Annotated in this window: 70 protein-coding genes, 10 tRNA genes, 1 other RNA gene, 1 pseudogene and 1 riboswitch (1 of these 83 running past the window's edge); of the genes and pseudogenes, 39 read left to right on the plus strand and 43 right to left on the minus strand. The window is 72.3% G+C overall.

The window, feature by feature from the left end; all coding sequences use genetic code 11:
- Positions 1-17, plus strand: the end of a protein-coding gene (upp, locus tag AC3ET3_RS01585; RefSeq protein WP_432156486.1) for a uracil phosphoribosyltransferase. 619 nt of this gene lie to the left of the window's left edge; 17 of the gene's 636 nt are visible here — the last part of the coding sequence; the start codon falls outside the window, past its left edge; its stop codon occupies positions 15-17.
- Positions 18-210: 193 nt separating this feature from the next.
- Here the strand turns inward: upp and AC3ET3_RS01590 are convergent, their stop codons facing one another.
- The 7 genes from AC3ET3_RS01590 to AC3ET3_RS01620 all read right to left on the minus strand — a co-directional run bounded on the left by AC3ET3_RS01590 (position 211) and on the right by AC3ET3_RS01620 (position 5,062).
- Entirely contained in the window at positions 211-855 is a 645-nt protein-coding gene (locus AC3ET3_RS01590) for a LytR C-terminal domain-containing protein (protein WP_432156567.1), read from the minus strand.
- A 375-nt stretch (positions 856-1,230) separates the two neighbouring features.
- On the minus strand, positions 1,231-1,527 hold the full coding sequence (locus tag AC3ET3_RS01595; RefSeq protein WP_004943146.1) for a type II toxin-antitoxin system VapB family antitoxin: 297 nt from the start codon (positions 1,525-1,527) through the stop codon (positions 1,231-1,233).
- Positions 1,528-2,194: 667 nt separating this feature from the next.
- Positions 2,195-2,323: a hypothetical protein gene (locus AC3ET3_RS01600; protein WP_432156485.1), complete on the minus strand. Its 129-nt coding sequence runs from the start codon at positions 2,321-2,323 to the stop codon at positions 2,195-2,197.
- 57 nt (positions 2,324-2,380) lie between these two features.
- Entirely contained in the window at positions 2,381-2,689 is a 309-nt protein-coding gene (locus AC3ET3_RS01605) for a hypothetical protein (RefSeq protein ID WP_435611489.1), read from the minus strand.
- 282 nt (positions 2,690-2,971) lie between these two features.
- Positions 2,972-3,643, minus strand: coding sequence for an HdeD family acid-resistance protein (locus AC3ET3_RS01610; protein ID WP_432156483.1), 672 nt, complete (start codon positions 3,641-3,643; stop codon positions 2,972-2,974).
- A 75-nt stretch (positions 3,644-3,718) separates the two neighbouring features.
- The gene (locus AC3ET3_RS01615) at positions 3,719-4,333 is read right to left on the minus strand and encodes an HhH-GPD-type base excision DNA repair protein (RefSeq protein ID WP_432156482.1); all 615 of its coding nucleotides are present in this window, start codon (positions 4,331-4,333) and stop codon (positions 3,719-3,721) included.
- Between the two features lie 24 nt (positions 4,334-4,357).
- Positions 4,358-5,062 (minus strand): siderophore-interacting protein, encoded by a 705-nt coding sequence (locus AC3ET3_RS01620; RefSeq protein WP_432156481.1) that lies wholly within the window; start codon positions 5,060-5,062, stop codon positions 4,358-4,360.
- Positions 5,063-5,201: 139 nt separating this feature from the next.
- Between AC3ET3_RS01620 and AC3ET3_RS01625 the strand changes: the two genes are divergently transcribed.
- The 4 genes from AC3ET3_RS01625 (at position 5,202) to AC3ET3_RS01640 (ending at position 9,385) form a co-directional block, all read left to right on the plus strand.
- Positions 5,202-7,397, plus strand: a complete 2,196-nt coding sequence (locus AC3ET3_RS01625) for a penicillin acylase family protein (protein ID WP_435611504.1) — start codon at positions 5,202-5,204, stop codon at positions 7,395-7,397.
- Complete coding sequence (locus AC3ET3_RS01630) at positions 7,384-7,968, plus strand: GNAT family N-acetyltransferase (RefSeq protein WP_432156480.1); 585 nt, start codon at positions 7,384-7,386, stop codon at positions 7,966-7,968. The genes AC3ET3_RS01625 and AC3ET3_RS01630 overlap by 14 nt, the downstream gene beginning before the upstream one ends.
- 233 nt (positions 7,969-8,201) lie before the next feature.
- Positions 8,202-8,636 carry a cupin domain-containing protein gene (locus AC3ET3_RS01635; RefSeq protein ID WP_435611505.1) on the plus strand — a complete coding sequence of 145 codons (435 nt, stop codon included), beginning with the start codon at positions 8,202-8,204 and terminating at the stop codon, positions 8,634-8,636.
- Positions 8,633-9,385 carry an SDR family NAD(P)-dependent oxidoreductase gene (locus AC3ET3_RS01640; protein ID WP_435611490.1) on the plus strand — a complete coding sequence of 251 codons (753 nt, stop codon included), beginning with the start codon at positions 8,633-8,635 and terminating at the stop codon, positions 9,383-9,385. The genes AC3ET3_RS01635 and AC3ET3_RS01640 overlap by 4 nt, the downstream gene beginning before the upstream one ends.
- 369 nt (positions 9,386-9,754) lie before the next feature.
- On the opposite strand, the gene AC3ET3_RS01645 is transcribed toward AC3ET3_RS01640, so the two are convergent.
- Positions 9,755-12,004 carry an FG-GAP repeat domain-containing protein gene (locus tag AC3ET3_RS01645; protein WP_435611491.1) on the minus strand — a complete coding sequence of 750 codons (2,250 nt, stop codon included), beginning with the start codon at positions 12,002-12,004 and terminating at the stop codon, positions 9,755-9,757.
- A 262-nt stretch (positions 12,005-12,266) separates the two neighbouring features.
- A complete protein-coding gene (locus AC3ET3_RS01650; protein ID WP_432156477.1) occupies positions 12,267-12,746 on the minus strand; it encodes a hypothetical protein in 480 nt (159 codons plus the stop codon).
- 831 nt (positions 12,747-13,577) lie between these two features.
- Here AC3ET3_RS01650 and AC3ET3_RS01655 point away from each other — a divergent pair.
- A protein-coding gene (locus AC3ET3_RS01655; protein WP_435611492.1) for an IS630 family transposase occupies positions 13,578-14,638 on the plus strand; the annotation gives its coding sequence in 2 pieces (ribosomal slippage) (positions 13,578-14,021 and positions 14,024-14,638; 1,059 coding nt in all).
- Positions 14,639-14,643: 5 nt separating this feature from the next.
- Here AC3ET3_RS01655 and AC3ET3_RS01660 read toward each other — a convergent pair.
- The gene (locus AC3ET3_RS01660) at positions 14,644-14,769 is read right to left on the minus strand and encodes a hypothetical protein (protein ID WP_435611493.1); all 126 of its coding nucleotides are present in this window, start codon (positions 14,767-14,769) and stop codon (positions 14,644-14,646) included.
- Between the two features lie 140 nt (positions 14,770-14,909).
- Between AC3ET3_RS01660 and AC3ET3_RS01665 the strand changes: the two genes are divergently transcribed.
- The gene (locus tag AC3ET3_RS01665; protein ID WP_432158371.1) at positions 14,910-16,175 is read left to right on the plus strand and encodes a TerD family protein; all 1,266 of its coding nucleotides are present in this window, start codon (positions 14,910-14,912) and stop codon (positions 16,173-16,175) included.
- A gap of 80 nt (positions 16,176-16,255) precedes the next feature.
- Here the strand turns inward: AC3ET3_RS01665 and AC3ET3_RS01670 are convergent, their stop codons facing one another.
- Positions 16,256-16,780: an SCO4402 family protein gene (locus AC3ET3_RS01670; protein ID WP_432158372.1), complete on the minus strand. Its 525-nt coding sequence runs from the start codon at positions 16,778-16,780 to the stop codon at positions 16,256-16,258.
- Between the two features lie 210 nt (positions 16,781-16,990).
- Between AC3ET3_RS01670 and AC3ET3_RS01675 the strand changes: the two genes are divergently transcribed.
- Entirely contained in the window at positions 16,991-17,305 is a 315-nt protein-coding gene (locus AC3ET3_RS01675; RefSeq protein ID WP_432139030.1) for a hypothetical protein, read from the plus strand.
- Positions 17,306-17,755: 450 nt separating this feature from the next.
- Here the strand turns inward: AC3ET3_RS01675 and AC3ET3_RS01680 are convergent, their stop codons facing one another.
- The 3 genes from AC3ET3_RS01680 to AC3ET3_RS01690 all read right to left on the minus strand — a co-directional run bounded on the left by AC3ET3_RS01680 (position 17,756) and on the right by AC3ET3_RS01690 (position 19,312).
- Entirely contained in the window at positions 17,756-18,049 is a 294-nt protein-coding gene (locus AC3ET3_RS01680; RefSeq protein WP_432139031.1) for a hypothetical protein, read from the minus strand.
- Positions 18,050-18,506: 457 nt separating this feature from the next.
- Positions 18,507-18,905 carry a hypothetical protein gene (locus AC3ET3_RS01685; RefSeq protein WP_432158373.1) on the minus strand — a complete coding sequence of 133 codons (399 nt, stop codon included), beginning with the start codon at positions 18,903-18,905 and terminating at the stop codon, positions 18,507-18,509.
- The gene (locus AC3ET3_RS01690) at positions 18,902-19,312 is read right to left on the minus strand and encodes an ATP-binding protein (protein ID WP_432158374.1); all 411 of its coding nucleotides are present in this window, start codon (positions 19,310-19,312) and stop codon (positions 18,902-18,904) included. Before AC3ET3_RS01690 ends, AC3ET3_RS01685 begins: the two co-directional genes overlap by 4 nt.
- 213 nt (positions 19,313-19,525) lie before the next feature.
- On the opposite strand from AC3ET3_RS01690, the gene AC3ET3_RS01695 reads away from it, so the two are divergent.
- Both AC3ET3_RS01695 and AC3ET3_RS01700 read left to right on the plus strand, forming a co-directional pair.
- Positions 19,526-19,840 (plus strand): putative quinol monooxygenase, encoded by a 315-nt coding sequence (locus AC3ET3_RS01695; RefSeq protein WP_432158375.1) that lies wholly within the window; start codon positions 19,526-19,528, stop codon positions 19,838-19,840.
- A complete protein-coding gene (locus AC3ET3_RS01700; protein ID WP_432158376.1) occupies positions 19,821-21,059 on the plus strand; it encodes a helix-turn-helix domain-containing protein in 1,239 nt (412 codons plus the stop codon). The genes AC3ET3_RS01695 and AC3ET3_RS01700 overlap by 20 nt, the downstream gene beginning before the upstream one ends.
- Before the next feature lie 343 nt (positions 21,060-21,402).
- On the opposite strand, the gene AC3ET3_RS01705 is transcribed toward AC3ET3_RS01700, so the two are convergent.
- Positions 21,403-21,490: transfer RNA gene (locus AC3ET3_RS01705), tRNA-Ser, on the minus strand.
- Positions 21,491-21,563: 73 nt separating this feature from the next.
- Between AC3ET3_RS01705 and ffs the strand changes: the two genes are divergently transcribed.
- The 6 genes from ffs (at position 21,564) to AC3ET3_RS01735 (ending at position 31,254) form a co-directional block, all read left to right on the plus strand.
- Positions 21,564-21,658: signal recognition particle sRNA small type (gene ffs / locus AC3ET3_RS01710), an RNA gene on the plus strand.
- A 108-nt stretch (positions 21,659-21,766) separates the two neighbouring features.
- Positions 21,767-24,304 carry a DNA polymerase III subunit gamma and tau gene (locus AC3ET3_RS01715; protein ID WP_435611494.1) on the plus strand — a complete coding sequence of 846 codons (2,538 nt, stop codon included), beginning with the start codon at positions 21,767-21,769 and terminating at the stop codon, positions 24,302-24,304.
- 129 nt (positions 24,305-24,433) lie between these two features.
- Entirely contained in the window at positions 24,434-25,756 is a 1,323-nt protein-coding gene (gene purD, locus AC3ET3_RS01720; RefSeq protein ID WP_432158386.1) for a phosphoribosylamine--glycine ligase, read from the plus strand.
- A 442-nt stretch (positions 25,757-26,198) separates the two neighbouring features.
- Positions 26,199-28,589: a M48 family metalloprotease gene (locus AC3ET3_RS01725; protein WP_435611495.1), complete on the plus strand. Its 2,391-nt coding sequence runs from the start codon at positions 26,199-26,201 to the stop codon at positions 28,587-28,589.
- A gap of 198 nt (positions 28,590-28,787) precedes the next feature.
- Positions 28,788-30,284 carry a N,N-dimethylformamidase beta subunit family domain-containing protein gene (locus AC3ET3_RS01730; RefSeq protein ID WP_432139039.1) on the plus strand — a complete coding sequence of 499 codons (1,497 nt, stop codon included), beginning with the start codon at positions 28,788-28,790 and terminating at the stop codon, positions 30,282-30,284.
- 70 nt (positions 30,285-30,354) lie between these two features.
- Positions 30,355-31,254 carry a phosphoribosylaminoimidazolesuccinocarboxamide synthase gene (locus AC3ET3_RS01735; RefSeq protein WP_432139040.1) on the plus strand — a complete coding sequence of 300 codons (900 nt, stop codon included), beginning with the start codon at positions 30,355-30,357 and terminating at the stop codon, positions 31,252-31,254.
- A 43-nt stretch (positions 31,255-31,297) separates the two neighbouring features.
- On the opposite strand, the gene AC3ET3_RS01740 is transcribed toward AC3ET3_RS01735, so the two are convergent.
- The 8 genes and pseudogenes from AC3ET3_RS01740 to AC3ET3_RS01775 form a co-directional block, all read right to left on the minus strand.
- Positions 31,298-31,370, minus strand: a tRNA-Gly gene (locus AC3ET3_RS01740).
- Positions 31,371-31,393: 23 nt separating this feature from the next.
- Positions 31,394-32,002 (minus strand): response regulator, encoded by a 609-nt coding sequence (locus AC3ET3_RS01745; RefSeq protein ID WP_432139041.1) that lies wholly within the window; start codon positions 32,000-32,002, stop codon positions 31,394-31,396.
- 518 nt (positions 32,003-32,520) lie between these two features.
- Positions 32,521-33,747: pseudogene (locus tag AC3ET3_RS01750) on the minus strand (sensor histidine kinase); the annotation flags it as partial.
- A 29-nt stretch (positions 33,748-33,776) separates the two neighbouring features.
- Positions 33,777-34,589, minus strand: coding sequence for an ABC transporter permease (locus AC3ET3_RS01755; RefSeq protein WP_432139042.1), 813 nt, complete (start codon positions 34,587-34,589; stop codon positions 33,777-33,779).
- Positions 34,586-35,533, minus strand: a complete 948-nt coding sequence (locus tag AC3ET3_RS01760) for an ABC transporter ATP-binding protein (RefSeq protein ID WP_432158389.1) — start codon at positions 35,531-35,533, stop codon at positions 34,586-34,588. Before AC3ET3_RS01760 ends, AC3ET3_RS01755 begins: the two co-directional genes overlap by 4 nt.
- A 152-nt stretch (positions 35,534-35,685) precedes the next feature.
- Positions 35,686-35,758: transfer RNA gene (locus AC3ET3_RS01765), tRNA-Gly, on the minus strand.
- A gap of 80 nt (positions 35,759-35,838) precedes the next feature.
- Positions 35,839-35,910, minus strand: a tRNA-Gly gene (locus AC3ET3_RS01770).
- Positions 35,911-36,055: 145 nt separating this feature from the next.
- Positions 36,056-36,373, minus strand: a complete 318-nt coding sequence (locus AC3ET3_RS01775; protein ID WP_432139044.1) for a histone-like nucleoid-structuring protein Lsr2 — start codon at positions 36,371-36,373, stop codon at positions 36,056-36,058.
- A gap of 290 nt (positions 36,374-36,663) precedes the next feature.
- Between AC3ET3_RS01775 and purS the strand changes: the two genes are divergently transcribed.
- The 6 genes from purS to purM all read left to right on the plus strand — a co-directional run bounded on the left by purS (position 36,664) and on the right by purM (position 44,223).
- The gene (gene purS, locus AC3ET3_RS01780) at positions 36,664-36,936 is read left to right on the plus strand and encodes a phosphoribosylformylglycinamidine synthase subunit PurS (protein ID WP_432139045.1); all 273 of its coding nucleotides are present in this window, start codon (positions 36,664-36,666) and stop codon (positions 36,934-36,936) included.
- Positions 36,933-37,613, plus strand: a complete 681-nt coding sequence (gene purQ, locus AC3ET3_RS01785; RefSeq protein WP_432139046.1) for a phosphoribosylformylglycinamidine synthase subunit PurQ — start codon at positions 36,933-36,935, stop codon at positions 37,611-37,613. The genes purS and purQ overlap by 4 nt, the downstream gene beginning before the upstream one ends.
- Positions 37,610-39,868: a phosphoribosylformylglycinamidine synthase subunit PurL gene (gene purL / locus AC3ET3_RS01790; protein WP_432139047.1), complete on the plus strand. Its 2,259-nt coding sequence runs from the start codon at positions 37,610-37,612 to the stop codon at positions 39,866-39,868. Before purQ ends, purL begins: the two co-directional genes overlap by 4 nt.
- Before the next feature lie 697 nt (positions 39,869-40,565).
- On the plus strand, positions 40,566-41,399 hold the full coding sequence (locus AC3ET3_RS01795) for a sterol carrier family protein (RefSeq protein ID WP_435611496.1): 834 nt from the start codon (positions 40,566-40,568) through the stop codon (positions 41,397-41,399).
- A 164-nt stretch (positions 41,400-41,563) separates the two neighbouring features.
- Positions 41,564-43,093, plus strand: a complete 1,530-nt coding sequence (gene purF, locus AC3ET3_RS01800) for an amidophosphoribosyltransferase (RefSeq protein ID WP_432139049.1) — start codon at positions 41,564-41,566, stop codon at positions 43,091-43,093.
- A 50-nt stretch (positions 43,094-43,143) separates the two neighbouring features.
- Complete coding sequence (gene purM, locus AC3ET3_RS01805) at positions 43,144-44,223, plus strand: phosphoribosylformylglycinamidine cyclo-ligase (RefSeq protein WP_432139050.1); 1,080 nt, start codon at positions 43,144-43,146, stop codon at positions 44,221-44,223.
- 81 nt (positions 44,224-44,304) lie between these two features.
- On the opposite strand, the gene AC3ET3_RS01810 is transcribed toward purM, so the two are convergent.
- Both AC3ET3_RS01810 and AC3ET3_RS01815 read right to left on the minus strand, forming a co-directional pair.
- Positions 44,305-44,559 carry a DUF3073 domain-containing protein gene (locus AC3ET3_RS01810; RefSeq protein WP_432139051.1) on the minus strand — a complete coding sequence of 85 codons (255 nt, stop codon included), beginning with the start codon at positions 44,557-44,559 and terminating at the stop codon, positions 44,305-44,307.
- A gap of 314 nt (positions 44,560-44,873) precedes the next feature.
- The gene (locus AC3ET3_RS01815; protein WP_432139052.1) at positions 44,874-45,968 is read right to left on the minus strand and encodes a Leu/Phe/Val dehydrogenase; all 1,095 of its coding nucleotides are present in this window, start codon (positions 45,966-45,968) and stop codon (positions 44,874-44,876) included.
- A gap of 255 nt (positions 45,969-46,223) precedes the next feature.
- Between AC3ET3_RS01815 and AC3ET3_RS01820 the strand changes: the two genes are divergently transcribed.
- The gene (locus tag AC3ET3_RS01820) at positions 46,224-47,066 is read left to right on the plus strand and encodes a DUF8083 family protein (RefSeq protein WP_432139053.1); all 843 of its coding nucleotides are present in this window, start codon (positions 46,224-46,226) and stop codon (positions 47,064-47,066) included.
- A 506-nt stretch (positions 47,067-47,572) separates the two neighbouring features.
- A complete protein-coding gene (gene bldC, locus AC3ET3_RS01825) occupies positions 47,573-47,779 on the plus strand; it encodes a developmental transcriptional regulator BldC (RefSeq protein WP_003949541.1) in 207 nt (68 codons plus the stop codon).
- 462 nt (positions 47,780-48,241) lie between these two features.
- On the opposite strand, the gene AC3ET3_RS01830 is transcribed toward bldC, so the two are convergent.
- The 8 genes from AC3ET3_RS01830 to AC3ET3_RS01865 form a co-directional block, all read right to left on the minus strand.
- Positions 48,242-48,433, minus strand: coding sequence for a DUF6274 family protein (locus tag AC3ET3_RS01830; RefSeq protein ID WP_432139054.1), 192 nt, complete (start codon positions 48,431-48,433; stop codon positions 48,242-48,244).
- A 177-nt stretch (positions 48,434-48,610) separates the two neighbouring features.
- Positions 48,611-48,685, minus strand: a tRNA-Asp gene (locus tag AC3ET3_RS01835).
- Positions 48,686-48,777: 92 nt separating this feature from the next.
- Positions 48,778-52,773, minus strand: a complete 3,996-nt coding sequence (gene hrpA / locus AC3ET3_RS01840; RefSeq protein ID WP_435611497.1) for an ATP-dependent RNA helicase HrpA — start codon at positions 52,771-52,773, stop codon at positions 48,778-48,780.
- Positions 52,774-52,852: 79 nt separating this feature from the next.
- A complete protein-coding gene (locus tag AC3ET3_RS01845) occupies positions 52,853-54,049 on the minus strand; it encodes an acyltransferase family protein (RefSeq protein WP_432139056.1) in 1,197 nt (398 codons plus the stop codon).
- Positions 54,050-54,215: 166 nt separating this feature from the next.
- Positions 54,216-54,289: transfer RNA gene (locus AC3ET3_RS01850), tRNA-Phe, on the minus strand.
- Between the two features lie 24 nt (positions 54,290-54,313).
- Positions 54,314-54,388: transfer RNA gene (locus AC3ET3_RS01855), tRNA-Asp, on the minus strand.
- Positions 54,389-54,426: 38 nt separating this feature from the next.
- Positions 54,427-54,499: transfer RNA gene (locus AC3ET3_RS01860), tRNA-Glu, on the minus strand.
- Between the two features lie 80 nt (positions 54,500-54,579).
- Complete coding sequence (locus AC3ET3_RS01865; RefSeq protein WP_432139057.1) at positions 54,580-56,277, minus strand: metallophosphoesterase family protein; 1,698 nt, start codon at positions 56,275-56,277, stop codon at positions 54,580-54,582.
- An 84-nt stretch (positions 56,278-56,361) separates the two neighbouring features.
- On the opposite strand from AC3ET3_RS01865, the gene AC3ET3_RS01870 reads away from it, so the two are divergent.
- The 5 genes from AC3ET3_RS01870 to AC3ET3_RS01890 all read left to right on the plus strand — a co-directional run bounded on the left by AC3ET3_RS01870 (position 56,362) and on the right by AC3ET3_RS01890 (position 61,991).
- Positions 56,362-56,712, plus strand: coding sequence for a metallopeptidase family protein (locus AC3ET3_RS01870; protein ID WP_432139058.1), 351 nt, complete (start codon positions 56,362-56,364; stop codon positions 56,710-56,712).
- Between the two features lie 95 nt (positions 56,713-56,807).
- Positions 56,808-57,368: a hypothetical protein gene (locus tag AC3ET3_RS01875; protein ID WP_432139059.1), complete on the plus strand. Its 561-nt coding sequence runs from the start codon at positions 56,808-56,810 to the stop codon at positions 57,366-57,368.
- Positions 57,369-57,623: 255 nt separating this feature from the next.
- Entirely contained in the window at positions 57,624-59,831 is a 2,208-nt protein-coding gene (locus AC3ET3_RS01880) for a DEAD/DEAH box helicase (protein WP_432139060.1), read from the plus strand.
- Between the two features lie 218 nt (positions 59,832-60,049).
- Positions 60,050-60,122, plus strand: a tRNA-Lys gene (locus AC3ET3_RS01885).
- A 513-nt stretch (positions 60,123-60,635) separates the two neighbouring features.
- A complete protein-coding gene (locus AC3ET3_RS01890; RefSeq protein ID WP_435611498.1) occupies positions 60,636-61,991 on the plus strand; it encodes an LAETG motif-containing sortase-dependent surface protein in 1,356 nt (451 codons plus the stop codon).
- Positions 61,992-62,144: 153 nt separating this feature from the next.
- Here AC3ET3_RS01890 and AC3ET3_RS01895 read toward each other — a convergent pair whose 3' ends face one another.
- The 3 genes from AC3ET3_RS01895 to AC3ET3_RS01905 all read right to left on the minus strand — a co-directional run bounded on the left by AC3ET3_RS01895 (position 62,145) and on the right by AC3ET3_RS01905 (position 64,410).
- Positions 62,145-62,984 carry a serine hydrolase domain-containing protein gene (locus tag AC3ET3_RS01895; RefSeq protein ID WP_432139062.1) on the minus strand — a complete coding sequence of 280 codons (840 nt, stop codon included), beginning with the start codon at positions 62,982-62,984 and terminating at the stop codon, positions 62,145-62,147.
- Between the two features lie 77 nt (positions 62,985-63,061).
- Positions 63,062-63,754: a GTP cyclohydrolase II gene (locus AC3ET3_RS01900; protein ID WP_432139063.1), complete on the minus strand. Its 693-nt coding sequence runs from the start codon at positions 63,752-63,754 to the stop codon at positions 63,062-63,064.
- A gap of 134 nt (positions 63,755-63,888) precedes the next feature.
- Positions 63,889-64,410 carry a MarR family winged helix-turn-helix transcriptional regulator gene (locus tag AC3ET3_RS01905; protein WP_432158861.1) on the minus strand — a complete coding sequence of 174 codons (522 nt, stop codon included), beginning with the start codon at positions 64,408-64,410 and terminating at the stop codon, positions 63,889-63,891.
- Between the two features lie 103 nt (positions 64,411-64,513).
- On the opposite strand from AC3ET3_RS01905, the gene AC3ET3_RS01910 reads away from it, so the two are divergent.
- The 4 genes from AC3ET3_RS01910 (at position 64,514) to AC3ET3_RS01925 (ending at position 68,471) form a co-directional block, all read left to right on the plus strand.
- Entirely contained in the window at positions 64,514-65,644 is a 1,131-nt protein-coding gene (locus AC3ET3_RS01910) for a dihydrofolate reductase family protein (protein ID WP_432158860.1), read from the plus strand.
- Between the two features lie 111 nt (positions 65,645-65,755).
- Positions 65,756-65,829 (plus strand) — tRNA-Met (locus AC3ET3_RS01915).
- Positions 65,830-66,156: 327 nt separating this feature from the next.
- A riboswitch (cyclic di-AMP (ydaO/yuaA leader) is annotated at positions 66,157-66,315 on the plus strand.
- Between the two features lie 7 nt (positions 66,316-66,322).
- Positions 66,323-67,366, plus strand: coding sequence for a M23 family metallopeptidase (locus AC3ET3_RS01920; protein ID WP_435611499.1), 1,044 nt, complete (start codon positions 66,323-66,325; stop codon positions 67,364-67,366).
- 160 nt (positions 67,367-67,526) lie between these two features.
- A complete protein-coding gene (locus AC3ET3_RS01925) occupies positions 67,527-68,471 on the plus strand; it encodes an aldo/keto reductase (RefSeq protein WP_432139067.1) in 945 nt (314 codons plus the stop codon).
- A 164-nt stretch (positions 68,472-68,635) separates the two neighbouring features.
- Here the strand turns inward: AC3ET3_RS01925 and AC3ET3_RS01930 are convergent, their stop codons facing one another.
- From AC3ET3_RS01930 to AC3ET3_RS01945, 4 genes are all read right to left on the minus strand, one after another.
- Positions 68,636-70,120, minus strand: coding sequence for a PrsW family intramembrane metalloprotease (locus tag AC3ET3_RS01930; RefSeq protein WP_432139068.1), 1,485 nt, complete (start codon positions 70,118-70,120; stop codon positions 68,636-68,638).
- Positions 70,121-70,185: 65 nt separating this feature from the next.
- On the minus strand, positions 70,186-71,016 hold the full coding sequence (gene trmB / locus AC3ET3_RS01935; protein WP_432139069.1) for a tRNA (guanosine(46)-N7)-methyltransferase TrmB: 831 nt from the start codon (positions 71,014-71,016) through the stop codon (positions 70,186-70,188).
- A 53-nt stretch (positions 71,017-71,069) separates the two neighbouring features.
- Positions 71,070-72,311, minus strand: a complete 1,242-nt coding sequence (lhgO, locus tag AC3ET3_RS01940; RefSeq protein ID WP_432139070.1) for an L-2-hydroxyglutarate oxidase — start codon at positions 72,309-72,311, stop codon at positions 71,070-71,072.
- 127 nt (positions 72,312-72,438) lie between these two features.
- Positions 72,439-73,863 (minus strand): NsdA family TPR-like regulatory protein, encoded by a 1,425-nt coding sequence (locus AC3ET3_RS01945; RefSeq protein ID WP_432139071.1) that lies wholly within the window; start codon positions 73,861-73,863, stop codon positions 72,439-72,441.
- Between the two features lie 703 nt (positions 73,864-74,566).
- On the opposite strand from AC3ET3_RS01945, the gene AC3ET3_RS01950 reads away from it, so the two are divergent.
- Entirely contained in the window at positions 74,567-76,687 is a 2,121-nt protein-coding gene (locus tag AC3ET3_RS01950) for an asparagine synthase-related protein (RefSeq protein WP_432139072.1), read from the plus strand.
- On the plus strand, positions 76,684-76,938 hold the full coding sequence (locus AC3ET3_RS01955; protein WP_435611500.1) for a hypothetical protein: 255 nt from the start codon (positions 76,684-76,686) through the stop codon (positions 76,936-76,938). Before AC3ET3_RS01950 ends, AC3ET3_RS01955 begins: the two co-directional genes overlap by 4 nt.
- Before the next feature lie 41 nt (positions 76,939-76,979).
- Here the strand turns inward: AC3ET3_RS01955 and AC3ET3_RS01960 are convergent, their stop codons facing one another.
- Both AC3ET3_RS01960 and AC3ET3_RS01965 read right to left on the minus strand, forming a co-directional pair.
- Entirely contained in the window at positions 76,980-78,902 is a 1,923-nt protein-coding gene (locus AC3ET3_RS01960; RefSeq protein WP_435611501.1) for a sigma-70 family RNA polymerase sigma factor, read from the minus strand.
- Positions 78,903-79,256: 354 nt separating this feature from the next.
- The gene (locus AC3ET3_RS01965) at positions 79,257-80,015 is read right to left on the minus strand and encodes a TetR/AcrR family transcriptional regulator (RefSeq protein WP_432139075.1); all 759 of its coding nucleotides are present in this window, start codon (positions 80,013-80,015) and stop codon (positions 79,257-79,259) included.
- 333 nt (positions 80,016-80,348) lie between these two features.
- On the opposite strand from AC3ET3_RS01965, the gene AC3ET3_RS01970 reads away from it, so the two are divergent.
- The 3 genes from AC3ET3_RS01970 to AC3ET3_RS01980 all read left to right on the plus strand — a co-directional run bounded on the left by AC3ET3_RS01970 (position 80,349) and on the right by AC3ET3_RS01980 (position 84,506).
- The gene (locus tag AC3ET3_RS01970) at positions 80,349-81,779 is read left to right on the plus strand and encodes an NAD(P)/FAD-dependent oxidoreductase (RefSeq protein WP_432139079.1); all 1,431 of its coding nucleotides are present in this window, start codon (positions 80,349-80,351) and stop codon (positions 81,777-81,779) included.
- 242 nt (positions 81,780-82,021) lie between these two features.
- Positions 82,022-83,659 carry an ATP-binding SpoIIE family protein phosphatase gene (locus AC3ET3_RS01975; protein WP_432139076.1) on the plus strand — a complete coding sequence of 546 codons (1,638 nt, stop codon included), beginning with the start codon at positions 82,022-82,024 and terminating at the stop codon, positions 83,657-83,659.
- Between the two features lie 34 nt (positions 83,660-83,693).
- Complete coding sequence (locus AC3ET3_RS01980) at positions 83,694-84,506, plus strand: class I SAM-dependent methyltransferase (RefSeq protein ID WP_432139077.1); 813 nt, start codon at positions 83,694-83,696, stop codon at positions 84,504-84,506.
- Between the two features lie 17 nt (positions 84,507-84,523).
- Here AC3ET3_RS01980 and AC3ET3_RS01985 read toward each other — a convergent pair whose 3' ends face one another.
- Complete coding sequence (locus AC3ET3_RS01985; RefSeq protein WP_435611506.1) at positions 84,524-85,783, minus strand: MFS transporter; 1,260 nt, start codon at positions 85,781-85,783, stop codon at positions 84,524-84,526.
- A 163-nt stretch (positions 85,784-85,946) separates the two neighbouring features.
- Between AC3ET3_RS01985 and AC3ET3_RS01990 the strand changes: the two genes are divergently transcribed.
- Positions 85,947-86,507: a MarR family winged helix-turn-helix transcriptional regulator gene (locus AC3ET3_RS01990; protein ID WP_432139078.1), complete on the plus strand. Its 561-nt coding sequence runs from the start codon at positions 85,947-85,949 to the stop codon at positions 86,505-86,507.
- The last annotated feature ends 368 nt before the right edge of the window (positions 86,508-86,875 follow it).

The following is an 86,875-nucleotide window of genomic DNA, read 5'->3' on the forward strand; positions in this document are numbered from 1 at the left end:
ACGGGGCGGCGGAGTAGCACCCCGGGCACGCCGGCCGGTTCGCGCCCGGCCTGCGCCCGCCCACGACGTGCTCGGGCGCTGAATTTTCCGGTGCTCCGGTGCTCCGGTGCTCCGAGGCTCCGGAGTTCCCTTGCTCGGGTGCTCGGGTGCTCGGGTGCTCGGGTGCTCGGGTGCTCGGGTGCTCAGGGCCTCGGGCTCCGGTTGGGAGTCTCAGCAGCCCTTCTTCGTCGACGGGCTCGGCTTCGGGGCGGTGAGCGCGGTCAGTGACCTGGCCGCGTCCGCCGGGGTGGCCAGCGCCTTGTAGCCGTTGCCGATGATCAGGTCGACGGTGGCGTCCTTGCGGGCGGCGTCGGTACGGCGTTCCGCGCCGGGGAGCTGGGTGGCGAGGACCTGCAGCGAGCTGTTCAGCGCCGAGGCCGGGCCGAGCAGTACGCCCGGGCCGGTGACCTTCTTGTCGTACTCCTTGGTCGCGTTGCCGACCGTGCCGATGCGGAAGCCCCGCTTCTTCAGCTCGTCGGCGGTGGACTTGGCGAGGCCCGCGCGGGTGGTGGCGTTCAGGACGTTGACGGTGATCTGGCCCGGCCTGGGCAGCACGGCCGGGGTCGCGGCGGCCGTGGCGCCGGTGCCGGTGGCCGCCTTCTTGGTGGTGCCCTCGCTCGCGCAGTCCGTCGCGGAGCCGGCCGCCGAGGCCGTTCCCCCGCCGCCGGTGAAGACGTCGATGAGCTGCAGAGTGCCCCAGCCGGCCACCCCCAGGACGGCGCCTGAGGCGAGGGCGAGCGCCACCATCCGGCCGCGCCGCCGGGGTCGACGCATCCGTGGGTACTTGTCCCCCGTGATCCGGTACTGGCCGCCCATGCCGGGAGGAGTCAGCATGCTCATGGGCGCAGCGTAGTGCGCCTGAGCGGCCATGCCTACTAGATGATCATTCGACCCGCACATCCGACCCGAACGGGCCAACCGGCCGGCCGCCGGCCAGGCCGCGCGCAGGGCCGCCCGGCGGGCCGTTCGCGGGCACCTGCCGGGCCGTCGGCAGGCGCTTGACCCGGTCGGGGAAGGAGTCGTGTGGTGGGGGGCGCGATGCGGCGCGGCCCGGTGGTGCGCGCATGCGTGTGACCCGGCGGGGTGTCGGTTCCCTCGGCCGGGTGGGGTGGTCAGCGGGGCGCCGGGAGAGGGCGGGTGCCGACCTGGGCGGTGCCGTCGCGGACCGGGATCAGTCCGGTGCCGACCGGGTCAGTCCAGTTCGAGCACGCGGGCGTGCAGGACCTGGCGTTGCTGGAGGGCCGCTCGGACGGCGCGGTGCAGCCCGTCCTCCAGGTAGAGGTCGCCCTGCCACTTCACGACGTGCGCGAAGAGGTCGCCGTAGAACGTGGAGTCCTCGGCGAGCAGGGTCTCCAGGTCGAGCTGCTGCTTGGTGGTCACCAGCTGATCGAGGCGGACCGGGCGCGGCGCGACGTCCGCCCACTGCCGGGTGCTTTCCCGGCCGTGGTCGGGGTACGGCCGGCCGTTTCCGATGCGCTTGAAGATCACACGGAAAGCCTACCGGTCCAGACGTTCCGGGCGCAGCCATGGCGGCGGAGTGCGGCGCTGGAAATACCGGCGTGAACGGGGATGAAGCGGGACGGAGGCCGGACGGGTCCCGGACCGGAACGGGACGATGGAGCCGGCCGGTGAGCGGAGGCGGGATCACCGGCCGGACCGCCGCGCCGCCTCGTCGCGAGCGCCACCGGCACCAACTGCACCACCCTGACCGAGCCGCTCCTCGGTCGTCCCGGGGCGTCCCTGGGCGTCCCGGGGTGCTCGTGCGCCGCCGGCTTGGCTGATTCGCCCGAAAGGGGGCGGCGTGTTCTTCGTCACCGAGGTCCGGGGGCGGTGCCCGGTCCTCCTGTGCGGTTTCCCTCCCCGGTTTCCCTCCCCGGTCGCCCTGCCCGGTCGCCCTGCCCGGTCGCCCTGCCCGGTCCTCCTGTGCCGTCCCCTTGCGCCGTCCCGTCCGGCGTCCCCTGGCGAAGGGGCCCGGGACGCGGCGGCAGCGCGCTGCTCACCGGCGTTGTGCACAGGCTGTGGACGGTCGTCCACGCCGGCAGCTCTGCGGCACGGGCACGGCACGGCACGGCCCGGCGGAGGCGGGCGCCGCACGGACTCGGCACGGGGACCGGTGCGGGACTCGGTACGGGCGCCGGCCGCCTCCGCCGGTGGATCAGCGTTCCCCTGCCGTACGCGGCCCGGGCCGCTCGGGCTCGGACCGCTTCACCTCCCGCTTCGGGGTACTGCGGGCGGCCTCGGCGCGCAGCAGGGCGCGGAGAACGGCGTACGGGTCGATGGGCATGGTCGGGTACCTCCTGTACCGGTGACGTGCCTTGCCGGAAGCGATGGGCAGGCTCCGTCAGCAGCGCAGGACGACCGTGCGCAGGAGACGCGGGGTGCGCGGCGTCGGCCCCGGCCCCGCGGCGGCGGGGAACCCGGTCCCACCGGGGGCCGGGGCGGGGTCGGGCGCGGGGCGCAGGGGCGCGGCGGCACGGTGGGCGGCGGGTCGCGGCGCCGGAACACCGAGGGCCTCGTACTCGACCACCTCGACGGCGCCCTCCGCGACCGGCGGCGCGTACGGCTGCCCGCCGGGCACGAGCAGTGCGAGCAGCAGGACGAGCACCCGCAGCCAGGACCGGCTGCGCGGACGACGTCGTACGGTGCTCACGCTCCTCGTCTCCCACGCCACGCCCGGCCGCCACCCCCCGGCCCGAACATCCCACCCACCTGGCCCAACCCCGCGACCACCGCTCGGCTCGCGCCGGACTGCCGGACTGCCGGACTGCCGCCCTGCCGGACTGCCGATGTCGGGGCGCCGTGCCGTCGGGCCGTCGGGCCGCCGTACCGCCGGGCCGCCGTACCGCCGGGTGTCGAGGCCGGGGACGTTCCTCCACGCGGGCGGACCGGACCGGGTGAGCGGCGCTCCGTCCCGCGCCGGGGCGGTCGCCGCTCAGACCGCCCTCGGCACCCTCCTGGCCCCCGCCCGGACGCGGATCGCGGTGGCGATCTCCACCACGCCCACCACGAGGAGCCAGACACCGCCGAGCACCGTGAGGACGGTGACCGACTCGACGGGGGAGTCGATGAGGACGACGCCGGCGGCGAAGGCGAGGACACCGAGGAGGATCTGCCAGCCTCGGGCGGGCATGCCGCGGTCGGAGAGGGCGGCCAGGGTCTGGGTGATGCCGCGGACGATCCAGCCGATGCCGATCCAGAGGGCGAGCAGCAGCACCGACCGCATGGGCCCGCGGAAGCAGAACAGGCCGAGCAGGATCGACAGCGAACCGCTGACGAAGGCGAGCACCCGCAGCGAGGTCGCGCGGTGGGTGCCGAAGGCCGTGATCAGCTGGAAGACGCCGCTGATCAGCAGGTAGAGCCCGAAGAGGACGCCGGCGGCGAGGAGCGAGGCGCCCGGCCAGACCAGTACGAGCACGCCCAGGACCAGCGAGGAGACCCCGGCGAGCAGGATGACCTGCCAGGCGGCGCGGGACAGGGCGTGCAACGGCCCCTCGAACGGCGGTTCGGGTTCGCGGGGCGGCCCGGACGGCGGTGGGTGGCCGGCGTGGACCCGGCGGTCGTCACGGTCCGGGCCCCAGGGGGAGCCGGTCGGTGCCTCGGTCATGACCCCATGCTTCGAACGCGGCGGCGCCGCCCGCCACCGGGGAGGGCCGCCCGGATGACACCGCCCGGTCGCCGCTCACCCGCTCTTCGGTGACTTCGCCGCCTTGGCAGCCTTCGCCGCCTTGGCCGCCGCCTTCATCTCCTGCTTGTGCGCCCGCACCTTGACCAGGGACTCCGGACCGGTGATGTCGGCGACGGAGCGGAAGGACTGCCGCTCCCCGTACGCGCCGGCCGCCTCCCGCCAGCCCGTCGGCGTGACCCCGAGCTGCTTGCCGAGCAGGGCGAGGAAGATCTGGGCCTTCTGCTTGCCGAAGCCGGGCAGCTCCTCCAGGCGGCGCAGCAGTTCCCGGCCGTCGCCGACACCCTTCCAGACCAGCTCGGCGTTGCCGTCGTAGTGCTCGACGAGGTACTGGCACAGCTGCTGGATGCGCCCGGCCATGGACCCGGGGTAGCGGTGCACGGCCGGCTTCTCCGAGAGCAGGGCGGCGAACGACTCCGGGTCCAGCGCGCTGATCTCGTGCGCGTCGAGGTCGTCGGCGCCGAGCCGGTCGGCGATGGTGCGGGGCCCCTTGAACGCCCACTCCATCGGAACCTGCTGGTCGAGCAGCATCCCGATCAGCGCGGCGAGCGGTGAACGTCCGAGGAGCGCGTCGGCCTCGGGGTCCTGGGCGAGGTGCAGGGTGACGTCCATGCACCGATGATCGCCGGTACGGGCTCAGCCCGCGCGCCAGTAGCCCATCGCGTGCAGGCGGTCCTTGGCCAGCCCCAGCTCCTTGCGGACGTACGCGGCGAGGGCGCGGGTCGGCCGGGTCTCGCAGGCGATCCACACGTACGGGTGCGCGGTGGCCGTCAGCAGGGCGGGCAGCTCGGCCCGTACCCGGTCGACCAGTGCGCCGGGCTCGGCGCGGCGCAGGTCCGCCCGGTCGGTGGGGAGGGGCAGGCCGTCGTCGCCGCCCTCGAACCACACCGTCGCCGGGACGGATCCCAGCGCGCCGAGCAGGGAGTTGACGGCGGGGAGGGACGCGGGGTCGCCGATGGCGAAGACGTGTGTCGGCGCCGGGTCGGGGGCCGTGAAGCCGGTGCCCTGGACGGTCGCCTCGATGGTGTCGCCGGGCCCGGCGGTCCGCGCCCAGTCGCTGGCGGCACCGTCGTGCAGGGCGAACTCCAGCGCGAACGTGGAGCGCGCCGGGTCGGGGTCTACGAGGGTGTACGCCCGCTGGTGCGGCTTGCCGGCGTCGGGGAACCACAGCCGCACCCACATGGTCGGGTGGACGCCGGTCGCCGAGAGGAGCCCGCCGTCGGTGACGTGCAGCCTGCGGTACTCGGGGGTGACGTCCTCCGCCCCGGTGACGGTGAGGGTGAAGTCCTTGCCCCGCATCAGTCTGAGGACCGTGCCCTCCCAGCCCCGCCCCTGCGCCATGTGTGCTCCATCCCTCGCGTACGATTCCGCCAAATACTTAGGTGAGGCTAACCTAAAACATTTCGTCGAGGTGGTGGAGGTGGTGGAGGCAATGGAAACGGTGGAGGCAATGGAAACGGTGGAGACAGAGGGGCCGCAGGTGACCTTCGGGATCTACCGCGACACGTGGGGCATCCCGCATCTGCGCGCCGCCGACGCCCTGACCCTCGCCTACGCCCAGGGCCTTGTCACCGCACGCGACCGCGCCTGGCAGCTGGAGGTCGAACGCCACCGGGCCCAGGGCACCTCCGCCTCCTTCCTCGGCGCCGAAGCCGTCTCCTGGGACGTCCTAGCCCGCCGGGCCCGCCTCGCCGACACGGCCCGCACCTGCTTCGACACCCTGCGCCGTGACGACCCCGAGACCGCCGACTGGCTGCGCTCGTACGTCGACGGCGTCAACGCCGGCTTGGCGGCCATGGCCGCCGGGGGGCCCGCGGATTCCGACGATCCCGCGGTGTCCGCCGTGCCCGCGTCGCGGGAGCCCACGAGGTTCAGGCCCCCCATCGCCTCCACCGAGCCGTCCGTCGCTCCGCCCCCCGAGTTCGCCCGGACCGGGCTCACCCCCGGCAGCTGGGAGCCCTGGACGCCGCTCGCGGTGTGGCTGTCGGCCCACATCCTCTTCGCCGGCTTTCCCGCCAAGCTCTGGCGGGAGCAGGCCGTGCGGCACCTGGGGCCCGAGGCGGTCGGGCTGTTCGCCACCGACGGGCCCGGCACGGCCGGCAGCAACGGCTGGCTGGTGAGCGGGGAACGCACGGTCACCGGGCACGCCGTCATCGCCGGCGACCCGCACCGCTTCATCGAGGACCCCGGCGTCTACCAGCAGATCCGCCTGGCCTGCGACGACCCCGACGACCGGTTCGACGTCGTCGGTCTCGCCGTACCGGGCGTCCCCGGCATCGCCCACTTCGGCCACACCGGAGGCGTCGCCTGGGCCATCACCAACGCCATGGCCGACTACCAGGACCTCTACCGCGAACGCCTGCGCCGCACCGGCGCCGGCGTCGAGGCCCTCGGCCCCGACGGCGTGTGGCGCCGAGCCACCCGGACCACCGAGCTGGTCCACGTGGCCGGCGAGGCCCCCGTCGAGATCGAGCTGGTCGAGACCGAACGCGGCCCGGTCATCGCCGGCGGCCCGGAGGGACCCCCCGAGGACGACGACGGCTGTGCCCTCAGCCTGCGGTACCCGCCCCGCGTCACCGGCGACCTCGGCTTCGGCGCGCTCCTGCCGCTGCTGCGGGCCCGCCGGGTCGCGGACGTGGACCGGGCCCTGGACGCCTGGGTCGAGCCGGTGAACGTCGTCCAGGCGGCGGACACGGAGGGCGGTCTGCTGCACCGGGTCGCCGGCCGGGTGCCGGTGCGCGCCGGGCGGAACCGGGTCCGCCCGGTCCCCGCCTGGCGGCCCGGGCACGAGTGGACGGGCTGGCACGAGATGCCGCGCGCCGGACTGACCGACGGCATCGCGGTGATGGCCAACCAGCGCGGCCCGGCGGCCCCGCTCGGCGTGGAGTTCGCCCCGCCGCACCGCGCCGACCGGATCCGCGCGCTGCTCGACGAGCGCCGCCGGTGGTCCGCAGCGGACATGCCCGCCCTCCATACCGACACCCACCTCGCCTCCGCGGCGCCCCTGCTGGACAGGATCGCCGGCCTGACCGGCCTGAGCCCCGCCGCGACGGCCCTGCGCGACCGCCTGCTGCGCTGGGACCGCCGGATGGACGCCGACAGCGAGGACGCCGCCGCGTTCGCCGCCGTGCGCGGCGCGGTCGTCCGGCGCCTCGCCGCCCACCCGGCGTTCGGCGCGCTCACCGACCCGCCCGCCTGCCCCGAGGTCCTCCTGCCCTGGCTGGCGCTGCTCCCCCGTATCGGCTTCGCGCTCGAACACCTCCTGGGCGCCGAGGAGTTGTACGGCGTCGACCGGGACCTCGCGGTCCGCGAGGCCGTCGAGGAAGCCGCCCTGCGATCCTCTGCCCGCTGGGGCGACACCCACCGGCTGGCCCCGTGGCGGGCCCTGCCGGACCCGTCGTACGAGGCGCCCGCGCTCTCCGGCGACCACGACTGCGTGCTGTGCACCTCGGCCGTGCCCGGCCTGACCGACCTCGCCGCGCGCGGCCCGGCCGCCCGCTACGTCTGGGACCTGGCCCGCCGCGAGGACAGCCGCTGGGTGGTCCCGCTCGGCGCCCACGGCACCCCCGGCCACCCCCACCACCGCGACCAGCTGCCGCTGTGGCTGCGCGGTGAACTCGCCCCGATCGTCACGGACTGGGCACTACTGCAGAAGGAGAGCGATGTACGTCCATGAGCAGGCGGTCGCCGGATTCGGCACGTTCCGGTTGCGCCCCCTCGACGCCGAGGGCGACGCCGCGACGGTGCACGCCTGGGTGAGCGAGGAGCGCGCCGCGTTCTGGGGCATGACCGGGATGACCAGGGATCAGGTCGCCCAGACCTACGCCCACATGGCGACCCTCGACACCCACCACGCCTTCCTCGCCGAGCTGGACGGCGGCCCGGTCGCGCTCTTCCAGACGTACGAACCGTCCGCGGACCGGGTCGGCGAGTGCTACGACGTCGCCCCCGGCGACATCGGCGCCCACGTGTTGCTGGCCCCGGCCGACGGGGGCGGCGCCCGGCCCGGCTGGTCGACGGCGCTGCTCGGCGTCCTCGCGCGGTACGTCCTGGTGGGCATGGACCGGCGGCGCATCGTCGTCGACCCTGACGTGCGCAACGGCAAGGCCGTGGCCCGCTTCCGGCGGATGGGCTTCGACACCGGCCCGGTCGTCACCCTCCCCGAGGTGGACCTCCCGGAGGTGTACCTGCCGGAGAAGCGCGCCCAACTCGCCTTCTTCCGCCGGGAGGTAGCCTTCCCGGGGTGACCCCGGAAGCGCCCCGGAAACCGCAACCGCCACCCGACCCGTCGCCCGACCCGGCCCCCGGCCCCTCGCCCGACCCGGCCCCCGGCCCCTCGCCCGACTCGACACCCGACTCGACCCCCGACCCGTCGCCCGACTCGGCCCCGGCGTCGGCCCAGAGGCCGGACCCGGCACCCGGCCCGGCCTCCGCGTCGGTCCCGAGGCCGGCTCCGGAAGAGCTCGTCGCGCACTACGGCCTGGAACCCATCCCCCGCGAGGGCGGTCTGTTCCGTCGTACGTGGGCGGGGCCCGCGGGGCCGGACGGCCGTCCGGCGGGCTCCGCGATCGTCGCGCTGCTCACCGACGGCACCGCGTCCGCCCCGCACCGCCTGCCCGCCGACGAGACCTGGCACCACTACCTCGGCGACCCACTGGAACTGCTCCTGCTCGCTGCGGACGGCACCTCCCGCACGGTCGTCCTCGGCCCGGACGTCCTGCACGGACAACATGTCCAGTTCACCGTCCCGGCCGGCACCTGGATGGGTGGGCGGACCACCGGCGCGTGGACCCTCTTCGGCTGCACCATGGCTCCCGGCTTCACCTACGCGGACTACGAGCACGGCGACCCGGCCGCCCTCACGGCGCGCCACCCGGACCGGGCGGCCCTGATCACGGAACTCTTCCGGGCATGACGCTGCTGGAGGGCCAGGTCGCCCTGATCACCGGCGCGGGCGGCGGCCTCGGCCGGGGCATCGCGCGGCGGTTCGCACAGGAGGGCGCCGCGGTGGTGCTGCACTGCCGTACGAGCGTCGCGCCGGCCCGGGAACTGGCCGCCGAACTGCCCGGACCGGCCCTGGTACTGCGCGCCGACCTCACCGACGAGGAAGCCTGCCGTCGTCTCGTCCGGGAGGCCGCCGAGTGGCGCGGCACCCTGACCGCCCTGGTCAACAACGCGGGCGCGCAGCCGCTCCAGCCGCTGCCGCAGATGACGGCGGAGCACTGGCGGTCGGTGATGGACGCCAACCTGACCGGCGTCTTCGCCTGCACCCAGGCCGCCGTGGACCTCATGCGCCAGGGAGGCGAGGGCGGCAGCGTCACCCACATCGCCTCGGTCGAGGCCCGCCTGCCCGCCCCGGACCACGCCCACTACGCCGCCTCCAAGGCCGCCGTCGTGAGCCACGCGCGCGCCGCCGCGCAGGAGTACGGGCGGCACGGTGTCCGCGTCAACACGGTCTCGCCGGGACTCGTCGAGCGCGACGGGCTGGAGCGGGCCTGGCCGGAGGGCGCACGGCGCTGGCGGGCGGCCACCGCGCTCGGCCGTCTCGGCCGGCCGGAGGACATCGGCGACGCCTGCGTCTTCCTCGCCTCGCCGCTCGCCTCCTGGATCACGGGCCATGACCTGGTGGTGGACGGCGGCGCGACGGCACGGCCCGCCTGGTGACCCCACCGGCGTTCCCGCCCGCCCGCGGGGCCGCCACCGGGCCGCCCGCCGGTGCAACTCACGGGCCTGCCGCCGTGCCGGTCCGGTGGGGCCCCCGCGGACCCGTCCGGCGGACTCGCCGGATCGGCCGCTCCGCCGGGCTCACCGGACCTGCTGGACCCGCCGGGTCTGCGGATCCGCCGGGCTCACTGGGCTCACTGGGCTCACTGGACTCGCCGGACTCGCCGGACTCGCCGGACTCGCCGGACTCGCCGGACTCGCCGGACTCGCCGGACTCGCCGGACCCGCCGGACCCGCCGGACCCGCCGGACCCGCCGGACCCGCCGGACCGGGATGCCGTTCGGCGCCCCGGTCCGGCGGGCGACCGGGTCAGGAGACGTCGTCGAACCGGGTGCCCTCGCCCTCGTACAGCGTGGTCGTCTGCCGGGTGAACGGGACCGACCAGGAGCCGGTCGAGCGGTAGACGTACGTGCCGTTCGGGCCGTACCCGATGAGGTCGGGGCGGCCGTCGGCGGTGACGTCACCGGCTCCGACGAGGTGGGAGTACATGTTCCAGCCCGCGCCGATCCTCACCCGCGAGGCGTAGGAGCCGTCGCCCTTGCCGAGGTACAGCCACAGGACGCCGTCCCGGTCGCGGGCCACGAGATCGCCCGCCGGGGCTCCCGCGATGTCGCCGGTCGCGGTGAGCTCGTTGTAGATGCCCCAGCCCCAGCCGATCTTCACCCGGGGCTCGTAGGGGGCACGCCAGCTGCCGGTGCCCTTGTAGAGGTAGAGATCGCCGCGGGTGTCGGTGGCGAGCAGGTCGGCCCTGCCGTCGCCGGTGAAGTCGCTGCCCGCGGTGATCTTGTCGTAGACACCCCAGCCGGCACCGATGCGCACACGGCTCGCGAAGGTGCCGTCGCCCTTGCCCAGGTACTCCCAGAGCACGCCGTCCCGGTCACGCGCCACGAGATCGCCGGTCGTGGCGCCGCCGATGTCGCCCGTGGCCTCGATCCTGTCGTAGATCTGCCAGCCGCCACCGATCCTCGTCCGTTCGGCCGGGGTGACCTGGCCGTTCGACGGCCAGTCGAACAGGTCGTCCCGCCACAGCACGCCCGAGGCGTCCCGGGCGAGGATGTCCGGGGAGCCGTTGTCGTTGAAGTCGTGCGGGTCCGCCCGGCGTGAGACCCGGAAGTCCCCGGAGGCGGTCGCGGGGCCGCCGATGCCGTCGGTCGGGGTGGCGGTGATCCGCCAGGTGTACGCCCCGTTGGGAGCGCTGACGCCGTCCAGGACGCCGTCCCAGGTGAACGCGAAGCGGCTGCCCGACGCGGAGCCGGACGCCGAAGGGGCCAGGCGCCGGGTGATCTCCTTGCCGGTGGCCGCGTGGGTGAGCGTGAGGTCCACGGTGGCGTTCGCGCGGTTGAGGACCCACTCCATCGGAACCGTGGTGCCCGGCTTCTCCAGGTCCACCGCGGTCGGGACGTTCGACTCGGCCACCCGGACGGCCAGGACCCGGCCGGTGTCGGCCATGAGCGTGGCGCCGGGGAGCCCGCCGATCTCCTCCCAGATCCGGAACAGCCCGTCGGCCTCGGCCGTCGCACCGCGCACGATCAGTCCGCCGTCCGGGGCGTGGGCCACGCTGGAGAAGTCCTCCAGAAGCTTGAAGGGCGCGGTGTCGGGGTGGGTGATGCTCCGGGCGTACAGCGGGCTCAGCCCGTCGTCGCCCGCCGTGCCCGGCACGCCGTAGAGCAGCGTGTCCCGGACGATGCCGACGATGACGGCACCGCTCATGGAACTGTCCATGGCGAAGTCCGGGTGGACGTACGTCCCGTCCACGGCGAGCTCGGTGACCCCGCCCCGGTACTCGACGTGCGCCTCGTAGTCGGCGCTGTAGGCGCCCGTCGACGCCTGGGTCCACGGGGCGATGGACCGCCTGCTGTCCGGCAAGGACGACGCGGGATCGACGGTCGTCCGCGTCCGCCAGAACTGGGTGTAGTGGGACCACGAGTTCGGGAAGACCCGGTTGCTCTCCAGGAGGAGCAGGGTGGCGCTGGTGGACGCGATGACCTTGAAGTCGATGCTGTAGACGCTGGCGGAGCGGTTCGTCTTCTTCGGCACCCCGTCGACGTGGGAGAGCTGCCACAGCTGGTGGTAGTCGGCGGTGCCGGTCGGAGTCTTCACGAAGAGGTTGTCACCGACCACGCCGACGACTTCGGCGCCGGCCCCGAACTCGGACGCGAGGTCGTAGGACGCGGACCACGTGGCGCCCTCCCGCATGTCCTTCAGGAAGACCTTGCCGCCGCCGTCGCCGGTCACGGCGATGTCGGAATTGCTGTCGTAGCCCATCGTGCCGGAGCCGACCGGAACCACCGTGCCGTCGGCGTACCGGTGCCACTCCAGTACGGGGGCACCGGAGTCGTCCTTCCGCGACGTGAGGTACCCGCTGTCACCGGTGCTGACGATCTCCGTGTCGAGGGCGACGCGCGGCACGTCGGCGGTGGTCGCGGTGGCCGCGGCCACGGATGCCGGAGCGGCCGCGGCCCCCGGCGCGACCACGACGCCGGCACCGACCGTCACGGCCAGCACGACGGCGACGGAAGCGCCCAGCCGACGACGCCGGGCTGTACATACGGAAGCCAAGAAAGTCCCCTCCTGATGAACCGAGCAGCACGCACCCACGCGGTGCGCACCGCTCGAACAGACACACGGAGCGGGACTGTGGTTGCACGAGCACCCCGACTTCCGCCCCACCGCCCCGCCCCGCCGACGCCACGTGCTGACCTGCTCACGGCCTGCTCACCGCCCGCTCGCCACCGCGGTCCAGCCGACCGATCCGCAGGCGCGTCCCCGCGGCTCACGAGCGCCGTGGACAGGGGAACACGGACGGCCGGGCTCCCCGCCTTCAGTCCCCCGAGGAACCGAAGAACCCGACATGGGTGGGCAGGTCGTCCGTGTAGAGCAGCACGTAGACGCCGGACCAGCGCATCCGGTCCTCACCGAGCAGACTCATGTCCTCGGCCCCCGGAAGCCCCGTACCCAGGGCCTCGTACGCCCGGGTCATCGCCTCCTCGTACTGCCGCACGGTCGGCCGTTCCGTGCCGAAATGGTGTACGAGCCGGGCGGTGGGGAGCGGGCGGAGCGTGAAGTAGTCCGCCTCCCGCTGCTGCGGCGGCTCGGCCGTCCCGACTATGCGACGCACGTCCAGGATGGAATGCGTGCCCTCCTCGCCCATGAACTCCTCGTCGGCGTAGAGCTCGTCGAGGCTTCCGTACTCCTCGTCGTCGCCGAACAACTCCTGGAAGACCTCGTCGTGCAGGGCCTTGAGCGTCGCCTCGACGCTTCCTCTGTAGGGAGTGACGTAGTCCCACCCGCTGGCACCCATGACCCGCCCCGTTTCCGTTGCCGTGCAGTGGGACGCCACCGTACTGCCCACGGCACCGCCCACTGCACGGCACCGTCCTGACCGTCGACCGGGTCCGCAGCTGCTCCAGCGGAGCGTCCAGTCCCAAGGGCGCGTCCCACGCCTGCCGCAGCGGTCGGGCCATGCGGAGCTTCCCCGCGCCGTCCGGCCAGACCAGAGCGTGCTCGGCCAGCACTTCCAGCACGCCGTCCAGTTCGCGGGTGGTTTCGTCGTCCACCACGCCCAGCAGCTTCGCCAGGGCTCCGCGCGAAGCGGGCGCCCCCAGCGCCGCCAGCGCCTCGGCCACCTGGAGATGCGGCAGCGCGAGCCGCGGCAGGGCGAGTGCCACCGATCCGGGGCGCTGGAGACGGTCGGCCAGTTCGCCCACCGAGCGCGGCTCGCACGCGTGCCAGACCAGAGCTGTCGAGGCTGCCCAGCCACGTCGCCAGCGTTGATCGGGACCTCATGGGCGCACCTCGTCAGGCTAGGGAACGTCGCAGGGCCGGAGCCCGGCACCGGGTCCAAGGATGGCGGATCTCCGACATACGCGGGCGCCGTATGAGTGAACCGCCGACTTGTATGGCTGTAGCGGGACGCGGTCGGGGTGGCCGCTCGTAGCGTGCCGTAGGGCGCCTGGCCGACCACGTGTGGCGCGTCATGATCGCCGACGAACGCAGAGCCAAGTCCCTTCTCATCCAAAAGGCTTGACAAGACACAGAGGCACCCCGGGTTCGGTAGAGATCTCAGTTACTGACCTTCAAAGCGTGGTGTCGGCGGGCTGACGGCTCATGATCCCTGCGGTATCCCGAGTAGATGAGGTATGCCCAGGGTGGTGGCCTGACCGACGAACGCCGGGTCTTCCGTGAGCAGTTGCGGTTGGAGGCGGCCGAGCGGTTCCGGTACGGCGACGAGAACACGGTCATCGCGCACGACCTGCGTGTCAGTGTCCGGTCAGTGCAGCGCTGGCGTAAAGCCTGGTCGCAGGGCGGGCCGAGGGCCTTGGCCTCGAAGGGGCCGGCGTCGCTGCCGCTGCTGAGCGACGACCTGTTCGCCGTGCTGGAGCGTGAGCTGCTCAAGGGTCCGGTGGCACACGGCTGGCCGGACCAGACCTGGACCCTGTCACGGATCAAGACGCTGATCGGGCGCCGGTTCCACAAGAGCTACACCGTGCAAGGCGTCGCCGCCCTGCTCAAGCGGCACGGCTGGAGCTGCCAGGTTCCCGCCCGCCGCGCGATCGAGCGGGACGAGGCCGTAGTGGCCGGCTGGGTGAAGGAGACCTGGCCCCAGGTGGAATGACCGTGGCGGCGCTCGACGCCTGGCTCGTCTTCGAGGACGAAGCCGGCTTCTCGATGACGCCGCCGACCACCCGCACCTGGTCCCGCCGCGGTCACACCCCCGTCATCCGCGTCCGAGGCCGCTCTCGCCGCCGCTTATCGGTCGCCGCCCTGGCCTGCTACAAGGCCGGCGAACCTTCCCGATTGATCTACCGGCCCTGTCCCGATGCCCGGCCCGACGGACGCAAAAGCTTCTCCTGGAAGGACTACCGCGACCTCATCCAGACCGCCCACCAGCAGCTCGGCGGACCGATCGTGCTCGTCTGGGACAATCTCAACACCCACCTCACCGCCGGCATGCGCCGCTACATCGCCGATCGTGACTGGCTCACCGTCTTCCAGCTGCCGCCCTACTCACCCGACCTCAATCCGGTCGAGGGCATCTGGTCCGTGCTGCGGCGAACCACCACGGCCAACCGGGCGTTCGCCAGCCCCGATGACCTGATCACCGCCGTCCGACGCGGCCTCCGCCAACTCCAGTACCGACACGACGTCCTCGACGGCTGTTTCGCTGGCACCGGCCTGCGCAAACCACCGTGACGACATCACGCATTCAAGGTCAGTAGTGAGCCTTTTGCGGCCGTCTCGTTCGGGTAGTCGTCGCGGACCTCGGCGACCATGCGCACCGCACGGCGGCGCAGCTCAAGCGGGTAACGGGAGGGTCGTGCCATGAAATCGAGTCTCCATCCGAGCCGGGGCGGTTCACGTGATCGCCCTGGACGCACGCGCCTTAACCGCTCGACATCCGCGTTTGTCGTACACGGCCCGGTCTGAGACATCACGATGTACGTACCATCGTGAGAGGCCACCCATGACTAACGCTCTTGCCAAAGGCGGCAATGCAGTTCTGTCCGCAGCGGTCTGCCACGCCACCCTCACCTCGCCCACTACAGGCATCGACGTCTCTGCCGTTCTGCTCGGGCAGGACGGCAAGGTCCGGGGCGATGACGATCTCGTCTTCTACAACCATCCGGCGCAGGACGGGGTCGGGCTGAAAGGGCAAACGATCGTCGCGGACCTGGCCGCGGTCCCTACCACGGTCGACCGCATTGCGGTTGTCGCCAGCATCGATCCCGAACTGCGGGTCACTCACTTCGATGCGAGTAACACGCCGCACGCGGTTGTCGACTGCGGGAGCGCACGGTTCGCCTTCTCACCGCCGCCGCTCACGCATCGGGAGACGGTGGTCATCCTGATTGAGCTCTACAGACGTGCAGGCGGGTGGAAGATCAGGGCAGTTGGCCAGGGGTGGGATACAGGGTTGGCAGGGCTGGCCTCGGAATTCGGCATCGTCGTGGATGACCCAGGGCCGTCCCCAGCTCAGGACTCACGTGCGGTGAGGGCTGCCCAGACCCGGCGCGCGCCCGCTGTACCGCCGCCGCCCACATACGCGCCGCACATTCCCGCAGTGGCCGCACCAGTTCGCCAGATGACGCCGTCTCGCCCACTCGTCCCACTGGGCAAAGTTTCTCTCACGAAGGCCGGCCAGGCGACCATTGACATGCGCAAGGACGACCCAAGCCTTGTCGTGACGGCCACACTGGAGTGGAACGGGGGAAGCGCGGCCAGGCGACGAGCTGGCGCTGACCTCGACCTGTACGCCCTTTACGTTCCCAGAAGTCTCGTTACCCCACACGGTAAGCGCCCGAACAAATCGGATCAGGTCGTCTACTACCGACAGCTCGGATCGCCCTTTGCCCCGCCCTACATCGCCCTCGACGGTGACTCCCGGGTGCCCGGCCGCGAGACCATCACCATTCGGCGTCCCGACCTCCAGGGCTACGTCCTCTTGTGTGCCTACAGCGCGGTAGAGAACGGCGCCGGTTCGTTCAAGTCGTATGGGGCTCGGGCAGTCGTCACCGACGGCCGTGGCTCCACGGTGACGGTGCCGCTGTTCAACAACCGAAACCTGTCCTACTGGGTCGCCATTGCCTTGATCGACTTCACAGTTCCCGGCGGTGCCCAGATCCGGCACGTGGAGAAGTACAGCGGCAACCACGTCGAGGCCCGCCCCACGCTGTACTCCAACGGGAACTTCCGCATGAGCACCGGAAAGATCGAATTCAAGACCAGGTAGTCGATCCCGAGGCAAGGAAAGGTCCCAAAGGGTCGACGGGACCCTGACTCCCGGGCCACGGAGGCCCTCAGCTTGGGAAGCTAGGGGCGTTTAGGAGAGGTTACCGGCCTGACCTGTGGCGATGCCGTCTCGGAGCTTGGATCTCCGCCGCCCTGTTCCCCGCTGTTCCCCGTGGTTCCCCACACGATCTGGCACGGGTCTGGCACGGCCGCGTCGTCGAGCAGCACGGCAAGCTCTCTGAGGTCGTTCGCGACCATGACTTGAGCGAGGCGGCCGGCGATGGCCACGACCTCTGGCCAGACAGATGCCCGGAGATGCTCCGCGTCGGTGTCGTTGGGTGCCTCGGCCGCCGCAGCGTTGAGTGCGACACCGAGCTCTCTCATCAGGCTGACCTCTCCGTCGGTTCGAAGGCTGACGCCGAGGTATCGCTCTGGCTCGGCGGCGTCGCAGAAGTCGTCGAAGAGTGTATGGAAGACATGGTCCAGGTTTTCGAACGCCGACGGGTCAAGCCACACGTTCCGCTGCCACGGTGGATTGGCAAGCGCCAATACAACGGGTACAACGTGGGCTCGGTGGTTCGCGATGAGTCGGGCGGATTCGCTCACGAGTCCGAGCGTAGCGACCGCAGCGGATGGAGGCGTTGGCGCTCCTGGAGCACCGTTCTAGGAGTTCGATCGCTCCTCGACACTGCCGGGGAGCCGCCTGACTCCGCCAGCCGTGCAGGACCGCCCAGGAGTGCCGGCGTCCGGGTTGTTGATGTCACCTATGGATGTCAGAACGGTGCAACCGCACGCGCTCGCTGGCACGATGCTCCTGTGGTTGACCTGGAGCGCATCAAAGCGGAGAGCGTGGCGTACTTCCGATCTCTTGACGAGGGGGCCGCCCTGCGGCGCCACTTCCGCCATGCCGACGAGGACGGCGGCTTGTGGTACTTCGAGGCCGTACCCGACCGCGGTGAGTTGATCGCCATCAAGCAGGCCGAGCTGACTCCGGCCGGCCGACTACACCGGTACAGCTGGGAGCACCTGGAGGACGAGCACGGCTTCCTGACAGACCAAGGGCTCGACCCTGAGGAGGACCCGCTGGAAGCCATCCCGGCCGAAGAGTTCCAGCGAGTATGGACTCAGTGACAGAGGTGGACAACCACTTTGGGAGCGAGGTTGGGCGACTCGACCGCTGACCTGCGGAAGGACCACTCCAGCGGACGTGGGCCCCGTGGCCCGTTGGCGTCCGCCGTTCCCCGCGAGCCCCCGCTCGTTCTGGCACGGATGTGGGACGGAGAGGCTCTGGCGCGAAGCGGGAGTGCGGCGCTGGCGGTTTCGCCTGCCGGCATGGTTACGGGGATTCGCGGGCTGGGCCAAGCCGATGAGGCGCCGTCCCTCGATGGAAGACGGCGCCGTGCGGAGAGGCCGGCTTTGCTGTGTGGCCTCATCTTCATCAGGTCGATCACCGGTGGCTGACGGCGTCTATGAACTCGCCTTCGCCCTCGAATGATCGTCAGTCTGGAGCCGGGCCCGACCGCTGCTGTTCGCGCGTGTTGGTGTCAGGCGTCAGGGCACCCTTTGACAGGTCGGTTCAAGTCAGCTTGCGTTGTGGCCAGGAGCTGTGAGATCTACCCATGTCCAAGGCTTGCGGTGCCACGTACGCACTTCGCTTATGACGAGATCAATGGTCATCCCCACAGGTGGCAGCTCCTGGGCGAGTCGCTTCACTCCAGGTTCGCTCTTGCGGCGAATCAGGTCCAGTGAGGCACCGACGGGTTCGTAGTCGTTGAGTTCCGCCATGAGGCCCCACGGCTGGTGACTGGTGATCGTTGCTCGGACGGTCTCGCCCTGACGAAGCTCGCTGAGGGAACGCCTCGACTCATCTGCCATGGCGGCATCATCTCTCCTCAGCCCACCACTCTCCCCAGCTCCCATCCCGTCCGCCGTCGACCCACACTCCGTGGAGCAGGCGTGGTCCAGGGCGTCCAGGTGGAGCGCGCCACTGTACGAACGACCTGGACGCCCTGGGCCGCGTCTGCTCGACTCTGCCTGGGTCGGCGGTGGACGGGATGGGAGCTCCCCGCGCACGCCCCTACGGACCCGCAGTCGGTAGCGGCGCCCCCTCCATCCCGGTGCCGGCCGATCCCCCGCCGGAGGCATTGCCTTGACCGTGGGCCGCGCTCTGCGGTGATCGACTCATGGCCACCGGCCTGTCCATCTGTGGGCGCGCGTCGGCGCAGCGCGGGCGGAGCCGAAAGCGCGCCCGGCGGAGCGGAGCGCAGCCGGGGCTTGAACCCGTGAAGAAGGTTGTTACTCAGTCGGACACCTGAGACCAGAACGTCAGCCATCAACTGGGACTAGACACGGATACCTGGGTCGCCTGGGGCTTGAAGTCGTATGCGCATGCGGGGAGTTGAGCGCTCTGGCGGTGTGTGAGCGGCAGGAAGATCACGGGGCGGATCGTCCAGGTGATGCGGGTGTCCTCGTGGGTGACTGACACCGTGCAGGGCTCGGAGCGCAGGAGGGCTCGTCTGGTCTCGATGCGGCCGTCGTAGAGCCACTCCCATGCCGCGTCCGACGCGTCCGGGTCGAGGGCCGGGGAGATCGTGCGGAGGGTGACTGCGACCCAGCGGTCCGCCTGGGGTGCCGTGTAGGCGTCGAGGGATGCCAGCAGTGCCGGTCGTCGTTGTTCGGTGAGGTCTTCTGTCCAGCACTCGCACCAGTAGCCGCGTCGGGGCTCCGTCATCGGCACGGGTGGCCTCCCGGGCAGTCGTCTGCGTGGAGCTCCGCGGTGATGGTGCGGCCGGAGTCGTCGCCCTGGACCGTGATGTTGTCGGCGAGGGCGGCGACCATGCCGAGTCCGCGGCCGTGGGTGGCGTTGACGGACAGGTGCTGGATCTCGGGGGCGGTCTTGCTGTGTCCGGCGTCGGTCACCGTGATGGTGGTGGTCAGTTCGGAGACGGTGAGCGTGACGTGGAAGGTGCCGGTGCCGTCGCCGCTGGCGGTGTGGGTGAGGGCGTTGGTGCCGAGTTCCGTGACGATCAGTGCGGCGTCGTCGGTGTGGGGGTGGCCGTTCAGCGTGGTGTGGATCCAGTGGCGGGCGGTGCGGAGGGCCCGGGGATCTCCCGGGAAGGTGCGTTGGTGCGTGGGCATGGCGTCCTCCATGACGGTGACCTGCTGTCTTGTGCGCCGACCGGCCGGACCGGCTGACACGGACCATGCAGAGCCGTACAATTAGTACTAGCACCGTACCGAATGTGCGCGTACTGGGAGTGCGGGATCGTACTTTTCGTGCGGGCAGTCGGCGCATAGCGTTCGCCGGGTGGTCCGGTGCTGGCCTGGATGTCGATGGAGAGAGGACCTCGCATGTTCGGACTGATGGTGCGTTTCACCTGCAAGGACGAGGCGTCGGCGGCTGCCTTCGATGCCCTGGTCGCGCGGACCGGGGAGCTGATCCGGGCGAACGAGCCCGGAACGGTGATCTACACGGTCCACCGTGTTGACGGGCGTCCGCTGGAGCGGATCTTCTACGAGCTGTACCGGGACAAGGACGCCTTCGAGGAGCACGAGTCGAAGGACTACGTGTGCGCCTTCCTCTCCGAGCGGGACCAGTACCTTGCGGCGAAAGAGGTCGACCGTCTGGACTTCATGTCCGGCAAGGGTGTGGACGTTGAGCACTGAGTATCAGAAGGCACTGGGCCGCAAGATCGCCTTCCATCGCAAGCGACGCGGACTCTCGCAGAAGGAGTTCGCCGGCCTGCTGGAGCGTTCCGAGGCGTGGGTGTCCCAGGTCGAGCGGGGCGTGCGGCGCATCGACCGGATGACCGTGCTGGAAAAGGTCGCCGAGGTGCTGGAAGTGCCGATCGCCGAGCTGGCGGCCGAGGCCCCCATCGTGGCGTCGGTGACCGAAGGGGAGTCTCCGGGGGCCAGCCGACTGCGGCTCGTGCTGAGTTCCGCGCACTCGCTCAAGGCCACCCTCGGCCGGCAGGACACGTCCCCTGATGTGCCGGCGCTTCGCGCCGAGGTCGACCATGCCTGGTCGCTGACGCACCAGGGCAACTACGCCGACCTGGCCGAGCTGCTCGAAGGGCTCGTTCCCCGGCTGGAGTCGGCCACCCGGTCGGTTCCCGAGGCGGACCGACCCGAGCTGTTCCGGCTCCTGGCGGTCATGTACCACACGTGCAGTGGCGCGCTCGCGAACATGGGCGAGCCCGAGGCGGCCTGGATCGCCGTGGACCGTGCCGTTGTCGCTGCGGAGCGGGCGAATGATCCGCTGCTCATGGCGGCCGGTGAGTTTCGGCTCTCGATCGTCTTCCTCGGCGCGCGGCACTTCGAGCAGGCGGCCCAGGCATCGGGCAGTGCGGCTGACGCACTGCGGCCTCTGGCTGACTCCGGTCAGGTTGAGGCCGTGGCGCTGCGTGGTGCACTGACCTTGCAACGGGCAGTCGCCGCCGCCCGGTTGAACCTGGCGGACGAGGCGTACGGCTACCTCCGCGACGCTCGCGCCATGGCCGCACAGGTCGGCGACGGGCGCAATGACTACAACACCGAATTCGGGCCCACCAACGTCGGCCTGCACGAGGTCGCTGTCGCAGTCGACCTCGGAGACGCCGGCGTTGCCCTTCGGGCCGCCCAGTCGGTCGACGCGTCCGGGCTGTCCTCGGAGCGTCAGACACGGTTCCAGATCGACGTGGCCAGGGCCTACGCCCAACGCCGTCAGGTTGCTGACGCCGTATCAGCGCTGGTGAAGGCGCGGGCACTGTCATCCGAGATGGTCCGCTCCCTGCCGATGGTCAAGCAACTCGTGGCGGACCTGCTGACCATGAGCCGGCCGCCCTCCGAGGACCTGCGAGCCCTCGCGGGCGAGTTGGGCGTACACGAAGTGCGGGCTAACATCTGAAGTACTAGTCCGTGCTGAGGGTATGGGTTGCTGTGGTTGGTGTCGGCACACTCCTTCGCCGGCGGAGTTGGCGTGCGGGCATGCGAGCGGACCGGAGCAGGAAGGTGGACCTGCGCCGGTACGTGAGCGGAAAGGGCCACAGAGGGCACATGCGGCCTGAGCGGGAGGCGGCCCGCTCAGGCCGTGCACGTCGCTGGAACGCTGCTGCGGAAAGTCGCCCAGCAGGTCGGCGACGCTCTCTGGGAGCCGCCGAAGACGAACTGAGACGGAAACCGAGACGGACAACGTCGAAGGGCCCCACCGCGAACGGTGGGGCCCTTCGACATCGTGCCCGGTGAGGCACTGGCGGAGGATACGAGATTCGAACTCGTGAGGGGTTGCCCCCAACACGCTTTCCAAGCGTGCGCCCTAGGCCTCTAGGCGAATCCTCCGCCGGAAACATTACATGACCGAGGGGAGTGCTCGCGAACTCGTTCCTCGGGGCTCGGATCAGGTAACCTGTGCGGAGCCCCTCACGCGGCGCTATCTGACTGAACTCCCCCAGGGCCGGAAGGCAGCAAGGGTAGGTCGGCTCTGGCGGGTGCGTGGGGGGCGTTCGCGTTCCCGGGTGCGGATCGGGAGTGGCTCGGGTAGTGGCCCGGGGAATGGCCCGGGAGTGGATCTTGGGGCGGCCCGGTTTGTCGGTGGGCGCCTATAACCTCGTAGGCGTGTCGTCTCTCGCGCTGTACCGCCGCTATCGCCCGGAGTCGTTCGCCGAGGTCATCGGGCAGGAGCATGTCACCGACCCGTTGCAGCAGGCGCTGCGGAACAACCGGGTCAATCACGCGTACCTGTTCAGCGGTCCGCGCGGCTGCGGCAAGACGACCAGCGCCCGCATCCTCGCCCGGTGCCTGAACTGCGAGCAGGGCCCCACGCCGACCCCGTGCGGCGAGTGCGAGTCCTGCCGTGACCTCGCCCGGAACGGGCCCGGCTCCATCGACGTCATCGAGATCGACGCCGCATCGCACGGTGGTGTGGACGACGCCCGTGACCTGCGCGAAAAGGCGTTCTTCGGGCCCGCCCGGTCCCGGTACAAGATCTACATCATCGACGAGGCCCACATGGTCACGTCGGCCGGTTTCAACGCGCTCCTGAAGGTCGTCGAGGAGCCGCCGGAGCACCTCAAGTTCATCTTCGCCACCACGGAGCCCGAGAAGGTCATCGGGACCATCCGGTCGCGGACCCACCACTACCCGTTCCGGCTGGTGCCGCCGGGCACGCTGCGCGACTACCTCGGCGAGGTGTGCGCCAAGGAGGACATCCCCGTCGAGGAGGGCGTGCTGCCGCTCGTCGTGCGGGCCGGTGCCGGATCCGTGCGTGACTCCATGTCCGTCATGGACCAGCTGCTCGCCGGCGCCGGGGCGGACGGTGTGACATACGCCATGGCCACCTCGCTCCTCGGGTACACCGACGGATCGCTCCTCGACTCCGTCGTCGAGGCCTTCGCCACCGGGGACGGTGCCGCCGCCTTCGAGGTCGTCGACCGCGTCATCGAGGGGGGCAACGACCCCCGCCGGTTCGTCGCCGACCTGCTGGAGCGGCTGCGCGACCTCGTGATCCTCGCCGCCGTGCCCGATGCCGCCGAGAAGGGACTCATCGACGCCCCGGCCGACGTCATCGAGCGGATGCAGGCCCAGGCCGGGGTCTTCGGCGCCGCCGAGCTCAGCCGCGCCGCCGACCTCGTCAACGAGGGCCTCACCGAGATGCGCGGCGCCAATTCGCCCCGCCTCCAGCTCGAACTCATCTGCGCGCGCGTGCTCCTCCCCGCCGCCTACGGCGACGAGCGTTCCGTCATGGCCCGCCTCGACCGCATCGAGCGTGGCGTGAACTTCTCGGCGGCCCCCGCCGGCCTGCCGTCCATGGGATACGCACCCGGGCCGGACGCCCACGCCGGTCGCCCGGACGTCCAAGGGGGCCCCGGCGCGGCTGCCGCCGCCATCCCCGCGGGCGGCGGCCCGGCGGCCGCCCGCGCGGCGGTCCGGGGCGCGGCGCCCAGTGGTCCGGCATCCGACGGCCCCGGACACCCCGGCCACGGCCCCGGTGGCGCTACGGCGTCCAGCCCGGCCGGGTCCGGTACGGTGCCCGCCGGCACCGGCGTACCCGGCCAGCCGCCCGCCCAGCCCGCTCAGCCCGCCGCCGGCACCGGCGTACCCACCCAGCCTCCCGCCGGACCGGCCACGCCCGCCGCCCCGGCCCCCGCTCCCGTGACGGCGCAGGCTCCCGCTTCCCCGCCCACCCAGGCCGGGACACCCGCGGCCTCCACCTCGTCCCCCGCCCCCGCCTCCGCCCCCGGCGCCTGGCCCACGGCCGCCCCCGCCGGCAGTGGGCGGCGGCCCGGCGGCTGGCCCACGGCCGCTCCGCCCGGCGGTGGGGCCCGGCCCGCGTCGCGTCCCGCAGCCCCGTCGCAGCCCGTGTCCGCCCCGGCCGCCCAGTCCCCGCAGAGCACACAGAACGCCCCCGCAGCGTCCCAAGCCGCTGCCGCCGCGCCCGGCGCCTACGCGCCCCCCGTCGGCGGGCTCGACCCCCGTTCCCTCTGGCCGAACATCCTGGAGGCCGTCAAGAACCGCCGCCGCTTCACCTGGATTCTGCTCAGCCAGAACGCCCAGGTCGTCGGCTTCGACGGCACCACCCTCCAGCTCGGCTTCGTCAATGCGGGCGCCCGCGACAACTTCGCCGGCAGCGGCAGCGAGGACGTCCTGCGGCAGGCGCTCGTCGAGCAGTTCAACGTGCACTGGAAGATCGACGCGATCGTCGACCCGTCCGGCAGCGGCGCCGGCGGTTCCGGCTTCTCCGGGGCCCCCGCCGCCTCCGGCCCCGGCGGCGCCCCGGGCGGCTACGGCAGCGGGAGCGGCGGCCCGGCGGGCCCGTCCGGTCACGGTGGCGTGCCCGGCTACGGCAGCCCGTCCGGTCACGGCGGCGCGTCCGCCCAGGCCGCACCTTCGCCCACCGGGTCCGGCGCCTCCCAGGCCGCCCCGGCCGGTGCCGCCCATCACGCGCCGGCTTCTCCCGCTCCACCGGGCCACTCCCGGAACCCGGCTCCGGCAGCCGCCGCCCCGTCGCGGCCGACCGCCCCGGAGCCCGTCGCCCTCGAGGACGACATCCCGGAGGACGACGATCCCGACCTCAACGAGTCGGCCCTCTCCGGTCACGACCTGATCGTGCGGGAGCTCGGCGCGACGGTGGTCGAGGAGTACACCAACGAATAGCCGCACCCGCGCCCGGCCCGTCCGGGGACCCGCTCGACCCCGGCCCGCCAACCGGGCTGCCGGTGCGGGGCCGGTTGTAGGAACACACAGTCCTGCGAGCCCCCTCCGCTCAGCGGTTACGCTGACTCCGTGAACGTCCTCGTCATCGGCAGCGGCGCCCGCGAACACGCCCTGTGCCGCTCCCTGTCCCTCGACCCCGCCGTCACCGCGCTGCACTGCGCGCCCGGCAACGCCGGCATCGCCGAGGTCGCCGAGCTGCACCGGGTGGACGCCCTCGACGGCTCCGCCGTTGCCGCGCTCGCCCAGGAGCTGGACGCCCAGCTGGTGGTCGTAGGCCCCGAGGCGCCGCTGGTCGCCGGGGTCGCCGACGCCGTGCGCGCGGCGGGCATCCCGGTCTTCGGCCCGTCCGGGCAGGCCGCGCAGCTGGAGGGCTCCAAGGCGTTCGCGAAGGACGTGATGGCCGGCGCCGGCGTGCCCACGGCACGTTCGTACGTCTGCACGACGACGGAGGAGGTCGCCGAGGCCCTGGACGCGTTCGGCGCGCCGTACGTCGTCAAGGACGACGGCCTGGCCGCCGGCAAGGGCGTCGTCGTCACCTCCGACCTGGACGTGGCCAAGGCCCACGCGGCGGCCTGCATCGGGACGCCTCCCGCGGCGTCTTCCGCGGCGTCATCCGGGTCGTCTTCTGCGGCGTCCGAGCAGCGGGGGAGGGTGGTCGTCGAGGAGTACCTGGACGGTCCGGAGGTCTCCCTCTTCGCGATCACCGACGGCGAGACCGTCGTCCCGCTGCAGCCCGCCCAGGACTTCAAGCGGGCGCTGGACGACGACGAGGGCCCGAACACCGGCGGCATGGGGGCGTACTCCCCGCTGCCGTGGGCCGATCCGAAGCTGGTGGACGAGGTCCTGCAGACGGTGCTGCAGCCGACCGTCGACGAGATGCGCCGCCGCGGCACCCCGTTCTCGGGCCTCCTCTACGCCGGTCTGGCGATCACCTCGCGCGGTGTCCGGGTCATCGAGTTCAACGCCCGCTTCGGCGACCCCGAGACGCAGGTGGTCCTGGCCCGCCTGAAGACCCCGCTGGCGGGTGTCCTGCTGGCCGCGGCCAACGGCACCCTCGCCGACCTGGAGCCCCTGCGCTGGAGCGACGACGCGGCCGTCACCGTCGTCGTCGCCTCGCACAACTACCCGGGGACCCCGCGCACCGGTGACCCGATCACCGGCCTCGACGAGGTCGCGGCCGAGGACGCCCCGCACGCGTACGTCCTGCACGCCGGCACCAAGCGCGCCGGTGACACGATCGTCAGCGCGGGCGGCCGCGTCCTGTCCGTGACGGCGACCGGCACGGACCTGACCCAGGCCCGCGAGCGGGCGTACGAGGCGGTGGGCCGCATCGGTCTGGACGGCTCCCAGCACCGTACGGACATCGCGGCGAAGGCCGCGGCGGGAGCGTAAAACACGCGACCGCCGCCGGCTGCCAGTCGGCTCGACCGCCGCCGGCCAGTCGGCTCGACCGGTCGTCGGTCCGGTGGGCTCGGTCGCCGTCGACTCGGCAGACCCGACCGCCGCCCGCCCGGTGGGGCCGGCGCCGGGCGCTCCCTGCGCCGGGCGCTCCCGATGAACCCCGCAGGCCCCGGACCCGTCCTAGGATCCGGGGCCTGATCCTTGCCTACTGTCACCCACCTCTGACCAAAGCCATTCCATCGAGTGAGCGCTCCCCCATCCGGCTGACGGGGACGAAGGTGCCAACTAGGGTGCCGCGCAAGCGTTCCGGCACTTGGCCCCATCGGCATTGCGATGTCAGAGGCGAGTGCCACAGTGGGGGAGTGAGCAAGACCAGGACAGGCGTCGGCACCGCGCGTGCCGCCAGGACCGCGGGGAGGGGGTGGGACAGACCATGACAGGTATGAGCAGCGAGGTGGGCGCGCAGGCCGCGCGCGCCCGTGCGCTCGCCGTGCTCCGCGTCCGCGGGCGCGCGCTGGGCGTCGCACTGCTGCCCGCCGCCGCGGCCGTGATCCTGTTCACCGGCGGCTCCACCCAGCACCTGGTGGGCCCCGCCTGGGACCGCGCCCGCTGGGCGGTCGGCGTCCTGGCGATCCTCGTCCTGCTCGCCGCGGCGGTCGTCGCCGTGGTCGTCGCCCGCGCCCGTCCGGCCGTCAGCCCGACCGTGCCGATCGCCGAGGACGCGGCGCCGGACCTGTACCGGATGGTGCGCGATCTCGCCGACCGCCTCGCCGTGCCCGCGCCGTCCGCCATAGCGCTCACCCCGGACTGCGACAGCTGGCTGGAGGACCGCACCCATCCGGCCCACGCTGCGCCGCCGCACGAGGCGCACGAGGCGAGCGAGGAGACGGCCGGTGCCGGCCGCGTGGGCCGTCACCTGCACCGTCGTACGCCGGCGGCGCCCGTCCTCGTCATCGGCTCCCCGTTCCTGTGGTGGATGCGGGTGGGCGAGCTGCGCGCCGTCCTCGCCCCGGTCGTCGCCGGTACGGGTCCCTCGGTGCACCCCGACATAGCGGCGGCCCGGCGCTTCGTGCGCGGTCTGGACGCCGCGGTGGCCGCCTCCGCCGACCGAGGCCGGTGTCCCGCCTTCCGGCTGGTCTGCGCGGGCGTCGGCTGGGTGGCCCGGCTGATGCTGCGGGCCTGCCGGGGGCACGCCGCCGAGATGGAGCGGGGCGTGGCCGCAGCGGCCGCCGAACGCGCCCAGACGGTGGACTACGGGCTGCGGATCGTCGCCCAGGAGCAGGTGGGCCTGGCGTACGCGGGCTGGGACCGGCTGCTGACCCGGGTCGCGCTGCCGGCCTGGCGGATGGGCCGCTGGCCCTCCCGGCTGGACGCGGGCGTCGTCGCGGCGCTCACCGAGCTGTCCCGGCGCGACCGGCTGGCCGAGGGCTTCGCCTCCCGGCTCGGCGAGCGGCCGGCCTGCGACCTCCTGGAGGAGCCGGGCGCGGTCGATGAGGCGACCTCCCTGCTCGCCGCCCGCCTCTTCCACGGCGGCCCCGCCGGGGCGGGTCCGGAATGGTCCCCGGTCGACTGGTCCGAATACCCGGAGGAGGTCGTGGACCGCAAGTGGCGTACGGACGCGGCTCGCCTCCACCGCGTCCTGGACACCCTGACCCCCGGCGAGCCGGCCCCGGCGCGTCCGCCGCACCGGGCGACCGAACGGTCACCTCGGTCCGCGGCACCGATTCCGGCGGCGCCCGCGGCCTCCACCTCGGAGCCTCCTGCCGCCGCCCCCACCCTGGCCCGAGTCCTGGACCACCTCACGGCCACGCACTCCTCGCAGGTCGAAGAGGCTTCCCCGGCTGACCGCCCCGGCACAGCGGAGAGCGCTGCCCACCCCTCCGCCCACCCCGCCCCCGTGCGCCCCGCCCCCACTCAGGACGGTCTCGTCACCGGCATCCCCACAGACCTCCCTGCCGCCGCCCGCCCCTCCGCAGCCCCGTCCACCGGCCCGACCGGCGCCCCGTCCACCGGCCCGACCGCCGCCCCGGCAGGCGATCCGACCACCGACCCCACCGGCGACCCGTCCACGGGCCCGTCCGACGGTCTGACCGCCGACGCACGGGGCGACCTGACCGCCGACGCGCCCACCGACGACCTGACCGACGACCTGACCGACGACCTGACCGACCCCCTCTCCGCCGCCGACCCGGACGGCCCCGACCTGCCTCCCGCCACCGCCGCCCTGGCCGCCCGCCTCGCCGCCGAGCTGGCCCGCGAGGAGGCGGCGGCTCCCGAAGCCGCAACGGGACCCGCCACCGCCGACGGCCCGGCCACCCCCGGACAGGAATCGGGACACGGAACCGGACCCGGCGCCGGGCAGGCAACCGAACACGGCGCCGGGCACCCACCCGGAAACGGCGCCGACCAGACACCCGGACGCGGAACCGGCCCCGCCACCCCCGCCCTCCCCGCCACTCCTGCTCTCCCCGCCGCCACCGCCACCCCCGGCCCCCCGGGACCTCCGCCCGCCCAGCCCGGCCCCGCCCCGGCCCTCTGGGACGACGCCGCGCTCCCCCTCTTCCCGCTCCTGCCCCCGCGCACCGACCGCGAGCTGCTCGCCGACCACGTCACCGCGATGGTCTGCTGCGCCGCGATGGACACCGCCGGGGCGGCCCCCGGACTGGACTGGCTCGACGGCCCGGCACTGCTCGTCAACGGCGAGCGGACCGGTGACCTCGCCCCGCGGGTGCTCAGCCTGATCGAGGACGGCGACCCGGGGCCCCTGCGCGGCTGGCTGGCCGAGCTGGGGATACGGCCGGACAAACCGGTGCGACTCGTCTGACCCGGCGCCCCACCGCCGGAATTCAGCACTCCACTTTTGGTCAATTCGCAACGAATAGTGACAGCACGCGTGCGTTATGTGATGTGCTGGGACCGGATCGCGCCCATGGCAAGCCCACCCGACATACGACAGGCACGAGCGACACCGGGACGCGCGCGATACCGAACGGGCCGAGAAGGACCAGAAGGAGGGGACCGCATGGAGTCGGAGCAGATCCGCCGCTGGGAGTCGGGAGCACTGGCGCACGCCGTGACGGACCCCTTCGGCCAGGGCCCCGTCCCGTGGCTGCGCGGCCAGGTGACGTACTTCGACGACACCGGACAGGTGGTCCCCTGGTACGTCGACGGGCATGCCCACCGGCCGGTGCCGGGGGTGCACCGGATCCCGGCGCCGCGCACCGCGGCCGCCGGCCCCCGCTCGGCGGACGACGTGCACCGCCAGATCAAGGGCTTCGCCTCCACCGGCGCGGTCGCCCCGGGCGAGGCCGTCGACTTCCACATCACCGTCGACCCGCCCCAGGAGTTCGGCGTCGACGTCTACCGCATCGGCCACTACAGCGGCGACGGCGCGGCGAAGATCGCCACCAGCCCGCGTCTGTCCGGCATCGTCCAGCCCCCGCCGCTGACCGCCGACCGCACGGTCTCCTGCCACCACTGGTGGCTGTCCTGGAGGCTGCAGATCCCCTCCTACTGGAGCGTCGGGGCGTACGTGGCCGTCCTGACCACCGCCGACGGCTACCGCTCCCACATCCCGTTCACCATCCGCGACAACCGGGCCGCCGACCTCCTGCTGGTCCTGCCCGACGTCACCTGGCAGGCGTACAACCTCTATCCGGAGGACGGGCGGACCGGAGCCAGCCTCTACCACGCCTGGGACGAGAGCGGCCGGCTCCTCGGCGAGGCCGACGCCGCCACCACGGTCTCCTTCGACCGCCCGTACGCGGGCGCGGGCTTACCCCTGCACGTCGGGCACGCCTACGACGTCATCCGCTGGGCCGAGCGCTACGGCTACGACCTCTCCTACGCCGACGCCCGCGATCTGCACGACGGCCGGATCGACCCCACCCGCTACCGGGGGCTGGTCTTCCCCGGCCACGACGAGTACTGGTCGGTCCCCATGCGCCGCACGGCCGAGCTGGCCCGCGACAGCGGCACCTCGCTGGTCTTCCTCGCCGCCAACACCATGTACTGGCAGGTCGAGTTGAGTCCGTCGCCGTCCGGTGCCCCGAGCCGGCTGCTGACCTGCCGCAAGCGCCAGGGCCCCGGCCGGTCGGTGCTGTGGCGGGAGATCGACCGCGCCGAGCAGCAGGTGCTGGGCATCCAGTACACGGGGCACGTGCCCGAGCCGCACCCACTGATCGTCCGCAACGCCGGCCACTGGCTGTGGGAGGCGACCGGCACCCAGGAGGGCGAGGAGATCGAGGGCCTGGTCGCCGGGGAGGCCGACCGCTACTACCCGCGCACCCCGCTGCCGCCGCACGAGGAGCGCGTCCTGCTCGCCCACTCCCCGTACACCGACGCCCACGGTGTGGCCCGCCACCAGGAGACCTCCCTGTACCGGGACCCGTCCGGCGCCCTGGTCTTCGCGTCCGGGACTTTCGCGTGGTCACCCGCCCTCGACCGCCCCGGCCACGTGGACCCCCGTATCCAGCGGGCCACCGCCAATCTCCTGGACCGCATCTGCAAACGCGACTGACCCGCTGGCCGGGGGGCACCTCCGCATACGCGAGAATTGAGCCCATTGGACAGACTCACGGGGAGGAACCGTGTCCGGATTCGTAGAAAAGCCCGAACCGATCGAGGTCCCGGGCCTGGTGCATCTGCACACCGGCAAGGTGCGCGAGCTGTACCAGAACGAGGCGGGCGACCTCGTGATGGTCGCCAGCGACCGTACGTCCGCGTACGACTGGGTGCTGCCGACCGAGATCCCCGACAAGGGACGCATCCTCACGCAGCTGTCCTTGTGGTGGTTCGACCAGCTCGCCGATCTGATCCCCAACCACGTGCTGAGCACCGAGCTGCCACCCGGCGCCCCCGCCGACTGGGCCGGCCGCACCCTGGTCTGCAAGTCGCTGAGAATGCTCCCGGTGGAGTGCGTGGCCCGCGGCTACCTCACCGGCTCGGGCCTGCTGGAGTACCGGCAGACCCGCACGGTCTGCGGACTCGCCCTGCCCGAGGGGCTGGTCGACGGCAGCGAACTGCCCGCCCCGATCTTCACCCCGGCCACCAAGGCCGCCGTCGGCGACCACGACGAGAACGTCTCCTACGAGGAGGTCGCCCGCCAGGTCGGCGCCGACACCGCCGCGCAGCTGCGGCAGGCGACGCTCGCCGTCTACTCGCGCGCCCGGGACATCGCCCGGGACCGGGGGATCATCCTGGCCGACACCAAGTTCGAGTTCGGACTGGAGGGCGAGACCCTCGTCATCGCCGACGAGGTCCTCACCCCCGACTCCTCCCGCTTCTGGCCGGCCGACCGGTGGCAGCCGGGCCGCGCACAGCCGTCGTACGACAAGCAGTTCGTGCGCGACTGGCTGACGTCGGCGGAGTCCGGCTGGGACCGCGAGAGCGAGCAGCCGCCGCCCTCGCTGCCGCCCCACATCGTCGACGCGACCCGCGCCAAGTACGTCGAGGCGTACGAGCGTCTGACGGGCACCACCTGGTCGTAGGGCACGAAAAAGCCCCCCGGTGAGAACCGGGGGGCTCGATCAGAGCGGACGACGAGGCTCGAACTCGCGACCTCAACCTTGGCAAGGTTGCGCTCTACCAACTGAGCTACGTCCGCGTTGCGCCGTGGCGCGAGAGCAACTATACCCAACCTCGCTCGCGGGCGAGCCGCACCGCCGCATGACGGTTCTCGGCGCCGAGTTTCGAGACGGCCGAGGACAGGTAGTTGCGCACGGTGCCCGGCGACAGCGCGGCCCGTTCGGCGATCTCCGCGACGGGCGCCCCGTCGGCGGCGAGTTCGAGCACCTCGGCCTCCCGCGTGGTCAGCGGGGAGTCGCCGGCGGCGATGGCGTCGGCGGCCAACTCGGGGTCGACGTAGCGGTTTCCGGCGTGCACGGTCCGGATGATCTCGGCGAGCCGTTCGGCGCTCACCGTCTTCGGGACGAATCCCCGCACACCCGCCCCGAGTGCCCGCTTCAGATGCCCGGGACGGCCGTGGCTGGTCACGATCAGCACCCGGCAACCGGGCAGTTCGGCCCGCAGCGATGTGGCGACCTTCACACCGTCGGCGCCGGGCATGCGCAGATCGAGCACGGCCACGTCCGGTTCGTGGGCCCGCGCCATGGCCAGCGCCTCCGGTCCCGTCGCCGCCTCGGCGACGATCAGAAGGTCGTCCTCCAGCGACAGCAGCGCGGCGAGGGCCCCCCGGATCAGGTGCTCGTCGTCGGCCAGCAGCACCCGTACGGTCACGCCACCACCTCCCGGTCCGCCCCTGCGGCCTCGTGAGCTTGTCCGGTCCCGGCGGCCTCAAGAGTCTGTCCGGTCCCCGAGGCCTCGTGAGCTTGTCCGGTCCCGGCGGCCTCGTGAGCCTGGCCTGTCCCCGCGGCCTCGTGAGCCTGGCCCGTGCCGGCGGCCTCGTGAGCTTGTCCGGTCCCGGCGGCCTCAAGAGTCTGTCCGGTCCCCGAGGCCTCGTGAGCTTGTCCGGTCCCGGCGGCCTCGTGAGCCTGGCCTGTCCCCGCGGCCTCGTGAGCCTGGCCCGTGCCGGCGGCCTCGTGAGCCTGGCCCGCCCTCGCAGCCGCGTGAGCCACGTTCGTCTTGACGGCCTCGCCGTCCGTGTCCCCCTCTTCGGCTCCGTCCGCCTCCCGTCCCATCCCCGCAGCCCCGTCGGCCCCGTCGGCTCCGTCCGCCTCCCGCCCCACTCCCGCGGCCCCGCCGTCCCCCGTAACCCCGTAGGCTCCCGTCCCCTCCTCGTCCGGCGCCGTCTCCCCCTCGCCGCCGACCGGCACCCGCGCCACCACCCGGAACAGCCCCGCCCCGGCCACCCCGGCCTCCAGCGTCCCCCCGACCTCCCGCAGCCGCTCCCGCAACCCCGGGAGCCCGGACCCGCCCCCGCTGTCCCCCTGGCCGACCTCGCGTTCCCGGCCGGAGGCCACCGCCCCGTCGTTCTCCACCGTCAGCACCACCCGCCGCTCCGCCCGGCGCACCTCCACCGAGCACCGCCGGGCGTCCCCGTGCCGCAGCACGTTCGTCGTCGTCTCCCGGACCACCCAGCCGAGTGCCGACTGCACCTCGGCGGGCAGCCGGTCGGCCTCCCCGGAGACCTCGCACTCGATCCCGGCGGCCCGCAACACCCCCCGGGCTCCCCGGAGTTCGACCCCCAGATCGGTCTCCCGGTACCCGCGCACGACGTCCCGGACCTCGCGCTGGGACTCCTGCGCGATCCGCTGCACCTCGATCATCTGCTCCACGGCCTCCGGCCGCCCCCGCCGGGCGAGTCGCACGGCCAGCTCGCTCTTCAACGCGATCACCGCCAGGTTGCGCCCCATCACGTCGTGCAGATCGCGCCCGAACCGCAGCCGTTCCTCGGCCACGGCCAGCCGTGCGCGGGCCTCGCGGGCCTCGTCGAGTTCGTAGACCGCGTTCAGCAGCCAGACGGAGAAGACCGAGGTGAAGGCGATGAAACCGCCACCGACCAGCACCACGAGCGCGGAGACCAGCGCGGCCGGGCCGGGCCGCCCCAGGGGGAACGCCACGACGCCCGCGCCCGCCGCGAAACCGGCGACGATCGCGAAGACCCGGACCCGGTTGCGCACCCCCAGCGCGATGATCCCGGCGCCGAACACCAGCACGATCCCGAACACCCCGAGGGCGGCGGACTCGGCGCTCTCCCGGTCCGGCCCGCGTTCCGCGACGCCGATCCCCACCACGGCGACCGCCGCGGTGACCGCGGTCAGCGTCCACAGGGTCCGTACCGGCTGGAGGCGGCGGCCCCGGGTCCAGTCCAGCGACCGGGACACGGTCGCCGCACCGCACCCGGCGTGCACCACCACCAGTGCCAGCAGGGCGATGCCGAGGGCGCTGCGCAGTTCGCCGAGGAGCGGCGGCACCACCGACACGACCTCGATCAGGGCGAACGACTGGAAGGACAGCCGCGTGTACGTCTCCACCTTCTGCGGCGTGTTCTTGCCCCGCCACCAGCCCCCCGGCCTGCGCATGCGCCGCTCCTCCCCCGTCGTCCCGGTCCTCAGCGCCGTGGCTCCCACCGGAACCACCGCCGTACAGCAAACACCGCGAGCACGGTCCAGGCCAGGCCGGTCACCAGCGCGCCGAGCGCCTCCCAGGCCGACAGGTCGCCGGTCCAGCCGCCCCGCACCAGGGTGAGCACCGGGGTCAGCGGCAGCAGCTCGCAGACCGCGGCGAGCTTGTCGGGCAGCAGCTCCAGCGGCACGCTCATCCCGGACAGCGCCATCGAGACCAGCATCAGCGGCAACGTGGTGACCTGCGCGTTCTCCACGGTCCGGCTCAGCGACGCGGTGACCGCGGCCAGCGCGGCACACAGCACCAGACCCAGCAGCACTCCCAGCAGGGCGAGGTGCGGCGCGTGCGGCGCCGGCACGTCGAGGACGACGGTGCAGCCGACCGCCAGTACCAGCGACTGGGTGAGTCCGGTCGCCATGACCGGCAGCGCGGATCCGGCGAGGATCTCCGCGTCTCGCAGTTCCCCGGTGCGCAGCCGCTTGAGCACCAGTTCCTCGCGCCGGGCGGTGTAGATGCCGGACAGGGCGCCGTACACGCCGAACAGCAGGGAGAAGCCGATCGCGGCCGGCAGCAGCACCAGCCCCATGGTGAGCCCGGCCTCCCGCACGTCCATCTCGCCGACCGCCGAGCGCAGCACGGCGGGCAGCCCCAGCGGCACCAGGACCACGGTGACCAGGGTGGCCTTGCTGCGCCCGAGCAGGGTCAGTTCGGCCCGGGCGAGAGCGGCCATCCGGCTCACCGGAGTGGTCGTGCGGCGGCCTGCCCGGCGTCCCGCGGCGGTCGTCGTCCCCGTGCTCATGCCGTCGTCCTCTCGTCGCGCCGCGCGGCCTCCCGGGCGATCCCGAGGAACGCCTCCTCCAGTGACGCCGACCGCACGTCCAGCCCGCGCAGTTCCACGCCGGCCCGGTCGGCCCAGGTCAGCACGGCCGTCGCGGTGTGCTGCAGGTGGTGGGTGCGCAGTCGCAGGACGCGCCCGTCGGCCTCGTGCGCGCACACCCGCAGCTGGTCGAGGGGCGGCAGGTCCGCCACGAAGTAGCCCTCGGGCAGCTCGAACGAGATCCGTGCGGGGCGGGCCGCGGTCACCTCGGCCGGGGTACCGGCGGCGGCGATGCGCCCTTCGTGGAGGATGGCGAGCCGGTCGGCGAGGCCCTCGGCCTCCTCCAGGTAGTGCGTGGTCAGCAGCACGGTCGTCCCCGTGTCGCGCAGCGCCCGCACCAGTTCCCAGGTGTCGCGGCGGCCCTCGGCGTCCAGTCCGGTCGTCGGTTCGTCGAGGAAGAGCACCTCCGGGTCGCCGAGCAGTGCCAGCGCCAGGTCGAGCCGCCGCCGCTCGCCGCCGGACAGCTGTTTCACCCGTACCCGCGCCTTGCCGCCGAGCCCCACCAGCGCGAGTGCCTCGGCGACGGGCCGGGCCCCGCTGACGCAGCCCGCCCACATCCGCGCGGTCTCGGCGACCGTCAGCTCGGACGGGAACCCGCCCTCCTGCAGCATGACCCCGGTGCGCGGGCGTACGGCGGCCCGCTCGGTGTGGGGATCGTGGCCCAGCACCCGCACCCGGCCCGAGGTGGGCGGGGCGAGCCCCTCCAGCAGTTCGACCGTGGAGGTCTTGCCGGCGCCGTTGGTGCCCAGCAGTGCGAAGACCTCACCGCGGCCGACCTGGAAGCCGATGCCCCGGACCGCCTCGAACCCGCCCCCGTACACACGCCGGAGGTCGGTGACCTCGATCACGTGTTCCTTCGTGTCCATGGCCCCAGCGTCCCGTCCCGCGGGCGCCGACGGCAGTGCGCGCTGTCACCGCTCCGCATGACAAATGTCAGAAGCACCGGCACAAACATGACAAATATCCGTTGCGCCGACACGAAGAGACCCCGGTCCGATGGACCGGGGTCTCTTTCCCGAGCGGACGACGAGGCTCGAACTCGCGACCTCAACCTTGGCAAGGTTGCGCTCTACCAACTGAGCTACGTCCGCATTGCCTCCGACCGGCTCTCACCGATCGGCGCGTGCACCAGCCTACCTGATCCACAACGGTGGTCCGGAGGGCTTTGCAGAGCGGGTGACAGGGATCGCACACTGCGCCTTCCCCCTGGAAGGGGGATGTTCTACTACTGAACTACACCCGCGCGGCCTGTGAGCTGGGCTTTTCGGCCCCGCCCGGCGGCGTGCTCCAGACATTAGCTGATCGACCGGGGGGTAGCGCAAGTCGGCTGGGCCCAGGGCCCGCTGACGGACCCTGGGGCGTCGGGTGCGGGCGGGTTGCGCCCGCGGTCACCGGGCCGCGGCGAATGCCTCGTAGACCTTCTTGGGGATGCGCCCGCGGGCGGGTACGTCCATCTTGTTGGCCTGGGCCCAGGCGCGGACGGCCGCCGGGTCGGGGGCGACCTCCGTCTGCTGGTAGGCCTTGCCGGACCGCGACCGCTTCCGGCCGGCCTCCACGTAGGGCGCGAGCGCCTTGCGCAGTTTCCCGGCGTTGGTTTCGTTCAGGTCGATCTCGTACGACTTGCCGTCGAGTCCGAAGGCGATCGTTTCCGCCGCTTCCGAGCCGTCGATGTCGTCAAAGAGAGTGACCACGACCTTCTGCGCCACGAATATCGGTCCCTTCGTACGGCACTGGGCAATTCATTTGTACAGCGCCCAGCAATAGAATGTGAAGCCCGACTAAATCCTCCCGCGTGTCCAAAAGCAAGGGGGAGCGCGGTGACTTCGATTAGACCTCGGGTGCCGTCGGGAGATCTTTCCCTTAAATTCGGGTGTGCGCGCCCCCAGATGCCGGATCGTGACATCACTCACGTAGTTTCCTACAAGTCGACGCGCGTAGAAATTTTGTGCGGGTAGTCTGAAGGAACCTGCTCAGCACCACACCACCGGGAGTGCCAGTGGCACGCGTCGTAGTCGACGTCATGCTCAAGCCGGAGATCCTCGACCCCCAGGGCCAGGCGGTGCAGCGCGCACTGCCGCGGCTGGGATTCGACGGCATCTCCGACGTACGTCAGGGAAAGCGTTTCGAACTGGAAGTTGACGGGCCGGTCGACGAGGCCGCGCTCGCCCGCATCCGTGATCTTGCGGAATCCTTCCTCGCCAACACGGTGATCGAGGACTTCACGGTGAAGATCGAAGAGACGGCGGAAGTCGCGGAGGCCGCGAAGTGACCGCTCGTATTGGCGTCGTCACTTTCCCGGGCAGCCTCGACGACCGGGACACCCAGCGCGCGATCCGTCTCGCGGGCGCCGAACCGGTCGCCCTCTGGCACAAGGACAAGGACCTGCGTCAGGTCGACGCGGTCGTCCTCCCCGGCGGTTTCTCCTACGGCGACTACCTGCGGGCCGGTGCCATCTCCCGCTTCTCGCCGGTGATGGAGACCGTCATCGAGCAGGCGAAGGCCGGTCTGCCGGTCCTGGGCATCTGCAACGGCTTCCAGGTCCTCACCGAGGCGCACCTGCTGCCCGGCGGCATGCTCGGCAACGACCACCTGCACTTCATCTGCCGCGACCAGAAGCTGCGGGTGGAGAACGCGGACACCGCCTGGACCGCCGACTACACGGCCGGCCAGGAGATCCACATCCCGCTGAAGAACATGGACGGCCGCTACGTGGCCGACCGGTACACGCTGGACAAGCTGGAGGCCGAGGGCCGGGTGGCGTTCCGCTACCTGGACTTCAACCCGAACGGCTCGCTCAACGACATCGCCGGCATCACCAACGAGGCCGGCAACGTCGTGGGCCTGATGCCCCACCCGGAGCACGCCGTGGAGCCGGGCATCGGCACCGGCCGCACGGACGGCCTCCCCTTCTTCACGTCGATCCTCAAGAAGCTGGTCAACGCATGAGCCGGACTCCTCTGGACACGGTCGAGCACGCGGCCGCGACCCCCGACGTCGAGCTGCCCTGGGCCGAACTCGGCCTGAAGAAGGACGAGTACGAGCGCGTGGTCGAGATCCTCGGCCGCCGGCCCACCGGCGCCGAACTCGCCATGTACTCGGTCATGTGGTCCGAGCACTGCTCGTACAAGTCCTCCAAGGTCCACCTCCGCCAGTTCGGCGAGAAGGCCCCCAGGTCCGAGGCGATGCTCGTCGGCATCGGCGAGAACGCGGGTGTCGTCGACGTCGGCCAGGGCTACGCGGTCACCTTCAAGGTCGAGTCGCACAACCACCCGTCGTACGTCGAGCCCTACCAGGGTGCCGCCACCGGCGTCGGCGGCATCGTGCGCGACATCATCGCCATGGGCGCGCGCCCGGTCGCCGTGGTCGACCCGCTGCGCTTCGGCGCCGCCGACCACCCCGACACCAAGCGGGTGCTGCCGGGCGTCGTCGCCGGCATCGGCGGCTACGGCAACTGCCTGGGTCTGCCCAACATCGGCGGCGAGGTCGTCTTCGACGCCTGCTACCAGGGCAACCCGCTGGTCAACGCCGGTGCCATCGGCGTCATGAAGCACGAGGACATCCACCTCGCCAAGGCGTCCGGCGCCGGCAACAAGGTCATCCTGTACGGCGCCCGTACCGGCGGCGACGGCATCGGCGGCGCCTCCATCCTGGCCTCCGAGACCTTCGACGACGCCAAGCCGTCCAAGCGCCCGGCGGTCCAGGTCGGCGACCCCTTCCAGGAGAAGCTGCTCATCGAGTGCACCCTGGAGGCGTTCGCCGAGAAGCTGGTCGTCGGCATCCAGGACCTCGGCGCGGCGGGCCTGTCCTGCGCCACGTCCGAGCTGGCGTCGAACGGCTCGGGCGGTATGCGCGTCACCCTCGACGACGTACCGCTGCGCGACTCGACCCTCTCGCCCGAGGAAATCCTCATGAGCGAGTCGCAGGAGAGGATGTGCGCGGTCGTCGAGCCGGACAAGGTCGACCGCTTCCTGGAGATCTGCGACAAGTGGGACGTCATCGCCACCGTCATCGGTGAGGTGACCGACGGCGACCGGCTGGAGATCTTCTGGCACGGCGGCAAGATCGTCGACGTGGACCCGCGCACGGTCGCCCACGACGGCCCGGTCTACGAGCGCCCGTACGCCCGCCCGGACTGGCAGGACGCCCTGCAGGCGGACGACGCGAACAAGCTGCCGCGCCCGGTCACGTCGGAGGAACTGCGCGAGCAGGTCCTGAAGCTGGTCGCCTCGCCGAACCAGGCGTCGAAGAAGTGGATCACCTCGCAGTACGACCACTTCGTGCAGGGCAACACGGTGCTGGCCCAGCCCGAGGACTCGGGCATGATCCGCATCGACGAGGAGAGCGGCCTCGGCGTCGCCATCGCCACCGACGGCAACGGCCGGTACGCGAAGCTCGACCCGTACACCGGCGCCCAGCTCGCCCTCGCGGAGGCCTACCGGAACGTGGCGACGACGGGCGCCAAGCCGCTCGCCGTCTCCGACTGCCTGAACTTCGGCTCGCCCGAGGACCCGGCGGTCATGTGGCAGTTCGCCGAGGCGGTCCGCGGACTGGCCGACGGCTGCCTCCAGCTCGGCACCCCGGTGACCGGCGGCAATGTCTCCCTCTACAACCAGACGGGCGAGGCGGCCATCCACCCCACGCCGGTCGTCGCGGTCCTGGGCGTCATCGACGACGTCGCCCGTCGTACGCCGGTCGCCTTCCAGGAGGAGGGCCAGCTGCTGTACCTCCTCGGCGACACGCGTGAGGAGTTCGGCGGCTCGGCGTGGAGCCAGGTCGTCCACGACCACCTGGGCGGCCTGCCGCCCGCGGTCGACCTGGAGCGGGAGCGGCTGCTGGCCGAGATCCTCATCTCCGCCTCCCGCGACGGCATGATCGACTCCGCGCACGACCTGTCCGACGGCGGTCTTGTCCAGGCGGTCGTCGAGTCCGCCCTGCTCGGCGGCAAGGGCGCGCGCCTGGTCGTGCCCGACGGGCTGGACGCGTTCACCTTCCTGTTCTCCGAGTCGGCCGGCCGCGCGATCGTCGCCGTGCCGCGCTCGGAGGAGGTCCGCTTCAACGACATGTGCGGTGCCCGGGGCCTCCCGGCCACCCGTATCGGCGTCGTGGACGGCGACGCGGTGGAACTCCAGGGCGAGTTCACCGTGCCGCTGGAGGAACTGCGTACGGCTCACGAGGACACCATCCCCGCGCTGCTCAAGTAGCCGGTCGTACGACGCCGCAGGCCCCGCCCGCCGACACCGGGGGCGGGCCCTGCGGCCGTCCCCGCACGGTCGCCGCCCCACCGGTCCGGGCCCGCCGCGACGCCCCGGCGCAATGTCCCTGACCCCTTGCGGGGCTTGTGGGGACCGGTGGTCGCGCCCGTTCGGTCCTCCCCGGGCGGTCGTCCGGCACACGCCACGCCCCACCTCGCGACACGCGCCGAACGGCACCCCGCCGCCGACCTCACCACCGCCTGAGCGCCCGCCACCTTCGCGCCTTCGCTCCTCGCGCGCCTCGCGCCTCGCGCCTGCCGCCCTCGCGCCTTCGCGCCTTGCGGCTTCCGCGGCTCCCGTGCTCGCCGCCCTTCGCTCCCTGCGGTTCCCGCGGCTCCTGGGCCCTCGGGCCTGCCGCGCTCGTCGCTGCCTTGCGGCTTCCGCGGCTCCCGTGCTCGCCGCCCTTCGCGCCCTGCGGTTCCCGCGGCTCCTGGGCCCTCGGGCCCGCCGCGACCGCCGCCCCCGCGCCCCCCCGCCCGCGGAGCGCCCCGCGCCCCCGCTGCCCCCGCGCCGACGGGAGCGCGGGTGCGGTCGCCGTAGACCCCGCCGGACGCCCGAACGGGTCCTGCGCGCGCGGATCGAGGGCAGGCCGAGGACGGAACGGAAGTCCGCCGGGCGATTTCCGCGGGCGTTCTAGGCTGACCCCATGCCACCGGCCAAGAAGCGTGCCCGTACCTACGACCCCGCCAGGATCCGGGGGGCCGTGACGGCCCAGTTCGGCAACGTACGGCAGGGCGTGCGCGCTCTCACCCCCGCCCAGCTGGCCCTGCCCACCCGGCTCGGTGACTGGACGGTGCGCGACCTCGCGGCGCACGTGACTACGGCCCTGGAGAACGTCAGCCGCGCCATCGACCGCGAGGAGCCGGCCGGTCCCGGACTCACGCTCGTCCAGTGGCCCGTCGCCGCCGGGGCCCGCGCCGCCGGCGTCGCCGGTGACACCCGCCGCCTCGCCGCGGACCACCCCGACCTGGACGCCCTCTACGCCCGCACCGCCGAGCGCTTCGCCCGGCGCCTGGCCGCCGCCGACGGCCGCCGTCTCCTCGCCGCCGTCCCCCACTCCGGTCCCGGCGCGGGCGGACAGACCCCGGTCGGCGCCATGGTCCTCGACGACTTCCTGGTCACCCGCACCGTCGAGCTGATCGTCCACACCGACGACCTGAACGCGGCCGTCCCCGGCCTGGACATCCCGTACGAGCGGCAGGCCCTGGCCGCCTGCACCCGCCTCCTCGCCGACGCGCTCGCCGCGCACGCGCCCGGCGGGGCGACCGAGGTGCGGATCCCGCCCTACGCCGTCGTGCAGTGCGTCGAGGGCCCCCGGCACACCCGGGGCACCCCGCCCAACGTCGTCGAGACCGACCCGCTGACCTGGATCCGGCTGGCCACCGGGCGGCTGAGCTGGGCGGACGCGGTCGCCGATGCCAAGGTGAGCGCCAGCGGCGAGCGGGCCGACCTCGGAGGACTGCTGCCGCTGCTCCCCTGAGCCGTGGATGCCGAATGGTGTGCGACACCTCACTCAGACAACCGGCAGGAGGCCTCCCACGTCACCCCCCTCACCTCTCTGACCAGGGAAAACGCGCCGAAGATCCATTACTGAGCGGTATCCCCGATTCGGACCAGTGGTCGGCCTCGCCTACACTCGATGGCGTGCCACGTGGTGACGGTCTCCTCAATCACGATCTGCTCCCCGGCGAGAAGGGCCCCCAGGACGCATGCGGCGTCTTCGGAGTCTGGGCTCCCGGCGAAGAGGTCGCCAAGCTCACGTACTTCGGGCTCTACGCCCTCCAGCATCGGGGCCAGGAATCCGCGGGAATCGCGGTCAGCAACGGCTCCCAGATCCTCGTCTTCAAGGACATGGGCCTCGTGTCCCAGGTCTTCGACGAAACCTCGCTCGGTTCGCTCCAGGGTCACATCGCGGTCGGTCACGCCCGCTACTCGACCACCGGCGCCTCCGTGTGGGAGAACGCCCAGCCGACGTTCCGCGCCACCGGGCACGGCTCGATCGCGCTCGGTCACAACGGCAACCTGGTCAACACGGCGCAGCTCGCCGAGTTGGTCGCCGACCTCCCCAGCGACAACCACAGCCGCTCCGCCCGCGTCGCGGCCACCAACGACACCGACCTGCTCACCGCGCTCCTCGCGGCCCAGGTGGACGAGGACGGCAAGCCGCTGACCATCGAGGAGGCGGCCCACACCGTCCTCCCGAAGGTCAAGGGCGCCTTCTCCCTCGTTTTCATGGACGAGCACACCCTGTACGCCGCCCGCGACCCGCAGGGCATCCGCCCGCTGGTCCTCGGCCGCCTGGAGCGCGGCTGGGTCGTCGCCTCGGAGACCGCCGCCCTCGACATCACGGGTGCCAGCTTCGTCCGCGAGATCGAGCCGGGCGAGTTCGTCGCCATCGACGAGAACGGCCTGCGCACCTCCCGGTTCGCGGAAGCGAAGCCCAAGGGCTGTGTCTTCGAGTACGTGTACCTGGCCCGCCCCGACACCGACATCGCCGGCCGGAACGTGTACCTCTCCCGCGTGGAGATGGGCCGCCGCCTGGCGAAGGAGGCCCCCGTCGAGGCCGATCTGGTCATAGCCACCCCGGAGTCCGGCACCCCGGCCGCCATCGGCTACGCGGAGGCCTCGGGCATCCCGTTCGGCGCCGGCCTGGTGAAGAACGCCTACGTCGGCCGTACGTTCATCCAGCCCTCCCAGACCATCCGCCAGCTCGGCATCCGCCTGAAGCTGAACCCCCTGAAGGAAGTCATCAAGGGCAAGCGGCTGGTCGTCGTGGACGACTCGATCGTGCGCGGCAACACCCAGCGGGCCCTGGTCCGCATGCTCCGCGAGGCGGGCGCCGCCGAGGTCCACATCCGGATCTCCTCGCCGCCCGTGAAGTGGCCGTGCTTCTTCGGTATCGACTTCGCCACCCGCGCCGAGCTGATCGCCAACGGCATGACCATCGAGGAGATCGGCACCTCGCTGGGCGCCGACTCCCTGGCGTACATCTCCATCGACGGCATGATCGAGGCGACCACCATCGCCAAGCCCAACCTGTGCCGGGCCTGCTTCGACGGCGAGTACCCGATGGAGCTCCCGGACCCCGAGCTGCTCGGCAAGCAGCTCCTGGAGACCGAGCTGGCCGCCGGTACGGCAGCCCCGGCCGCGGTCGACGCCATCCGTCGCCCGTGAACCCGTAGATCCCGTAAGTCCTGCCGTACGACACGAAAGCTCTCACAGCCATGTCTGAGACACCCAGTGCCGAGGGCGGCGCCAGCTACGCAGCCGCGGGCGTCGACATCGAGGCGGGCGACCGCGCCGTCGAACTCATGAAGGAGTGGGTGAAGAAGACCAGGCGCCCCGAGGTCCTCGGCGGCCTCGGCGGTTTCGCCGGCCTCTTCGACGCCTCCGCCCTGAAGAACTACGAGCGGCCCCTGCTCGCCTCCGCCACCGACGGCGTCGGCACCAAGGTCGACATCGCCCGCCAGATGGGTGTCTACGACACCATCGGCCACGACCTGGTCGCCATGGTCATGGACGACATCGTGGTGTGCGGTGCCGAGCCGCTGTTCATGACCGACTACATCTGTGTCGGCAAGGTGCACCCCGAGCGGGTCGCCGCCATCGTCAAGGGCATCGCGGAGGGCTGTGTGCTGGCCGGCTGCGCGCTCGTGGGCGGCGAGACGGCCGAGCACCCCGGCCTGCTGGGCGAGGACGACTTCGACGTCGCCGGCGCCGGTACGGGCGTCGTGGAGGCCGACCGCCTGCTCGGCCCGGATCGCATCCGTACGGGTGACGCCGTGATCGCCATGGCGTCCTCCGGGCTTCACTCGAACGGGTACTCCCTGGTCCGGCACGTGCTGCTGAACCAGGCCGGGCTGTCCCTGGACGCACGGATCGAGGAGCTGGGCCGCACCCTCGGCGAGGAGCTGCTGGAGCCCACCAAGATCTACTCCCTGGACTGCCTGGCGCTCACCCGCACCACCGACGTGCACGCCTACAGCCACATCACCGGCGGCGGCCTCGCGGCCAACCTGGCCCGTGTGATCCCCGACACCCTGCACGCGGTCGTCGACCGCTCCACCTGGACCCCGGGCCCGGTCTTCGACCTCGTCGGCCGCACCGGCAGCGTCGAGCGCCTGGAGCTGGAGAAGACCCTCAACATGGGCGTCGGCATGATGGCGATCGTGCCCGAGGAGTCGACGGACGTGGCGCTGGCCACCCTGGCGGACCGGGGTGTGGACGCCTGGGTCGCGGGCGAGATCGTCGACCGCGGTGACCATGCCACGGGAGCGGAGCTGGTGGGCGACTACGCGAGCTGAGCCGGCGAGTGCTGCCCCGCGGGCAGCACAGAACCCGGTCGGTGACCGAGGTCATCGACCGGGTGGAAGCTCAGTGCGACGTCAAGCTCCGCGACGGTGTTGTGAGGACCGTTGGTCCTCGTCCTCCTCGTCGTCGTCCTCATAGAGGTCGGCGTAACGGGAGTACAGGTCGTCGTCCTGCTCATCGTCCTCGAAACGATCGCCGTTCGGCGACTGGTTCGATGTCGATGCGCCCAGCTCTTCAGCCAGGCGTGAGAGGTCCGTCCCGCCGCCGCTGTTGTACTTCAGCTGGCGGGCGACCTTCGCTTGCTTGGCCTTGGCCCGGCCGCGCCCCATGGCTCGACCCCCTCAACGACGGGGCTCGACGGCCCCAGAGTCTTGACACGCGTTCATGATCTAGAACGGCCTCTCCAGGAAGAGACCGTCTGTAGGGCTTCCACGGTACCTGAGCCCGCACCCATACGGTACGTCGCCCACAGGAAGGGCGTGTGCGCAGAACCTTCGAGGTGCCCCGTCCTCGCTGGTCAGTGGCGATTTTAACCACTTATCGGCGGACGACCCGCCGGGAAGAGTGAGAGTTCTCTCCAACCTTCCGCCCGGCGGTACCGGCCAAACACCTGTCCGAGGCACCTCGCAGCGTCAGCGGAACGTCACCATCCGCGTCGCTGGGCGGCCTCGTGCATCCGCTGTTCGGCGATCCGGTCGGCGGCCGCGGCCGGCGGAATCCCATCCGTCTTCGCACGTGCGAATATGGCCAGCGTGGTGTCGTAGATCTTCGCCGCCTTCGCCTTGCACCGCTCGAAGTCGAAGCCGTGCAGCTCGTCGGCGACCTGGATGACACCGCCGGCGTTCACCACGTAGTCCGGCGCGTACAGGATGCCCCGGTCCGCCAGGTCCTTCTCGACGCCCGGGTGGGCGAGCTGGTTGTTGGCGGCGCCGCAGACGACCCTGGCGGTCAGCACCGGCACCGAGTCGTCGTCGAGCGCGCCGCCGAGCGCGCACGGGGCGTAGATGTCCAGGCCCTCGACCCGGATCAGCGCCGCGGTGTCGGCGACGGCGGTGACGCCCTCCGGGTGCTGGTCGAGGATCCTCCGCACGGCGTCGGCGCGCACGTCGGTGATGACGACCTCGGCGCCCTCCGCGCGCAGGTGCTCCACCAGGTGGTGGCCGACCTTGCCGACCCCGGCGATGCCGACCTTGCGGCCGCGCAGCGAGGGGTCGCCCCACAGGTGCTGCGCGGAGGCGCGCATGCCCTGGTAGACGCCGAAGGAGGTGAGCACGGAGGAGTCGCCCGCGCCGCCGTTCTCCGGGGAGCGGCCGGTGGTCCAGCGGCACTCGCGGGCCACGACGTCCATGTCGGCGACGTAGGTGCCGACGTCGCAGGCGGTGACGTACCGGCCGCCGAGGGAGGCCACGAACCGCCCGTAGGCGAGCAGCAGCTCCTCGGACTTGACGGTGTCCGGGTCGCCGATGATCACGGCTTTGCCGCCGCCGTGGTCGAGTCCGGCCATGGCGTTCTTGTACGACATCCCGCGCGCGAGGTTCAGGGCGTCGGCGACGGCCTCCGCCTCGTTGGCGTACGGGTAGAAGCGCGTACCGCCGAGGGCGGGGCCCAGAGCGGTGGAGTGGAGGGCGATGACGGCCTTGAGGCCGCTGGCGCGGTCCTGACAGAGCACGACTTGCTCGTGACCCCCCTGGTCCGAGTGGAACAGGGTGTGCAGGACGCCGTTGGATACGTCGGTCACGGTAGTGACTCCTGGGTAACTGGCGGCGGTTGGGACGGAGAGCCCCTGGAAGCCTCCCACGCGCTTTTGGCGCGGTGCGGGAGGGCGGCCGGGGCCTGTGGGGAGAGAGTAGAGCCTGACGGCGCCGCCGGACGCGCAGTGGTGGGGATCACCCTCTCGTGGGGGACGTCCGTGCGACGATTCGCATGGTTCGGGGGCCCGCCCGGCGGCGGCTCCGTCAGGTTTCCCGGTCGGCCCAGGGGGGAGGGAGCAGGCGTGCCCAAGGTGTCCTCGGTGATCGTGCCCTACGCCTCGTACTTGCGCGTGTACGAACCGCTGGCCGCCTTCCCGGAGCCCGAGCGCGCCCACTGGGAGCGCTACGCCCGCCGGCCCGACCGCCCCTCCTACCAGGACGAGCTGCGCCGCTCGCTGGCGGATCTGCTGCCCACCCCGCCGGTCGCGGTACCGGTGCACGAGAGCGGCGACGCCTTCGTGCTGGAGGCGGACGGCGTGCTGTGCGTGTGCCCGTGGCGGACCCGGCTGCGGGGCTGGCAGGCGCTGGGCGAGCTGGACGAGGAGCTTCCCCCGCCGGTGCTGGACTCGGTGCTGCCGCCGCTCGTGCGCCGCCAGGCCGCGCAGGACTACGAGCGGTGGCTGGCCCGCAACCCGGACGCCCGGCCGTGGATCCGGACGGCGACCTGGCAGGTACCCATCAACTGGTTCGTGCTGGTGTCCGACGCCGAGCGGCGCTACGACCCGGGGACGGGTGACGTACCACCGCTGCTTCGCTATCGCACTCCCATGGTGCAGGCGCGCCGGCGGGTGGCCCGGGGCCTGAGGGCCCTGAAGGAGGCCATCGACGAGGGGCCGCTCATCGACGGCCTGGTGGACGTGGGCCGGTGGCTGGAGGAGTTCCATCCGCGTTCGGTGGTCGAACTCGACTACGGCGGGCTGGTGCACACGCTGCCGGACCGGCAGCTGGCGGGCGACCACTCGGCGGCGGACGTCGCCGAGGGCATCGAGGCGCTGCGGCGCGGCGACGACGAGGCGGCGAGCGAGGCGTACGCGCGGCTGGTGCGGCGCTGGCGGGCGGTCCGGGACCGGCGCTCGGCGAACTGACGGCATTTCACGGCCAGTGACGTACGTCACGGCCTGAACGCCCCCGAACCGCGTACGGTCTACCGGACTTCAGGAAATTGACGGGACGTAGGTCCTGTTCCGGGCGTTTACCTCAAGCGTGACAGATCGCACGTACGGGGCCCTTGCATCCCTTGCCACTCCTCATGCCAAAATAGGACAAGGAGCCCGGGGAGGGCTCTATCTCAGCATTGCACGCTTTGGGGGGTCTGGTGACTCCTGAACTCCACTGTGACTGATCGTCACAGTGGAGTGACTGTCCGCTATGGCATGGTCCATCGGCTTCCGTGGCTGATGGACACCTGGTGGGGGCAATTCCATCGGTTTGGCCGACGCGGCTGGACAGATGGTGTAGTTGTAGTGCCGAGGACAAGCCGTTCGTCCTATAACCGACTCGACTCGCGTCCGCCATTTCGGGCAACGCGGGTCAAGGTGCAGAATTTAGAGGAAAGAACCGAGAAGGTTCGGTTCTCCCGAGGAGGCCGCTCATGACCGCTCGCACCCCTGATGCCGAGCCGCTGCTGACCCCGGCTGAGGTCGCCACGATGTTCCGCGTCGACCCCAAGACGGTCACGCGGTGGGCGAAGGCCGGCAAGCTCACGTCGATCCGCACGCTCGGCGGGCACCGGCGCTACCGCGAGGCCGAGGTCCGCGCTCTGCTCGCGGGCATCCCGCAGCAGCGCAGCGAGGCCTGACAACTTCATAAACCGGGTGATGCGGCGGTTCCCCCAACCGCCGAGCAGCCCGAACACCAGCTCCAAGCGACGCGGGTGTCCTGCCCCAACAGGCCCCACGCCCAAGCCGTCAGAGCTCTTCAGGCAAGCAATACAGGGTGCGTCGTAGGTCGCGCCGGACTCCGCCGGGTCCGGCGCGATCTTTTTTGTGCGCGCGGGCCGGTCGGGAAGCGGGTCTGTGGGCGGCCTTGGGGGAGTCTGGGGAGACCTGTCGTGCGGGCTGTGCGCGCACTTCTGGTGATAGTGCAATTGCACATATTAAATTGACCAGTTGTATGAGACCGGTAAGAACCGTGGTCACGGAAACTTATGCGGTGACACCCGTCACATCGCGGGGGACTTGTTGTCGCCGGGCCGCGTGCGCTATTGGCCTTTGGGTGTTTCAGCGTCCGCCTGCCGCAGGGAAGTTGACGCCGGGTCCGGTCACGCGGTCGAGGGGCTGTCGTCCCCTGCCGACTCCTCGGCGTCCTGAGTACCCTGGGGCGGCGCTTCCATGGCCAGCCGCAGCAGTCGGTGGCAGACCGGGCAGTGCCGGGTCGCGTGCCCGTACGCCGACGCGGCCGCCAGATGAGCCCTCAGCAGCGCCCGCGTCTCGTGCCTCACAGATGCGGCCATGAAGCCACCTCCCCTGACTTCTGGGGTACCGAGGGAATGTGACGCCGTCAAGGGCGGACAGAGGGCCACGGACGCCCCCTGCGGGGCCCGTCAGGGCGCGTCGGTGGCCCTGACGCGGGCCGAAAGGGCAACGAAGAAGGCCCGCGTCCCTGACGGGCGCGGGCCTCTCACTTGCTGCGGTCCTGACGGGATTTGAACCCGCGGCCTCCACCTTGACAGGGTGGCGAGCACTCCAAACTGCTCCACAGGACCAGGTTTCGCCGCGCTTTCGTGCGTTGCGCTGCGAGAAGAGACTGTACAGGAGGGTGGGCCCCCGGTCGAACTCACCCTCCGTACCGGAGCCATCACGACACCGCCGCGTCGATCGCCTTGACGATCCGCTTGTCGGAGACGGGGTACGCGGTGCCCAGCGCGTGGGCGAAATAGCTGACGCGGAGCTCCTCGATCATCCAGCGGATGTCCAGCACCGAGGACGGGACGGGCCGACCCTGGGGCATCTGCTCCAGCAGCCAGGCGAACTCGTCCTGCATCTCGTGGACCTTCTCCATACGGGTCGTGTCCCGCTGGACGTTGGCCGGCATCTGCTGCAGCCGCCGGTCGGCGGCCACCAGGTAACGCATCAGGTCCGGCAGCCGCCGCAGCCCCGCCCACGTCACGAAGCCGGGCTTCACGAGGGCGTCCAGCTGCTTGCGCACGTCCTGGAGGTTGGCGAGCAGCGCGGGACTGCGTACGCCCTTCAGGCGGCGCTCACAGGCCTGCCAGGCGGCCAGCACCTGCTGCACCTGCGCCACCGTGCGGACCGTGGTGTCCACGATCTCCGCCCGGACCTTGTCGTACAGCTTCCGGTACGACTCCTCGTCCCAGGCCGGGCCCCCGAAGTCGGCGATCAGCCGGTCCGCGGCGGCGGTCGCGCAGTCGTCGAACAGCGCCTGGATCGAACCGTGCGGATTCGCGGACAGCGCCAGCTTCTGCGGGTTCGTCAGCTTTTCGGAAGCGAACTTCGCGGGGTTGACCGGAATGTTGCGCAGGATCAGCCGCCGTGTGCCCTTCCACATCGCCTCGGCCTGCTCCGCCTCCGTGTCGAAGAGCCGCACGGAGACGGTGTCGCCGTCGTCGACCAGTGCCGGGTACGCCTTGACCGGCTGGCCGGCCCGGCGGGTCTCGAAGACCCGGGTGAGTGTCCCGATGGTCCAGTCGGTCAGGCCGGTGCGCTCCAGCGACTCCCCGCCCCGGCGCGAGGCGGTGGCCGCCGCGGCCTGGGAGATGGCCTGGCGGGCCTTCGGCTTCAGCCGCAGCCTCAGCGCCTCCAGGTCCTTGTCCTCGGCGATCTTCCGCCGCCGCTCGTCGACGATCCGGAAGGTGATCTTCAAGTGGTCGGGCACCTTCGACCAGTCGAAGTCGCCGGCCTCGAAGGGCACTCCGACCATCCGCTTCAGCTCACGCGCCATGGTGGTGGTCAGCGGCTCCTGGAGGGGGACGGCGGTGTCCAGGAAGCGCTTGGCGTAGTTCGGCGCCGGGACGTAGTTGCGGCGGATCGGCTTCGGCAGCGAGCGGATCAGCTCGGTGACGACCTCCTCGCGCAGACCCGGGATCTGCCAGTCGAAGCCCTCGTCGGTGACCTGGTTGAGCACCTGCAACGGGACGTGCACGGTCACACCGTCCGCGTCCGCCCCCGGCTCGAACTGGTAGGTCACCCGGAACTTCAGCGGCCCCTGCCGCCAGGTATCCGGGTAGTCGGCCTTGGTGACCGCCTCCGCCGACTCCCGGATGAGCATCTCCCGCTCGAAGTCCAGGAAGTCCGGCTGCTCCTGGCGCTTGCGCTTCCACCAGGAGTCGAAGTGCGCCCCGGAGACGACGTGGTCGGGCACCCGCTGCTCGTAGAAGTCGAACAGCGTCTCGTCGTCGACCACGATGTCCCGGCGCCGCGCCCGGTGCTCCAGCTCCTCGACCTCGCTGAGGAGCCTGCGGTTGTCGGCGAAGAACTTGTGGTGCGTGCGCCAGTCCCCCTCGACCAGCGCGTTGCGGATGAACAGCTCGCGGCTGGCCTCCGGGTCGATCCGGCCGTAGTTCACCTTCCGCTGCGCGACGATCGGCACGCCGTACAGCGTGACCTTCTCGTACGCCATCACGGCCGCCTGGTCCTTCTCCCAGTGCGGCTCGGAGTAGGTCCGCTTGAGGAGGTGCCCGGCGAGCGGTTCGACCCACTCCGGCTCGATCCTCGCGTTGACCCGGGCCCACAGGCGGGACGTCTCGACGAGCTCGGCGGACATCACGAACCGCGGCGGCTTCCTGAACAGTGCGGAGCCGGGGAAGATGGCGAACTTGGCGTTGCGGGCACCGAGGTACTCGTTGCGGCCGCCGCCGTCCTTGCGGGGTGCCGCGTCCTTGGACTCCTTCACGTCCTTCATGCCGATGTGCGACAGCAGACCGGCGAGGAGCGAGACGTGGATGCGGTCGGCGTCCGCGTCCTGGTCGTTGAGGTGGATGCCCATCTGCTTGGCGACCGTGCGCAGCTGGGTGTAGATGTCCTGCCACTCGCGGATCCGCAGGAAGTTCAGGAACTCCTGCTTGCACATGCGGCGGAACGACGACGAGCCGCGCTCGCGCTGCTGCTCGCGGACGTACCGCCACAGGTTGAGGTACGCGAGGAAGTCGCTGGTCTCGTCGCGGAAGCGGGCGTGCTGCTGGTCGGCCTGGGCCTGCTTGTCGGCCGGGCGCTCGCGAGGGTCCTGGATCGACAGCGCGGCGGCGATGACCATGACCTCGCGGACACAGCCGTTCCGGTCCGCCTCCAGGACCATCCGGGCCAGCCGCGGGTCGACGGGCAGCTGGGCGAGCTTGCGGCCGGTCTGGGTGAGCCGCTTGCGCGGGTCCTTCTGCTCCGGGTCGAGGGCGCCCAGCTCCTGCAGCAGCTGCACGCCGTCGCGGATGTTGCGGTGGTCCGGCGGGTCGATGAAGGGGAACTTCTCGATGTCGCCCAGGCCGGCCGCGGTCATCTGCAGGATGACGGAGGCGAGGTTGGTGCGCAGGATCTCCGCGTCCGTGAACTCCGGTCGGGCCAGGAAGTCGTCCTCGGAGTACAGCCGGATGCAGATGCCGTCGGAGGTTCGGCCGCAGCGGCCCTTGCGCTGGTTGGCGCTGGCCTGCGAGACCGGCTCGATGGGCAGCCGCTGGACCTTGGTGCGGTGGCTGTAGCGGCTGATCCGGGCGAAGCCGGGGTCGATGACGTACTTGATGCCCGGGACGGTCAGCGAGGTCTCGGCGACGTTCGTCGCCAGGACGATCCGCCGGCCGCCGTGCGGCTGGAAGACGCGGTGCTGCTCGGCGTGCGACAGGCGCGCGTACAGCGGCAGCACTTCGGTGCGCTGCCAATCGGTGCCTCCGGCGCGGGAGTACTTCTTCTCCAGCGCGTCCGCCGTGTCCCGGATCTCCCGCTCGCCGGAGAGGAAGACGAGGATGTCGCCCTGCCCCTCGCCCATGAGCTCCTCCACCGCATCCGTGATCGCGGTGATCTGGTCCCGGTCGGCGTCGTCGGAGTCCTCCTCGAGCAGCGGCCGGTAGCGCACCTCCACCGGGTACGTCCGCCCGCTGACCTCGACGATCGGGGCGTCGCCGAAATGCCGGGAGAAGCGCTCGGGGTCGATGGTCGCGGAGGTGATGACGACCTTGAGGTCGGGCCGCCTGGGCAGCAGCTGGGCGAGGTACCCGAGCAGGAAGTCGATGTTGAGGGACCGCTCGTGGGCCTCGTCGATGATGATCGTGTCGTAGCCGCGCAGCTCGCGGTCGGTCTGGATCTCCGCGAGCAGGATGCCGTCCGTCATCAGCTTGACGAAGGTGGCGTCCGGGTCGACCTGGTCGGTGAAGCGGACCTTCCAGCCGACGGCCTCGCCGAGGGGGGTGTTCAGCTCCTCGGCGACGCGCTCGGCGACCGTCCGGGCGGCGATCCGCCGGGGCTGCGTGTGCCCGATCATGCCCCGGACGCCCCGGCCGAGCTCCATGCAGATCTTGGGGATCTGGGTCGTCTTACCGGAACCGGTCTCACCGGCGACGATGACGACCTGGTGGTCGCGGATCGCTTCGGCGATCGCGTCCTTCTTCTGGCTGACGGGCAGCTGCTCGGGATAGGTGACGGCGGGCACCCGGCCGCGCCGCTCCGCCATCCTGGCCTCGGCCCTGGCGACCTCCGCCTCGATCTCCTCCAGGACGGCCGTACGGGCCTCCGGCTTACGGATCTTGCGCGCACCCTCCAGCCTCCGCCCGAGCCGGTGCGCGTCACGCAGGGACAGCTCGGTCAGGCGGGCGGCGAGGGCGCCGAGGGCGGGGGCGGGATGCGTAGACATACGGAGTCCAGGATCTCATCCCGCCGAAATGTGTGGCGAACGCTTTTGCCCGGGCCGGCCGCGAGGGGCCGGCCCCCGCTCACGGGCGGCGGACCTCGGGTGTCTTCGAGAACTCGGCGGTGCTGAGCCAGCGGCGCATGGACGCGGCGATGGGACGCTCCAGGAAACGGTGCACGAGGTAGGAGAACAGGATCAGCGCGCTGACCGTCGCCGCGATCAGGACCCAGGGGTCGACGCGGTCGCCGTAGTGGTGGACCACGGTCATGCCGATGACGTCGTGCAGCAAGTACAGCGGGAAGGTCAGCGTGCCCGCGACGGTCAGGCCCCGCCAGCTCAGGCGACTGGTCCAGCCGAGCGCGATCGCGGCGATGAGCAGGAACGACACCGTGACCGCGAGGATCAGCCAGCCACGCCAGGGTGCCCAGGTCGCCCAGTTGTTGCGGCCGCCGTGCGGTGCCAGCAGGAAGTGCACGGACAGCAGCCACGACATGACGACGATGCCCCACAGCAGGGGGGTCGGCCGGAAGCGGTACATCAGGTAGAAGGCCATACCGGCGATGAAGTACGGCGCGGACGTCGGGTTGACGATCAGGTAGAGCAGCGGGATGCCCGCCTTGGGGGCCAGGACCGCGGCCACCGTCCAGACACCGCAGAAGATCACCACGCGCTGGTAGGTGAGGCCCTTCCACACCACGACCGAGAAGGTCAGGTAGAAGCAGAGCTCCGGCCAGAGGGTCCAGTAGACCGAGTCGAGGTTGTCGACGCCGAGGGGCCGCTGGAGCATCGTGAGGTTGGCGAAGAGCACGCGCGGGTTGGGGTGCCCGAAGGGCGTGTCGGCGAGGTAGATGACGGCGGCCGAGACCAGCACGCCGATCCAGTACATCGGGTACAGGCGGGTGACCCGCGAGATGAAGAAGTGCCGGGGGGTCCGGCCCCAGGCGCTCATGCAGATGACGAAGCCGCTGATCAGGAAGAACAGGTCGACGCCGAGACGGCCGAAGGCGAAGGTGCTGTGGACGCGCTCGGGGAACAGCTCCTGGTAGGGCTGGTGCCAGATGCCCTCCATGGCCGCCGGGGTCTGTCCCACGAAGTGAAACAGGACCACGGCGAGCGCGGCCAGGAATCTCAGTCCGTCCAGGGCGGCCAGCCGGTTCGGCCGTTTGGCCGGGACGGCCTGCGTCGGCACGGCCCGCAGGGTGAGCGTCTCCTCACCCCCCTGCGCGTGTCCGGGAGTACCGGACGGCCGCGCCGCCTCCCTGTGATCTGTCTGGGTCATCCCACCACCGCTTCAGACGTGTCCGCTGACAGGGCTCACCGAACCCTGGCTCAGTTGACTCATAGGTCTAGCAAAGGGTTGTAGGGGACACGTGTTTTTCCGGTGGTGAAGGCCTGTGAAAGAAAACACCGAAGGCCCCGACCGTACGGTCGGGGCCTTCGAACGGTGGCTGGGGCCGGGGTCGAACCGGCGACCTTCCGCTTTTCAGGCGGACGCTCGTACCAACTGAGCTACCCAGCCACGAGGTTTCACGTGAAACCTCAGCGGTCCTGACGGGATTTGAACCCGCGGCCTCCACCTTGACAGGGTGGCGAGCACTCCAAACTGCTCCACAGGACCAAGCTGTTGCGTACGACAGTGTCGCACACGGTGATGCGTGCCCCCAACGGGATTCGAACCCGTGCTACCGCCTTGAAAGGGCGGCGTCCTAGGCCGCTAGACGATGAGGGCTATCGGCCCGCCTGGGCGCTTCTCAGCGCGTCGGGGACGTGAGAAGCATATGGGATGGCGGGAGGTATCGCCAAAACGGTTTACGGAGCGGTGGTCGCGGGGGTGGGCGCCGGGCTGCCGGTCCGCCCGGACGCGGACGCGGACGGCGTCGCCGAACCGGAGGCGGGGCTGGGCGCAGGGGTGGGCGTGGGGCTCGGGGAGGGGGCGGCGCCGGGCTGGTTCTCCCGCGGGAGGTGGCGGCTGACCTCGGCCGTCGTCAGGCCGAGGCCGCCCAGCCTGATCTCGTCCCAGGCCTGGAGGCGGTGCGTGTCGCGGTCGACGTACAGGATCGACGCCTGGATCGGGTCGGGGTACTTCCCCTCCACCGCCCGCAGCCCGCTGCCCCCGGTGGAGCCCTCCACCCGCAGCCGCGTGCCCTTCTCCAGGATCTTCATCTCCTGGTGGTGGATGTGGCCCGCCAGCACCATGGGCACCTCGCCGTCCACGACCCGCGCGGCGGCGGGCTCGTGTGCGACCGCGATGTCGACCGGCGTGCCGGCGGCCCGCTGCTCCCGCAGCGCCCGTGCCAGCCGGGCACCCGCCTGCTCCTGGGTCTCCTCGCTGCCGGGCACGGTGGACCGGTCCGGCGTGTACTGCGGATCGCCGATCCCGGCGAACCGGATGCCCGCCACGGTCACCGCCCGCCCGCCGTCCAGGACCCGCACGTTCCTGATCCCCTCCAGATAGCGCTGGGTGAGGCGCGAGTCGTGGTTCCCGCGCACCCAGACGTACGGCGCGCCGAGCTCCGCGATGGGGTCCAGGAACCCGTTCTCCGCCGCCGTGCCGTGGTCCATGGTGTCGCCCGAGTCGACGATCACGTTCACCTTGTACTGCTTCACCAGCGAGGCGATGATCTTCCAGCTCGCCGGGTTGAGATGGATGTCCGACACGTGCAGCACCCGGACGGTGGTCGGGTCGGGCTGGTAGACGGGGAGCGTGGAGGTGACGTCGTACAGCTTCGTCACGTTCGTCACCAGACGGGCCAGCTCCTGCTGGTAGACGTCGAACTCCGTGACGATGCTGCGCGCGTTGCCCACCAGGGACGGCGCGGACGACAGCAGCCCCGAGAACCTGGGCTCCAGGACCGACTTCGGGTTCCAGGTGGCGTACGCGGTCGCGCCGGACGCGGCGAGCAGGGCGAGGGCCAGGCCGCCGGCCGCCATCGCGCGGCGCGGGCGGCGGTAGACGGCCAGGCCGAGAGCCGTGGCGCCGGAGACGACCGCCACACAGGAGCGCAGCGCCAGGTCCCGGGTGCCGCGCTCCACGTCCCGCGTGACCTGGTCCTGGAGGCCGGACAGGCGCTCGGGATGGTCGACCAGGGCCTGGGAGCGGACGGGGTCGAGCTGGTCGACGTTCACGTCGAGGCGGACCGGGGCGACATGGCTGTCGAGGGTGAGCGCGCCCAGCGGGGAGACGTTGATCTTCGTGCCGCCGGTGAGGGACGGACGCAGGGTCATCGTGGTGTTCATGGGGCCGACCTGTGTCCGCACGTTGCCCACGACGAGCAGGCCCAGCCAGGCGCCGAGCAGGACGACGGCGACCAGGCCGAAGGCGCGGACCGCGGGTCGCCGACGGCCGGCGAGCTCCGGGACGGCCGCCGCGGGCCTCCGGCGCGCCCGGCTGGAACGCTCGGCGGAGCCGGGGCGGGCGGGGTACCCCGGGGACTTCGGTCGGCTGCGGTGGCGCTTCAGGGGCTTCAGGGGCTTCAGGACGGCGGCTGGGACGCGGACGCGGGCCATTGGTCCCGTATGCCCAGATGCGTTCTCCGGTATGCCGGGCGTGCGGGGCCTGGTGGTGGCGGGGTCGTGCCGGACAATGGGCCTGTGCTGGAGATGACGCGCGAGGAGTTCGAGGAACTGGTCGCCGAGGCGCTGGACCGGATCCCGCCGGAGCTGACGCGGCTCATGGACAACGTCGCGGTGTTCGTGGAGGACGAACCCCCGGCCGACGATCCCGAGCTGCTCGGCCTGTACGAGGGGACCCCGCTGACCGACCGAGGAGAGTGGTACGCCGGTGTGCTGCCCGACCGGATCACCGTCTACCGGGGGCCGACGCTGCGGATGTGCGGCTCGCGCGAGGAGGTCGTCGAGGAGACCGAGGTGACCGTGGTGCACGAGATCGCCCACCACTTCGGCATCGACGACGCCCGGTTGCACGCGCTCGGGTACGGGTGACAGGTCGGACACGGTCGTAGCGGGGCGCGTGTCCTCTTGTGGGCGGTGGGAGTTGGGCACGTCGACTCCCGCAGACCGACCCGGAGGTGGCTTCCGTGCGCCCCTTGTACGTACCCGTCCGCCTGGCCGCCACCGTCATGGCCGTCGCCGCGGCCGCCGGCTGCATGAGCGTGGGGGACGAGGACGGCAGCCGGGCGAAGCCGTCGCCCTCGGCCGGTCGGCGTGACGGCGGGGAGGCCGCCGGGGGACAGGTGGTCCCGGGTGCCGGCCTCGGGGCCGGCGGCATGGGCACCGACGGCAGGCGCGGACGGGGCAAGGCGGGGGACGACGCCGAGGACGGGACGGACGCGTCCGCCTCACCGTCCGCCTCCCCGTCGGCGGAGGCGGACGCCGCGTCACCGTCGGCGGAGCAGAAGCCGGGCAAGGACGACAAGGTCAGGCCCGACAGGTCCGGGGAGCCGGAGCCGACCAGGGCTCGGCCGACGCCGCCTCCCCGGCCCGCCGACCCGGAGCCGCCCACCTCGCCCGAGCCGCCGGCCTCGCCCTCGCCCGAGCCGAGCACGGCCGAGCCCTCGTCATCGGCGCACGAGGACACGCAGGCGCAGCTCGTCGACCGCGAGCCGGCCCCTGAGGCGGGCGCCGAGGTGCGGGAGTGAGGGGGCGGTCGCGGCCACGGGGCCTCGTGCGGCAGGGCAGGGCGCTGAGCTGCGCGGACAGGGCCGGTTTGCCTTGAGGGGGGCTAGGTGCGTATGGTGGTAGATCGTTTGATCCCATTTGCCCGGCGCCACAACAGAGCGCGCCGTGTGGCGCGTACTCTCCTTTGCCGTGGCGGACCGCATTGAGGCGGTCGGATGCGATTCACGGAGTTGACGGGCGCGTGCCGAAGAGACTCCGGAAGGTTTCGCATTCGCATGTCCATTTCCAGCACTGATCACGTCGTCGTGCCCGAGGCCGACCCCACCGACGAGACCGTCGAGACCATCATCGAGGTCGTCGCGGCCGCCGAGGCCGGCGGTGACGAGGCTCCGCAGATCACCTTCGCGGACCTCGGTCTGCCCGAGGGTGTGGTGCGCAAGCTCGCACAGAACGGCGTGACCACCCCCTTCCCGATCCAGGCCGCGACTATCCCGGACGCCCTGGCCGGCAAGGACATCCTCGGCCGGGGCCGCACCGGTTCGGGCAAGACCCTCTCCTTCGGTCTGCCGACGCTGGCCCGGCTGGCCGGCGGCCGCACCGAGAAGAAGCGCCCGCGCGCCGTCATCCTCACCCCGACCCGTGAGCTGGCCATGCAGGTCGCGGACGCGCTGCAGCCGTACGGGGACGTCGTCGGCCTGAAGATGAAGGTCGTCTGCGGTGGTACGTCGATGGGCAACCAGATCTACGCCCTGGAGCGCGGTGTCGACATCCTGGTCGCCACCCCGGGCCGGCTGCGCGACATCATCAACCGCGGCGCCTGCTCCCTGGAGGACGTGCAGATCGCGGTTCTCGACGAGGCCGACCAGATGTCCGACCTGGGCTTCCTGCCCGAGGTGACGGAGCTGCTGGACCAGGTCCCGGCGGGCGGCCAGCGGATGCTGTTCTCCGCGACGATGGAGAACGAGATCAAGACCCTCGTCGACCGCTACCTGAACGAGCCCGTCCTGCACGAGGTGGACGCGGCCCAGGGCGCGGTGACGACCATGTCCCACCACATCCTCATCGTGAAGCCCAAGGACAAGGCGCCGGTCACCGCCGCGATCGCCTCCCGCAAGGGCCGCACGATCATCTTCGTCCGCACCCAGCTGGGCGCCGACCGCGTCGCCGAGCAGCTGCGCGACGCCGGCGTGAAGGCCGACGCGCTGCACGGCGGCATGACGCAGGGCGCCCGGACCCGCACCCTCGCGGACTTCAAGGACGGGTATGTCAACGTCCTGGTCGCCACCGACGTCGCCGCCCGCGGCATCCACGTCGACGGCATCGACCTGGTTCTGAACGTGGACCCGGCCGGCGACCACAAGGACTACCTGCACCGCGCGGGCCGCACCGCGCGCGCCGGCCGCACCGGCACGGTCGTCTCCCTCTCGCTGCCGCACCAGCGCCGCCAGATCTTCCGCCTCATGGAGGACGCCGGCGTCGACGCGGCCCGCCACATCATCCAGGGCGGCGCAGCCTTCGACCCGGAGGTCGCCGAGATCACCGGCGCCCGCTCCATGACCGAGGTCCAGGCGGAGTCCGCCGGGAACGCCGCCCAGCAGGCCGAGCGCGAGGTCTCCCACCTCAGCAAGCAGCTGGAGCGCGCGCAGCGCCGCGCCACCGAGCTGCGCGAGGAGGCCGACCGGCTGGTTGCCCGCGTTGCCCGTGAGCGCGGCGAGGACCCGGAGGCCGCCGTGGCCGAGGCCCAGGCCGTGCAGGCCGAGGCGGCCGCCGAGCCGTCGGTGCCCGAGCAGGCGACCGCCCACCATGACAACGCCGGTGAGCGCGCCGTGCGCGAGGAGCGGCCGGCGTCCGCGTCGTCGTACGAGCGCCGTGAGCGGCGTGACGACCGGGGTGAGCGGGGCGACGACCGTCGTCCGTTCGACCGGGACCGTCGTGACGGCGACCGTGGTGGCCGTTCCTTCGAGCGCCGCGACGACCGGGGCGGCCGTGGCTTCGACCGCCGCGACGACCGTCGTCCGTTCGACCGTGACCGCCGCGACGGCGAGCGCCGGGACAACGACCGGGGTGGCTTCCGCCGCGACGACCGCCGCCCCTTCGACCGTGACCGCCGCGAGGGCGACCGTGGTGGCCGTTCCTTCGAGCGCCGGGACGACCGCGGGGGCTTCCGCCGTGACGACCGTCGTCCGTTCGACCGTGACCGCCGCGAGGGCGAGCGCGGGGACCGCGGCTTCGACCGTGACCGCCGTGACGGCGACCGTGGTGGCCGTTCCTTCGAGCGCCGGGACGACCGCGGGGGCTTCCGCCGCGACGACCGCGGTGGCCACCGCGGCAGCGACCGTCCCTTCAACCGCGACCGCCGTGACGACCGCCCGGGCTTCCGCTCCGGCGGCCACGACCGCCCCTACGGCCGCCGTGACGACCACCGCGGTGGCGGCTCCTTCGGCCGCCGCGAGGACAAGCCGCGCTGGAAGCGCAACGGCTGACGCCGGCTGAGCTGAGCACGAGGGCCCGTACGACGCCGGTCGTACGGGCCCTCGGCCGTCCTGGCCCCGAGCCGCCCCGTCCCGAGCCGCCGGGTCCCCGGGCGGCCCCGCCGACGGGGACCTGACCGGTATCCGGTTACTCCGCCCCGGCCGTGTCCCCCATACTCGATCGGAGACCCGGCCGGCTGCGGCTATGCTCGGGTGGGCAACATCGCCACGGGCCGTTAGCTCAATTGGCAGAGCAGTGGACTTTTAATCCATTGGTTGTGGGTTCGAGTCCCACACGGCCTACCGGTGGCAGGCGGGACATATCCCTCCCGGCCTGCAGCGCAGCGCCTGAGGCGACTTCGGTCGCCTCGGGCGCTGCTTCGTTCGGGGGCGGTGTGTGAGCGGTGTGTGAGGGGGACGGCTCCGGGGCCCGTCGGATCGTGACGTCGAGGTTGCTTTTCGGCCAACCGAACCCACCGGCAGCGCAGTTGTCGTCCGTCCCGCCGGACGTACGGTCAGGCCGACGGATGGCAACAGTCACAGAGAATCCCCGCCCGCGAGAGCAACTGTGGCCTTTGTCCCGTTTCAAGGGTGAGTGGAACGGGTGATTCCGGGCGGGTGGGGCGGGTGGGAAATATAACCGGTTCCACGGGGCGCATCGCGGTAATACGATCATGACGCTGACCGGGACCGCGTGCCAACGGTCGGCCGCGGCGCTTGAGATCACGGGGTTCTGACGCGATGACGGACGATGTCGACGCCGGCCCGGGGTCCGTCGCACACCTCTCCGTTCTTTCTCGCCAGAAACGAGAACCCATGAAGATCCGCCGTACTCTCGCGACGGCCGTCGCCCTGGCCGCCACCGCCCCCGTCGTGCTCCTCGCCGCCGGTCCGGCGTTCGCCGGCACCGCCGCGGCGCCGACCGCGTCGGCCACCTCGACCGGGTCCGCGGGGTCCTCGGGGTCCACCACGCCGAAGTCGCAGCCGCAGGCGGCGGCGAAGCCCTCCATAGCCGAGCTGGAGAAGGCCGTCGCCGACGCGAAGAAGGCGTACGACGACGCCGTCGCCGCCGAGGCCGCCGCCCGCAAGGCCGTCGACGCCGCGCTCTCCGACACCGCGCCGCTCACCGTCGCCGCCGCCGAGGCGGAGAAGGCGGCCAAGGCCGCCGCGGCCGCGAAGACCGCCGCGGACAAGGCGGTCGCGGACGCGCAGGCGGCGGTCGACGCCGTCATGGCGGACGAGAACTCCACCGAGGCCGACCGGACCGCCGCCCTCAAGGCCTTCGCCGAGGCTCAGGCCGCGGCCGAGGACGCCGCCGCGGACAAGTCGGCCGCCGACACCAAGTACGCCGATGCCCTCGACGCCAGCAACGACGCCCGGGTCGCGGCGGCTCGCCAGTACTCCGTGGCACAGAAGGCCACCGAGGACGCCCGGGCGGCCCTGGAAGCCGCCGAGGGGGCCCTCGCCCAGGCCAAGGAGGACGCCGAGAACGGCGACTCCTGCGAGGCGGAACCCGGTCTCGCCGTGTCGGTCTCCGGGCTGCCGGGCAGGATCGCGGCCGGCTCGACGGTGGACTTCTCGATGCGGCTGACCAACAACACCGGTCGGACCCTGGACGAGGTCTACCCGTACGTGAGCGTGCACGCCACCGACAAGTCGGGCCAGAAGGACCTCGGCCGCATGCTGAAGCTGCAGTGGTCCAACGCCGCCTCCCCCGCGTGGCACAACCTCGACCGGGACGGCTACGCGGGCACGATCAGCGCGCTGAAGGCCGGGGCCCACTCCGACGTCAAGCTCCGGCTGACCGTGGACGCCGAGGCACCGGCCGGTGCGGGCATCGCCGTGACCACCGGTGACTACTACAACGACTCGGGCGACTGCGGCGGTACGCCGGACTTCGACGTCTACGAGTTCGAGCTCGTCGCCGCCGGGGGCGCGTCCGGCGGCGAGGCGACGCACGGCACCACCCCGCGTCCCTCGGACAACAAGCCGCAGGGCGGCACCTCCACGGTGCCGGTGACCACCACGACGACCACGACCGGCGCCCTCGCCGAGACCGGTTCGTCCTCCGCCACGCCGAAGCTCGCCCTCCTGGGCGGCGCCGCCGTGGTGCTCGGTGCCGGTGCGGTGATCGTCGCCCGCCGCCGTCGCTCGTCGTCGGACTCCGCCTGACGCACCCGCGCCTCGCCCCTCGCGCCCGGGGTCGGCATCCACAGACTGTGGATGCCGACCCCGGGCGTCGGTGCGCTGGTCGAGGGCCCGGGGCGGCCCGGGACGGCGCGTCCGGGGCAGGCGGGTCGGCGGACGGGCCGAGGCGTGGCGCGCCTAACGGGCGGTGCGGGGCTGCCGCAGCAGCTCGACGCCCATCCGGTCCGTGTCGTCCGGAGCCCCGTTGAGGCGGTGCACCAGCGCCCAGCGGCCGTCGTCCGTCGCGCCGGCGAAGAGGGAGGCGTGGCGGGTGGCGCCGTTGTGCCAGCGCAGGGGCCCGGAGGTCTGCCAGCTCGGGGCGGGGTCGCCGAGCCGGCGCTCCAGCAGCAGCCGCACGACCAGGTCGGCCGCGGCGCGGGGAGTGGCCCACAGACCGCCCGCGGGCAGGATCGCGCCGTCCATCGTCCAAGGCCTGCGGGGGCGCCCGAGAAACCCGGGGGCCGTCAGGCGCCGGGCGGGGTCGGGGCGCGCGGTCACTTCCGTGATGCCGAGCGGGTTCAGCACGTGCTCGGTCACCAGCTCCTCGTACGTCGTCCCGGAGACGGCGGTCAGGGCCGCGCCGAGGACCGCGTAACCGAGGTTGGAGTACTCCTCGGCCTCGCCGGGAGGACGGGTCACGAGGGTGTCGAGGCGGGGCAGCAACCGGTCCAGCGCGGGGCGGTCGAACGCCGCGTAGGGGTCCCGCCGGGGGAGCCGGCCGGGTGGCAGACGGGGGAGGCCGGAGGTGTGCCGGGCCAGGTGCAGGAGGGTGATGCCCGTGGCCGGGGCGGCGGGGAGCCGGCGTTCGATCGGGTCGTCCCACGAGAGCAGCCCGGCCGCGGCCATGCGGGTGAGGGCCGTACCGGTGACGACCTTGGTCAACGAACCGATCTCGACGAAGCGGTCGACCGCGTGACCGCCGGTCGCGGCCGGCGCGGCCATGTCGCTGAACACACACGTCGGGACGCTGGTCGACATCCCTTTGTTTCTAGCTGGGTTCACCGGATCGATCCAACCAGCTCCCGCGGCGGACGATCTGCCCGCCGCCGTCGGACTCAGCTCGTGGTCACCGCCGTCAGCTCGGCCAGCGGCAGAGTGTGGCTGGTCCGGAGGACCTTCGCGCGGAGGTAGCGGAGGTTGTGGCGGGTGGTGAAGACGCCGGTGGGGACACGGTCGCGGACGGTCAGGCCGAGCGTGCCCAACTGGGCCGCTTTGTCGGGGTTGTTGGACAGCAGGTCCAGCCGGTCGATGCCGAGGGCGCGGAGCATCTGGGCGGCGGCGGTGTAGTCGCGGGCGTCCTCGGGCAGCCCGAGCGCGGCGTTGGCCTCGTAGGTGTCGAGGCCCTGGTCCTGCAGGGCGTAGGCGTCGAGCTTGTTGTAGAGGCCGATGCCGCGGCCCTCCTGGCGCAGGTAGAGCAGGACGCCGCCGGTGGCGGCTATGCGCTCCACCGCCTCGCGCAGTTGCGGGCCGCAGTCGCAGCGGGCGGAGCCGAGGACGTCGCCGGTGAGGCACTCGGAGTGCAGCCGGACCAGCGGGGTGGCGGCGGGCGCGGGATCGCCGAGCACGATCGCGACGTGCTCCTGGCCGTCGGTGAGGCCGTGGAAGGTGACGAGTTCGGCGTCGACGGAGTAGCCGTCGTGGAAGCGCAGCGGGACCCGTACGCGGGCGCGCTGCGTGGCGGCGGGGAAGTCGGCGGCGACATCGGCGGCGACGTCGGCGGGCAAGTGGGCGGGGAAGTCGGCGCGCATGCGGGTCTCCGGGTTCTCGCGGGCGGTGCCTTGCTGCTTCAGATTTGAAGCAGAACCTCGGATCGAGACCCTACTCGTGCTTCAAAGTTGAATCAACTAGCGCGAGTGCCGAGGTGACCGGACTGTGGCGGGGCTCAGGGGCAGGGCGTCGACCGGCGCCGCCACGGCAGGTCGTCCGGACCCGCCCCCTTCGGCCCCGCGTCCTCTCCTTGCAGTGCCCGCAGGATCTGTACGGAGATCTGCTCCAGCTGCCCCACCTGTTCGGCGCTGAGATGGTCGAACAGCGATGCGCGTACGGTGGCCACATGGCCCGGCGCCGTACGTTCCAGCACCGCCGTCCCCTCGTCCGTCAGCGCGGCGATGCTGCCGCGCTTGTCCCACCGGCACTGCTCGCGCCGGACCAGGCCGTCCTTCTCCAGGCGGGTCACCGCGTAGGTCAGCCGACTGCGGGTGATCTTCGTGCGCTCGGCGAGGTCGGTCATCCGCATCCGCCGCTCGGGGGCCTCGGAGAGGTTCGCGAGGATGGAGTAGTAGAGGTGGGGCATGCCGGCGTCCTGCTGGAGCTGGCGGTCGAGCGTGTCCTCCAGCAGGAGGTTGGCGGCGATGTACGCGCGCCAGGCGCGCTGCTCGTCGGGGGTCAGCCAGCGGGTCGTCATCCCGTCAGTGTAGGTTTGTTTCAAACTTTAACCAAGGTTTCGAGGTATCACCGGGCTCACTGAACGTCGGAGTCCGGCTCCCCGCCGACGAGAGAGCGCGCCCATGCCGTACCCGTACGTCCTGCTGTCCGCCGCCGTCTCCCTCGACGGCTTCCTCGACGACACCGGCCCCGACCGCCTGCTGCTCTCCAGCCCGGCCGACTTCGACCGCGTCGACGAGGTGCGCGCCTCCGTCGACGCGATCCTGATCGGCGCCGGGACCATCCGCGCCGACAACCCCCGCCTCCTGGTCAACTCCCCCGACCGCCGGGCCGCCCGGATCGCCGACGGAAAGCCGGCCTATCCGCTCAAGGTCACCGTCAGCGGCTCCGGCGACCTCGACCCCACGGCCCACTTCTGGCACACCGGCGGCGACAGGGTCGTCTACACGACGGACAAGGGTGCCGAGACCGCCGGGCGGGCCGGGCTCGCCGCCGACATCGTCCCGCTCGGCCCCGACCTCGACTGGCGCCGCGTCCTGGAGCACCTGCACGACGAGCGCGGCGTACGCCGCCTCATGGTCGAGGGCGGCGGAACCGTCCACACCCAGCTCCTGCAGCAGGGCCTCGCCGACGAACTCCAGCTGGTCCTCGCCCCGCTCTTCGTCGGTGACCCGGGCGCGCCCCGCCTCTTCGGCCCCGGCGTCTACCAGCCCGGCCGGCTGCGGCTCGTGGAGACCCGCCGGATCGAGGACGTCGTGCTCATGCGCTACGAGCCCACCGCACCCGGCACCGGCACCGTCCCCACCGCGGCGGACCACCACTGGCTCGCCCTCGCCTGCGAACTCGCGGAGCGGTGCCCGCCGTCGCCGTCCGCGTTCAGCGTGGGCGCGGTGGTCGTGGCCGCCGACGGCACCGAACTCGCCCGCGGGCACTCCCGCGAGGCCGGCGACCCCGTCGCGCACGCCGAGGAGGCCGCCCTGGCCAAGATCGACCGGGACGACGCCCGCCTGGCCACGGCCACCGTGTACAGCAGCCTGGAACCCTGCACCCACCGCGCCTCCCGCCCCACTCCCTGCGCCCGGCTGGTGCTGGCGGCCGGAGTGCGCCGGGTGGTGACGGCCTGGCGTGAGCCGGACACCTTCGTGGCGGCGGCCGACGGCGCCGGGCAGCTCACGGCGCTGGGCGCGGACGTCGTCGTACTCCCCGAGCACGAGGCCCGGGCGAAGCGGCCGAACCGCCATCTCCTCGGGTGACGCCCGGCATGGCGCACCCCGGCCGACCCGTCGGCCGACCCGTCTCCGACCAGCGGAAACCAACCGTTTGGCTTTCTGCCCCCGGCATGACGTACACTCGAGACACAACGACGCGGGGTGGAGCAGCTCGGTAGCTCGCTGGGCTCATAACCCAGAGGTCGCAGGTTCAAATCCTGTCCCCGCTACTGAAGGCCGAGGGCCGGAATCCGAGAGGGTTCCGGCCCTCGGTGTTTTCGGCAGCCGTCCCTCCTCCTGCCCCTTCTTCACGTTCTGTCATCAGGCGACCGCCCTGCGCATAACATCTGAGTCACCATCAAAATCCGTGTGACTGCTGAGGTCGGTGCGGATCACGCCGACGGCGAGTCAACTCGCCCCATTTGGGCCGTTCATGGGCCTAAAGTCCAGGCCAAAAAGTCGTGATGATCAAGCGGAACGGCTTGGAAACCCGCCCTCGGGTCTATTAACGTTCGATAACGCAGCGCGGTCGTCCCAGCCGTCACAAGAGGCGGCTCCGTGCGCACGCGCCGAATCCCGCAAGGGAACCGGGGAACCACCACCTTGGGGTGAATCACGCGGAAACCGCCGCGAGCAGCGGCCGGTATACGCGCGTAGGAGACCTTCCCGCTCCGAACCCGTCAGCTAACCCGGTAGGCGACGGAAGGAAAGGAGTACGCCCGCGTGGCGTCCAACCGGCCTGCCCCAGAAGCCCCGTCCGTGCCCGGCCCGCGTCTCACCGAGACGTTCGGCTACGGCGGCCACCGCAGCGACGAGGGCCCCTGGGAGGAGTGGAACCCCACCGCGGATTCCATTCGCCCGGTGCGCGGCCGGCACCGCGTCGCCAAGCAGCGCGGCGGTGGGTTCGCCCGCAGCTCCACCGTGCTCGGCGTCGGCGTCATAGCCGCCGTCAGCGCCGGCGGTATGGCCAGCGCCAACACCGGCAAGCCGCCGGTCGCCATCTCCCTGCCCGACCTGCCGGGTGTCGGCTCGCTGATCTCCGACGACGGCGGCTCGGACGACACCGACGCCGACGACGGCGCCGCGCTCAGCAGCCTGGCCGCCCCCGCGGCCGACGCCGCCCAGGGCTCCGCCGACGCCGGCGAGGCGCTGCGCAACCGGATCATGGCGCAGGCCGAGTCGCAGCAGAGCCAGGTCGAGACCAAGGCCCAGGCCGCCGCGCAGGCCGCGGTCGCCAAGGCGGAGGCCGAGGCCGTCGCCAAGGCCGAGGAGGAGGCCGAGGCCGCCGCCGAGGCCGCCAAGAAGAAGGCGGCGGAGGAAGCCGCGCGCAAGGCCGAGCAGGAGCGACTCGCCCGGCTCGCCAAGCAGTTCACGCTGCCGACCTCCTCGTACACCATCACCTCGACCTTCGGTCAGGCCGGCGCCTACTGGTCCTCCGGGTACCACACCGGCCTCGACTTCGCCGCGCCCACGGGCACGCTCCTCAAGGCCATCCACAGCGGCACGATCACCTTCGCCGGCTGGGACGGTTCCTACGGCTACAAGACCGTCCTCACGCTCGACGACGGCACGGAGCTCTGGTACGCCCACCAGTCGTCGATCAGCGTGAGCGTGGGGCAGAAGGTGTCCACGGGCGAGGTCATCGGCCGCGTGGGCGCGACCGGCAACGTCACCGGCGCCCACCTGCACCTGGAGGTCCACCCCGACGGTGCGGCGAGCGGCATCGACCCGGCGGCGTGGCTGCGCGGCAAGGGCCTGTCCGTCTGATCTGACGCCCGGCGGGGCGGTGACGGACCGGTGGGCGCGGTGGACGGGACGTGAGCGTGGTCGGCGGGGCGTGTGCGAGGTCGGCGGGCCATGGGTGCGGTCGGCGGCCATGAGTGCGGTCGGTGGAATCAGCGGCTCCGAGTGATCGTTGCACTGATACATGACTTCTCTGCGCAAGCTCGGCAACTCCGACCTCGCCGTCTCCCCGCTCGCCCTGGGCGGCAACGTATTCGGCTGGACCGCCGACGAGGCGGCCTCCTTCGCCGTACTGGACGCCTACACGGCGGCCGGCGGTAACTTCCTCGACACCGCCGACTCCTACTCCGCGTGGGTCGACGGCAACAGCGGCGGCGAGTCCGAGACGGTCATCGGCAAGTGGCTCAGGGCGCGCGGCAACCGTGACGACGTGGTGATCGCGACCAAGGTGAGCCAGCACCCCGAGTACCGGGGGCTGTCCGCCGCCACGATCAAGGCGGCCGCCGACGCCTCGCTGCGGCGCCTGGGCACCGACCGTATCGACCTCTACTACACGCACTTCGACCAGCCCGACACCCCGGTCGAGGAGATCATCGGCGCACTGGACGAACTGGTGCGGGCCGGCAAGGTCCGGCACATCGCGGCCTCCAACATCGGGCCCGGGCGGCTGCGGCAGTCCCTGGACTTCTCCGACCGCGAGGGCCTGGCCCGCTACGTCGCCCTCCAGCCGCACTACAACCTGGTCTCCCGTGACACGTACGAGGGGGCCCTGCGGGACCTCGCCGCCGCGGAGGGCCTGGCCGCGGTGCCGTACTTCGCGCTCGCGTCCGGCTTCCTCACCGGCAAGTACCGCCCCGGTACGACGGTGGACAGCGCCCGGGCCGCCGGGGCCGCCAAGCACCTCGGCACCGAGCGGGGCGTTCGTGTTCTGACCGCGCTGGACGAGACGGCCCGGGCCCACGACGTCCCGGTCGCCACGGTCGCCCTGGCATGGCTCGCCGCCCAGCCCACCGTGGCCGCCCCCATCGCCTCGGCCCGTACGACGGACCAGCTCCCGGCCCTCCTGGGCCTCGCGGACCTCACGCTGACCGGGGAGGAACTGACCCGCCTGACGGAGGCGTCGGCCTGACGGGCTCCCCGGCGGGCCGCTGATATCCGTTCGCGAGAGTCCACGAGGCCTCGGCGAGGGTTCAGCGAACGGCTTCCCGTGCCGGCGGCGCCGAGTCTCGGCCAGGGTTCAGCGAAACGGCCTCCCGTGCCGGCGGTGCCGAACGGCCGGACCCCGGTCCGGCCTTACGTCCGGTACGGGTTGTGCGCCGGATAGGGCCCGGACGGGTACGGCCCCGCCGGGTACGGTCCTGACGGGTACGGCGCAGCTGGGTGCTGCACGCCCGGGTGCTGCCCACCTGGGTGTGGCATACCGGGGTGCTGCCCGCCCGGGTGCGGCGGCCCCGCCGCCTGCTGTGCCCCCGGGCCGGGATACCCGTACCCCGGCCACTGCGTCGGCACCGGCCACTGCGTCGGCATCGGCAACGGCACCGGTGCCACGATCCGGGCCGCGTACCCCAGCGCGGGTCGCGCCACCTCCCGGCGCCGCCACAACTCGTTCAGCAACTCCCGTTCCCGTTCGACGAAGCCGGCCCCCGCACGCCCCCGCCGCCCGCGATGCCGCAGGAACGCCAGCGAGGTCGCGTACGCCTCGTACTCGGCGACGGCCCGGGCGGCAGCTCCGCCCAGTCGCTGCTTCGCGTGCTCCCGCGCCAGCTTCCGCGCCCGCATGGAGCCCAGCGCCACCGGTTCGCCCGGCGTCAGCCACCCCGCGACGGCGTACACCGGCAGTTCCTCCCGCACGGTGGCCAGCTCCCGCTGGCGCGTCCACACCACCAGCCAGGTCAGCACCGCGAACGCGGGCACCATGAAGGCGCCGTACACGGCGAAGAACCCGTAGTCGCCGAACGTCGTGGAACCGTTCCACAGGGCGTGCATGCCCATCGCGAGCAGCAGTCCGGCCAGCGGCAGCAGCACCCGCCGCACGCGCTGCCGCTCCGCCGACAGCGCGGCGATGCCGAAGCCGAGACCGGTGAGCACGGTGAACAGGGGGTGCGCGAAGGGGGACATGATGACGCGCACGAAGAACGTCGCGGCGGTGACGGAGGCGATCCCGCTGTCGCCGGTGAGCTGGTCGGTGCCGAAGGCGGTGCCGAGGTAGAGGATGTTCTCGGTGAACGCGAAGCCGGTCGCGGTCACCCCGGCTATGACGACGCCGTCGACGATCCCCGTGAAGTCCCGTCTGCGGAAGAGGAAGACGAGGAGCACGGCGGCCGCCTTCGCCGACTCCTCGACGACGGGAGCTATGACGGTCGCGCCGAGGGTGTCCGCGCCGGAGGGGTCGGCGGTGGCCGTGGCGATCCACTTGGTGGCGAAGCTGTTGGCGATGATGGCGATGAGCGCGGCCGCGCAGGCGCCCCAGGCGAAGGCGAACACCAGGTTGCGCCAGGGGCCGGGTTCCACCCGGTCCAGCCAGCGGAACGCGGCCACCAGCAGCGGCACCGGCAGCACGGCCAGGCCCAGCCCGACCAGGAAGCCCTCGGTGCCGGTCTGTTCGCGTACCAGGGCCAGGATGACCAGCCCGGACAGGGCGAGCAGGGTGACGAGCGCCCCGTACCGCACCCAGGTGCGCTGCCACCAGTGCGCGTGCCGCACCGCTCCGGGGCCCGCGGGGCCGTCCGGGGCGGGCGGGTGCGGCGGGTGGGGCGGGTACGTCGGACTGGTGGCCACGGCATCGACCCTAACGAGGGTTGGGCCCGCCCGCGATGGTGCCCGAGCGCGGAGCGGGGGAGCGGTCAGCGGTGCGCTGTGCGGCGGAACAGCAGGTCGTGCACCACATGGCCCTTGTCCAGCCCCTGGCCCTCGAAGCGGGTCAGCGGCCGGAAGCCGGGCCGGGGCGCGTACCCGCCGTCGGCCTGAGTGTTCTCGAAGTCGGGGTGGGCGGTGAGCACGTCGAGCATCTGCTCCGCGTACGGCTCCCAGTCGGTGGCGCAGTGCACGACCGCCCCCGGCTTCAGCCGGCCCGCCGCGAGCGTGAGGAACTCCGGCTGGATCAGCCGCCGTTTGTGGTGGCGCTTCTTGGGCCAGGGGTCGGGGAAGTAGACGCGCAGCCCGTCGAGGGAGTCGGGGGCGAGCATCTCGCGCAGCAGGATGATCGCGTCCCCGTTGGCGACGCGCACGTTGTCCAGGCCGCCCCGGTCAGCCAGGTTGAGCAGATTGCCCTGCCCGGGGGTGTGCACGTCCACGGCGAGGATGTTGGTGTCCGGATCGGCGGCGGCCATCTGCGCGGTGGCCTCACCCATGCCGAAACCGATCTCCAGGACCACCGGCCGGCCGTTACCGAACAGCTCGGCGGGATCGATGATCCGCCCGCCGTCGATGTCCAGCCCCCACTTGGGCCACAGCCGCTGCAAGGCGTCGGCCTGCCCCGCCGTGACCCGGCTGCGCCTCGGCTGGAAGCTCCGGATCCGTCGCTCGAAGTGCGACCCGGCGGGATCGGCCTTCGGGCCGTCGGGGAACCGGGGCTCCCCCTTGGCCCGGGTGTGACGCAGGGAGGCACCGGGCAGGTGCCGCCGCTCACCGGGGTCGGACTGGGGCGTTTCTGGGGAATTCACGGAGTCAGACACAGTGCGGTCGATTTTACGGGGAGGGTGTGACAGCACCCGGCCGCGTGCCCCCGTCACGAGGCCGCCAGCACTCCCAGGGCCCGCCGGGCCACCTCCCGTCCGATCGGCAGGGACGCCGTGGCCGCCGGGGACGGCGCGTTCAGCACGTGCACGGCCCGCTGCCCCTCCTGGATCAGGAAGTCGTCGACCAGCCCGCCGTCCCGCAGTACGGCCTGCGCCCGCACCCCGGCCCCCGCCCGCACCAGATCGGTTTCCGCGACCGCGGGCAGCATGCGGCGCACCGCCGCCACGAAGGCCGGCCGTGACACCGACCGCCGCAGCTCCCCGGCCCCGTACCGCCAGTGCCGCCGCCCCATCCGCCACGCCCCGGGCCAGGCCAGGGTGGTCGCGATCTCCCGGGGGCGCACGACGCCCCAGCCGTATCCTTCGCGGGCCAGCGCCGGCACCGCGTTGGGCCCCACGTGCACCCCGCCGTCGATACCGCGGGTCAGATGGACACCGAGGAACGGGAACGCAGGGTCGGGCACCGGATACACCAGTCCGCGCACCAGCTCGGGCCGCGTCAGCTCGTAGTACTCGCCCCGGAACGGCACGATCCGTGCCCCGGGGTCGTCCCCGGTCAGCCGGGCGATCTCGTCGCAGTACAGGCCGGCGCAGTTCACCAGCACCCGCCCGCGTACGACCTCCCCGCGCGCCGTGCGGACGGCGACGCCCAGGCCGGGGCGCCGGTCGACCCGGACCACCCGGGCGCCGTACCGGATCTCCGCCCCGGACGCCTCGCCGAGCCGCCGCGCGACCTCGCCGAAGTCGCAGATGCCGGTCGTCCGCACGTGTATGGCGGCCAGGCCCCGCACTTCCGGCTCGTACTCGGCGATCTGCGAGGCGCCCAGTTCCCGGACCGGTATGCCGTTCTCCCGGCCGCGCTGGACCAGGGCGTGCAGCCGGGGCAGCTCGGACCGCTCGGTGGCGACGATCAGCTTTCCGGTCACCGCGTGCGGAATGTCGTACTCCGCGCAGAACTTGATCATCTCGGCGGCGCCGCGCACCGCGTACCGAGCCTTCAGGGACCCCGGGCGGTAGTAGATGCCGCTGTGGATCACCCCGCTGTTCCGCCCGGTCTGGTGCCGTGCCGGACCAGGCTCCTTCTCCAGCACGGTGACCCGGGTGCCGGGCGCGGCCCTGCTGATCGCGAACGCGGTCGACAGCCCGACGATCCCCCCACCGATCACGAGCACGTCGCAGTCGAAACCCGGCCCAGCCGCCACCGGCACCACCTCCCGCCTCCGATAGTGCACTGCGCCACTGACAACGCGTTCAAACGCGGGTTCCGGCCGCGCCGCGCACGGGATGCGGGCGACCGCGTGACCGAGCCTCGCGTCCGGCAGTCCCCGCGACGTGCGCGACGGCCGGACGCCGGGAAGGCTACGCGGGAGTCATGAGCAGCGGCCTGGCCCGCTCCCGCAGCTCCACCACCCGTGGCTCGTCCCCGTACGGCTCCAGCCGGTGCAGCAGGTCCTTGACGTACTCCGTCGTCCGCGCCGAGGAGATCCGCCCGGCCACCTCCACGGCGCGCACCCCCTGCTCGCAGGCCGCGTCGAGGTTCCCCGACTCCAGCTCGGCGACCGCCGACACCACCAGCCGCAGTCCGTGCGAGCGCACGAACTCCTCCGTCGGACTGGACAGCGCCTGCTCGGTGAATCTGCGTACCTGGCGCGGCGCCTTCAGGTCCCGGTAGCACTCGGCCGCGTCGGCGGCGAACCGGTCGTAGGAGTAGAACCCGAGCCACGAGGGGTCCGCGTCCCCGTCCCGGGCCCGCTCCAGCCACCCCTCGGCCGCCTTCAGCGCGGACCCCGCCGCCTGCGCGTCGCCCGCACGCGCGTGTGCCCGCGCCTCGACGAGCCGGAAGAAGCTCATGGTGCGGGCGGTCGCCAGTCCCCGGTTGCGCTCCAGGGCGGCCTGCGCCAGGTCGACGCCCTCGTCGCCGAAGCCGCGGTAGGTGGCCTGCAGGGACATGGACGCCAGCACGTAGCCGCCGAGGGGTACGTCCGCCGCCGCCCGCGCCAGACGCAGCGCCTGGATGTAGTAGCGCTGGGCGGCCTCCTGCTGGCCGGTGTCGAAGGCCATCCACCCGGCCAGCCGGGTCAGTTCGGCACTGGCGCCGAACAGCGCCCGTCCGACCTCGTCGGAGTACGAGCCGAGCAGCAGCGGCGCCGCCTCGACGCGCAGGCATTCGGGCACCATGGACGAACGCCAGTCGCCACCCCCGTACTTGGAGTCCCAGCGCCTGGCGTCCTCGGCCGCTTCCCGGAGCTTGCGCACGTCGCTGTGGCCGACTTTGATCGGTGCGCCGGAACCCTCGGCGGGGTTCGCCTCACGGGCCACCGAACTGTCGGCCGGGGTTATCAGCCACCGTGAGGCGGGCGTCGCGTACGCGCTTACTGCGAACGATCCGGCCAGGGACTGCCAGATGCCGCCGGAGCCGGCCCGGCGCCCGGCCAGATCCAGCCGGTACAGGTCGGTCGCCGACTTCACCGCCTGTCCGACGTCGCGGGGGAAGGCGAGGCCGACCTCCGGCGCGGGGTCCGCGTCCGCGAGGCCGATCTCGTGCAGCGGCACCGGCCGGCCGAGCTTCTGGCCGATCGCGGCCGCGATGAGGTGCGGTGCTGCACCCTGCGGAACCATGCCCTTCGACACCCAGCGCGCCACCGACGTCTTGTCGTAGCGCAGTGTCAACCCGCGTTGGGCGCCAAGGTCGTTGACGCGCCGTGCGAGTCCGGCGTTGCTGATTCCCGCGAGGGCGAGAACGGCGCCGAGCTTTTCGTTCGGCCCGCGTTGCTCCCTGGACATTGCGCCACCCCTCGACACAGACGGCTGCCGCGTTGGCATAACCACGCGGCATTCGTAAACCCAGCGTAGTTCGCCGCATCCCAAGCGTTAAGGGGCATTGTTCCGGTTGGCGGGATTGTGGTCCGTACTGAAGTGCGGCTCTCGGCACGGTCCGTCGCGGTGTGCTCCCGCTGTGTGGCCGTGCGCCTGCGCGTGCGCTCTTCTCCGGCCATCCGGGGAGCGGTTCCATGGCTCTGCGTGGGTCGGCCCGCTGTACTGGATCCGGTGGGCTGGGGGACACCGCCGCCTCCATCCCCGCGGGCGGCGGAGCGGTCCGGGGGGTGGTCTCCGCCTCCCGGGCCGGCGCGCGGACCAGTCCGTTCCGGTGTGCACGGAGCGTGTGCGAACACGGCCTGACGGCCGACCGACAAGACGATCAGACACGGGAATTGGCCGAAAATCGACCCTGTGTTCCGTGGTGGAAAACGCCTCCCACCATACAAATCGAGGGCACGCAGGGTGTTTTCGGGGAGCCTACCGGGGGCGCATTCGCGTCGAGGTGGCGGGGGTACGCGCGGGCGCACTCCCCCGCGTGCACCCCTTTGCGCGGGCGCACTCCCCGGATCACAAGCCGACCCGCCTGCCCTCCGGGGCGCCTTCTTCGTGGCAGCATGGTGAACCGTTCGTACGGTGCACTGGTTGTCCACGGCATGTGGAGGCGTCGATGCGGTGGTTGGTGGGATGGAGCAGCACCGCCGACGGCCGCGACCACGGCGGACTCGGCGGCGGCGCGCTCCACGACGGGCGCGGCGGTGCCGTCGGCCCGGACGGCGAGACGCTGCAGCCCGTGGGCTCCCAGCTGCTGTGGGGCGATCCCGACCCGCTGTGGGCGGTGGGCGACTGGCGCCCCGACGAGGTCCGCGTGGTCAGGGCCGACGACCGGACCCGCATCGCGGTCCTCGGCATGTGCGGTGCCTCCGACGAACAGCTGCGCGTCGGACTGCTCGCCGCGCGCGGGGGCGCACTGCGCCACCTGACCGCCTGGTCCGGCAGCTATACGGCCGTCGTCCAGGTCGGCCGCAGGGTCACCGTCTGCGGCGACCTGGCCGGCGCACGGCCGGTGTTCTACACCCCGTGGGCGGGAGGTACGGCGTACGCGACCGCCGCGCTGCCCCTCGCCGACCTCATCGAGGCCAACCTCGACTACGTCCATCTCGCCGCCCTGCTGGCCGCCCCCGACGTACCGGCCGCCCTCTACGGCTCCACCCCGTACGACGGCGTGCGACGCATTCCGCCGGGGCATGCGCTGATCCTGCGCGCGGGGGCGCGCGAGATCGCCGGCTACGAGCCCGTCGCCTCCCTCGCCGTGGCCGCCCCGCCGGCCGACCCCGACAGCGCGGTCGACGGGGTGCGCGACGCGCTCGTCGAGGCGGTACGCGCGCGTATGTCGGCTCCCCGGCACGTCCCCGGCGCCGACATGGACCCCGGCCCGGTACCCGGCATGGGGCCCGCGGACCGGCGGGCGGCACGCGGCATGCCGGCGCCGGGCATCGGTGCCGACCTCTCCGGCGGACCGGCCTCCGCGACCCTGGCGCTGCTCGCGGCGGGCCTGCCGGGCATGCCCGGCACCGTGCTCGGTCACGGCACCGGTGCCGGCGAACGCCTCCTGGCCGTCACCTTCAACGACCTGGCCGTCGGCGGGCACGACACCGACGAACTGGAACGGGCCGGCACTCTCGCGACCAACCCCCGCCTGCACCACGTCGTGGTCACCGGCGGCGAGGAGACCCTGCCGTACGCAGACCTGGACGGCCCGCTGACGGACGAACCGGGTCCCAGCCTGGTGACCGCCGCCCGCCACCGCGCGCGGCTCGCGGCCGGCAGCGCGGACCACTTCACCGGACACGGCGCCCGCCAGGTCCTCGACGCCCACCCGGCCCGCCTGGCCGACCTCTTGATGGACCGCAAGCGCCGCCATCTCGTACGGCCGGTCGCCGCGCTGACCAAGGCGGACGGTTCGGTGCTCGTCCCCGCGCGCGTGTACGGCGCGGCCCGTCGGCTCGCCCGTACGCCGTACCGGTCGGGTGTGGAGAGCCTCGCCGAGCGGCTCCTCGACCGCCGGTTCGACGACCCCGGTGGCGCGGTCGGGGCGTCCCTGGCCGCGCTGACCTGGGGCGGGCCGGGACCGGCCGCCCGCTGGCTGACCGGGGAGGCGCTCGCCGAAGTATCGGTTCGGCTGCAGAGCGCGGCGACGCACGCGGCGGCCGGTGTGGGGCCCGGGCAACGACCCGGCGACTATCGCGCGCGGGCGGCTCTCGCCCGGTACGCGGCCGATCTGCGCATCCTCGAACAGGCCGCGGAGGTGCGCTTCCAGCGGCTGCACGCGCCGTTCCTCGACAACCAGGTGGTGAGGGCCTGCCGGACCCTGCCGGAGACCCTGCGGGTGCGGCCCGGGGCCCGCGCGGCGATCCTGAGCACGGTCCTGAAGGGGGCCGGGGTGGCCGACCTGCCGCCCGGGTGGGGAGCACCCTCCCAGGCCTCCGCGACGGCCGCCGCGCGGGCCGGGCTGCGCCTGGCCGCGGACCCCCTGCTCGGCCTGTTCGACACGCCGCTGCTGGCGCAGGCCGGCCTGGTCGAGGCACGGGTCGTCCGCAAGGCACTGCGCGGCGCAGCCTCCGGCGAGCAGCTGCCCCTGGACGGCCTCGCGGATCTTGTCTCCCTGGAGCTCTGGCTCGGCCGGCTGCTCGCCCGCCGGGGCACCTGCTGGACCGGAACACCCGCACGCGCGCGTGCGGTGCCGGCGGGGATAGCCCCGCTGCGCACCGCGCTGTCCTCCGGGGGTTGAGCCCCAGGGGCCTGTGCCGCAGGGCCGCGCCCCGGAGAGGCGGGGCGGCGGCCGGCCGCGCGGCTCCCGCGCCCGGTCCGGGGCGGGCCGCCCGCACCCGCCCTGCCGGCCACGAGCAGCGGACACGACGGGCGCGCAGCAGCACCCAGGCCGACGGCCGCACCGTCGCCCGCGAGGCTCTGCGCCCCGAGCGCAACGCCACCGAGCGCGTGCGGGGCACCGGCCTGACCCTCCCGGACATCCGGCGGTAACCGGCGGCGGCACCGACGGCCCACCGACCAGGCACCTGCGCCTAGGCGCAGGTGAACTTGGACTCCGCCCAGTCCCCGAGCGCCGCCCAGTCGAAGTGGCTGTGCGGCTCGACGACCAGCCGTACGGTCCTGCGGCCGGTGAGGTCCACATGGACCGGCACCGCCGCGTCGCCGCCCTTGATCCGGCCGGAGCGCCACAGCCGGACGCCGTCGGCCCAGACGGAGAAGTACATCTGACCGAGCTTCAGGGTGAGGTCGTCGACGCCGACCAGAGCGTCGTAGGAGGAACACGCGCGGTTCAGGTCGACGGTGACGGAGGAGTCGCCGTGGACGGTGACCCCGCGCGCGTACCGCTCGTCGGCGATGGACACGCCCTGGCGCTGCCAGACCCAGCTGCTGCCGGCCAGTCGGATCTCGGGCCCGCTGCCGTCGCCGGTGGTGTCGAAGGCCAGCTCGCTGAGTTCGTAGACGTCGGGCGGCGGGGGAGCGGCCGGCGGTGTCGGGGACGGAGTCGGAGGGGGCGGCGGCGTGACCGCAGGCGTGGGTACGGGGCTCGGGGGAGGAGTGGGCGAAGGACGCGGCGGCGGGGCGGAGGAGGGCGCGGAGGAGGGCGCGGAGGAGGGCGCGGAGGCGCGCCGCAGGACCGGCTCGGGCGTCGGCGTGGATCCGGGACCCGCCACCACCACCGGCCCGGCCGGCCGTTCCGGCACCGTCGGGGCGGGGCTCGGCGGCGCCGGTTCGGGCGCCACCGCCGGTGCCGAGACCGTCGGCCGGGCCACCGTCGGGCGCCGGGGGCTGTCGTCACCGATCAGCGCCAGGGCCACCGCGGCCGCCGCCACCGCGACCGTGCCCGCGGCGATACCGGCCTTCACGGGTGCTCCCAGCCCTTCCGAGGCCGCGGCCCCGCCGGAGGCGCCGCCGCTCGCCGCGGCGGCCGCGCCCGCGGCACCCGCTGCCCCGGCCCCGCCGGCGATGAGCCCGAGCGCCTTGGCGTATCCGGCGGCGCCGAACCAGCCGATGACCGCCACGGGTACGACGGCCGGGATGCTGCCGGCGACCTCCTCGATCTGCGCGGCGGCCAGCCGGCAGCGGGCGCACTCCTCCAGGTGCTTGCGCAGCCCCCGCTCGGCGCGCACCCGCAGCCGGCGGCGGGCGTAGGTGCCGAGCTGGTCGGCGTAGCGGGCACATTCCTGGTCGTCGGTGAGGCTGGCGCTGACATGGGCCTGCAGATACGCCTGCTTCAGGCCCTCGCGGGCGCGACTGGCGAGCACCCGGGTGCCGTTGGCGTCGAGCCCGAAGAGCATCGCCACCTCGCTGGGCGACTCGTCCTCGACCTCGGTGTGCCACAGCACGGCCTGCCAGCGCTCGGGCAGCGACCGGAAGGCCCGCATGGCCATGGACTGCTCGGCCTCGTGCAGGGCGCGCACATCGGCGCCGAGTTCGAGGGTGTCGCCGTCGGCGGTCTGCGGTGACCTGGCGGCCTGGGCGGCGAACACCGCGAAGTCGTCGACGAGTTGTTCCCGCTTGGCGGACTGGATCCAGTGCGCGGCGACGCGCCGCACCGAGGTCAGCAGATAGGCGCGGACCGCGTGCTCGGGGCCGGAGCCGCCGCGCACCGCCTGGAGCATGCGGGCGAACACCTCGGCGGTGAGGTCGTCGGCGGTGTGGCCGTCCCGGCAGCAGGTGCGCGCGTAGCGGCGTACGGCGTCGGCGTGGCGGCGGTACAGCTCCTCGTAGGCCGTGTCGTCGCCGGAGCGCATCCGGTCGATCAGGTCGGCGTCGGACGGCGGCCGCTCCCGGGGCGGCGGCAGGATGCCGTCCTCGTGCCGTTCCCGCTGCGCCGGGACGCCGGCTTCGAAGGGGGTGGCCACGCGGCCGCCCTGACTGGGTACCTGCGGAGAGGTCGGGCCGTCGGCCTCGGCTTCGGCGTCACCGACCGACTCGTCTCGCCCGTCAACGCTCATCGCGCACAGCCCCCGCCGCCTGCCCAACCCGTCCCGACCACCGGGTCAGATTGCCACATCGTCTTTCGGCCGGAGCCGTCCAGTACCGGCCGTCCACTCGTCCGAGCGGACTTCTCGTGGAGCCGTAACGGCCCTCACCCGAACGGGGAAGGGAGCACGTGGTGTGCGCGGGGCGCGAGGTGGCAGGAAAGCGGCTCTACAGCCGACTTCCGTCCCGCAGGACGGCCAGGACGGCCAGGACCGGCGGGACGGGCCAGGGCGGACCGGTACCGGCGTGACGGACCAGGAGCGGCGTGACCGGCCAGGACCGGCGGGCCGGGCGGGAACGGGTGGATTCCCGTCCCGCCCTGGCCGTCAGACCGTCGGCCGCGACCGCAGCCCCTCCAGCAGGATGTCCAGCAGGCGTGCCGACGCGGCCGCCTGCTGTGCGGCGTCGGGCAGCGAAGGCGCCGCCGTGGCGATGACCAGCAGGACGTCCGAGACCGACACGTCCGGCCGCAGTTCACCCGCCGCCCGGGCCCGCTCGACGAGTCGGCCCACGACGTCGAGCAGCGCCGACACCCCGCCGTCGTCCGCGCCGGCCGGCCCACCGCCGTCCGGCACCAGCCGCAGCTCCCCACCGCCCGGCTGGGTGCGCTGCTGCGGCACCCGCGCCTCGTCGCCGACGGTCTCGGCGTCCTCCGCGACGCCGACGCGCAGCACCTGGGGCGGCAGCAGCCGGCCCGCGCCGGAGGCCACGGACGTGCGCAGGAAGCGCGACAGCGCCGACCAGGGCTCGTCCTCCTGGCCCAGGGCCGCGCGCGCCTGCTCGGTCAGCCGTGAGGTCTCCTCCTCGGCTATCCGCCGCACCAGGACGTCCTTGCTGGGGAAGCGCCGGTAGACCGTGCCGACCCCGACCCGGGCGCGCCGCGCCACGTCCTCCATCGGCGCGCCGTACCCCAGTTCGCCGAACACTTCGCGCGCCGCCCTCAGGACGTGCTCCAGATTGCGTTGCGCGTCCACGCGCAACGGCGTCGTCCGCGACACCTCCCGTGCGTTGCCCAAGGCCGCGCTCACCGCCCCGCCCGAGGCGAGAGTGGACGCGGACGACCAATGAGAATCCTGAATGTGCATGACTGTTCCCCCGGTAATGACGTCTCCCCCCGGAGACTCTCCCCGCCATCGAATGCCGGGGCGCGTGGAACCGGGCTCGCGCCCCTCGGTTCCGCCCGTCTGCGGATCCGAAGCGCGTTTCCCCCTACACCCCGTGGACACGAACATAGTTGAGAGACAGTCAATTCAGAAGGGGGAGGTTCCGCACGGAGCGCCCCCCGATCGGAGTACGGGTCGTGTACGTCCCGATTGCACCCCCGACCATCCCCCAGTGCACCTCGCCTGACCTGCGGAACTGTCGTGAGCACCACCGTTTCGGCCATCCCCGGCCGAATACCGCGCGCGGTCACACAAATGGTCGTGGCTGTGGACAAACAACGGTGCCGGGTGCGTCATGGGACGGTGAAGGAACCTGCGCGCATTCTCGTTGTCGGCGGGGGCTACGTCGGGATGTACACGGCCCTGCGACTCCAGAGGAAGTTGAAAAGCGAACTTAGGTGCGGCGTCGTCGAGATCACCCTCGTCACTCCCGACCCCTACATGACGTACCAGCCGTTCCTCCCCGAGGCCGCCGCCGGCTCCCTCTCCCCCCGGCACGTCGTCGTCCCCCTGCGCCGGATCCTGCCGCACTGCCGTGTCGTCGTCGGCGAGGTCACCGCCGTGGACCACGCCGCGCGCACCGCGGCCTTCACCACCCTCGCCACCGACGGGGAGGGCGCCGCCCCCGCCCGACTGCCGTACGACGAACTCGTCCTCGCCCCCGGATCCGTCGCCCGCGTGCTGCCCGTCCCCGGCCTCGCCGAGCACGCCATCGGCTTCCGGACCGTGGAAGAGGCCATCGGCCTGCGCAACCACGTCATCGAGCAGATGGACATCGCCTCCGCCACCCGCGATCCGGCGATCCGCGACGCCGCCCTCACCTTCGTCTTCGTCGGCGGCGGCTACGCCGGAGTGGAGGCCCTCGGCGAGCTGGAGGACATGGCCCGCTACACCGCCCGCCACTACCACAACGTCCAGCCGGACGACATGAAGTGGATCCTCGTCGAGGCGACCGACCGCATCCTTCCCGAGGTCGGCCCCGGCCTCGCCCGCTACACCGTCAGCGAACTGCGCCGCCGCAACATCGACGTACGCCTCGGCACCCGTCTGGAGTCCTGCCTGCACCGTGTCGCCACCCTCAGCGACGGCTCCCGCTTCCCCACCCGGACGATCGTGTGGACCGCAGGAGTCCGGCCCCACCCCCTGCTCGCCGCCACCGACCTCCCGTTGACCGAGGGCGGACGGCTCCGCTGCACCCCCGAGCTCACCGTCGAGGGCACCCCGCACGCGTGGGCGGCGGGAGACGCCGCCGCCGTACCCGACGTCACCGCCCCCGAACCCGGCCGCCACACCGCGCCCAACGCCCAGCACGCCGTCCGCCAGGCCCGGCTCCTCGGCGACAACATCGCCCGCTCCCTGCGCGGCGAACCCCTGCGGCCCTACGCCCACCGCCAGACCGGCTCCGTCGCCTCCCTCGGCTTCCACCAGGGCGTCGCCCGGATCCGCGGACGCACCCTCAAGGGCTACCCCGCCTGGTTCATACACCGCGCCTACCACCTCAGCCGCGTGCCCACCCTGAACCGCAAGACCCGCGTCCTGGCGGAATGGACCCTGTCGGGCCTCTTCGAACGAGAGATCGTCTCCCTCGGTTCACTCGAACATCCCCGCGCGGAGTTCGAACTGGCTGCCGGTGGAAAGCCTTCTCACAACCCGGGGAAACCCACCGGGAACGACTCGAAGGAGTAGACCTACCCGATCCAGGAACTCCACCGGCCGCCCCGGCGTCTGACGATTGTCGGCCCGGACGGCCGCACTGCCAGACTGCTCACCACCGCTCCCCGAGCCCGGCGGGCCACCCACCCGTCCCGCGACCTACGAGGCTGTTCCCAAGTGCCGCGTCCCCGGGTGCCGCGCCCACCACCCCACGGCCCCGGACCGCAGGCCGCGCCCGGAGCCGGCCGACGACGACTACCACGAGGCAAGGATTCGTGAACTTCACGCGCTGGAGCGCCCGGCTCCCCGGAACACAGCGCCGCGCTGCCGCGCGGGCCGAACACCCGGCCACCCCCGACCGGCGCGGCGAAGGTTCCGTCCCCGCGGCCCGCGCGGAACAACTCACCGACGAACCGCCCCCCGTCCCCGCCCTCGACGAACTCCCCGTCCGGGACGTCCTCGACCGCGTCCCCGCCCTCGTCGCCCTCGTCCACGGCCCCGACCACCGCCTCGCCTACGTCAACGACGCCTACGAAGCGGCCTTCGGCATGCGCCCGCCCGGCGAACCCGCCGCAGAGGCCCTCCCCGAACTGCGCGACCTCGGTCTGATGCCCCTGCTCGACCAGGCCCTGCGCAGCGGCAGACCGCGCACCCTGAAGTCCCGCAAGGCACCCGACGGCCGCTCCTACACGTTCACCTGCACCCCCGTCGACGGCGACGGCGCGGTGCTGGTGTTCGCCACCGACGTCACCGACCACGCCGAGGCCGCCGCCCGCCTGCGCGCCAGCGAGCGCCGCCAGCGCGAGACCGCCGTCACCCTGCAACGCTCCCTGCTGCCCCAGGAGCTCGAACAACCGGACGACCTGCGCGTCGCCGCCACCTACCAGCCCGGCGGCACCGAAGCCGCCGTCGGCGGCGACTGGTACGACGTCATCACCCTCGGCGGCGGCCGCACCGCCCTCGTCATCGGCGACGTGATGGGCCGCGGCGTGCGCGCCGCAGCCGTCATGGGCCAGCTGCGCACCGCCGTCCGGGCCTACGCCCGCCTCGACCTGCCCCCGCACGAAGTGCTGCAGCTCCTCGACGGCCTCGCCACCGAGATCGACGCCAACCAGATCGCCACCTGCGTCTACGCCGTCCACGACCCCAACGAGGGCCGGCTGGTGTACGCCTCCGCCGGCCACCTGCCCATCCTGGTCCGCGACGAGCACGGCACCGTACGGCGCGCCGACGAACCCACCGGCCCGCCCCTCGGTACCGGCGGCTGGATGCACACCTCGGGATCGATGCCCCTCGGCCCCGGCTCCACCGCCGTCCTCTACACCGACGGCCTCGTCGAACGCCGTGACGCGGACCTCGACGAAGGCATCAGCACCCTCGCCGGCGCCCTCGCCGGAGCCACCGGCAGCCCGCAGGTCGTCTGCGACCGCCTGCTGCGCTCGACCGGCGTCACCGCCGACCACGACGACGACGTTGCCGTCCTCGTCCTCCAGCAGCCCGCCCGCTCCGGCACCGACGGCGAACTCTTCCGCAACGCCGCCCTGGAACTCCTCGGCGGCGTGGAGGCCGCCCCACGCGCGCGTGCCTTCGCCTCCGGCGTCCTCACCAGCTGGCGCTTCCCGGTCGACCTGCACGACCTCGGCGTCCTCGCGGCCAGCGAACTCGTCGCCAACTCGCTCCAGCACGGCACCCCGCCCATGCGGCTGCGGTTGCGCCGCACCGACCGCCGTCTGATCATCGAGGTCACCGACGGTGACGACCACCTGCCGAGGCGACGGCAGGCGGAACCCGGTGACGAGTCGGGCCGGGGCATCGCCATCGTCGCGACCATCGCCGCCAACTGGGGCGCACGGCGCACGCCGGGTGGCGGAAAAGCAGTGTGGTGCGAGTTCGCACTCCCACGCGCCACCTAGGCGACCCGCCGCGGGAGTGCTAGGAGCATGACCCATGCGCAACGACAGCGGATTCCAGCTCCAGGGAAACGCCCCCGAACGCTACGAGCGGTACATCGCGCCGTTGATGAGGCCCTTCATCGACGCCCTGCTCGACGCCGTGGACCTCTCACCGGGCGCCCACGTCCTCGACCTCGCCTGCGGCACCGGCTTCGTCGCCCGGGCGGCGGCCGCCCAGGCAGGCCCCACCGGCCACGTAGCGGCCGCCGACATCAACCCGGACATGCTCAAGCTGGCCGCCGCCAAGGCCCCCCGGCTCTACCCCGACATCGAGTTCACCCAGGCGCCCGCCGACACCCTCCCCTACGGCGACGCGTCCTTCGACGCCGTCCTCTGCAACCAGGGCGCCCAGTTCTTCCCCGACCTGTCCGCCGCCGTCGCCGAGGCGGCCCGGGTCCTGCGCCCCGGCGGACGGCTCGCGCTCGCCGTCTGGGCCGCCATGGAACGCTGCCCCTACTTCGCCGTCCAGTACGAGGTCATCGAGGAGTACGCCGCACCCGAGGACGTGGTGGCGGCCGCCGGAGCGTTCTCCTGCGACACCGGGTCCCTCACCGACGCCTTCACCGCCGCCGGACTTCGGAACATCACCGTCCGACAGCTCACCCGGGAGGTCGTCACACCCGTTCTCACCGACTGGATCCCCGGCCAGATGACCTCCGTGCCCTGGACCCGGTCCCTCACCGCCGCCGGCCCCGAGACCTTCGACCGCGCCTGCGCCGACCTCACCACCCGCATGGCCGACTACCTGGAGCCCGACGGCACGGCCCGCCTCCCCTTCACCGCCCTGCTCGCCACGGCCGAACGCTGACCCGGCCGGGCCGTCGCTCAGGACGTGCTGGCCACCGGCTCCACGGCGGCCCCACCCCGCGCGACGACCCGGTTCCGCGCCCGCCACGGATGGTCCTGCACGGCGGTGAGCCGCCGGCCCAGCCGCAGCGCCAGCACCGTGATGCCGAACGAGAACAACAGGAACGTCACGACGTACGCCCCGTGCAGCGAGGCCCCCAACGGCCCGCCGACCGCCGGCCCCACCGCCAGCGCCAGCTGCTTCACCAGGGCGAACGCCGAGTTGTACTGACCCGCCATGCCCTCCGGCGCCAGATCCGCCACCAGCGGACCGAGCGTCGGCGACAGCATCGCCTCACCGAGCCCGAACAGCGCGTACGTCGACACGAACGCCGCCGTCGCCATGGCCTGGCTGCCGTGCCCCAGACCCGCGTACCCGGCCACGCCCCACGCCACGGCCCAGATCAGCCCGACGCTCGCGATCACCCGCGACCGCCTGCGCCGCTCGACGAACCGCAACACCAGGAACTGCGCCACGACGATCACCGCGGTGTTGGCGGCCAGCGCGGTCCCCATTGCGGACGTCGAGATCCCGGCGGCCTCGACGCCGTACGCCGCCAGCCCCGACTCGAACTGCCCGTAGCAGGCGAAGAACAGCACGAACCCCAGCACGCACAGCTGCACCATGGCGCGGTTGCCGACCAGTTGCCGCCAGCTGCCCCCGGCCGACCGAGGGGCGTCCCCGACGCGGGGAGCGTGCGGCATCCGGACCGTCGTCATCACCACGACCAGCAGCAGGAACATCGCCGCCTCGATCGCGAAGAGCAGGGTGAAGGACGACACCCGGCTGGTGTCCACCAGGTGCCCGCCGATGAGCCCACCGACCCCCAGCCCGAGGTTCTGCAGGAAGAACTGCGTCGCGAACGCCCGCGACCGCGTCTCCGACGCCGAGCAGTCCACGATCATCGTCGCCAGCGCCGGCTGCATCACGGCCTGCCCGGCGCCCAGCGCGCCCGCGGCGGTCAGTACGGCCGCGGCGCTACCGGCGAGCCCCAGCGCGAGTGCGCCCACGGCGGCGGTGACCAGGGCGGTGAGCAGCACCGGGAGCGGGCCGCGCCGCACGATCGCCCGGCCGGCGAACGGCAGCACGATCAGCGCTGCCACGGCGAACACGGCGAGCACCATCCCCGCCGTCATGGCCCCCAGCCCCCGCACCTGCGCCACGTAGACGTACAGGTAGGGGACGGTGAAGCCGAGCCCGAACGCGCTGAGCGCGTTGCCCACGTGGATCCGGCGCATCGCCGCGCCCTTCTCCCTGGTCACGTTCACCTCTCTCAGACGTCCCCGACAGCCCGACAGACCTCAAGGACTTAGAACCGAAGACTTCAAAGCTAAATTTCAAAGCTAAACTCTACACCTCGAAGAACTTTGACGCCAACGACCTCATGCGATACTGGCGGCCATGGCCGACACACCCGACAGCATCGGCATCGACGGCGAGCCGACCCTCGAAGAGCAGATCGCCGCCTACCAGCGCGAGTTCCGGGACCTGGACCCCCAGGTGGAGAAGATCGTCTCGGCCCTGTCCCGGCTGAACCGCCGTATGAACGTCGCCTACGGCCGTCAGACCGCCGCCCTCGGCATCAGCAACGCCGACTGGGAGGTCCTCAAGGCCCTCGTCCTGTCCGGGGCGCCCTACCGGATGGGCCCCGGTGACCTCGCCAAGCGCCTCGGCCTCACACCGGCCGCGATGACCCACCGGATCGACCGCATGGTCACCGAGGGCCTGGTGAACCGGGAACGAGACGAGACCAACCGGGTCCGCGTCATCGTCGAGCTGACCCCCGAGGGCCGCGAGAAGTGGCTGGAGGCCATGCGTCTCGCGTCCGTCTTCGAGGAGGACCTGCTGCAGGACCTCTCCCCGGACGAGCGCACCACCCTCGGCGAAGCCCTCACCCGGCTGCTGCGCCGCGTGGAGGACGCCCAGCCGGACGCCGGCGGGCGCCTCAGCGACCTCGATTAAAGATCTTGACAAGGGGCGCTTGACACGCCCCTGCCTGATCCGTAGGGTTCTTCGGGTTGCCGCCGAGCCGTAACGGTTCTCCGGTAGCACCTCCGCCGCTCGAAGCGGCACCTCAAACCACCAGCACGATCTCCCTATGGGATTGCCTTCGGCGTGTCCGAATTCAATTCGACAGGGCTCCGGCGGCTCGATTAGGAACTCCCGGGGCGGATCCGCTAAGGTTTGGGACGTCGGAACGGCCCAACAGCCGGGAAGGCAACCCCCTCTGACTGGGAATCAGACGCCGAAAGGATCTGATAGAGTCGGAAACGCCGGAAGGGAAACCGCGAAGAAAAAGCGGGGGCCTGGAAAGCACCGAGGAAATCGGA

This window comes from Streptomyces sp. bgisy159 (assembly GCF_057707805.1).

Bases quoted from the DNA above. Each gene is read 5' to 3' on its own strand.
- AC3ET3_RS01610 (WP_432156483.1), bottom strand. From the start codon at position 3,643: ATGACCGAGGCACCGACCGGCTCCCCCTGGGGCCCGGACCGTGACGAC.
- AC3ET3_RS01620 (WP_432156481.1), bottom strand. From the start codon at position 5,062: ATGGCGCAGGGGCGGGGCTGGGAGGGCACGGTCCTCAGACTGATGCGG.
- AC3ET3_RS01910 (WP_432158860.1), top strand. From the start codon at position 64,514: ATGCCGTACCCGTACGTCCTGCTGTCCGCCGCCGTCTCCCTCGACGGC.
- AC3ET3_RS01690 (WP_432158374.1), bottom strand. From the start codon at position 19,312: ATGCCCACGCACCAACGCACCTTCCCGGGAGATCCCCGGGCCCTCCGC.
- AC3ET3_RS01880 (WP_432139060.1), top strand. From the start codon at position 57,624: ATGTCCATTTCCAGCACTGATCACGTCGTCGTGCCCGAGGCCGACCCC.
- AC3ET3_RS01760 (WP_432158389.1), bottom strand. From the start codon at position 35,533: ATGGACACGAAGGAACACGTGATCGAGGTCACCGACCTCCGGCGTGTG.
- AC3ET3_RS01900 (WP_432139063.1), bottom strand. From the start codon at position 63,754: ATGCGCGCCGACTTCCCCGCCCACTTGCCCGCCGACGTCGCCGCCGAT.
- AC3ET3_RS01590 (WP_432156567.1), bottom strand. From the start codon at position 855: ATGGGCGGCCAGTACCGGATCACGGGGGACAAGTACCCACGGATGCGT.
- AC3ET3_RS01650 (WP_432156477.1), bottom strand. From the start codon at position 12,746: ATGGGTGCCAGCGGGTGGGACTACGTCACTCCCTACAGAGGAAGCGTC.
- AC3ET3_RS01970 (WP_432139079.1), top strand. From the start codon at position 80,349: ATGGTCGTGGCTGTGGACAAACAACGGTGCCGGGTGCGTCATGGGACG.
- AC3ET3_RS01890 (WP_435611498.1), top strand. From the start codon at position 60,636: ATGAAGATCCGCCGTACTCTCGCGACGGCCGTCGCCCTGGCCGCCACC.
- AC3ET3_RS01795 (WP_435611496.1), top strand. From the start codon at position 40,566: ATGCCACCGGCCAAGAAGCGTGCCCGTACCTACGACCCCGCCAGGATC.
- AC3ET3_RS01660 (WP_435611493.1), bottom strand. From the start codon at position 14,769: ATGGCACGACCCTCCCGTTACCCGCTTGAGCTGCGCCGCCGTGCGGTG.
- AC3ET3_RS01725 (WP_435611495.1), top strand. From the start codon at position 26,199: ATGACAGGTATGAGCAGCGAGGTGGGCGCGCAGGCCGCGCGCGCCCGT.
- AC3ET3_RS01960 (WP_435611501.1), bottom strand. From the start codon at position 78,902: ATGAGCGTTGACGGGCGAGACGAGTCGGTCGGTGACGCCGAAGCCGAG.
- AC3ET3_RS01730 (WP_432139039.1), top strand. From the start codon at position 28,788: ATGGAGTCGGAGCAGATCCGCCGCTGGGAGTCGGGAGCACTGGCGCAC.
- AC3ET3_RS01600 (WP_432156485.1), bottom strand. From the start codon at position 2,323: ATGCCCATCGACCCGTACGCCGTTCTCCGCGCCCTGCTGCGCGCCGAG.
- AC3ET3_RS01665 (WP_432158371.1), top strand. From the start codon at position 14,910: ATGACTAACGCTCTTGCCAAAGGCGGCAATGCAGTTCTGTCCGCAGCG.
- AC3ET3_RS01990 (WP_432139078.1), top strand. From the start codon at position 85,947: ATGGCCGACACACCCGACAGCATCGGCATCGACGGCGAGCCGACCCTC.
- AC3ET3_RS01865 (WP_432139057.1), bottom strand. From the start codon at position 56,277: ATGGCCCGCGTCCGCGTCCCAGCCGCCGTCCTGAAGCCCCTGAAGCCC.
- AC3ET3_RS01685 (WP_432158373.1), bottom strand. From the start codon at position 18,905: ATGACGGAGCCCCGACGCGGCTACTGGTGCGAGTGCTGGACAGAAGAC.
- hrpA (WP_435611497.1), bottom strand. From the start codon at position 52,773: ATGTCTACGCATCCCGCCCCCGCCCTCGGCGCCCTCGCCGCCCGCCTG.
- AC3ET3_RS01810 (WP_432139051.1), bottom strand. From the start codon at position 44,559: ATGGGGCGCGGCCGGGCCAAGGCCAAGCAAGCGAAGGTCGCCCGCCAG.
- AC3ET3_RS01925 (WP_432139067.1), top strand. From the start codon at position 67,527: ATGACTTCTCTGCGCAAGCTCGGCAACTCCGACCTCGCCGTCTCCCCG.
- AC3ET3_RS01985 (WP_435611506.1), bottom strand. From the start codon at position 85,783: ATGCGCCGGATCCACGTGGGCAACGCGCTCAGCGCGTTCGGGCTCGGC.
- bldC (WP_003949541.1), top strand. From the start codon at position 47,573: ATGACCGCTCGCACCCCTGATGCCGAGCCGCTGCTGACCCCGGCTGAG.
- AC3ET3_RS01980 (WP_432139077.1), top strand. From the start codon at position 83,694: ATGCGCAACGACAGCGGATTCCAGCTCCAGGGAAACGCCCCCGAACGC.
- AC3ET3_RS01755 (WP_432139042.1), bottom strand. From the start codon at position 34,589: ATGAGCACGGGGACGACGACCGCCGCGGGACGCCGGGCAGGCCGCCGC.
- AC3ET3_RS01680 (WP_432139031.1), bottom strand. From the start codon at position 18,049: ATGGCAGATGAGTCGAGGCGTTCCCTCAGCGAGCTTCGTCAGGGCGAG.
- AC3ET3_RS01895 (WP_432139062.1), bottom strand. From the start codon at position 62,984: ATGTCGACCAGCGTCCCGACGTGTGTGTTCAGCGACATGGCCGCGCCG.
- AC3ET3_RS01695 (WP_432158375.1), top strand. From the start codon at position 19,526: ATGTTCGGACTGATGGTGCGTTTCACCTGCAAGGACGAGGCGTCGGCG.
- AC3ET3_RS01615 (WP_432156482.1), bottom strand. From the start codon at position 4,333: ATGGACGTCACCCTGCACCTCGCCCAGGACCCCGAGGCCGACGCGCTC.
- AC3ET3_RS01630 (WP_432156480.1), top strand. From the start codon at position 7,384: ATGTACGTCCATGAGCAGGCGGTCGCCGGATTCGGCACGTTCCGGTTG.
- AC3ET3_RS01845 (WP_432139056.1), bottom strand. From the start codon at position 54,049: ATGACCCAGACAGATCACAGGGAGGCGGCGCGGCCGTCCGGTACTCCC.
- AC3ET3_RS01830 (WP_432139054.1), bottom strand. From the start codon at position 48,433: ATGGCCGCATCTGTGAGGCACGAGACGCGGGCGCTGCTGAGGGCTCAT.
- purM (WP_432139050.1), top strand. From the start codon at position 43,144: ATGTCTGAGACACCCAGTGCCGAGGGCGGCGCCAGCTACGCAGCCGCG.
- AC3ET3_RS01640 (WP_435611490.1), top strand. From the start codon at position 8,633: ATGACGCTGCTGGAGGGCCAGGTCGCCCTGATCACCGGCGCGGGCGGC.
- AC3ET3_RS01950 (WP_432139072.1), top strand. From the start codon at position 74,567: ATGCGGTGGTTGGTGGGATGGAGCAGCACCGCCGACGGCCGCGACCAC.
- purL (WP_432139047.1), top strand. From the start codon at position 37,610: ATGAGCCGGACTCCTCTGGACACGGTCGAGCACGCGGCCGCGACCCCC.
- AC3ET3_RS01905 (WP_432158861.1), bottom strand. From the start codon at position 64,410: ATGACGACCCGCTGGCTGACCCCCGACGAGCAGCGCGCCTGGCGCGCG.
- AC3ET3_RS01945 (WP_432139071.1), bottom strand. From the start codon at position 73,863: ATGTCCAGGGAGCAACGCGGGCCGAACGAAAAGCTCGGCGCCGTTCTC.
- AC3ET3_RS01965 (WP_432139075.1), bottom strand. From the start codon at position 80,015: ATGCACATTCAGGATTCTCATTGGTCGTCCGCGTCCACTCTCGCCTCG.